76 protein-coding genes and 1 riboswitch are annotated in these 84,902 nt (G+C 57.2%); of the genes, 39 read left to right on the top strand and 37 right to left on the bottom strand.

Annotated elements, in window-relative coordinates; genetic code table 11:
• Positions 1 to 30 precede the first annotated feature (30 nt).
• The 5 genes from typA to fabY all read left to right on the top strand — a co-directional run bounded on the left by typA (position 31) and on the right by fabY (position 4,891).
• A complete protein-coding gene (gene typA, locus RTM13_RS18535; protein WP_312214028.1) occupies positions 31 to 1,854 on the top strand; it encodes a ribosome-dependent GTPase TypA in 1,824 nt (607 codons plus the stop codon).
• 151 nt (positions 1,855 to 2,005) lie between these two features.
• A complete protein-coding gene (yihX, locus tag RTM13_RS18530) occupies positions 2,006 to 2,605 on the top strand; it encodes a glucose-1-phosphatase (protein ID WP_312214026.1) in 600 nt (199 codons plus the stop codon).
• Complete coding sequence (locus tag RTM13_RS18525; protein ID WP_312214024.1) at positions 2,599 to 3,471, top strand: virulence factor BrkB family protein; 873 nt, start codon at positions 2,599 to 2,601, stop codon at positions 3,469 to 3,471. The genes yihX and RTM13_RS18525 overlap by 7 nt, the downstream gene beginning before the upstream one ends.
• Positions 3,468 to 3,905: a D-aminoacyl-tRNA deacylase gene (dtd, locus tag RTM13_RS18520; protein WP_312214022.1), complete on the top strand. Its 438-nt coding sequence runs from the start codon at positions 3,468 to 3,470 to the stop codon at positions 3,903 to 3,905. The genes RTM13_RS18525 and dtd overlap by 4 nt, the downstream gene beginning before the upstream one ends.
• Before the next feature lie 44 nt (positions 3,906 to 3,949).
• On the top strand, positions 3,950 to 4,891 hold the full coding sequence (gene fabY, locus RTM13_RS18515; RefSeq protein ID WP_312214020.1) for a fatty acid biosynthesis protein FabY: 942 nt from the start codon (positions 3,950 to 3,952) through the stop codon (positions 4,889 to 4,891).
• Positions 4,892 to 4,954: 63 nt separating this feature from the next.
• Here the strand turns inward: fabY and fdhE are convergent, their stop codons facing one another.
• The 4 genes from fdhE to fdnG are packed head-to-tail and all read right to left on the bottom strand — an operon-like array spanning position 4,955 to position 10,481.
• Positions 4,955 to 5,884, bottom strand: coding sequence for a formate dehydrogenase accessory protein FdhE (fdhE, locus tag RTM13_RS18510; RefSeq protein ID WP_103821707.1), 930 nt, complete (start codon positions 5,882 to 5,884; stop codon positions 4,955 to 4,957).
• Positions 5,881 to 6,516, bottom strand: coding sequence for a formate dehydrogenase cytochrome b556 subunit (gene fdoI / locus RTM13_RS18505; RefSeq protein ID WP_312214017.1), 636 nt, complete (start codon positions 6,514 to 6,516; stop codon positions 5,881 to 5,883). Before fdoI ends, fdhE begins: the two co-directional genes overlap by 4 nt.
• On the bottom strand, positions 6,513 to 7,418 hold the full coding sequence (fdxH, locus tag RTM13_RS18500) for a formate dehydrogenase subunit beta (protein ID WP_312214015.1): 906 nt from the start codon (positions 7,416 to 7,418) through the stop codon (positions 6,513 to 6,515). Before fdxH ends, fdoI begins: the two co-directional genes overlap by 4 nt.
• A 12-nt stretch (positions 7,419 to 7,430) precedes the next feature.
• Positions 7,431 to 10,481 (bottom strand): formate dehydrogenase-N subunit alpha, encoded by a 3,051-nt coding sequence (fdnG, locus tag RTM13_RS18495; protein ID WP_312214013.1) that lies wholly within the window; start codon positions 10,479 to 10,481, stop codon positions 7,431 to 7,433.
• A 191-nt stretch (positions 10,482 to 10,672) separates the two neighbouring features.
• Here fdnG and fdhD point away from each other — a divergent pair, with 191 nt between their 5' ends.
• Together fdhD and RTM13_RS18485 are read left to right on the top strand one after the other, a co-directional pair.
• Complete coding sequence (fdhD, locus tag RTM13_RS18490) at positions 10,673 to 11,497, top strand: formate dehydrogenase accessory sulfurtransferase FdhD (protein ID WP_312214011.1); 825 nt, start codon at positions 10,673 to 10,675, stop codon at positions 11,495 to 11,497.
• A gap of 128 nt (positions 11,498 to 11,625) precedes the next feature.
• A complete protein-coding gene (locus RTM13_RS18485) occupies positions 11,626 to 11,838 on the top strand; it encodes a DUF1471 domain-containing protein (protein WP_312214009.1) in 213 nt (70 codons plus the stop codon).
• A 39-nt stretch (positions 11,839 to 11,877) separates the two neighbouring features.
• Here the strand turns inward: RTM13_RS18485 and RTM13_RS18480 are convergent, their stop codons facing one another.
• Together RTM13_RS18480 and RTM13_RS18475 are read right to left on the bottom strand one after the other, a co-directional pair.
• Complete coding sequence (locus RTM13_RS18480; RefSeq protein WP_268106337.1) at positions 11,878 to 12,201, bottom strand: AzlD domain-containing protein; 324 nt, start codon at positions 12,199 to 12,201, stop codon at positions 11,878 to 11,880.
• Positions 12,201 to 12,860: an AzlC family ABC transporter permease gene (locus RTM13_RS18475; protein ID WP_312214006.1), complete on the bottom strand. Its 660-nt coding sequence runs from the start codon at positions 12,858 to 12,860 to the stop codon at positions 12,201 to 12,203. Before RTM13_RS18475 ends, RTM13_RS18480 begins: the two co-directional genes overlap by 1 nt.
• Positions 12,861 to 12,975: 115 nt before the next feature.
• Here RTM13_RS18475 and RTM13_RS18470 point away from each other — a divergent pair, with 115 nt between their 5' ends.
• The 5 genes from RTM13_RS18470 (at position 12,976) to RTM13_RS18450 (ending at position 19,236) form a co-directional block, all read left to right on the top strand.
• On the top strand, positions 12,976 to 13,524 hold the full coding sequence (locus RTM13_RS18470; RefSeq protein ID WP_312214004.1) for an XRE family transcriptional regulator: 549 nt from the start codon (positions 12,976 to 12,978) through the stop codon (positions 13,522 to 13,524).
• Positions 13,525 to 13,544: 20 nt separating this feature from the next.
• A complete protein-coding gene (locus tag RTM13_RS18465) occupies positions 13,545 to 14,540 on the top strand; it encodes a LacI family DNA-binding transcriptional regulator (protein ID WP_312214002.1) in 996 nt (331 codons plus the stop codon).
• A 104-nt stretch (positions 14,541 to 14,644) separates the two neighbouring features.
• Positions 14,645 to 16,768 (top strand): alpha-galactosidase, encoded by a 2,124-nt coding sequence (locus RTM13_RS18460; RefSeq protein WP_312214000.1) that lies wholly within the window; start codon positions 14,645 to 14,647, stop codon positions 16,766 to 16,768.
• A 44-nt stretch (positions 16,769 to 16,812) separates the two neighbouring features.
• Positions 16,813 to 18,090 carry an MFS transporter gene (locus RTM13_RS18455; protein WP_312213999.1) on the top strand — a complete coding sequence of 426 codons (1,278 nt, stop codon included), beginning with the start codon at positions 16,813 to 16,815 and terminating at the stop codon, positions 18,088 to 18,090.
• A 207-nt stretch (positions 18,091 to 18,297) separates the two neighbouring features.
• Positions 18,298 to 19,236: an Abi family protein gene (locus tag RTM13_RS18450; RefSeq protein WP_312213997.1), complete on the top strand. Its 939-nt coding sequence runs from the start codon at positions 18,298 to 18,300 to the stop codon at positions 19,234 to 19,236.
• 37 nt (positions 19,237 to 19,273) lie between these two features.
• Here RTM13_RS18450 and rhaM read toward each other — a convergent pair whose 3' ends face one another.
• The 9 genes from rhaM to rhaB form a co-directional block, all read right to left on the bottom strand.
• Positions 19,274 to 19,588 carry an L-rhamnose mutarotase gene (gene rhaM, locus RTM13_RS18445; RefSeq protein ID WP_312213995.1) on the bottom strand — a complete coding sequence of 105 codons (315 nt, stop codon included), beginning with the start codon at positions 19,586 to 19,588 and terminating at the stop codon, positions 19,274 to 19,276.
• Complete coding sequence (fucO, locus tag RTM13_RS18440) at positions 19,585 to 20,733, bottom strand: lactaldehyde reductase (protein WP_312213993.1); 1,149 nt, start codon at positions 20,731 to 20,733, stop codon at positions 19,585 to 19,587. Before fucO ends, rhaM begins: the two co-directional genes overlap by 4 nt.
• 30 nt (positions 20,734 to 20,763) lie before the next feature.
• The gene (locus RTM13_RS18435) at positions 20,764 to 21,768 is read right to left on the bottom strand and encodes an ABC transporter permease (protein WP_312213991.1); all 1,005 of its coding nucleotides are present in this window, start codon (positions 21,766 to 21,768) and stop codon (positions 20,764 to 20,766) included.
• Positions 21,765 to 22,769, bottom strand: coding sequence for an ABC transporter permease (locus tag RTM13_RS18430; RefSeq protein ID WP_312213989.1), 1,005 nt, complete (start codon positions 22,767 to 22,769; stop codon positions 21,765 to 21,767). The genes RTM13_RS18435 and RTM13_RS18430 overlap by 4 nt, the downstream gene beginning before the upstream one ends.
• On the bottom strand, positions 22,769 to 24,271 hold the full coding sequence (locus tag RTM13_RS18425; RefSeq protein ID WP_312213987.1) for a sugar ABC transporter ATP-binding protein: 1,503 nt from the start codon (positions 24,269 to 24,271) through the stop codon (positions 22,769 to 22,771). The genes RTM13_RS18430 and RTM13_RS18425 overlap by 1 nt, the downstream gene beginning before the upstream one ends.
• 101 nt (positions 24,272 to 24,372) lie before the next feature.
• On the bottom strand, positions 24,373 to 25,359 hold the full coding sequence (gene rhaS, locus RTM13_RS18420; protein WP_312213985.1) for a rhamnose ABC transporter substrate-binding protein: 987 nt from the start codon (positions 25,357 to 25,359) through the stop codon (positions 24,373 to 24,375).
• Between the two features lie 85 nt (positions 25,360 to 25,444).
• The gene (gene rhaD / locus RTM13_RS18415) at positions 25,445 to 26,275 is read right to left on the bottom strand and encodes a rhamnulose-1-phosphate aldolase (RefSeq protein ID WP_312213983.1); all 831 of its coding nucleotides are present in this window, start codon (positions 26,273 to 26,275) and stop codon (positions 25,445 to 25,447) included.
• Positions 26,276 to 26,330: 55 nt separating this feature from the next.
• A complete protein-coding gene (gene rhaA / locus RTM13_RS18410; protein WP_312213981.1) occupies positions 26,331 to 27,590 on the bottom strand; it encodes an L-rhamnose isomerase in 1,260 nt (419 codons plus the stop codon).
• Positions 27,587 to 29,056 carry a rhamnulokinase gene (gene rhaB / locus RTM13_RS18405; RefSeq protein ID WP_312213979.1) on the bottom strand — a complete coding sequence of 490 codons (1,470 nt, stop codon included), beginning with the start codon at positions 29,054 to 29,056 and terminating at the stop codon, positions 27,587 to 27,589. The genes rhaA and rhaB overlap by 4 nt, the downstream gene beginning before the upstream one ends.
• A gap of 300 nt (positions 29,057 to 29,356) precedes the next feature.
• Between rhaB and rhaS (RTM13_RS18400) the strand changes: the two genes are divergently transcribed.
• The 4 genes from rhaS (RTM13_RS18400) (at position 29,357) to yiiM (ending at position 32,627) form a co-directional block, all read left to right on the top strand.
• Entirely contained in the window at positions 29,357 to 30,193 is an 837-nt protein-coding gene (gene rhaS / locus RTM13_RS18400; RefSeq protein WP_312213977.1) for an HTH-type transcriptional activator RhaS, read from the top strand.
• Positions 30,194 to 30,273: 80 nt separating this feature from the next.
• Entirely contained in the window at positions 30,274 to 31,128 is an 855-nt protein-coding gene (gene rhaR, locus RTM13_RS18395) for an HTH-type transcriptional activator RhaR (protein ID WP_312213975.1), read from the top strand.
• A 127-nt stretch (positions 31,129 to 31,255) separates the two neighbouring features.
• Complete coding sequence (sodA, locus tag RTM13_RS18390) at positions 31,256 to 31,876, top strand: superoxide dismutase [Mn] (RefSeq protein ID WP_312213973.1); 621 nt, start codon at positions 31,256 to 31,258, stop codon at positions 31,874 to 31,876.
• Positions 31,877 to 31,946: 70 nt separating this feature from the next.
• A complete protein-coding gene (yiiM, locus tag RTM13_RS18385; RefSeq protein WP_312213972.1) occupies positions 31,947 to 32,627 on the top strand; it encodes a 6-hydroxyaminopurine reductase in 681 nt (226 codons plus the stop codon).
• 68 nt (positions 32,628 to 32,695) lie between these two features.
• Here the strand turns inward: yiiM and cpxA are convergent, their stop codons facing one another.
• Both cpxA and cpxR read right to left on the bottom strand, forming a co-directional pair.
• On the bottom strand, positions 32,696 to 34,069 hold the full coding sequence (cpxA, locus tag RTM13_RS18380) for an envelope stress sensor histidine kinase CpxA (protein WP_312213970.1): 1,374 nt from the start codon (positions 34,067 to 34,069) through the stop codon (positions 32,696 to 32,698).
• Complete coding sequence (gene cpxR, locus RTM13_RS18375) at positions 34,066 to 34,764, bottom strand: envelope stress response regulator transcription factor CpxR (protein WP_042394556.1); 699 nt, start codon at positions 34,762 to 34,764, stop codon at positions 34,066 to 34,068. Before cpxR ends, cpxA begins: the two co-directional genes overlap by 4 nt.
• Positions 34,765 to 34,914: 150 nt before the next feature.
• On the opposite strand from cpxR, the gene cpxP reads away from it, so the two are divergent.
• The 6 genes from cpxP to RTM13_RS18345 all read left to right on the top strand — a co-directional run bounded on the left by cpxP (position 34,915) and on the right by RTM13_RS18345 (position 41,776).
• Positions 34,915 to 35,412, top strand: a complete 498-nt coding sequence (gene cpxP / locus RTM13_RS18370; protein ID WP_312213968.1) for a cell-envelope stress modulator CpxP — start codon at positions 34,915 to 34,917, stop codon at positions 35,410 to 35,412.
• A 177-nt stretch (positions 35,413 to 35,589) separates the two neighbouring features.
• On the top strand, positions 35,590 to 36,471 hold the full coding sequence (fieF, locus tag RTM13_RS18365; protein ID WP_312213966.1) for a CDF family cation-efflux transporter FieF: 882 nt from the start codon (positions 35,590 to 35,592) through the stop codon (positions 36,469 to 36,471).
• 201 nt (positions 36,472 to 36,672) lie between these two features.
• Complete coding sequence (pfkA, locus tag RTM13_RS18360; protein ID WP_312213964.1) at positions 36,673 to 37,635, top strand: 6-phosphofructokinase; 963 nt, start codon at positions 36,673 to 36,675, stop codon at positions 37,633 to 37,635.
• 145 nt (positions 37,636 to 37,780) lie between these two features.
• Entirely contained in the window at positions 37,781 to 38,770 is a 990-nt protein-coding gene (locus RTM13_RS18355; RefSeq protein WP_312213962.1) for a sulfate ABC transporter substrate-binding protein, read from the top strand.
• A gap of 103 nt (positions 38,771 to 38,873) precedes the next feature.
• Complete coding sequence (locus RTM13_RS18350) at positions 38,874 to 40,178, top strand: SLC13 family permease (RefSeq protein WP_312213961.1); 1,305 nt, start codon at positions 38,874 to 38,876, stop codon at positions 40,176 to 40,178.
• A gap of 125 nt (positions 40,179 to 40,303) precedes the next feature.
• Positions 40,304 to 41,776 carry a DASS family sodium-coupled anion symporter gene (locus RTM13_RS18345; RefSeq protein WP_312213960.1) on the top strand — a complete coding sequence of 491 codons (1,473 nt, stop codon included), beginning with the start codon at positions 40,304 to 40,306 and terminating at the stop codon, positions 41,774 to 41,776.
• 48 nt (positions 41,777 to 41,824) lie between these two features.
• On the opposite strand, the gene tpiA is transcribed toward RTM13_RS18345, so the two are convergent.
• Both tpiA and RTM13_RS18335 read right to left on the bottom strand, forming a co-directional pair.
• Positions 41,825 to 42,592 carry a triose-phosphate isomerase gene (gene tpiA, locus RTM13_RS18340; protein ID WP_312213958.1) on the bottom strand — a complete coding sequence of 256 codons (768 nt, stop codon included), beginning with the start codon at positions 42,590 to 42,592 and terminating at the stop codon, positions 41,825 to 41,827.
• A 109-nt stretch (positions 42,593 to 42,701) separates the two neighbouring features.
• The gene (locus RTM13_RS18335) at positions 42,702 to 43,289 is read right to left on the bottom strand and encodes a DUF1454 family protein (protein WP_312213956.1); all 588 of its coding nucleotides are present in this window, start codon (positions 43,287 to 43,289) and stop codon (positions 42,702 to 42,704) included.
• Between the two features lie 110 nt (positions 43,290 to 43,399).
• Between RTM13_RS18335 and RTM13_RS18330 the strand changes: the two genes are divergently transcribed.
• Positions 43,400 to 43,819 carry a DUF805 domain-containing protein gene (locus tag RTM13_RS18330; protein ID WP_312213954.1) on the top strand — a complete coding sequence of 140 codons (420 nt, stop codon included), beginning with the start codon at positions 43,400 to 43,402 and terminating at the stop codon, positions 43,817 to 43,819.
• A gap of 16 nt (positions 43,820 to 43,835) precedes the next feature.
• Here RTM13_RS18330 and fpr read toward each other — a convergent pair whose 3' ends face one another.
• The 4 genes from fpr to RTM13_RS18310 form a co-directional block, all read right to left on the bottom strand.
• Positions 43,836 to 44,582: a ferredoxin--NADP(+) reductase gene (gene fpr / locus RTM13_RS18325; RefSeq protein ID WP_312213952.1), complete on the bottom strand. Its 747-nt coding sequence runs from the start codon at positions 44,580 to 44,582 to the stop codon at positions 43,836 to 43,838.
• 93 nt (positions 44,583 to 44,675) lie between these two features.
• The gene (gene glpX / locus RTM13_RS18320; RefSeq protein ID WP_312213950.1) at positions 44,676 to 45,686 is read right to left on the bottom strand and encodes a class II fructose-bisphosphatase; all 1,011 of its coding nucleotides are present in this window, start codon (positions 45,684 to 45,686) and stop codon (positions 44,676 to 44,678) included.
• A 107-nt stretch (positions 45,687 to 45,793) separates the two neighbouring features.
• Positions 45,794 to 47,302, bottom strand: coding sequence for a glycerol kinase GlpK (gene glpK, locus RTM13_RS18315; RefSeq protein ID WP_312214030.1), 1,509 nt, complete (start codon positions 47,300 to 47,302; stop codon positions 45,794 to 45,796).
• 20 nt (positions 47,303 to 47,322) lie between these two features.
• The gene (locus tag RTM13_RS18310; protein ID WP_312213948.1) at positions 47,323 to 48,171 is read right to left on the bottom strand and encodes an MIP/aquaporin family protein; all 849 of its coding nucleotides are present in this window, start codon (positions 48,169 to 48,171) and stop codon (positions 47,323 to 47,325) included.
• A 391-nt stretch (positions 48,172 to 48,562) separates the two neighbouring features.
• Between RTM13_RS18310 and zapB the strand changes: the two genes are divergently transcribed.
• Complete coding sequence (zapB, locus tag RTM13_RS18305; protein ID WP_103821672.1) at positions 48,563 to 48,808, top strand: septal ring assembly protein ZapB; 246 nt, start codon at positions 48,563 to 48,565, stop codon at positions 48,806 to 48,808.
• 181 nt (positions 48,809 to 48,989) lie between these two features.
• Here zapB and rraA read toward each other — a convergent pair whose 3' ends face one another.
• The 7 genes from rraA to priA form a co-directional block, all read right to left on the bottom strand.
• On the bottom strand, positions 48,990 to 49,475 hold the full coding sequence (rraA, locus tag RTM13_RS18300; RefSeq protein ID WP_312213946.1) for a ribonuclease E activity regulator RraA: 486 nt from the start codon (positions 49,473 to 49,475) through the stop codon (positions 48,990 to 48,992).
• Positions 49,476 to 49,567: 92 nt separating this feature from the next.
• Positions 49,568 to 50,494, bottom strand: coding sequence for a 1,4-dihydroxy-2-naphthoate polyprenyltransferase (menA, locus tag RTM13_RS18295; protein WP_312213944.1), 927 nt, complete (start codon positions 50,492 to 50,494; stop codon positions 49,568 to 49,570).
• Positions 50,495 to 50,561: 67 nt separating this feature from the next.
• The gene (gene hslU / locus RTM13_RS18290) at positions 50,562 to 51,893 is read right to left on the bottom strand and encodes an HslU--HslV peptidase ATPase subunit (protein ID WP_312213942.1); all 1,332 of its coding nucleotides are present in this window, start codon (positions 51,891 to 51,893) and stop codon (positions 50,562 to 50,564) included.
• Positions 51,894 to 51,902: 9 nt separating this feature from the next.
• Complete coding sequence (gene hslV, locus RTM13_RS18285) at positions 51,903 to 52,433, bottom strand: ATP-dependent protease subunit HslV (RefSeq protein ID WP_312213941.1); 531 nt, start codon at positions 52,431 to 52,433, stop codon at positions 51,903 to 51,905.
• Positions 52,434 to 52,522: 89 nt separating this feature from the next.
• Positions 52,523 to 53,482: a cell division protein FtsN gene (ftsN, locus tag RTM13_RS18280; protein ID WP_312213940.1), complete on the bottom strand. Its 960-nt coding sequence runs from the start codon at positions 53,480 to 53,482 to the stop codon at positions 52,523 to 52,525.
• A 93-nt stretch (positions 53,483 to 53,575) separates the two neighbouring features.
• Positions 53,576 to 54,601 (bottom strand): DNA-binding transcriptional regulator CytR, encoded by a 1,026-nt coding sequence (gene cytR, locus RTM13_RS18275; RefSeq protein ID WP_312213939.1) that lies wholly within the window; start codon positions 54,599 to 54,601, stop codon positions 53,576 to 53,578.
• Between the two features lie 157 nt (positions 54,602 to 54,758).
• Positions 54,759 to 56,954 (bottom strand): primosomal protein N', encoded by a 2,196-nt coding sequence (priA, locus tag RTM13_RS18270; protein WP_312213937.1) that lies wholly within the window; start codon positions 56,952 to 56,954, stop codon positions 54,759 to 54,761.
• A gap of 205 nt (positions 56,955 to 57,159) precedes the next feature.
• On the opposite strand from priA, the gene rpmE reads away from it, so the two are divergent.
• Positions 57,160 to 57,372 (top strand): 50S ribosomal protein L31, encoded by a 213-nt coding sequence (gene rpmE, locus RTM13_RS18265; RefSeq protein ID WP_103821663.1) that lies wholly within the window; start codon positions 57,160 to 57,162, stop codon positions 57,370 to 57,372.
• Between the two features lie 73 nt (positions 57,373 to 57,445).
• Here rpmE and RTM13_RS18260 read toward each other — a convergent pair whose 3' ends face one another.
• A complete protein-coding gene (locus RTM13_RS18260) occupies positions 57,446 to 58,318 on the bottom strand; it encodes an ABC transporter six-transmembrane domain-containing protein (RefSeq protein ID WP_312213934.1) in 873 nt (290 codons plus the stop codon).
• Between the two features lie 89 nt (positions 58,319 to 58,407).
• On the opposite strand from RTM13_RS18260, the gene RTM13_RS18255 reads away from it, so the two are divergent.
• Positions 58,408 to 58,992, top strand: a complete 585-nt coding sequence (locus tag RTM13_RS18255; protein ID WP_312213932.1) for a TetR/AcrR family transcriptional regulator — start codon at positions 58,408 to 58,410, stop codon at positions 58,990 to 58,992.
• A 90-nt stretch (positions 58,993 to 59,082) separates the two neighbouring features.
• Here the strand turns inward: RTM13_RS18255 and metJ are convergent, their stop codons facing one another.
• Positions 59,083 to 59,400, bottom strand: a complete 318-nt coding sequence (metJ, locus tag RTM13_RS18250) for a met regulon transcriptional regulator MetJ (RefSeq protein WP_007369220.1) — start codon at positions 59,398 to 59,400, stop codon at positions 59,083 to 59,085.
• Between the two features lie 275 nt (positions 59,401 to 59,675).
• On the opposite strand from metJ, the gene metB reads away from it, so the two are divergent.
• The 5 genes from metB to RTM13_RS18225 all read left to right on the top strand — a co-directional run bounded on the left by metB (position 59,676) and on the right by RTM13_RS18225 (position 67,412).
• Positions 59,676 to 60,836, top strand: a complete 1,161-nt coding sequence (gene metB, locus RTM13_RS18245; protein WP_042394627.1) for a cystathionine gamma-synthase — start codon at positions 59,676 to 59,678, stop codon at positions 60,834 to 60,836.
• Positions 60,837 to 60,838: 2 nt separating this feature from the next.
• Complete coding sequence (locus RTM13_RS18240) at positions 60,839 to 63,271, top strand: bifunctional aspartate kinase/homoserine dehydrogenase II (protein WP_312213929.1); 2,433 nt, start codon at positions 60,839 to 60,841, stop codon at positions 63,269 to 63,271.
• A gap of 201 nt (positions 63,272 to 63,472) precedes the next feature.
• Positions 63,473 to 64,363: a methylenetetrahydrofolate reductase gene (metF, locus tag RTM13_RS18235; protein WP_312213927.1), complete on the top strand. Its 891-nt coding sequence runs from the start codon at positions 63,473 to 63,475 to the stop codon at positions 64,361 to 64,363.
• Positions 64,364 to 64,552: 189 nt separating this feature from the next.
• A complete protein-coding gene (gene katG / locus RTM13_RS18230) occupies positions 64,553 to 66,733 on the top strand; it encodes a catalase/peroxidase HPI (protein WP_312213925.1) in 2,181 nt (726 codons plus the stop codon).
• 181 nt (positions 66,734 to 66,914) lie between these two features.
• The gene (locus tag RTM13_RS18225; RefSeq protein ID WP_312213923.1) at positions 66,915 to 67,412 is read left to right on the top strand and encodes a hypothetical protein; all 498 of its coding nucleotides are present in this window, start codon (positions 66,915 to 66,917) and stop codon (positions 67,410 to 67,412) included.
• 196 nt (positions 67,413 to 67,608) lie between these two features.
• On the opposite strand, the gene RTM13_RS18220 is transcribed toward RTM13_RS18225, so the two are convergent.
• From RTM13_RS18220 to argE, 3 genes are all read right to left on the bottom strand, one after another.
• Entirely contained in the window at positions 67,609 to 69,339 is a 1,731-nt protein-coding gene (locus tag RTM13_RS18220; RefSeq protein ID WP_312213921.1) for a phosphoethanolamine transferase CptA, read from the bottom strand.
• A 139-nt stretch (positions 69,340 to 69,478) separates the two neighbouring features.
• Positions 69,479 to 72,130 (bottom strand): phosphoenolpyruvate carboxylase, encoded by a 2,652-nt coding sequence (gene ppc, locus RTM13_RS18215; RefSeq protein WP_312213919.1) that lies wholly within the window; start codon positions 72,128 to 72,130, stop codon positions 69,479 to 69,481.
• A 238-nt stretch (positions 72,131 to 72,368) separates the two neighbouring features.
• Positions 72,369 to 73,520, bottom strand: coding sequence for an acetylornithine deacetylase (gene argE, locus RTM13_RS18210; protein ID WP_312213917.1), 1,152 nt, complete (start codon positions 73,518 to 73,520; stop codon positions 72,369 to 72,371).
• An 88-nt stretch (positions 73,521 to 73,608) separates the two neighbouring features.
• Between argE and argC the strand changes: the two genes are divergently transcribed.
• From argC to oxyR, 4 genes are all read left to right on the top strand, one after another.
• The gene (gene argC / locus RTM13_RS18205; protein ID WP_312213915.1) at positions 73,609 to 74,613 is read left to right on the top strand and encodes an N-acetyl-gamma-glutamyl-phosphate reductase; all 1,005 of its coding nucleotides are present in this window, start codon (positions 73,609 to 73,611) and stop codon (positions 74,611 to 74,613) included.
• A gap of 6 nt (positions 74,614 to 74,619) precedes the next feature.
• On the top strand, positions 74,620 to 75,396 hold the full coding sequence (gene argB / locus RTM13_RS18200; protein WP_312213914.1) for an acetylglutamate kinase: 777 nt from the start codon (positions 74,620 to 74,622) through the stop codon (positions 75,394 to 75,396).
• A gap of 78 nt (positions 75,397 to 75,474) precedes the next feature.
• Positions 75,475 to 76,848, top strand: coding sequence for an argininosuccinate lyase (gene argH / locus RTM13_RS18195; protein ID WP_312213913.1), 1,374 nt, complete (start codon positions 75,475 to 75,477; stop codon positions 76,846 to 76,848).
• Positions 76,849 to 76,996: 148 nt separating this feature from the next.
• Positions 76,997 to 77,914 (top strand): DNA-binding transcriptional regulator OxyR, encoded by a 918-nt coding sequence (gene oxyR, locus RTM13_RS18190; RefSeq protein ID WP_312213911.1) that lies wholly within the window; start codon positions 76,997 to 76,999, stop codon positions 77,912 to 77,914.
• Here the strand turns inward: oxyR and sthA are convergent.
• Positions 77,897 to 79,297 carry a Si-specific NAD(P)(+) transhydrogenase gene (gene sthA / locus RTM13_RS18185; RefSeq protein ID WP_312213909.1) on the bottom strand — a complete coding sequence of 467 codons (1,401 nt, stop codon included), beginning with the start codon at positions 79,295 to 79,297 and terminating at the stop codon, positions 77,897 to 77,899. The genes oxyR and sthA overlap by 18 nt on opposite strands.
• A gap of 231 nt (positions 79,298 to 79,528) precedes the next feature.
• Between sthA and fabR the strand changes: the two genes are divergently transcribed.
• Positions 79,529 to 80,167 carry an HTH-type transcriptional repressor FabR gene (fabR, locus tag RTM13_RS18180; protein ID WP_268106387.1) on the top strand — a complete coding sequence of 213 codons (639 nt, stop codon included), beginning with the start codon at positions 79,529 to 79,531 and terminating at the stop codon, positions 80,165 to 80,167.
• Positions 80,168 to 80,177: 10 nt separating this feature from the next.
• Positions 80,178 to 80,537: a YijD family membrane protein gene (locus tag RTM13_RS18175; RefSeq protein ID WP_312213907.1), complete on the top strand. Its 360-nt coding sequence runs from the start codon at positions 80,178 to 80,180 to the stop codon at positions 80,535 to 80,537.
• A gap of 58 nt (positions 80,538 to 80,595) precedes the next feature.
• On the opposite strand, the gene trmA is transcribed toward RTM13_RS18175, so the two are convergent.
• Positions 80,596 to 81,696 (bottom strand): tRNA (uridine(54)-C5)-methyltransferase TrmA, encoded by a 1,101-nt coding sequence (gene trmA / locus RTM13_RS18170; RefSeq protein WP_312213905.1) that lies wholly within the window; start codon positions 81,694 to 81,696, stop codon positions 80,596 to 80,598.
• 117 nt (positions 81,697 to 81,813) lie between these two features.
• Positions 81,814 to 81,992: riboswitch (cobalamin riboswitch) on the top strand.
• A gap of 65 nt (positions 81,993 to 82,057) precedes the next feature.
• On the opposite strand from trmA, the gene btuB reads away from it, so the two are divergent.
• Together btuB and murI are read left to right on the top strand one after the other, a co-directional pair.
• Positions 82,058 to 83,902, top strand: a complete 1,845-nt coding sequence (btuB, locus tag RTM13_RS18165; RefSeq protein WP_312213903.1) for a TonB-dependent vitamin B12 receptor BtuB — start codon at positions 82,058 to 82,060, stop codon at positions 83,900 to 83,902.
• Positions 83,847 to 84,728 carry a glutamate racemase gene (gene murI / locus RTM13_RS18160; RefSeq protein ID WP_312213901.1) on the top strand — a complete coding sequence of 294 codons (882 nt, stop codon included), beginning with the start codon at positions 83,847 to 83,849 and terminating at the stop codon, positions 84,726 to 84,728. The genes btuB and murI overlap by 56 nt, the downstream gene beginning before the upstream one ends.
• The last annotated feature ends 174 nt before the right edge of the window (positions 84,729 to 84,902 follow it).

Below are 84,902 nucleotides of genomic sequence, written 5' to 3'. Positions count from 1 at the left end.
CGCGCTATTTCTAATGCCTGAGGCAAAGTTGTGATCGAAAATTTGCGTAACATCGCCATCATTGCGCACGTTGACCATGGTAAAACGACCCTGGTTGACAAGCTGCTGCAGCAATCCGGTACCTTCAGCGAGCGCGCTGAAACTACCGAACGCGTGATGGACTCCAACGATTTGGAGAAAGAGCGTGGGATTACCATCCTCGCGAAAAACACCGCTATCAAATGGAATGACTACCGTATCAACATCGTTGATACCCCGGGTCACGCCGACTTCGGTGGTGAAGTTGAACGAGTCATGTCCATGGTAGACTCCGTACTGCTGGTGGTCGATGCTATGGACGGCCCGATGCCGCAGACCCGCTTTGTAACCAAAAAAGCGTTTGCGCATGGCCTGAAGCCAATTGTCGTTATCAACAAGGTTGACCGTCCGGGCGCGCGTCCTGACTGGGTTGTCGATCAGGTCTTCGATCTGTTCGTAAACCTCGACGCTACCGACGAGCAGCTGGACTTCCCAATCATCTACGCATCGGCCCTGCAGGGTATCGCGGGTAACGACCACACTGACATGGCGGAAGATATGACCCCGCTGTATCAGGCGATCGTTGACCACGTCCCGGCGCCGAACGTTGACCTTGACGGTCCGTTCCAGATGCAGATCTCCCAGCTGGACTACAACAACTACGTTGGCGTTATCGGCATCGGCCGCATCAAGCGCGGTAAGGTGAAGCCGAACCAGCAGATCACCCTAATCGACAGCGAAGGCAAAACGCGCAACGGTAAAGTGGGTAAGGTACTGACCCATCTCGGCCTGGAGCGTATTGAATCCACCGAAGCTGAAGCGGGCGATATCATCGCGATCACTGGTCTGGGCGAACTGAACATCTCCGACACCCTTTGCGATCCGCAAAACGTCGAAGCGCTGCCGGCACTCTCCGTTGATGAGCCGACCGTGACCATGTTCTTCAACGTCAACACCTCGCCGTTCTGCGGTAAAGAAGGTAAGTTTGTGACCTCGCGTCAGATCCTTGACCGTCTGAACAAAGAGCTGGTGCACAACGTGGCGCTGCGCGTGGAAGAGACTGACGATTCTGATGCATTCCGTGTATCTGGTCGTGGTGAGCTGCACCTGTCGGTTCTGATCGAAAACATGCGTCGTGAAGGCTTTGAGCTGGCGGTTTCCCGTCCGAAAGTTATCAACCGTATGATTGATGGCCGTATGCAGGAGCCGTTCGAGAACGTGACCCTGGATATCGAAGAGCAGCATCAGGGCTCGGTTATGCAGGCGATGGGCGAGCGTAAGGGCGATGTTAAAGACATGATCCCTGACGGCAAAGGCCGTATTCGTCTGGACTACCTGATCCCGGCGCGTGGCCTGATCGGCTTCCGTACCGAGTTCATGACCATGACTTCCGGTACTGGTCTGCTGTACTCCACCTTCAGCCACTACGACGACGTGCGTCCGGGCGAAATCGGCCAGCGTAACAACGGCGTGCTGATCTCCAACGGCCAGGGCAAAGCAGTCGCGTTCGCACTGTTCAGCCTGCAGGATCGCGGTAAGCTCTTCCTGGGTCACGGTGCTGAAGTGTATGAAGGCCAGATCATCGGTATTCACAGCCGCTCTAACGACCTGACAGTGAACTGCCTGACCGGTAAGAAACTGACCAACATGCGTGCATCGGGTACCGATGAAGCAACGGTTCTGGTTCCGCCGATCAAGATGTCCCTGGAGCAGGCGCTGGAGTTCATCGATGACGACGAACTGGTAGAAGTCACCCCGACCTCTGTCCGTATCCGTAAACGTCACCTGACCGAGAACGACCGTAAACGTGCGATGCGTGGTCCTCGCGACGCGTAATCTGTTTTCGCATGATGCTAAAAGCCGCTGAATATCAGCGGCTTTTTTTATGTCTCTCTCCACCCCCCTGCCTGAATCTGTGGCAGAGCAGCTATTCACCATCTGGATTTCCCGCTACAGTTAATTCTCCACGGCCAACAAGGAGAGAAAAATGCTCTATATCTTTGATTTAGGTAACGTGATTGTTGATATCGATTTCGATCGCGTGCTGGGTGCATGGAGCGATCTCAGCCGGGTTCCGCTGGCAACGCTGAAGCAAAGTTTTACCATGGGTGATGCGTTTCACCGCCATGAGCGGGGTGAACTGTCGGATGAGGATTTTGCCGAGGCGCTGTGCGAGGAGATGTCGCTGCCGCTGAGCTATGAGCAGTTTTCCCACGGTTGGCAGGCGGTGTTTGTTGGCCTGCGTCCAGAGGTGATCAACATCATGCACAAACTGCGCGCGCAGGGACACCGTGTGGTAGTGCTCTCCAACACCAACCGGTTGCATACGACTTTCTGGCCGGAACAGTACCCTGAAGTTCGCGCCGCGGCGGATAAAATCTACCTCTCTCAGGAGATGGGGATGCGCAAGCCAGAGGCGCGCATCTACCAGGCGCTGTTACGGGAAGAGGGTTTCTCTGCCGAGGATGCGGTCTTTTTTGACGATAACGCCGATAATATAGAGGGAGCTAACCAGTTGGGTATTACATCAATTCTGGTGACCGGAAAAGAGACGATACCGAACTACTTTGCAAAACAGCTATGCTAAAAACCGTTCATCATAAAGCCAGTCACCATACTCGCCCGCTGCGGGCGTGGCTCAAGCTGCTCTGGGAGCGAATTGACGAAGACAATATGACGACGCTGGCGGGGAATCTCGCCTACGTCTCGCTGCTCTCACTGGTGCCGCTGGTGGCGGTGATCTTTGCGCTATTTGCTGCTTTTCCAATGTTTAACGACGTCAGTATGCAGCTGCGGCACTTTGTTTTTGCCAATTTCCTGCCGTCGACCGGCGATATTATCCAGCGCTATATCGAGCAATTTGTTGCTAATTCCAGCAAAATGACGGCGGTAGGGGCGTGTGGTCTGATCGTCACCGCGCTGCTGTTGATGTATGCCATTGATAGCGCCCTGAACACCATCTGGCGCAGCAAGCGTGTGCGGCCTAAGGTCTACTCGTTTGCTGTCTACTGGATGATCCTCACCCTCGGGCCGCTGCTGGCGGGGGCGAGCCTGGCGATTAGCTCCTATCTGCTCTCGCTGCGCTGGGCGACCGAGCTGGATAGTGTAATCGATCACATCCTGCGTATCTTTCCGCTGATCCTTTCGTGGCTCTCGTTCTGGCTGCTCTACAGCATCGTGCCTACCACCCGGGTGCCTAACCGCGATGCCGTTATCGGTGCGCTGGTGGCGGCGCTACTCTTTGAGCTGGGGAAAAAGGCGTTCGCGCTCTATATCACCATGTTTCCCTCCTATCAGCTCATCTACGGTGTGCTGGCGGTGGTGCCCATTCTCTTTGTCTGGGTCTACTGGACCTGGTGTATCGTCTTGCTTGGCGCTGAAATAACTGTCACTCTCGGGGAGTACCGCAAACTCAAATTAGCCGCAGAGCAAGAGACAATAGACCAACCATGATTGCATTAATTCAACGTGTTTCCCGTGCCAGCGTGACCGTGGAAGGTAACGTGACGGGTGAAATTGGCCCAGGACTTTTGGTGCTGTTAGGTGTCGAAAAAGAGGACGATGAGCAAAAAGCGAACCGTCTTTGCGAACGAGTATTAGGCTACCGTATCTTCAGCGATGCCGACGGCAAGATGAACCTGAACGTTCAGCAGGCCGGGGGCAGCGTGCTGGTGGTGTCGCAGTTTACGCTGGCGGCGGATACCGAGCGCGGCATGCGTCCCGGTTTCTCCCGAGGCGCTGCGCCGGATCGCGCTGAAGCGCTATACAACTATTTTGTCGAGCGCTGTCGTCAGCAGGAAATGGTTACGCAAACCGGGCAGTTTGCTGCCGATATGCAAGTTTCACTGGTCAACGACGGTCCGGTTACCTTCTGGCTGCAAGTATGAGTCAGCAGCTAGCCTGGCCTCAGGTCACAAGAGAGAGTGCTGCTATGTATCATCTTCGCGTACCGCAAACCGAAGCAGAGTTAGAGCGCTACTACGCGTTTCGTTGGGAAATGCTACGCAAGCCCCTGCGCCAGCCGCGTGGCTCTGAGCGCGACGCCTGGGATGCGATGGCGCATCATCAGATGGTGCTGGATGAAGAGGGCCAGCTGGTTGCCGTCGGACGGCTCTATATCAACGCCGATAACGAAGGCTCGATTCGCTTTATGGCCGTGCATCCCGAGGTGCAGGATAAAGGGCTGGGCACGCTGATGGCGATGACTCTGGAGTCGGTGGCACGCCAGGAGGGGGTTAAACGAGTCACCTGTAGCGCCCGCGAGGATGCCGTAGAGTTTTTCGCCAAGCTCGGATTTATCAACGAAGGTGAGATCACCGCCCCGCAAACCACACCGCTGCGCCACTTTCTGATGATGAAACCCATCGCCACGCTGGACGATATTCTGCATCGCGGCGACTGGTGCGGACAGCTACAGCAGGCCTGGTACCAACATATTCCGCTCAGTGAAAAGATGGGTGTACGTATTCAGCAGTACACCGGGCAGAAGTTTATTACCACCATGCCGGAGACGGGAAACCAGAATCCGCACCATACGCTGTTCGCCGGGAGCCTTTTCTCTCTCGCCACGCTGACCGGCTGGGGGCTGATCTGGCTGATGCTGCGGGAGCGTCACCTCGGCGGCACCATTATTCTCGCCGACGCTCACATCCGCTACAGCCATCCTATCACCGGCCGACCCAGCGCAATTGCCGACCTGGGTTCCCTCAGCGGCGATCTCGACCGCCTCGCCCGCGGCCGTAAAGCCCGGGTGCAGCTGCAGGTCGAGCTGTTCGGCAACGACGTCGCCGGGGCTATTTTTGAAGGCATCTTTATCGTGCTGCCAGCGAAACCCTTCGGTTCATACGAAGAGGGCGGTAACGAGGAGGAGTAGCGGAAGGGGGCATTCAGATGTAGGCCGGGCAAGCGTAGCGCCGCCCGGCAGTGTTACAGAGGATTACTCCCCTTCACCCGGGAACAGGAACGGGTTAATGGAGCTGCGGGCGAAGCCCTCCTGCTCCATACGGGCGTCCAGCACCAGCGATGCCAGGTCGTCGGCCACCGGCTCTACGTTCGGGTCTTTTTCCTGATACAAAATCTTCAGGTAGGTACCGCAATCGCCGCAGCTTTCTGCTTTGACCGAAGCCTGCTCGTTATCCAGCGACCAGTAGTGTAGATCGCGGGTTTGCTCGCAGTTGCTGCACTTCACGCGCACCACGTGCCACTCGGTCTCACACAGGTTGCAGTGCAGATAGCGCAACCCCTGAGAGGTACCAATCTGCACGATGCTGGAGACCGGCATGGAGCCGCAGACCGGACAGAACTGACGCTGCTCGCCATACTCGGCGCGGGCTTTCCCTGGGATCAGGCTGGCCATCTGCGCCCAGTAGAGCGACAGCGCCGCCCAGATGAACGGCGACTTATCGCTGCTCACCGCCGCGAAGTTGCTGGCGAACAAGGCGCTCGCCATCTCTTCCAGCTCCTGAGTCGAGGCCTTCTCCAGATTCTCAATCACCGCCAGCGCCTGGCCGCTCATCTCTGGTTTCAGCTCGGCAATCAGAGAGTGCAGCAGCTTATGCCAGTGGGTGTCGCGTGGCAGGACGTGAATATCCAGCGGCGGCTTGCCCTGTTCGGCAGCCTCTTTGATGCGTGCGGTCAAATCCATGGTTAATGGATGATCGTACAGCACCACCTCCTGGGCATGCGCCACCAGCGCGGCGAAGCGCAGATAGTCACCCAGCGGATTGCTCTCGGCCAGCGTGCGCAGGCGTTCTGCCCGACGGTTGTAGAGATTTTTCAGCCTGGGAAACAGTAACGGCGGAATAGCTTCCGCCGCACGTTTCTCGCCTTTCTCCAACGCATCTTGCGGGATTATGCGAATACTCATTCAGCCTCTTTTTCCGATTTGCTTCGGACTTCACGATACCAGCGCGGGTGATGTCGCTCCGCCCAGGTTTTCGTTACCCATCCTTCTACCATGGCGGTAATCGTGCCTTTTACCCAGAGGGCGGCGTAGATATGCACCATAATAACCACAATTAGCCCGACTGCGGCAAATGAATGCAGCATGATCGCCAGACGGATTGTTGGGATGGAGAAGTACGGCGCGAGCCACGGACGCCACATGATAATCCCGCTGACCAGCAGCAGCACCAGCAGAATAATCGCTGCCCAGAAGACACACTTCTGGCCAAAGTTATAGCGCCCGGTGTCACCGACCTCTTCGTTGACGATGATTTTCTGGATGTTTTTCGCCCAGAAGATATCGTCCCGGTTGATCAGGTTGTGGTGCCAGTAGCGGAAAAACATGATGATAAACGAGGCAAACATCACCACCCCAACGAAGGGGTGGAGGATCCGCGCCAGCTGCGGCGTACCGAGAATATTCATCAACCAGTTAAAGGAGGGGAAGAAAAACCCCAGCCCGCTCACCGCCGCCAGCACGAAGCAGAAGGCGGTGACCCAGTGGTTGATGCGTTCCGGCGCGGTGTAGCGCACGATGGTGTCACGTTTTCTCATTTGCGCACCTCATCATCTTTTTTATCGTGAAGGTTGTCTTCATCATCGTCAGCGCGGTTTGGACCGACGCCCACGTAGTGGAAGACGCTGGCGGCAAAGGTCGCCGCAAAGCCGACGGCGGCGAGCGGTTTCCAGATACCTTTCCAGAACTTCACGGTGGCGCTGATCTCCGGGTTCTCCGGCAGGCCGTGGTAGAGATTCGGCTTGTCGGCGTGGTGCAGCACGTACATGACGTGCGTACCGCCAACGCCTGCCGGATCGTACAGGCCCGCGTTATCGTAACCACGGGTTTTCAGCTCCTCTACGCGCTCACCCGCCAGCGTTTTCATATCCTCTTTGGAACCAAAGTGAATAGCGCCAGTTGGACAGGTCTTCACGCAGGCTGGCTCCTGGCCGACGGTCACGCGATCCACGCACAGGGTGCATTTGTAGACGCGATTATCTTCCGGGTTCAGGCGCGGGACGTCGAACGGACAGCCAGCGATGCAGTAGCCGCAGCCGATGCACTGCTCAGACTGGAAGTCGACGATGCCGTTAGCGTACTGAATGATTGCCCCTTCAGACGGGCAAGCTTTCAGACAGCCGGGATCGGCACAGTGCATGCAGCCATCCTTACGGATCAGCCACTCCAGTTTGTCGTTCTGCTCGACTTCCGAGAAGCGCATCACTGTCCAGGATTTGGCCGTCAGATCCGCCGGGTTATCATAGACCCCGACGTTATGACCGACCTCATCACGGATGTCGTTCCACTCTGAACAGGCCACCTGACAGGCTTTACAGCCGATACAGGTGGTTACGTCGATAAGCTTTGCCACTTCGAGCTGGTGATCCCGCGCCTGAGGCGCGGGGGTAAAGCTGTTAGTCGCGGAACGACGAATAATGTCTTGCGATTGATAAGCCATAGGTCGTCTCCGTTACACCTTTTCCACGTTCACGAGGAACGCCTTGAACTCCGGCGTCTGCGTGTTCGCATCACCAACAACCGGCGTCAGCGTATTGGCAATAAAGCCCTTCTTCGCCACGCCTTCATAACCCCAGTGGATAGGTATCCCGATGGTGTCTACCTCCTGACCATGCACGTTCAGGGTGCGGATACGCTTGGTCACCACCGCTTTGGCCTTGATATAGCCACGGTTAGAGGAGACTTTCACCGTATCGCCCTGGACGATGCCCAGCTTGCCTGCCAGCTTCTCGCCGATCTCCACAAACTGCTCCGGCTGCGCAATTGAGTTCAACAGCGCGTGCTTGGTCCAGTAGTGGAAGTGCTCGGTCAGGCGGTAAGTAGTTCCTACGTACGGGAACTTATCCGCTTTACCCATCGCGTCCATATCATCTTTGAACACGCGGGCTGCCGGGTTGGAGATCACCTTCGGATGCAGCGGGTTGGTACCCAGCGGCGTCTCAAACGGCTCGTAGTGCTCCGGGAACGGCCCTTCCGCCATCTTATCGATGGCGAACAGACGTCCGACGCCCTCTTGCAGCATGATAAACGGACCAACGTTGCTGCCCGGAGGCGCAGTGCTGTAGTCCGGAATATCCGCGCCCACCCATTTACCATTGGCATAGGAGAGCAGCTGGCGTTTCGGATCCCACGGTTTACCCTGCGGGTCCGCCGAGGCACGGTTGTAGAGGATGCGGCGGTTCAACGGCCACGACCATGCCCAGCCGAGGGTATTCCCCAGCCCTGACGGATCGGCGTTGTCACGGCGCGCCATCTGGTTACCGTCCGGCGTCCAACTGCCGGCAAAGATCCAGCAGCCGCTGGAGGTGGTACCGTCGTCGCGCAGATGGGCAAAGGAGGAGAGCTGATCGCCCTTCTTCGCCAGCACCTTGCCACTCGCCGGGTCGATGATATCTTCCAGCGCTTTACCGTTGCTCTCCATTGCCACTTCCTGTGGGGAAGGGTTCTCCGGCGTGGTGTAGTTCCAGGACATGTTCAGAACCTGTTCCGGGTTCGCACCGCCCTCTGCCGCATACATCTTACGCAGGCGCAGGAAGATACCTGCCAGAATTTCACCGTCGTTCAGCGCTTCGCCCGGGGCGTCCTGACCTTTCCAGTGCCACTGCAACCAGCGGCCGGAGTTGACGATGGAGCCGTCCTCTTCCGCGAAGCAGGTGGATGGCAGACGGAACACCTCGGTCTGGATTTTCGATGAGTCGACGTCGTTCTGCTCGCCGTGGTTCTGCCAGAAGGTCGATGTCTCGGTATTGAGCGGATCGATAGTCACCAGGAACTTCAGCTTCGACAGCGACGAGACGACCTTGTTTTTGTTCGGGAACGATGCCACCGGGTTGAAGCCCTGGCAGATGTAGCCCGTCACCTCGTTTTTCGCCATCATGTCGAAATACTGCAGGACGTCGTAGCCTTTATCCCACTTCGGCAGCCAGTCAAAGCCCCAGCTGTTCTCCGCCGTCGCCTTATCGCCGTAGAAGGCTTTCATCATCGACACGAAGAATTTCGGGTAGTTGCTCCAGTAGTTAACCTGGCCTTCCAGCAGCGGCTTGGTGGTGTTGCCCGCGAAGTAGGTTTCCAGATCGTTCTGCTTATCGTTCGGCAGCGTCATGTAGCCCGGCAGGCTCTGGGTCAGCAGGCCAAGGTCGGTCAGACCCTGAATGTTGGAGTGACCGCGCAGGGCGTTAACGCCGCCGCCTGCCATCCCCATGTTGCCAAGCAGCAGCTGGATCATCGCCATGGTACGAATGTTCTGCGCACCTACCGAGTGTTGCGTCCAGCCGAGCGCGTAGAGGAACGATGCGGTTTTATCATGGGCGCTGGTTTCGGCGATGTACTCGCAGACCTTCAGGAAGTCAGCTTTTGGCGTACCGCAGATGTTCTCTACAACCTCAGGCGTATAGCGAGCCAGATGCTTTTTCAGCAGGTTCCATACGCAGCGAGGATGCGTCAACGTCATGTCGCGTTTCGCATAGCCGTTTTCGTCCAGCTCATAGTTCCAGCTGGCTTTGTCATACTTGCGTTTATCCGGGTCATAGCCGGTAAACAGACCGTCATCAAAGCCGAAATCTTCCCGCACGATCAGGCTGGCGTTGGTATAGGCTTCGGTATATTCACGGTTATATTTTTCGTTATTCAACAGGTACAGCATGACGCCTGACAGGAAGGCGATGTCAGTACCGGAACGAATAGGCGCATAGAAATCCGCGACCGAGGCGGTTCGCGTAAAGCGCGGATCGACGACAATCAGCTTCGCGCCATTGTGGATCTTGGCTTCCATCGCCCAGCGGAAACCCACCGGATGCGCTTCTGCCGCGTTCCCACCCATCACCACGATGAGGTTGGCGTTCTTCATGTCGACCCAGTGGTTGGTCATCGCACCGCGACCAAATGTTGGAGCAAGACTTGCTACCGTTGGTCCGTGTCAGACACGCGCCTGGTTGTCGACGGCTAACATGCCGAGTGCGCGGGTAAATTTCTGTGATAAATAGCCGGTTTCATTGCTGGCCGCAGAGGCGCACAGCATACCGGTAGAGAGCCAGCGGTTTACGGTCACGCCCTGCTCATTCTGCGCGATATAGTTTGCGTCGCGGTCCTCTTTCATCAGTTTGGCGATGCGATCGAACGCTTCATCCCAACTGATACGCTGCCATTTATCAGAACCTGGTGCGCGATATTCCGGATATTTCAGGCGGCTTTCGGAGTGGATGAAGTCCACCAGTCCGGCCCCTTTTGGACACAATGCACCGCGGTTCACCGGGTGATCCGGGTCCCCTTCAATATGGAAGATGGATGATTTGGCATTTTTTGCACCGTCGCCAAGGCTATACATTAATAGCCCACAGCCAACGGAGCAGTACGTACAGGTGTTACGAGTTTCGCGGGTGCGCAGCAGCTTATACTGCCGTGTTTCCGCCAGCGCGACGCTGGGTGCAAAGCCCAGTGCGGCTGCCGTTGTACCTGCCATACCGCCAGCACAGATCTTAAAGAACTGTCTTCTGCTGACCTGCATGGGGTCGCTCCTTACTTTTTTTATTTATATCGACATTGTCTCGAATGGTGCTCTCGAGTCTTTACGCTTTGCGGGCATGGCCGTAAAGGTTCAGAATAGGATGGTCCTCCTCGCGCTGGAGGAATTGCCGCCAGAATACCACAATGTCGCCAGGCCTGTTCCCATTCAGTTAACAAAAAGTGAACAATAAAATGCTCTCTACTCCTAAAAAGTCGACCGATATCACAGGGTGTCGCGAGGTGATGCTCTGGAAACGTGATGATTTACAGCATCCTCAGCCGGACAGCCTGGCGGAAGAGGTACCTATCGCGCTGGTCTACAACGGGATTTCACACGTGGTGATGATGGCCTCGCCGAAGGATCTCACCGAGTTCGCCATGGGATTTTCTCTGTCGGAAGGCATTATTGATGCCCCAGCGGAGATCTATGGGATGGAGGTTGTGCCCTCCTGTAACGGTCTGGAGGTACAGATTGAGCTCTCCAGTCGTCGTTTTATGGGACTGAAGGAGCGTCGCCGGGCGCTGGCGGGTCGTACCGGCTGCGGCGTATGCGGCGTGGAGCAGCTTAACGATATCGGCAAGCCGGTCGCCCCGCTGCCGTTTACCCAGACGTTCGATCTGGCGAACCTGGATCGGGCGCTGCGCCAGTTGAGCAGCGTTCAGCCGGTCGGCCAGCTTACCGGCTGCACTCATGCCGCCGCGTGGATCGCACCCGCGGGCGAGCTGATTGGCGGGCACGAGGATGTAGGCAGGCACGTGGCGCTGGATAAGCTGCTGGGCCATCGCGCCCGGGAAGGCGCAGGCTGGCAGCAGGGGGCGGCGCTGGTCTCCAGCCGGGCAAGCTATGAGATGGTGCAGAAGTCCGCCATGTGCGGCGTGGAAATTCTGTTTGCGGTGTCGGCGGCAACAACGCTGGCAGTCGAGGTGGCCGAGCGCTGCAATCTGACGCTGGTGGGTTTTTGCAAGCCGGGCAGGGCAACAATCTATACCCATCCTCAGCGTTTAGCGGGTGCATAGCATTTATTCAAAAATTTTGAATGTAGTCAGCAAATCCCTTTACTTTTAGTTGGTGATTAACCGGTCTATTATTTATTACATCAAGGCGACACGCCTTATACAAACGACTTAATTAAAGGGTAACCATCATGAAAAACATCAAAACTTTTGTTGCAGTTATCGCTCTTGCCGCTTCCTTCGGTTCTTTCGCTGCCCAGTCCGTCTCTGTGACTGACACTACGCTCTCCGGTGCGGAAGCGAAAATCGCCGCTCAGGCCGAGCAGGCTGGCGCATCATCCTACAAAATTACCCAGGCTTACTCAGGTAACTATGTACACATGACTGCTGAGCTGACTAAATAACATCTTCATCGTTGAAAGAGCGCCTGCGGGCGCTTTTTTTTATGCTATTCCCGCCAGCCGCAGCAGCGCAGTCACTACCGCCGCCGCCACGATCACCACAATTAACGGCATCTTCCGCCAGGCTAGAAATACGGCAAAGGCGACGCCGATCACCCGCGCCATTCCGGCAAAATGATCCCCTTCATAAAAGGTAGTTGCCAGCGCCACGGAGAACAGCAGCACGGTGGCGGCATCAGAAAGCAGCGCCTGTGAACGCTCAGAGAGGGCCAGGCGGCTACCGAGTTTAGCGCCGCCGAGACGCATTAAATAGGTCCCTGCCGATAACAGGACGATGCCGAGAATAAATACCGTCATGTTTTCCACTATTTTTTCCTCGCGGCCAGGCCGAGCAGAGAGAGCAGAACCGGTAAACCCACTGGTGCAAAGGGTACGGCGGCAAGTGATAACGCTGCGCCGCTACAGGCGCGAATAAGCGTGGTACGGTTTTTAAACGCCGGCACCACTAACGCCAGCAAAATAGCCGGAAAGACTGCGTCCAGACCGATGGTTTCCGGATCGGGCAGCAGTTTACCCACCATGGCACCCAGCAGCGCGCCGAGAGGCCAGATAATCGCTACCCCCAGACCGCACAGCCAGTAGGCCGCCTTACGCTGTTCAGGCGTCTTCTGCGACAGGCCAAACACCACGCTTTCGTCATTCATGATGTGGCAGCCGAGCAGGCTGGCGCCGCGCTTGCCGACCAGATCGCGCACCGTCACGCCAAACGGTACATGGCGAGCGTTCACCAGGAGTCCAGCGGCCGCCGCCGCCAGCGGATTACCGCCGCTGGCAACGATGCCGATAAACATAAACTCAGACGCGCCCGCCAGCACGGTGATAGAGAGCACAAAAGGAACCCAGAGCGGGAAGCCGTAGGCCATTGCCAGCGAGCCGTAGGACATGCCGACGATACCCACGGCCAGGCAGACCAGAACGATCGCCTTTATCGTGTCGCCTTTAAGACAAGAGAGATGATGTTTCATACTATTTTAGCCGTATTGGTTTAGCTATATCGAACGAATATCCATTATAATGAACGCATCAAGATCGTTTTACAAGATGAACGATTCGTTCGATTTATAGAGCAAGGGCCGTTATATGACGCAGCCAATTAGCGTGATCGCTAAAAGTTTAGTGCGAGAACGTCTGCGAACCGGACTTTCACTGGCGGAAATTGCCCGCCGGGCCGGGATCGCCAAATCCACGCTTTCCCAGCTGGAGTCTGGCAACGGCAACCCCAGCCTGGAGACGCTCTGGTCGCTGTGCGTAGCGCTGGATATTCCTTTCGCCCGTCTGCTGGAGCCGCAACAGCCCGCTACCCAGGTGATCCGTCGGGGAGAAGGGACAAAAGTAATCGCCGGTCAGGCCAACTATGAGGCCATTTTACTGGCCGCCTGTCCACCGGGGGCGCGGCGTGATATCTATTTACTGCTGACCCAGCCGGGCGCAGACCGCATCTCCCAGCCTCATCCACCGGGATCGGTTGAGCATATCATTGTGACGCAGGGTCGGGCGATCGTGGGGTTAACCGACGCGCCGGAGGAGCTGGGTGAGGGGGATTACATCTGCTATCCCGCCGATCGGCCACATATCTTTCAGGCTCTCGAACCGGATACGCATGCGCTTCTGGTTGCGGAACAAAATTAAACAGTAAGACACGGAAAAACATGTCGCTTAAAGCCATTGCCAAAGAACTGGGGCTGTCCGTTACCACCGTTAGCCGTGCGCTCAACGGGTATGATGATGTCTCCAAAGAGACGCGCGCCCGGGTTGAAGCGGAAGCACAACGTCGTGGCTACCGTCCGAATACCTTTGCCCGTCGTTTGAAAATGGGCAAAATTGACGCCGTTGGGCTGGTTTTTCCTGTGCACCCTGTTCCGCTCAATAACAGCGTCTTTATGGATATGGTTGGTGAAATCAGCCACGAACTTGCGCGATATGAGATTGATTTACTGCTGATTGCCGACGACGATCTGGCTGATAAGCATAGCTATATGCGCATGGTGCAAAGCCGCCGCGTGGATGCGCTGATCGTCGCCCATACGCTCGATCACGATCCGCGTCTTGAGCAGCTTCAGGCTATCGGTTTCCCTTTCCTCGCGCTGGGCCGCAGCCAGCTGCCGCAGCCCTATGCATGGTTTGACTTCGACAACTACGCCGGAATGTATCACGCCACGCGCTGGCTGATTGATAAGGGCCATCAGCGTATTGCCCTGCTCGGCGAAAGCAATTCTCAGGCTTTTATCACCCAGCGCCGCCAGGGTTACCTTGATGCCCTGGCCGAGGCGGGGCTACCCAGCGAATGGCTGCGCACCATGCCACCTTCGCGGCGGGCGGGCTATACCACGACGCAGGATCTGCTCTCGCTGGCGTCACCTCCAACGGCAATCCTGACCGACTGCAATACCCACGGCGATGGGGTGGCGATGGCCCTCTCCCAGCTTGGTCGATTAACTGGCGATAACGCCGTTTCGCTGGTGGTTTACGACGGTCTGCCGCAGGACAGCATCGTGGATGTTGACGTGGCGGCGGTGATCCAGGCTACCCGCCAGGGCGTGGGCAAACAGATTGCCGACATGGTGCTGCGGTTAATTAACGGCGAGGATATCGCTGAGCTTCAGGTGCTTTGGCAGCCTCAGTTTTCTGCTGGTCAAACGGCGTAAATCTGCCGAAATTCTAAAGCCGATCACAAAACCGAAACGTTTTGGTTTGTATCCGAAACGTTTCGGATCAACACTCAGAACATCCCGACGACAGGAGATGTCTGATGTACGATTCGATTTTACGACTGGAAAGCAAGACGGTAGACGTGGTGCTAAAAACTCACCCGTTTGCCGAAATTCTTTACTGGGGGCCACACCTTTGCCACTTTTCACCTCAGGATGCAGCGAGTTTATCTCGCCCGGTAGCCAACGGCAGGCTTGATGTAGACTCGCCGGTAACGCTGATGGCCGAGCTGGGTCAGGGTCTGTTTGGTTCGCCGGGCATTGAAGGTCATCGCCAGGGATTGGACGGGTCGCCGGTATTCAAAACCACACACGTACAGCAGCAAGGGCAAACCCTGACGGTTACCGCTGAAGATGAGCATGCCGGGCTGCGTCTGACCAGCGAAATTGCGCTCGACGACAGCGGCGTGCTGGTGTTACGCCACGGTTTAACCAACCTTCGGGCGCAGGCGTGGCAGGTTGATCGCCTTGCCGTCACGCTGCCGATTGCCGAGCGCGCCGGAGAGGTGATGGCGTTTCATGGACGCTGGACCCGCGAGTTTCAGCCACACCGCGTGAAGCTTGAGCATGACTGCTTCGTGGTTGAAAATCGTCGCGGTCGCACCTCCCATGAACACTTTCCGGCACTGATTAGCGGCACGCAGGCATTCAGTGAAATGCACGGCGACGTATGGGGCGTGCATCTGGGCTGGAGCGGCAACCACCGTCTGCGGGCCGAAGTAAAAACCGACGGCCGCCGCTATCTGCAGGCCGAAGCGCTCTACCTGCCGGGAGAGATGGCCGTTGAGGAGGGGGAAACTCTGTGGACGCCGCGGCTATACGCCAGCTACTCCACAAACGGGCTGAACGGAATGAGCCAGCAGTTTCACCGCTACCTGCGGGATAATATTATCCGTTTCCCGGAGAACAAGCCGCGCCCGGTACATCTCAATACCTGGGAAGGGATCTACTTCGACCACGATCCGCAATACATCATGCGGATGGCGGACGAAGCGGCAGTGCTGGGCGTGGAGCGCTTTATTATTGACGACGGCTGGTTTAAAGGACGCAACGACGACCACGCTGCGCTGGGCGACTGGTACCTCGACGAGAAGAAATACCCCAACGGTCTGATGCCGGTGATTAACCACGTTAAAAATCTCGGCATGGAGTTTGGTATCTGGGTCGAGCCGGAGATGATCAACCCGAACTCCGATCTCTACCGGGCACACCCGGACTGGGTACTGGCGATGCCTGGATACACGCAGCCAACGGGCCGCCATCAGTATGTCCTTAACCTCAATATTCCAGAAGCGTTTGAGTATCTGCTTGAACGTATGAGCTGGCTGCTGGGTGAGCATCCGGTGGACTATGTGAAGTGGGACATGAACCGGGAGCTGGTGCAGCCTGGGCACAACGGCAAGGCTGCCGCCGATGCACAGACGCGTCAATTTTATCGTCTGTTAGACGCGCTGGGGGAACGCTTCCCGCAGGTCGAGTTTGAGTCCTGCTCCTCGGGCGGGGGACGCATTGACTACGAGGTGCTCACCCGCTGCCACCGTTTCTGGGCATCCGATAACAACGACGCGCTGGAGCGCAACGCTATTCAGCGCGGGATGAGCTACTTCTTCCCGCCAGAGGTGATGGGGGCGCATATCGGTCATCATAAATGTCATGCCACCTTCCGTCAGCACAGCATTGCGTTCCGTGGGCTTACCGCGCTGTTTGGCCATATGGGACTGGAGCTGGATCCGCTCAGCGTCGATGAGCAGGAGCGTGAAGGCTACCGGCACTATGCCGCGCTGCACAAACGGTGGCGCGAGGTGCTCCACACGGGTACCCAGTGGCGCGTGGATATGCCGGATGCCACCACCCTGGCGCAGGGAGTTGTGAGCCAGGATCGAGGCCAGGGCCTGTTTATCGTCAGCCAGCTTCAGATGCCTGATTACACCCTGATGATGCCGCTGCGCATGCCGGGGCTGGAGGCTGGCGCGCAGTACCGTATCACGCTGCTCGACCACCCCAATATTCGCTTAACCGGCGAGGGCGGACACACTATGCGCAAGCTGCCTGCATGGATGGAAGTCCCGCAAACGGTAAGCGGTGAGTGGTTGATGCAGGCGGGAATTGCATTGCCGATTCTGGATCCGGAAAGCGCCATTCTGATTGGTGTAGAACGGGTGTAATGGTGATGGGCCGGGGAGCCGGCCCACAGCTGAGGATAATAATAATGAGCACAACTGCCTGTACCCACAAAGATAACCCTAACTTCTGGATCTTCGGACTGTTTTTCTTTTTCTACTTCTTCATTATGGCCACCTGCTTTCCGTTCCTGCCGATCTGGCTGTCGGATATCATCGGCCTGAATAAAACCCATACGGGGATCGTCTTCTCCTGCATCTCGCTCTCCGCCATCGCTTTTCAACCCGTGCTGGGCGTAATTTCAGACAAGCTGGGGCTGAAAAAACATATGCTATGGATCATCTCGGTGCTGCTGTTTCTGTTTGCGCCGTTTTTCCTCTATGTTTTCGCCCCCCTGTTGAAAACTAACATCTGGCTGGGGGCATTAAGCGGCGGTCTGTATATCGGCTTTGTTTTCTCGGCGGGATCGGGGGCCATCGAAGCCTATGTTGAGCGTGTAAGCCGCAACAGCTACTTCGAATACGGTAAGGCACGCATGTTTGGCTGCCTGGGCTGGGGGTTATGTGCCTCTACGGGCGGGATCCTGTTCGGTATCGATCCGTCATACGTGTTCTGGATGGGCTCGGCGGCGGCACTGCTGCTGATGCTGCTGCTGGTTATCGCCAAACCGAAGCCCAACCAGACGGCAGAGGTGATGAACGCGCTCGGTGCCAACCAGCCGCAAATCACGGCGAAGACGGTATTTAACCTGTTCCGCCAGCGCAAAATGTGGCTGTTTATTCTCTACGTGGTTGGCGTTGCCTGCGTCTATGATGTGTTCGACCAGCAGTTTGCCACCTTCTTCAAATCCTTCTTCGCCACGCCGCAGGAGGGCACCCGCGCCTTTGGTTTTGCCACCACGGCCGGGGAGATCTGCAACGCCATCATCATGTTCTGCTCGCCATGGATCATTAACCGCATCGGCGCGAAAAATACGCTGCTGATTGCCGGGCTGATTATGGCGACGCGCATTATTGGCTCGTCGTTCGCCACCACGGTGGTAGAGGTCGTAGCCTTGAAGATGCTGCATGCGCTGGAGGTGCCGTTCCTGCTGGTGGGAGCCTTCAAGTACATTACCGGCGTATTTGATACCCGGTTGTCTGCCACCATCTACCTGATTGGCTTCCAGTTTGCTAAGCAGTCGGCGGCGATATTCCTCTCTGCCTTTGCCGGGAATATGTATGACCGGATCGGCTTCCAGGATACCTACCTGATGCTGGGCTGCTTTGTCCTGGCGATTACGGTGGTGTCGGCGTTTACGCTCAGCGGCAGGCAGCAGGTGGCCGGTATTACCCCAGGCAGAGCACCTCTTTCAGCTCGACGCTAATCGGGCTGTTACCCAAAAACGACGAAACCCACCAGAGGTGGGTTTCATACATCGCTTTGCCTATGGTGTACGCAACCAGAACCTATTAAAGGGGAAGTAGACAGTACAGGCTGTTAATTGTGGATACTAAAGGGTGTATTTATCGCCGTCAACGTCTTCTGCACATATATGGTATGCTTCAGCACATCGCTAACGGAGCAAGCATAAATGCCGCAAGCTGCTAATTATTCACCAATTATATCGTTAATCTCATCGGTAAGGCTTGGACGTTATCGTACAACGTTTCGCAGTGCCAATGAATGCGAACTTTATGGTATTTATATATGGTCCCAGCATGCGGCGGCATCTATTTATCCGCTCTTGCAGAATCTGGAAATATCATTAAGAAATGCTATAGATAAAGAAGCCAGGGCACGATTTGGGGAGCGATGGTGGGAGAGAATACAAAGCACCAGAGACCGAGGTGACTGTCATTTTCACAAGAATATTGAGAAAGCCAAAGATTGTTTAACACGTGAATGGTGTAAAAAAGAGAAGCGGCGCAGGCGCGGTACTCGTGTGGAGCACCTGCAAGTTCCGGTGTGGACACACGATCAAATTATTGCAGCAACTGATTTTAGTACATGGCACTACGTATTAAATAATGAATATAGTTCTCCTTCCCCAAGTGAAAACCAACGCTTTTTATGGCCAAAATCGTTAAGTAAAGTCTTTAAAAATTATGGGAAAATCAATCCCAATCAGCAAAGGGTTAGAAAGAATTTAGCCGATCTTATTTTTGAACTGAGAGAGTACAGGAATCGAATTTCTCATCATGAGCCTCTATGGGTTAAATCACCTGACGTGAACAATGCAAGAGCCGCAATCGATACTATCAGAGAGAAGATAAATAAAATCGAACTTGTTATCGAGGCTCTTGATATCAATCTTCTGAATATAATGAGAAAAGTTGGATTATTTGACAATGCAAGACGGGTTTGTTCTCTTAATGAGTTAGCTATTTATCGTTATACAAAGCCGTTCTGTTCTATGACTCCCGAACAAATGCATGTTATAGAAACGCATTGTTGGCAGGCGAAACAAAAAAATGAAACCATAATTTGGAGGAATAATAATACAGTGTATGGGTTACGAACTATACGCTAAAGCCAGGCGACATAGGATAATGTCACCCGGCAACCTATCACTCCAGATAGAACACCTCTTTCAGCTCGGCGCTGACCGGGCTGTTATCGGCATTGGCAGGCATCACGTCGCGCATATGCTTCCACCAGCGCTGGCAGACGTCGGTATTAGCGACCGCACTCCAGCGCTCCTCAGACTCGATCTCCACGGTGGCAAACAGCAGGTTACGCGCCTTATCGAGGTAGATAGCGTAGTGATGTGCGCCGTGGTCCTTCAGGACCGCCTCAAGCTCGGGCCAGATGGGAGTATGGCGGCGCTCGTACTCCTCGTGGGCGTTAGCGTTAACCTGCATCACAAAGGCCTTACGGATCATAACGCCTCCAGATAGAGTTCACGCACCTCGTCACGGCTGGCGGTACGCGGGTTGCAGGGGGCACACGGATCGGCCAGAGCTTTATCCAGCCAGCCTTCAATGTCCTCTTTCGTCACGCCAAGCTGGCTGAAGCCGGAGGGGATCCCGACGCGGGCGCTGAGGTCACGAATCGCCTGGATGGCCGTCATGCTTGCCGCCTCGTCGCTCATGCCGCGTGTATCGACCCCCATCGCCTGGGCGATGCGGGCAAAGCGCGCCACCGCATGTGGGCGGTTAAAGTTTTCAATAATCGGCAGCAGGATCGCGTTGCAGACGCCATGGGGCAGGTTATGCGTCGCTCCCGGCTGATGCGCCAGGGCGTGCACCAGGCCCAGCCCGGCGCTGTTAAACGCCATCCCCGCCAGATACTGACCGAAGGCCATCTGCTCGCGGGCTTCGATATTTTTTCCGTCATCGACCGCCTTCGGCAGCCAGAGGTTGATCAGGCGAATCGCCTCCAGCGCGTTGGCGTCCGTTAACGGATGCGCACCGACGGAGACAAACGCCTCTATCGCATGGGTCAGGGCATCCATGCCGGTGGCAGCGGTGACCGATGCCGGGATCGCCAGCATCACGCTGGCATCGTCCACGGCGATATCCGGAATGATGTTGGAGTCGATAATGACCTCTTTCACCTGACGCGCTGAGTCGATGATCACCGCGTTGCTGGTCATCTCTGCCGCCGTACCGGCGGTGGTATTGATGGCTACCAGCGGCACGCCGGCATTAACCACTTTACCGACGCCGGAGTAGGCGGTTGAGGGACCGGGGTTGGCGGTGAGGATCTTTACTGCTTTCGCGGTATCGATCGGACTGCCGCCGCCGAAGGCGATGATGTAGTCACACTGCGCCGCGCGATAGGCCGCGTAGCCCTCCTGCACCAGCGCCTCGGTGGGATTGGGGAAGACGCTATCAAATAGATGGTATGGCATCCGGTGCGTATCCAGGGCGGAAAACAGGCTGTCGAGCAGGCCCAGCTTAACCAGCTGACCGTCGGTGACAATCAGCGCCTTGCCCCACTGCTTGTTTGCTACCAGATTAACCATATCGCCAATTGCGCCTGCGCCATGCAGGCTGATTTTAGGCAGTGCCAACATAAAGCTCATGATAGATCTCCGTTAATTACTGTGATTTTTTTAAATTCGTCTTCGCTGCAAAATCCGGCGGGTGATGATCGGCAGGGAGATGACCACAATCAGCATCGCGCCGATGATGATCGACATGACGATGCCCGGCACGTTGAGCAGGCTCAGGCCAAAGGTCACCAGTCCCATCAGGAAGGCGGCGATAATCACGCCCACCATGCTACCGGAGCCACCGAGAATGTTGACCCCACCCAGCACCGCCATGGTGACCACTGCCAGCTCCCAGCCAGTGGCGATGGTGGGGCGGGTGCTGCCGAGGCGCGAGGTGAGCAGCACCGAGGCCAGCCCGGCCATCAGCCCTACCAGGGCAAAAAGCAGCAGATTGTGGCGTTTGACGTTGATACCGGAGTACCACGCCCCGGTCGGGTTATTGCCGATGGCGTAGGTGCGGCGGCCAAAGTTGGTGCGGTGCAGCACGAACGCGAAGATGCCCGCCAGTACGATAAAGAGCGCAAACTCAAATGACAGCGCCCCCCAGACGTAGCCCTGGCCGAACAAGGCAAAACTTTCGGGATAGTCGTTCAGCGCCTTATCACCGAGCAGAATGTAGGTGATACCGCGATAGAGGCTCATGGTGCCGATGGTGATGACGATGGAGGAGAGGTTAAACCGCGTCACCAGCAGACCATTGAACAGCCCGCACAGCAGGCCCACGCCTAACCCCACGATCACCAGCAGCGGCGTATCCACCCCCGCCTGGGCGCAAAAACCCATGATGGTAGAGCTGAGGGCAATGGTAGAGGCCACCGACAGGTCAATCTCCCGGGCGATGATCAGCATCGCCATCGGCAGCACGATGATCGCCTTCTCGGTAAAGTTAAAGGTGGCGTCGGAGAGGTTCCAGATATCAAGGAAGTAGGGCGACGCGAAGGCGTTAATTAAAAACACCAGCAGCGTGACGGCGAGTAAAAAACCTTCCCAGCACAGGAGCCGCTTCAAAAACGGCTGGCTCTCAGGCAGGCTCTTCACTGTATCAGTGGTTAACATTTTGCTCATGGTTTCACCGCCTGTTTTTGTCGGGCCAGCGCCGCATCGCGCAGGATCAGTCGTCCTTTGCGTTTATTGCCGCGCTCGTTAAGCAGAACCGCTATGACGATCACCGTGCCAGAGATGGCCATCTGCCAGAAGGGTGAGATACCGATCACCGGCAGCGCGTTATTGATCACGCCGAGGAACAGCGCCCCAAATAAACAGCCCAGCACGCGTCCCGTACCGCCCATGGTGCTGACCCCGCCGATCACGCAAGCAGCCACCACCTGTAGCTCAAAGCCGTTGGCGACGTCGACATAGGCCACGGCGAAGCGGGAGATCCACAGGTAGCCGCAGAAACCGGCCAGCGCCCCCGAGAGGCAGAAGCTGACGAACTGCATTTTTCCAGCGTTGATGCCGGTGTAGTATGCTGCCGTGGCGTTGCCACCGGCGGTATAGAGCGCCCGCCCGGTGCGGCTGTAGCGCAGGAAGTAGCCCACCACCAGCAGCGCGGCGATGGCGCACCAGCTCAGCAGCGGCAGCCCCAGCACGCTGGTGCGCGGCAGGGCAAGGAAGTCGCCGCTCATCTGGTGGGAGTTGATCCAGCCTCCATCGGAGAGCAGAAAGATAATCCCGCGATAGATGCTCATGGTGCCGAGGGTGACCACAATCGCCGGGATCCCCATCTTCCACACCAGCAGGCCATTGATCATGCCCATCACCAGTCCAAGGCCGGTCGCCAGGATCAGCAGCGCCCAGACCGGAATGTCAGGGTGGTGGAAGTTGAGCAGGGCGACGATCATCCCGGTCAGCGCCAGGTTGGCGGCCATCGACAGGTCGATGCCCTTGGTCAGCAGCACCATCATCTGGCCGAGGGCGAGAATAATCAGGATCGCGGTATCGTTAAAAATCTCCGCCAGGTTGCCGGGCGCGATAAACGACGGCACACGGCTGCCGATAGCCAGCACCATCAGGACGATCACCGCGGCCAGCAGCGCCTCGCGGTTTTTAAGCAGTTGTTGCCACATTATGCAGCCTCCTGTTTCGCACCGCTGGCGGCGCTGACGATGGTCTCTGCTGTGGCTTCGCCCGCTGCGTATTCGGCGACCATCCGCCCCTCATGCATCACCACAATCCGGTCGGCCATGCCCATCACCTCCGGCAACTCCGAAGAGACCATGATCACCGCCAGCCCCTGGCCCACCAGCTCGGACATAAACTGGTGTACGGCGGCCTTCGAACCGATATCGATACCTTTGGTCGGCTCATCAAGGATGATGACGTCAGGGTGCGTGGCGAGCCATTTGCCGATCACCACCTTCTGCTGATTGCCGCCGGAGAGCGTTTCCACCGGCTGTTTCCAGCTGAACGCTTTAACCTGGAGCCGTTTGGCGTACTCGTCGGCGAGCTGCCACTCACGGTCGTCGTGCAGTACGCCGTTCGGGTTTAGCTTGCTGAGCTGCGGCAGGCTGATGTTCTGGGCGATAGGCAGAGCAATGATCGCCCCCTGCTTCTGCCGCTCTTCCGGCACGCAGACGATACCGGCCCGGATGGCGTCCGCAGGCTGGTGGAACTGCACCGCTTTACCGTTAAGCACGATCTCGCCGGAAGAGGGACGCGATACGCCGGAGAGCGCCTGCATTAGCTCGGTGCGGCCTGCGCCGACCAGTCCGTAAAAGCCGAGGATCTCACCCTTGCGCAGGGTAAAGCTGATGTGGGCAAACTCGGTGGGATGGCAGAGATCCTTCACCTCCAGCACCGTTTCGCCAGGATCGCAGGCGATCTTGGGATAGGTCTGGATAATGGCCCGGCCTACCATCATCGCCACCATTCGCTCTTCGCTGATCTCGCTCATCGCCCCGGAGCCGACGTATACCCCGTCGCGTAGGATGGTGTAGTGATCCGCCAGCTCAAAAATCTCGTCGAACTTGTGGGAGATAAACAGAATCGCTTTGCCCTCCTGCTTCAGGCGCTCAACGATCTGGTAGAACTCCAGAATTTCGTGCTGGGAGAGCGCGGCGGTGGGTTCGTCGAGGATCACCACCTGCGCGTCAAAGGAGAGGGCGCGGGCAATAGCGACCATGTGGCGCTGGGCAATGCTCAGGGTTTTCAGGGTCGCGTGGGGATCGATCTGTACTTCGAGGCGGGCGAGGATCTCCCGTGCCTTCTGGTGCATGGCGGGCCAGTCGAGCTTTTTCAAAAAGCCCGTATAGAGATACTGGCCGACAAAAATGTTCTCCGTCACCGACAGCTCATCAAACAGCACGGTCTCCTGGTGGATCGCCGTGATACCGACCCGATGGGCGGATTCCGGCGTCGGAAGCTGAATGGGGATCGCCTTATAGAGGATTTCGCCCTCTTCAGGCTGATAGATGCCGGTCATCACTTTGACCAGCGTGGATTTGCCTGCCCCGTTTTCACCAATCAGCGCGGTGACTTTGCCAGGCCAGAGGTCAAGCTGTACGTTTTCAAGGGCGCGCACGCCGGGGAACACCTTGGTGATCCCCTTGAGCTGAAGCAGTGGTGTCATGATAAGTCTCCGTATCGACGGGGGATCGTAGGCCGGATAAGCGCAGCGCCATCCGGCAGAACGGCGGTTGATGCTGGCGCTTATCCGTCCTACAAATCACATCAGAAAATCTTGGAAAACTTATCAATGTTGCTGGCATCGTAGACGAACGGCTCAGCCATCGCGCCGCTGCCGTCAGCGTCCAGCTTCACCTTGCCGAGCTTGCCCATATTGGCTTCGGTTTTGGTTGCGGTGCCTTTCACCAGATCGTCAGCCAGGTAGGTGGCTGCGTAACCCAGATCGATCGGGTTCCAGATAGCAAAGCTCTTGGTTGCGCCGGACTTCACCGCGCCCGCCATCTCAGACGGCAGGCCTAAGCCGGTGACGTACACCTTGCCAATCTTGCCCTGATCCTTCACCGCCTGGGCGGCGGCCACGATGCCTACTGAGGAGGGAGAGACAATTACCTTCAGGTCCGGGTAGGTTTTCAGCAGGCCGACCGCTTCGCGATAGCTCTTATCGGAGAGGTCATCGCCGTAGGCCACCGTCACCAGGTTGATAGAGGGGTACTTCGGCAGCACCTTTTTCATCTCTTCAATCCAGATGTTCTGATTGGTTGAGGTTGGCGTAGCGCTGAGGATCGCCACGTCGCCTTTCTCCACGTTCAGCGCTTTCAACGCCTCGGCAGCAAGCTTAACGTTGGTTTCACCAATCAAGGCGTTGTTGGACGGGTTGAGATGGATCTGGCGGCCCGCTTTTGCCACGCCGGAGTCCCACGAGACGACTTTGATCCCGCGCTGCATCGCTTTTTTCAGCACCGGCACGACGGCGTCAGGATCGTTCGCCGAGATGGCGATCGCATCCACGCCCTGAGCGATCAAACCGTTAAGCACTTCGATCTGTGCCTCTGCCGTGGTGGTGGTCGGGCCGGTATAAATGACTTTAACATCCCCTAACTCTTTGGCCGCCTCCTGGGCACCGACGTTCGCTGCCTCAAAAAAACCATTGCCGAGGGATTTGGCAACCAGGGCAATTTTAACTTCTGCTAAAGCGGAACCGGACAACGCCAGGGCGGCAACGGTGAGGATCAAGCTTGTCTTTATATTCATTGCTTTTACTCCACTGATATTGAGTTAGTTTGTAGGGCTTGCAGGTGTGGCTTCGCCCCGTCTCATTGAGCGGGGCGCGATGTTCTTATTTATAAAGCTGTAAAGCGCTGGCCATCGGGGTGACGCCAAAGCGTTTGCCAAGGGCAATGAGCTCCTCCTGAGTGATGGTCTGCTTCATGCCGCCCATCGAGTAGACCTTCACCAGTACTTCGGCAGACTTCTCAGCGGTATCGATCAGACCAAAGGCTTCATCCAGCGTCGGACCGCTGCCGAAGACGCCGTGGAACGGCCACAGCACCAGCGAGTGCCGCGACATCTGTCCGGCGGTGGCCTGACCGATCTCATCAGTACCCGGGACCATCCATGGCAGAATGCCAACGCCGTCAGGAAACACAACCAGGCATTCGGTACTGCCTTCCCACAGTTTGCGGGTGATCACATCCGTATCGTTTTCCAACACATAGGTGAGGGCGATCAGGTTGGTGGCGTGGCAGTGCATAATCACACGGTCTTTACCGTCGGTGGCCTTGATGCGCTCGCAGTGGGAGAGAAAGTGTGCCGGCAGCTCGGAAGTGGGAACCGCTTCGTCGGTCAGCCCCCAGAGAATGTGGTAGCCCGCGCCGTCGCTGTCGACCTTAACGATCCCTAAGTTAGCGACCGGATCGAGCTGCACGTTACGGAAAAACTTGCCGGAGCCGGTAACGATAAACGGCGTATTGGCCAGCAGCGGCATCGGCTGGCTCAGGGCGATATAGCGCGGGCTGGCGTGGAACTCGGCCTCAAACGGGGCAATATCCGCGTCGTCCAGGCGCAGGGTCAGGTTGCCGCCGTTGCGCTCGTCCCAGCCCTTCAGCCAGGCGTCAGAGGTGGCTTTGATCATCCCCTGAACGAACCATGAATCTTGTATGTTCTGCATAGTCTGTGTGTTCCTTAAAAATGCCGGGTGGCGCTGCGCTTACCCGGCCTACTGTTTATTTACGGTTACTTAAAATCTCTTTCTCATACGCCCGTACGCTGTCCAGCCACTGGCTCCCCGCCGGGGTATCGTGGCGTTGGCAGTACATCTCCCATACCGCCTGCCACGGCAGCGATTTTTGCTCCTCCAGCAGCGCCAGGCGGGCGGTGTAATCGCCCTCGGCCTCCAGCGTGCGCAGCTGGCCGGTCGGCTCCAGCAGGGCGCGCAGCAGGGCCTTTTTCATGTTGCGGGTGCCGATCACCCATGCGGCAATGCGGTTGATGGAAGCATCAAAGAAGTCGAGCCCGATGTGCACCCGGTCAAAGAGATCGTGGCGGATGATTTCGCTGGCGATGGCCTGGGTTTCGTCATCCAGCAGCACGACATGATCGCTGTCCCAGCGCACCGGGCGGCTAACGTGCAGCAGCAGGCGCGGAATATAGAGCATGGCGGCGGAAATTTTGTCGGAGATGACCTCCGTCGGGTGGAAGTGCCCCGCATCCAGGCAGAGCGCAGTCTGGCGGCTGGTGGCATAGCCCATATAAAACTCGTTCGAGCCGACGGTGTAGCTCTCCGCACCGATGCCGAACAGCTTGCTCTCTACGGCATCGATGTGATGGTCAAGGCTCAGCTTTTCGCTCAGGGCCTCATCCAGCGCGGCGAGCAGACGCTGACGCGGGGCGAGGCGGTCAACGGTGACGTCCTTCATGCCATCCGGGACCCAGATGTTCATCACCGACGGCGTGCCCAATTGCTCACCAAAGTACGCCGAGACGCGACGGCAGGCTTTAACGTGGTCGATCCAGAACTGGCGGATCTCATCGTTGGCGTGGGAGAGGGTAAACCCATCGGCGCTCAGCGGGTGCGAGAAGCAGGAGGGGTTAAAGTCCAGGCCCAGCTTCTGCGCTTTTGCCCACTCCACCCAGTTTTTAAAGTGCTCGGGCCTGATGGCGTTACGCTCTACCGGCGTCTCCGACTCCAGGTAGATGGCATGCAGATTCAGGCGCTTTGGCCCTGGGATCAGGCTCAGGGCCTGCTCAAGATCGGCCCGCAACTCCTGCGCGCTGCGCGCTTTGCCGGGATAGTTGCCGGTGGCCTGAATCCCGCCGGTCAGGCCGCCCTGCGGGTTCTCAAACCCGGCAACGTCATCGCCCTGCCAGCAGTGCATGGAAACCGGCAGCCGATCGAGCTGGCGCAGCGCCTCCTCAACGTCAACGCCTACCGCGGCAAACCGCTGCTTAGCCAGTTCCCAGGCTTGTTCAATTGGAGTGGTCATGCGCAAAGCTCCTTTCTCTGTTGTTTGGCTTGAAACTGCGCAGCGTGGCGGGCAATTTCACTGTCAGGTTGTGGATTAAAGGTGGTCAGGTCGTAATTGGCCGTTACAACCTGGCGGAAAGCCTCGATGTTGTTCAGCTCGCCCAGGGTCATCAGCTGAATACCGATATTGCCCAGCGTCGAGGCTTCGACGGGGCCAGCAACCACGGTGACGCCGCAGGCGTCGGCACAGAGCTGGTTAAGGAGGCGGTTCTGGCAGCCGCCACCAACGATATGCAGCTGGCTGAACGGCTTGCCGCGCAGCGCTGCAAGCTCGCCCAGCACGTCGGCGTAGAGCAGGGCAAGGCTGTCGAAGATGCAGCGCGCCAGTCCGGCGGGACCGTCTGGCTCCGGCTGGCCGGATTCACGGCAGGCGGCCCGGATCTCAGCGCTCATGTTTTCCGGGTTGATAAAGCGCTCATCATTGGGATTGATCAGCATCCGGCACGGCGTAAGCTGTTCGGTATCGGCAATCAGGGCGGGCAGGTCGGTCACGTTCTGCTCTTTCAACACGCGCTGCAGCAGCCACAGGCCCATGATGTTTTTCAGCACCCGGTAGCGCCCTTCGGCACCGCCCTCGTTGGTAATATTGGCCGCCAGCGCCGCCTCGTTGGTATAGGGGGTTTTGCTCTCGAAGCCCATCAGGGACCAGGTGCCGGAGGAGAGATAGGCGCTGTCCGCGTCGCCCAGCGGCGAGGCGATCACCGCGCTGGCGGTATCATGGCTGGCGACAGCCACGACGGGGATCTCGTCTCCTTGCGGGCTTCGCCAGTGGCCAATCACGTTACCCGGCTGGGTCGGTGTGCCAAACCACGCTTTGTCAGCGCCGGTCCAGGCCAGCAGGACGTCATCCCAGTCATTGCTATTGATGTTGACCAACTGGGTGGTGGTGGCGTTGGTATACTCCCAGTTCATCTTGCCCGTCAGGCGGAAGCTGAAGTAGTCCGGGATCAGCAGGGCATGAGCCACCTGCGCCGCCTGCGCTGGCTGTTGATCAACGAAAGCGTGCAGCTGGTACAGAGTGTTGAACGGCAGAAACTGGATGCCGCTGCGTTGGTAGATTGTCTCTCTGCCGAGCTGCGCCTGGGCGCGGGCCATCACGCCATGGGTGTGACCGTCGCGGTATGACACCGGCAGACCGACGCGATGACCCTGTTTATCAATCAGCACATAGTCCACGCCCCAGGTATCGATGCCAATGCTGTCTATTTGGCTGCCCTGTTCGCTGATCTTGTTGAGCCCAAGGCGAATCTCATCTTCCAGGCTATCGATATCCCAGGTAGCAAAGCCGTCCACGTTTTGCAGGCAGTTGACGAAGCGGTGAATTTCACGCAGCGCCAGGGTACGCTGTGCGCTGTCATAATGCGCCAGCATTACGCGTCCACTGGATGCGCCGAGATCGACCGCGACACAATGGCGAAAGGTCATAGTGGAGTCCTTCTGAGAGTCATTGCAGACAGTCTAAGGATCCCTTCAGCGGCGCACCTTCTTGCTATGGACAGGCGAAATCAGGCGCTGGCAAGAAAGCAAAGATGAACGTGATAGCGTTCACAGTTCCCGGCAATGACGCCTCTCGCAGCGGATGTGACGCCAACCGCATTTCCCGATCTTTCCCACCGTTTCTTAAAAAAGCGACCGGGTTTGCGCGCTTTGGCGTCAAAAATTCAAGGTGGGATTGTCAGCCCTTCATTACTATTTTCGGCATGTTCTCCATTTCAGGAAGCCATCATGACCGTACTACACAGCGTGGATTTTTTTCCGTCAGGTAAAACGCCTGTGGCTATCGAGCCGCGCCTTCCCCAGTCAGCGTTTCCTGAACATCACCATGATTTCCATGAGATTGTTATTGTTGAGCATGGCACGGGCATTCACGTCTTTAACGGCCAGCCCTACTCCATTAGCGGGGGCAGCGTCTGCTTTATACGCGACCATGACAGGCATCTTTACGAGCATACGGATAATCTCTGTCTGACTAACGTGCTCTACCGCTCGCCAGAGGCTTTTCAGTTTTTAGCGGGTTTGAACCAGCTGCTGCCTCAGGAGCAGGACGGCCACTATGCCTCCCACTGGCGGGTTAATCAGGGGGCGCTACAGCAGGTGCGACAGATTGTCAGCCAGATGGAGCAGAGCAGCGAGGAGGAGGGGACCGCAGCCCTTGCCAGCCGGGAGATGCTGTTTATGCAGCTATTAGTACTATTGCGTAAAAGCAGCCTTGAGGAGGGAGCCGTTAATAACGATGCCCGTCTGAACCAGATGATGGCATGGCTGGAGGATCACTTTGCGGATGAGGTCTGCTGGGACTCCCTTGCCAACCGTTTTTCGCTCTCCCTGCGTACGCTGCACCGCCAGCTGAAGCAGCATACGGGCATGACGCCACAGCGCTACCTCAACCGTCTGCGTTTGATTAAGGCCCGCCACCTGCTGCGCCACAGCGACGAGAGCGTTACCGATATCGCGTTTCGCTGCGGTTTCGGCGACAGCAATCACTTTTCGACGCTTTTTCGCCGCGAGTTTAGCTGGTCACCACGGGATATCCGCCAGGGTCGGGACACGCCGCTGCAATAGCCGTAAACGAGAAGGCAATCACCGTTTTTTTGCCAGAAAACAGCTAAATATAGAAGGTTGAAGGCTGTTGAGGTGACGCTGTGGCAGGTCAGTTAATTCTGCGGAGAGATGATTTTTTTGCCAGGCCTGGGCAGGCGGTCGCGGTGGCCGATCGCTATCCGCAGAACGTCTTTGCTGAGCACTCTCACGAGTTTAACGAGCTGGTGCTGGTCTGGCGCGGCAACGGCCTGCATATCCTTAACGATCGTCCTTACCGCATAACCCGGGGCGATCTCTTCTATATCCGCGCCGAGGACCGTCACGCCTACGCCTCGGTAAACGATCTGGTGCTGCAAAACATCATCTACTGCCCGGAGCGGCTGACGCTTAACCTTGACTGGGCCGCGCATATTCCAGGCCTGAACGGCGGGGAGCCGATACCCTACTGGCGCATTGGCAGCAGCGGCATGGCTCAGGCGCGGCAGGTAATTAGCCAGCTGGAGCACGAGAGCGCAAAAACCGATCCGCTCTCCGATCCGCTGGCAGAAACCCTGTTTGCCCAGCTCGTCTTAACCCTCAAACGCCATCGCTACGCTACTGACAACCTCTCGGCGACCAGCAGCGAAGCGTTGCTGGATAAGCTCATCACGGCCCTGGCCAGCAGCCTCAACCGTGCATTTTTTCTTGAGCAATTTTGCGAGCAAAATCAGTGCAGTGAGCGTACACTACGTCAGCAGTTCCGTACTCAGACCGGCATGACAATTAATCACTATCTGCGCCAGCTGCGCATCTGCCATGCCCAGTATCTGTTGCAGCATACCGAGCTGATGATCGGTGAGATTGCAACACGCTGTGGTTTTGAAGACAGCAACTATTTTTCCGTGGTTTTTACCCGTGAAACCGGCGTGACGCCTAGTCAATGGCGGCACCGCAGCAGGGCGCTCACGAGTACATAACAAAAGGTTATAACCATATAAAAACTACGGCATTGATAAACATTTTCAATATCACTTAATTAACTATAATGAACCAACTGCTTACGCGGCATTAACAATCGCCGCCCGACAATTAATGGAGATGATTATGAGTTACACACTGCCATCACTGCCGTACGCTTATGATGCACTGGAACCGCACTTCGATAAGCAGACGATGGAAATCCATCACACTAAACATCACCAGACCTACGTTAACAACGCCAACGCCGCGCTGGAAAGCCTGCCGGAGCTGGCTAACCTGCCGGTAGAAGAGCTGATCGCCAAACTGGATCAGGTTCCGGCTGACAAGAAAACCGTACTGCGCAACAACGCAGGCGGCCACGCCAACCACAGCCTGTTCTGGAAAGGCCTGAAAACCGGCACGACCCTGCAGGGCGAACTGAAATCCGCTATCGAGCGCGACTTCGGCTCCGTTGAGAAATTCAAAGAAGAGTTCGAGAAAGCAGCAGCAACCCGCTTTGGCTCCGGCTGGGCATGGCTGGTACTGAAAGGCGACAAACTGGCTGTTGTCTCTACCGCGAACCAGGATAGCCCACTGATGGGTGAAGCTGTTTCTGGCGCATCCGGCTTCCCGATCCTGGGTCTGGACGTGTGGGAGCACGCTTACTACCTGAAATACCAGAACAAACGCCCGGACTACATCAAGGCATTCTGGGAAGTTGTAAACTGGGACGAAGCTGCTGCCCGTTTCGCTGCTAAAAAATAAGGTTGCATTGCTTCCGGTGAAAAGCGAGTCTGATGACTCGCTTTTTTTGTATCGGGGGTAAGGCGCTGCAATGCACCATCAGGTTAACGTTTTTACAGGCAAAGTAAGGGATTACGAAGGCAGTCGGCCAAGCGCCATCGCCAAGGTGCAGGTTAACGGCGAACTGACGCTAACCGAGCTGGGGCTTGCGGGCGACCAACAGGCGGAGAAGAAGATCCACGGCGGGCCGGATCGCGCCCTGTGCCACTATCCGCGCGAGCATTATCGCCACTGGGCAAACGCGTTTCCTGAGCAGGCGGAGCTCTTTGTCGCTCCAGCGTTTGGCGAGAACCTCTCTACCGAGGGGCTGACCGAGCAGAACGTCTACATCGGGGATATCTTTCGCTGGGGTGAGGCGCTGATTCAGGTCACCCAGCCGCGCTCGCCCTGCTTCAAAGTTAACTACCATTTTGCCATCCACGATCTCTCCTCTCTGATGCAGGAGAGCGGCCGCACGGGCTGGCTCTACCGGGTGATTGCCCCCGGCAGCGTCTCCGGTGATGCGCCCCTTGAGCTGGTGTCCCGCTGTAGCGAGGTGAGCGTCCACGAGGCGGCGGCCATCGCCTGGCATCTGCCGTTTGACGACGAGCAGTATCATCGTCTGCTCTCTGCCGCCGGTCTCTCGGTGAGCTGGGCCAGAACCATGCAGAAACGACGCCTTAGCGGCAAAATTGAGAGCTTTGCGCCCAGACTATGGGGCAGGAAAGCGTAGGCCGGGGTTGCCCGGCCTTGATATTATGTACGTTGATACTATGTACGTTGATACTATGTACGTTGAGACTAGGAACGCTTATGCAGCGGTAGCCAGATGGTTAAGCGTAAGCCGCCCAGCGGGCTATCGTCTGCTTTAACCCAGCCGCGATGTTGCTGAATAGCCGTCTCAACAATCGCCAGCCCCAGCCCGGTGCCGCCAGATTCACGGTCGCGTGCCTCATCAGTACGGTAGAACGGACGGAAAATTTGCTCGCGATCTTCCGCACTAACGCCCGGACCGTCATCATCAACGTTAACCGTTACGCCCTCTTTATCCACCGCAAAACTCACCTCAATCTTCGTATGCGAGTAGCGCAGGGCGTTACGCACGATATTCTCCAGCGCGCTCTCCAGCGCATTTGGGTTACCGTACAGCGGCCATGGCCCCGGCGGGAAGTTGACGGTAAGCGACTTGCCCATCTGCTCGGCTTCAAACGCGGCGTTATCCAGCACGTCTTTCCACAGGTGATTAGCCTTAACGGTCTCGCTCACCAGCGCATTTTTTTGCTGGTTGCGCGACATCACCAGCAGATCGTTGATCATGCTGTCGAGACGCTGCGCCTCGGTCTCAATACGGGCCAGCTCTTTGCTCTCACCGCTGCGGCGGCGCAGCAGGGCAGTGCCCAACTGTAGACGCGTCAGCGGCGTGCGCAGCTCGTGGGAGATATCAGAGAGCAGGCGCTGCTGGGTGGTCATCATCCGCTCAAGGGCGCTTACCATCTGGTTAAAGCTGGCCCCGGCAGCAAGAAACTCCTGCGGCCCGGCTTCCAGCTCTGGATGCTGGCGCAGGTTGCCCTGAGCGACCTCGTCCGCCGCGTTTTTTAGCTTACGCGCCGGTTTGGCCAGGCTCCACGCCAGCCACAGCAGCAGCGGGGAGCTGATCAACATGGTGACAATCAGCAGCAGGAGCGGCCGGTCAAACAGCAGGTTGATAAAATCGGACTGCGAATTACTTGCAGGACGGATGAGGTAGAGCTGGTAGTTATCTTCCCCGTCGCGGATGGAAAACGGCCCTACCAGCTCTACCCGTCCATACTTCTTCTTCTGCGGATGGTCGGAGTTATCCGCCTGACCAATAAAGTTACGAATGATCTGCATTTCGCTACGTTCAGCGCCGATCACCCGGCCTTCGCTGGTCACCAGCAGCAGACGCTGCCCCGGCGGAGCCCATTTATCAATCGCGCGAAACAGCCGCCGCCACCACATCAGATCGTTTGGCGGATCGAGGGCCAGCTCCGCCTCAACGTGCTGCTCAATCATAATGCCCTGGCGCTGCTCGCTATCCAGCAGCTCCGTCATTTGCCGGGAGTCCAGCTTGGGCACCATTAACACCAGCATCAGCACCAGTGCCAGCGTCAGCCAAAAAATAGCAAAGATGCGTGCCGTCAAACTTCCTATCATGAAGCCGCAACCATCAGATAGCCGCGTCCGCGTAGCGTTTTAAACCATGGATGACCATCTTTACGCTCCGGCAGCTTACGGCGCAGGTTAGAGATATGCATATCGATCGCACGATCGAACGGCGTCAGGCGTTTACCCAACACTTCCTGGCTAAGGTGTTCCCTGGAGACCACCTGGCCCAGATGCTGCGCCAGCAGGTAGAGCAGGGTGAACTCGGTGCCGGTCAGCTCCAGCGACTGGCCATCAAAGCTGGCCTCCTGACGGCCCGGATTGAGGCTAAGGGCGTCCACTTCCAGGGTCGGTGAGCCGTTATCGCTGTTCTGCTGCTGCTCGCTCCAGTGGGAACGGCGCAGGATCGCGCGTATACGGGCCACCAGCTCGCGATCGTTAAAGGGTTTAGGCAGATAGTCGTCCGCGCCCAGCTCAAGGCCGAGAACGCGATCCAGCTCGCTACCGCGCGCCGTCAGCATAATGACGGGGGTCTGGTGTGTCTGTCGTAGCTCTTTAAGAGTATCGATACCATTCTTCTTTGGCATCATTACGTCGAGCAAAAGCAGATCGATGCTGTCGTCCAGGAGGTCGAGCGCCTGCTCCCCATCATGGGCAACCTGCACATTGAAGCCTTCCATGTCGAGCAGCTCCTTTAAAAGGGAAGTAAGCTCTCGGTCATCGTCAACTAACAAAATTTTATTCATTATTTAAATACCTCCGAGGCAGAAATTACGTCATCAAGGCTCGCTAATCCATGACTTTACGTTGTTTTACACCCCCTGACGCTAGTTTGCAGCCTGAATCGTAGACTGAGTTCAGTTGATTGGCGACACAAACAATTTTGGGAGCAAGTGATGCGCATTGTTACCGCTGCCGTCATGGCCTCAACGCTGGCGTTAAGTACTGTTGGCCACGCAGCTGAAGTCGTAACAGGCGATAACTGGCACGCATCTGAAGAGCTTGCGCCGCGCAGCACTCAGAGCCACATGTTTGACGGCATCAGTTTAACTGAGCAACAGCGCCAGCAACTGCGTGATTTGATGCAGCAGGCGAGGCATAAGCTGCCCCCTGTTAATGTTAGCGAAATCGAGGCGATGCACGACCTTGTGACCGCAGAAAATTTTGATGAAAACGCCGTGCGTGCTCAGGCAGAAAAAATGGCGCAGGAGCAGGTTGCTCGCCAGGTCGAAATGGCCCGGGTCCGCAACCAGATGTATCACCTGCTCACGCCAGAGCAACAGGCGGTTTTACATGACAAGCACCAACAGCGGATCGACCAGCTGCGCGACGTTGCAAAATTGCAGCAGGGCTCTCCGCTAACGTTATCGAGTAGCAGTACCGGTAGTAAGTAGTAACCAGTAACAACCCTGTTTTCCTTGCCATAGACACCATCCCTGTCTTCCCCCTCATGATGAGGGGGTTTTTTTTGCCCTTAATCTCCTCACAGCGTGTTAAACAGCCCCGTTTTTTGTCACATTGCCTGATTTATCATCCGTTATACTACCTGCTGTGTCCGGGCAGGAGTGCGTATGAATCAAATGTATGGACGGCTAGTAAGCCGGGCAGCTATTGCCGCAACGGTAATGGCCTCGTTGCTGCTGGTAATTAAAATTTTTGCGTGGTGGTACACCGGATCGGTGAGCGTGCTGGCGGCGCTGGTGGATTCGCTGGTAGATATCGCCGCCTCGCTGACCAACCTGCTGGTGGTGCGCTATTCGCTACAGCCAGCAGATGATGAGCACACCTTCGGACACGGCAAGGCCGAGTCGCTGGCGGCGCTGGCGCAGAGCATGTTTATCTCCGGCTCAGCGCTGTTTCTCTTTTTAACCGGCATTCAGCATCTTGCCCGCCCGGAGCCGATGAACGCGCCGCAGATTGGCATCATCGTGACCCTGGTTGCTCTGGTATGTACTGTGATCCTCGTCACTTTTCAGCGCTGGGTGGTACGAAAAACGCAAAGCCAGGCCGTGCGCGCCGATATGCTTCATTATCAGTCTGATGTTATGATGAATAGCGCTATTCTCGTCGCGCTGGGCCTGTCCTGGTATGGCTGGCACCGAGCGGATGCGCTCTTTGCGCTAGGTATCGGGGCGTATATCCTCTACAGCGCACTGCGCATGGGGTATGAAGCGGTTCAGTCGCTGCTGGATCGCGCCCTGCCCGATGAGGAGCGGCAGGAAATTATCGCTATCGTTACCCGTTGGCCTGGCGTCAGTGGGGCACACGATCTTCGCACGCGGCAGTCAGGGCCGACCCGCTTTATTCAGATTCATTTGGAAATGGACGATAACCTCCCGCTTGTTCAGGCGCACCTGGTCGCTGAGCAGGTCGAAGAGGCAATTTTGCGCCGTTTTCCGGGTTCAGATGTGATAATTCATCAGGACCCCTGTTCCGTGGTACCCCAGGGATGAGTCTCCTGCGTAGAGACCCGATTACAAGGTGTAAAAAAGTGAGCCAGACCAGCATTTTGTGTATAAATTACCGCCATTTGGTCTGACCTGAATCAATTCAGCCATGAGAGATTGATATACTATGCGCAGCATAGCTATTCACTCCCCAGGGCGTCGCTTCGGGCAAGAATTTATTTTGCATTCCTAAGTTCAGAGGTAGTCATGATTAAGAAAATCGGTGTGTTGACAAGTGGCGGTGATGCGCCTGGCATGAACGCTGCAATTCGTGGCGTAGTCCGGGCCGCATTGACTGAAGGTCTGGAAGTCTGCGGCATTTACGATGGCTATCTAGGCCTGTATGAAGACCGTATGGTGCAGCTCGACCGCTATAGCGTCTCCGACATGATCAACCGTGGCGGCACGTTCCTTGGCTCTGCTCGCTTCCCGGAGTTCCGTGAAGAGCACGTCCGCGCAGTGGCTATCGAAAACATGAAAAAACGCGGCATCGACGCGCTGGTGGTCATCGGCGGCGACGGCTCCTATATGGGGGCAAAACGCCTGACCGAGATGGGCTTCCCGTGTATTGGCCTGCCGGGCACCATCGATAACGACGTTGCCGGTACCGACTACACCATCGGCTACTTTACCGCGCTGCATACCGTCGTTGAAGCGATCGACCGCCTGCGCGATACCTCCTCTTCCCACCAGCGCATCTCCATCGTTGAAGTAATGGGCCGCTACTGTGGCGATCTGACCCTGGCGGCGGCTATTGCCGGTGGTTGTGAGTTTATCGTCCTGCCGGAAGTTGAGTTTAACCGTGAAGATCTGGTGAGCGAAATCAAGGCTGGGATTGCGAAGGGTAAAAAGCACGCTATCGTTGCCATTACCGAGCATATCTGCGATATCGACGAGCTGGCGAAGTACATCGAATCTGAAACCCAGCGTGAAACCCGTGCCACCGTTCTCGGCCACATCCAGCGCGGCGGCTCTCCGGTTCCTTACGACCGTATTCTGGCCTCCCGTATGGGTGCCTACGCCATTGAACTGCTGCTGCAGGGCCACGGCGGCCGCTGCGTCGGTATTCAGAACGAGAAGATGGTGCATCATGACATCATCGACGCTATCGAAAATATGAAGCGTCCGTTCAAAGGCGACTGGCTGGACTGCGCTAAGAAGCTTTACTGATTCACTATGCTCCCTCCCCAACCGGGGAGGGACGCTCGCTTTATTCCCCTACGTTATAGCCAATCTTTTTTTATTCTTTAATCATTCATTCGCTTTCTGGCACGCTGACTCCATCACAACACAACTCAACATAAGAGAGTGAGCGATGAACAAATGGGGTGTAGGGTTAACTTTGCTGCTGGCCTCCGGCAGCGTTCTGGCAAAGGACATTCAGCTTTTAAACGTCTCTTACGATCCAACGCGTGAGCTGTACGAGCAGTACAACAAAGCATTTAGCGCACACTGGAAGCAGGAGACCGGTGATAACGTGACTGTTCGCCAGTCGCACGGCGGCTCAGGCAAACAGGCTACCTCCGTCATCAACGGTATTGAAGCCGACGTGGTGACCCTGGCGCTGGCCTATGACGTTGACGCCATTGCCGAGCGTGGACGCATTGATAAAAACTGGATCAAACGTCTGCCGGATAACTCCGCGCCCTATACCTCCACCATCGTTTTCCTGGTGCGTAAAGGCAACCCAAAACAGATCCACGACTGGAACGATCTGATTAAGCCGGGCGTCTCGGTGATCACGCCGAACCCGAAAAGTTCCGGCGGTGCACGCTGGAACTACCTGGCGGCGTGGGGTTATGCTCTGCACCACAACAACAATGACCAGGCTAAAGCGCAGGAGTTCGTGAAATCGCTGTTCAAGAACGTGGAAGTGCTGGACTCCGGCGCACGTGGGGCGACCAATACCTTCGTTGAGCGCGGCATCGGTGACGTGTTGATCGCCTGGGAGAACGAGGCGCTGCTGGCCACCAACGAGCTGGGCAAAGACAAGTTTGAAATTGTCACCCCAAGCGAATCTATTCTCGCCGAGCCGACCGTCTCCGTGGTTGACAAAGTGGTTGATAAAAAAGAGACCAAATCCGTAGCCGAAGCCTATCTGAAGTATCTCTACTCCCCGGAAGGGCAGGAGATTGCGGCGAAAAACTTCTACCGCCCGCGTAACCCGGACGTGGCAAAGAAATATGACAGCGAGTTCCCGAAACTTAAGCTGTTCACTATTGATGATGAGTTTGGCGGCTGGACAAAAGCTCAGAAAGACCACTTCTCTAACGGTGGCACCTTCGACCAAATCAGCAAGCGTTAAGACTAACGGCCCTGTGGGGCCGTTTTTTTTGCCCCACTATTAATGGCGTTTACTGAACCTGCCTGCCGCCGTAGACTCGGTGAAAAAATAGCAGGAGACAGGCATGTCACTCTGGTTAACGCACCCTCTGTTCCTTCCCTCGCTGATTATCGGCATCACCATCGTGCTGTGGGCTGCCTCTCTGCTGCCGGAATTTATTACCGCGTTACTCTTCTTTGCCGCCGCGATGGTAGCCAAAATCGCACCGGCGGAGGTTATCTTCGGCGGCTTTGCCTCGTCGGCGTTTTGGCTGGTCTTTAGCGGCTTCGTGCTGGGCGTGGCGATCCGCAAAACCGGGTTGGCGGACCGGGCGGCGAGGGCGATCTCGGCGAAACTGACTGATTCGTGGCTGCTGATGGTGGGTAGCGTCGTGCTGCTGAGCTACGCCCTGGCCTTTGTCATGCCGTCGAACATGGGACGCATCGCCCTGCTGATGCCCATTGTTGCCGCGATGGCGGCGCGCGCCGGGATCCACGAGGGGTCACGGGCGTGGTTTGGCCTGGCGCTGGCGGTGGGTTTTGGTACTTTTCAGCTCTCTGCTACCATCCTGCCGGCTAACGTGCCGAACCTGGTGATGAGCGGCGCGGCGGAAGGGGCCTTTGGTATCCATCTCAACTATGTGCCCTATCTGCTGCTGCACACCCCGGTGCTGGGCATGTTGAAGGGGCTGATCCTGATTGCGCTCATCTGCTGGCTCTTTCCTGGCAAACCCCACGCGGCACGCGATCTCGAACCTGTTACGCCAATGAGCCGAGATGAGAAGCGGCTTGCCTGGATGCTGGCAGTCGTACTTATCCTGTGGGTGACAGAGAGCTGGCATGGCATTGGCCCGGCCTGGACCGGGCTGGCGGCGGCCTGCGTCACGCTACTGCCGCGTATCGGCTTTATTAACGGGGAGGAGTTCTCCAAAGGGGTGAACATCCGGACCTGTATCTACGTGGCGGGGATTTTAGGCCTGGCGATCACGGTGACGCAAACCGGCATTGGCCGCGCCGTAGGCGACGCGCTGTTGCATATAATGCCGCTCGATCCACAAAACCCATTTACCAGCTTCCTGGCCCTGACCGGGATTACCACCGCGCTTAACTTTATTATGACCGCCAACGGTGTTCCGGCACTCTATACCACCCTGGCCCAGAGCTTTTCTGATGCTACCGGGTTCCCGCTACTGTCGGTGATTATGATTCAGGTGCTGGGGTATTCAACGCCGCTGCTGCCGTACCAGGCCTCGCCCATCGTGGTGGCGATGGCGTTAGGCAAGGTGCCTGCACGGGCGGGGATGCTGCTCTGTCTGGCGCTGGCGGTGGCAACGTATCTGGTGCTGCTGCCGCTGGATTATCTGTGGTATCAGGTATTGGGAAAACTCTAATCCTCTTCTGCGAAAGTCGGTCTCTTAATCCTTAAATTTTGTGAGGTAATAGAGGGATTTATCCTTGGTGATGCTGGTTAATACCACGGCGCGCATCTGCGCGCTGAACATTCAAGGATGGATTTATGGACAATTTAACCCCGGTACGATGTTGGCCCGCCATCATTGCTATTGCTATCACTCTGACCATCTCGTTTGTTATTCCTGTACCTGCCGATGTGACGCCTGCGGCGTGGCAGCTGCTGGCGCTGTTTATCGGTACCATTGCGGCGATCATCGGTAAAGCCATGCCCATTGGCGCTATTGCCATAGTGGCGATTATGCTGGTGGCGATGACCGGCGTGACCCACCCCGGTAAACCTGCGGCGGCGCTTAGCGATGCGCTGAGCGGCTTCTCTAACCAACTGATCTGGCTGATTGGCCTGTCGATTATGCTTTCGCAAAGTTTGCTTAAAACGGGTCTGGGAGCGCGTATCGGCTACGGATTTATTGCCTTGTTTGGCAAGCGGACAATGGGGATCGCCTGGGCCTTAACCCTGGCGGAAACGCTGATTGCACCGGTGACGCCAAGCAATACTGCACGCGGCGGCGGCATTATCCATCCTGTTATGCGGGCAATTGCAGAGAGCCTTGGCTCTCAGCCCGGCGACAGTGAAAACGGCTCGACGGGGCGTTATCTGGCGTTGGTGAATTACAACATTAACCCCATCACGTCTGCGATGTTCATCACTGCAACTGCGCCAAACCCGTTGATTGTTAGCTTTTTAACCAAAGGTAGCGATGGCGTACTGAATATGACCTGGGGGATGTGGGCCATCGCCGCCCTGCTTCCGGCAGTCATATCGCTAATTGTCATGCCGATCGTTATCTGGTGGATCTATCCGCCTGCGATAACGCGCACGCCAGACGCGCCACGTTTTGCCCGGCAAAAGCTGGATGCGCTTGGTCCCCTATCCCTCGCCGAGAAGATTACCCTGGCGGTCTTCATTTTACTGCTTTGCCTGTGGGCTGATGTGCCAGCCATGATAATGGGGAGCAGCTGGAGCGTGAACCCAACCAGCGCAGCGCTAATCGGCCTGTCCATTCTTTTACTCACTGGGGTATTAAGCTGGGAGGATATTCTTAAGTGCCGCGGGGCCTGGGATACCATCGTTTGGTTCGCCGCATTGGTTATGATGGCAGAGTTTCTGAGCAAGCTGGGGCTTGTGAGCTGGCTGGCGACGAGCGTTGGCAGCGCTATCAGTCACTTAGGCCTGCACTGGAGCATCGCGACGCTGCTTCTGATCCTTATCTACCTCTATTCTCACTACTTTTTCGCCAGCACCACCGCGCATATTACCGCCATGTTTGCCGCTTTCTTTGCTGCGGGGCTGGGATTGGGCGCGCCGCCTGCGCTGCTTGGTTTAATGCTCGGTTTTTCTTCGTCGCTGATGATGTCGCTGACGCACTATGGAACGGGCACGGCACCCATTATTTTTGGTTCCGGCTACGTTACGCTTGCGGAGTGGTGGAAAACGGGGCTGGTGATGTCGGTGATCAACCTGCTGATTTGGGGCGTTACCGGTGCCTTCTGGTGGCACTGGTTAGGATACTGGTAATGCAGAACGAGAGTATGACGGGGGAGAAGATCCCCCGTCACTGCAGGATTACGCCTGCTTAGCCGCTTCCGCTGCCTTCACAATCACGGCGAACGCGTCAGCTTTCAGGGAAGCACCGCCAACCAGCGCGCCGTCGATATCCGGCTGGGTGAACAGTTCAGCCGCGTTAGAGGCATTAACCGAGCCACCGTACTGGATGATCACTTGCTCAGCCACTTTCGCGTCAGCTTTTGCAATGTGGTCACGGATAAATTTATGCACCGCCTGCGCCTGCGCCGGGGTCGCTGACTTGCCGGTACCGATGGCCCATACCGGTTCATAGGCGATTACAACGCCTTCGAACGCGGCTGCGCCCTGGGTTTTCAGTACGGCGTCGATCTGGCGTGCGCATACTTCTTCGGTTTTGCCTGCTTCGTTTTCTGCTTCGGTTTCACCGATACACAGAACCGGGATCAGACCCTGCTCTTTCAGCACGGCGAATTTTTTCGCGATCAGCTCGTCAGACTCGGCGTGGTAGGTGCGACGCTCAGAGTGGCCGATAATGATGTACTGCGCGCCAACGTCTTTCAGCATCTCCGCGGATGTTTCACCGGTAAATGCGCCGGAGAGGTTCACGTCAACGTTCTGCGCGCCGAGGATAATGTGGCTGCCCGCTGCGGCCTGTTTCGCCAGATCCAGATACATTGCCGGCGGCGCGATTGCTACGCCGCAGCCGGTGACGCCAGCCAGCTCTTTACGCAGGTTAGCTACCAGCTCGTTTACCATCTGGCGGCTGCCGTTCAGTTTCCAGTTACCCATCACTAAAGGATGTCGCATTTTTATTCTCCACGCTTTGTCAGCGAATCAAGGAATATGGCTGCCGTTTACAGGCAGCATGGTTGTCAAACAGTATAGAGATTCATCCCTGCAAAGGCTTTGCTTTTTATCATTTATTGTTACCTTCAGCACTATCAGATAGCGTCAGCTTAATCGGTTCAACAGCGAAGGTCAGCCCTTTTTCGCCGTTATCTGCTGCAACATAGCGCAGCGCGCCTTCCGTCTCGGCATACCAGGCTTTGCCTTTGCCTCTGTTCAGCAGCTTTTGCACTTTTTGCAGGCTGTTGGCTTTGGATAGCTGGGGTGAAAAGGCGCGTAACACTGCGGCCATATACTCCAGCGCTTTAGCTTTTGACGCCTTCTGCTCGGGTCCCTGAACGGGCAGCCAGGTGATCTGCATCGACTTAATCTTTAGCGTGCCGCGCTCAAGGGCCGTGGAGGCGTAAAGCGACTCGTTGATTTTGCTGGCGGCCCGGGTCAGATTGGCGCGGTCGTTGCGTGATTCAATGGCGCGAAACTCGTTTAGCGCCAGCCCAGGGTTATCGGCGTTAAACTTCTCGCGGAACTGGCTAATGGACTGATCGAAGGTTGGCGCGCCTGCCAGCAGATAGGGGGCCGTGGCAGCAAGGGGAACCTCTACCGCCAGCGCAGGCAGACAAAACATTAGCCATGTCAGTAATACGCTCCATTTTTTCATGATCTCTCCCTCTGTTTAGCTATCCCGATTAAAACGATAACCGTCTGGCTTGTCAAAAGCTGAGCCGAGTAAGGTAAACTACGCAGCACTACGATTATAAGGAACCTTACATGACCATACAGCAGTGGTTATTCTCATTTAAAGGGCGTATTGGACGCCGTGACTTCTGGATTTGGATAGCGCTCTGGGCGTTGTCGATGGTGGCACTCTTTTCGCTGGCGGGAAGCGGGCTGGTGGATCTGCAGCTGGCAGCCTTTGCGCTGGTGAGCCTGCTCTGGCCAACCACCTGCGTAGTGGTAAAACGGCTGCACGATCGCGGTAAATCAGGCTATTGGGCCTTGCTGCTGATCCTGGCGTGGATGCTGCTGGCCGGACGTTGGGATGTGTTAGGTGGCGTCTGGACGTGGGCGGTAGGGCGCTTTATCCCAACGCTGATTCTGGTCATGCTGCTGGTCGACCTCGGCGCGTTTCTTGGCACGCCGGGCGAAAACAAGTTTGGTAAAACGACGCTGGACGTTAAGTTCCGTTAGTTACCAGACCCGTTAATTACCAATAGTGCTCAGCGGTCATATGGCCCGGACGACGGCGCAGGTGTTTAGCCATCTGCCGGGTCTCTTTCAGCAGCTGCTGAGTATCACGTACCATCTGCGGATTCCCGCACAGCATCACATGGCTGTCCTCTGCCCGCATCGTCAGTCCGACGGCACTCTCCAGCTCACCGCTATCAATCAGCGCCGGTACGCGTCCATGCAGCGAACCGGCTACCGTTTCGCGGCTGACTACCGTCTGAATGCGCAGTTTACCCTCGTAGCGTTTTTGCAGCTCCAGCATCAGCGGTAGATAGCTGAGATCCTCGGCATAGCGTGCGGCATGAACCAGCACCAGGTTTTTAAAGCGCTCCAGGTCCTTACCCTCCTGCAGAATTGAGAGGTAGGGGCCGATGGCCGTCCCGGTTGCCAGCATCCACAGCGTTTCGCACTCGGGGATCTCCTCCAGCACAAAGAACCCGGCGGCCTCGCTCACGATCAGCACCTCATCGCCCGGCTTCAACGCCGCAAGGCGTGGGCTAAGCTTGCCGTCCGGCACGGTGACCAGATAAAACTCAAGATTAGGATCGCTGGGAGCGTTAACGTAGGAGTAGGCGCGCTGCACGCGCTCGCCGTCAATCTCCAGGCCCAGCTTGGCAAACTGGCCCGCTTTGAAGGGGTGGATGGGAGCATGAACGGTGAGGCTAAAGAGCGCGTCGGTCCAAAATTCTACCTTCGTAACTTTTCCTGTAATCCAATCCGCCATGATCGTCTCCTGTTCTGTATAGCCTTATCTTCGTCGCTTAAAGCGAACTTTTCCAGCCCAGGCGGGCCGGAAAGCTCGATTGATCAAATGACCTTAGAGAATGTAGCGCTGCACGTCCGCATCTTTGCGATCGAGGTAATGAATCGACTGGATCCGGCGGATAGTACGGGACTTGCCGCGGATCAGCAGGGTTTCGGTGGTGGCCATATTGCCCTTGCGGCTAATGCCGTCGAGCAGATCGCCCTTGGTGATGCCGGTGGCGGAAAAAATCACGTTATCGTTGCGCGCCATGTCATCCAGCTGCAGCACGCTGCCCGCCTCGATCCCCATCTCTTTACAGCGCGCCAGCTCCTGCTCGCCGATGCGGCGATTCTCTTCGCTGTCGCCCTTCACGTGATGGCGTGCCAGCAGGCGACCCTGCATGTCACCGTCCAACGCACGAATGGCGGCGGCGGAGACCACGCCCTCCGGTGCACCGCCGATACCGTAGAGCACGTCCACTTCGCTGTCTGGCATGCAGGTCAGAATCGAGGCCGCCACGTCGCCGTCCGGAATGGCAAACACGCGCACACCGAGCTGCTGCATCTGTTCGGTAACCGCATCGTGGCGCGGCTTCGCCAGGATGGTTACGGTTAGCTCGCTAAGCGGCTTGCCAAGCGCGGCAGCCACGTTACGCAGGTTCTCTTCCAGGGGCAGGTTAAGATTGATAGCGCCCTTTGCGCCAGGGCCGACAATCAGCTTCTCCATATACATATCCGGCGCATTCAGGAAGCTACCCTTGTCGCCCACGGCCAGCACCGCCAGCGCGTTGGCCTGGCCCATCGCTGTCATGCGGGTGCCTTCGATAGGATCGACGGCAATATCTACCGCGTCGCCCTGACCGGTACCGACGCGCTCGCCGATATAGAGCATCGGTGCCTCATCGATCTCACCCTCGCCAATCACGATGGTGCCGTCAATGTTGACCTGATTGAGCACAATGCGCATGGCGTTCACCGCCGCGCCGTCGGCAACGTTTTTATCGCCCCGGCCCAGCCATTTGTAACCGGCCAGCGCAGCCGCTTCCGTCACGCGGGAAAATTCAATAGCAAGCTCTCGTTTCATTGCACACTCGTCGTTAAAGAACGTCATTAAAGAAATTGTGCAAAGTTTAACACAGAGAGGGGGGAGCAACGTCCCCTCGCCAGGCGGAGAGGGGACTAAGGGAGAGATTACTCGTCGTGTTCTTCCCACGCCATGGCGCGTTTCACGGCTTTTTTCCAGCCGCTATAGCGGTAGTTACGCTCGGTAGTTTCGATGCCCGGACGGAACTCACGCTCGATAACCGCTTTCTCCTGAAGTTCGTCGAGGTTCTGCCAGAAACCAACCGCCAGGCCCGCCAGATAGGCTGCGCCCAGGGCCGTGACTTCGCGCACTTCCGGACGCTCAACGCGGGTGCCGAGAATATCCGACTGGAACTGCATCAGGAAGTTGTTGGCTACCGCGCCACCGTCCACGCGCAGGGCGTGCAGACGAATACCGGAGTCGGCCTGCATGGCCTCCAGCACATCGCGGGTCTGATAGGCGATAGATTCCAGCGTCGCGCGGATGATGTGGTTTGAGTTGACGCCACGGGTCAGGCCGAAGATTGCGCCGCGGGCGTAGGGATCCCAGTAGGGCGCACCGAGACCGGTAAAGGCCGGTACCACATACACGCCGTTGGTATCTTTCACCTTGGTGGCAAAGTATTCGGAGTCGAACGAGTCGCTGATCAGCTTCATCTCGTCGCGCAGCCACTGAATGGATGCCCCCGCCATAAATACCGCGCCCTCCAGGGCGTAGTTCACCTCGCCACGCGGGCCGCAGGCGATGGTGGTCAGCAGACCGTGCTCGGAGGCCACCGCTTTCTCGCCGGTGTTCATCAGCATAAAGCAGCCGGTACCGTAGGTATTTTTCGCCATCCCCTGTTTGACGCAGAGCTGGCCGAAGAGCGCCGCCTGCTGGTCACCGGCGATCCCGGCGATAGGAATACGCGTGCCGCCCTTGCCGCCAATGTTGGTCTGGCCGTAGACCTCAGAGGATTTACGCACCTCGGGCAGCATGGCGCGCGGAATATCCAGCACCTCCAGCATCTTCTCATCCCACTCGAGGGTGTGGATGTTAAACAGCATGGTACGGGAGGCGTTGGTGTAGTCGGTAACGTGAACGCGTCCCTGGGTCATCTTCCAGATCAGCCAGCTGTCGACGGTGCCGAACAGCAGCTCGCCGCGCTTAGCGCGCTCACGGGAGCCGTCAACGTGGTCGAGGATCCACTTCACCTTGGTGCCAGAGAAGTAGGGATCGATCACCAGACCCGTGGTAGCACGAATGTAATCTTCAAGGCCGTCGCGCTTCAGGTGCTCACAGATATCGGCGGTACGACGGCACTGCCAGACGATGGCGTTGTGAATGGGTTTGCCGGTCTCTTTATCCCAGATCACCACGGTTTCACGCTGGTTGGTGATGCCGATGGCGGCAATCTGATCGGAGCTAATGTCGGCTTTCGCCAGCACTTCAACCAGCGTTGAGCTTTGGCTGGCCCAGATCTCCATCGGATCGTGCTCGACCCAGCCTGGCTTAGGATAGATTTGTTCGAATTCGCGCTGTGAAACGCTGATGATATTGGCGTCGTGATCCATTACCACGGCGCGAGAGCTGGTCGTACCCTGGTCCAGCGCAACGATATATTTTTTCTCAGTCATCATTTTTTCCCGTAGTCACATTACAGCGACGCTTTGTGTTGTGCGGCAGTGGCAGCTGGCTCTTTCACTTCTTCCTCGCGGATATCACAGGGCAGGTGGCGGCCGATCAGCTTACGATAACCAAATGCGCCGAGCGCTGCACCTGCTACCGGTCCGAACAGCGGCACCAGGAAGTAGGGAATATCTTTGCCGCCGGTAAAGGCGACGTTGCCCCAGCCGGCAAGCCAGGCGAAGGCTTTTGGCCCGATATCACGCGCTGGGTTCATCGCAAAGCCGGTCAGCGGCCCCATAGAGGCACCAATTACCGCAATCAGCAGGCCAATCAGCAGCGGAGCCAGCGGGCCGCGTGGAATACCGTTGCCGTCATCGCCGAGCGCCATGATTACGCCCATCAGGATAGCGGTAATCACCATTTCAACCGCGAAGGCCTGCACAAAATTGATGTGCGGATTGGGATAGGTTGAAAATATCCCGGCGAGATCCAGGCTTTCGACGCTGCCGCGTACCATCTGGTGCGTCTGTTCAAAATCATAAAACAGGTTGTAGTAGAGGCCGTAGACCAGCGCGGCGGCACAAAACGCGCCGGCAAACTGCGAGGCGATAAACGGCGCGACTTTGCGCCCGTCGAAGCAGGCGAACAGCCACAGGGCAATGGTCACCGCCGGGTTGAGATGCGCACCAGAGACCCCGGCGGTCAGGTAGATGGCCATCGCCACGCCCAGACCCCAGATAATACTGATCTCCCACTGGCCGAAGGAGGCACCTGCCACCTTCAGCGCCGCAACACAGCCAACCCCGAAGAAAATCAACAACCCGGTACCGAGGAACTCGGCGATGCACTGGCCTTTTAAGGTCGATGTTTGACTCATAATCGGATCCTAAAGTGTGTGTAATGGTTATTGTTAGCATGGCGAGCAGAGACAACCATGATGTCTGTAGACACAGTGTTAATTTATCGTTAACGAGCAAAAACGAGAAATATCGAACTTAAAATGTGTGTGCTGTGTCAATAAAATGAGCGTTTTCGCGCTATAGAGCACATATTTTTTCCAGTGGATAATTTGAGGCTGAATCATTTCATTAACGAATCGATTAACAAATCATACGCTGCAGAAGGGTGTAAACCAGGCGAAGGATGAAAAGTGTTGCAAACCGCAAACTACGTGCCCTGGCGCTGGACAGGGGCGGCGGGGCTTCATACAATCGGGGCTATGTTGTGCGCGTTTATATTAAAGCGTCGCCTTGCAATTCAGGAGAGGTATGACCATGTCATTAGAAGTGTTTGAGAAACTGGAAGCAAAAGTACAGCAGGCGATTGACACCATCACGTTACTGCAGATGGAAATCGAAGAGCTGAAAGAGAAAAACAACGGCCTGTCGCAGGAAGTGCAGAATGCGCACCACCACCGCGAAGAGCTGGAGCGTGAAAATCATCAGCTGCGCGAACAGCAGAACGGCTGGCAGGATCGCTTACAAGCACTGCTCGGTCGCATGGAAGAAGTCTAATTACGCTTTATCTTTCGTGCCGTAGCGGTGTTGGCTGCACTCTGCCACCCCAGTCACGTAGTTTACTACGCTCCTGGGGATGCCTTCGTTTGCCGCCTTGCTACAACACGAAATCTTTCGCGTAATCAGCAGTGTTAAGCGGTAAGTAGGCCGGGTAAGCGAAGCGCCACCCGGCTTTTTATTACTCGATGTCGAGCGGATCTTCGGAGAGGATAATGCCGGTGTTATCGGCATAGAGGTGGTCGCCGGAGAAGAAGGTGACGCCGCCAAAGTTAACGCGGATATCGCTTTCCCCAATGCCTTCCCCTGCTGCCCCCACCGGGATCGCGGCAATTGCCTGGATACCGATGTCCAGCTCTTCAAGATCGTCCACCTGACGCACCGCGCCGTAAACCACAATGCCTTCCCATTCGTTCTGGGCGGCAAGGCGTGCCAGTTCAGCATCGATCAGTGCGCGACGAACGGAACCGCCGCCGTCAATCAGCAGAACGCGACCACGGCCATTCTGTTCGAGCAGATCGTAAAGCAACCCGTTATCCTCGAAACATTTCACCGTAATGATTTGTCCGCCAAACGACGACCGCCCACCAAAGTTGGAGAACAGCGGTTCCACGACGTTGACATCTTCCTGGTAGATGTCACAAAGCTCGGAAGTATCGTATTTCATAGGATTTACGTTTAGTTGCTGCGAGAACTCACAGTATATCGCGCATAATGCATTGTTGGCAAAATCATCAATTGTTAATTGATATTTGTCAGCTAAAGCAGCGTCTTGCTGAGCACAATCCCGACCACAAACAGCAGGTTAGTCAGCAGCGCACCTTTGACAGTGCGTTCGAGCATCGGCGGCATCGCGGCAGGGTCTTGCTCCCGCAGCACATAGCGTGCCTGGCGCACCAGCAACGGCGCAGCCAGAATGAACAGCCAGCCCCACGGGCTGTGCAGGTAGAGCAGGTTAAACAGTCCCAGGCAGAGTAGTGCGCCGAGCAGCAGACAGGCGTGATAGCGGCGAGCATTCACAGGCCCCAGACGCACCACCAGCGTGTTTTTACCGTTGGCGCGATCGCTGTCGATATCCCGCAGGTTGTTGACGTTGAGCACCGCCGTCGCCAGCAGACCGCAGGCGGTGGCCGGTAAGAACATCGCCGGGATCAGAGTATGCGCCTGTAAGTAGCCGCTGCCCATCACGCTGAGCCAGCCAAAAAAGAGCAGCACCGAGATATCCCCAAGGCCGAGATAGCCATACGGGCGGCGGCCAATGGTGTAGGTGATGGCGGCGACGATCGACAGCCCGCCCAGCACCAGGAAGCCGATAAAATCCGCTACCGTCTGATACGCAACCAGCACCAGCGCCAGACCAGAGAGGCAGCTGAGCGCGACGGTAACCATCAGGGCGCGTTTCATCTGCCTCTGGCTGATCGCCCCTTTCTGCATTCCCCGCAGCGGCCCGATACGATCGGGCTTGTCGCTGCCTTTGACCGCGTCACCGTAGTCGTTAGCCAGATTAGAGAGGATCTGCAGGAGTCCGGCGGTAACGAGCGCCAGCACGGCCACCCGCAGGTCAAAGTGGCCTTGCCACCAGGCGAGGGCGGTGCCGACCACAATCGCGGCAAACGCAAGGGGAAGGGTCTTCGGACGCAGGCTTTCCAGCCAGGCCTGGGTACGCGTCAGGGTATGTTCAGTCATAGGATTCTGCCAATAAAAATGGGGCTATATAGCCCCATCAACAGTAATGAAAACGTGCTGAGCGCGATTATAGAATAAAACGGCTCAGGTCTTCATCTGCTACCAGCTCATCCAGGTGCTTGCTCACATAAGCGGCATCGATTGTCACCGATTCGCCGTTCAGATCGCTGGCGTCATAGGAGATATCCTCCATCAGACGCTCCAGAACGGTGTGCAGACGACGGGCACCGATGTTTTCAGTGGTCTCGTTTACCTGCCATGCGGCCTGAGCAATGCGTTTGATACCGTCATCGGTAAAGTCGATGTTGACGCCTTCGGTAGCCATCAGCGCCTTGTACTGCACGGTCACGGAGGCGTTTGGCTCAGTCAGGATGCGCTCAAAGTCCTCGGTGGTCAGCGCCTGCAGCTCAACGCGGATCGGCAGACGGCCCTGCAGCTCAGGGATCAGATCCGACGGCTTCGCCACCTGGAACGCACCGGAAGCGATAAACAGGATGTGGTCGGTTTTCACCATACCGTGCTTGGTGGATACGGTGCAGCCCTCAACCAGCGGCAGCAGGTCGCGCTGTACGCCTTCACGGGAAACGTCCGGACCGGAGGATTCGCCGCGCTTACAGATTTTATCGATCTCATCGATAAACACGATCCCGTGCTGTTCAACGGCGTCGATAGCGTCCTGCTTCAGCTCTTCCGGATTCACCAGCTTGGCCGCTTCCTCTTCAATCAGCAGCTTCATGGCGTCTTTGATCTTCAGCTTACGCGGCTTCTGCTTCTGGCCGCCCAGGTTCTGGAACATCGACTGCAGCTGGCTGGTCATCTCTTCCATACCCGGAGGTGCCATGATCTCGACGCCCATCGGCGCAGCGGCGAGGTTAATCTCTACCTCTTTGTCATCCAGCTGGCCTTCACGCAGTTTCTTGCGGAACGCCTGGCGGGCAGCAGATGGCTCCTGAGACTGTTCAGACTGGCCCCAGTTATCCTTCGCCGGCGGGATTAGCACGTCGAGAATACGCTCTTCCGCCATCTCTTCCGCCCGGTAGCGGTTCTTCTCGATCGACTGCATACGCACCATTTTCACGGCGGCATCGGTCAGATCGCGGATAATCGAGTCAACTTCTTTACCAACGTAGCCGACTTCGGTGAACTTGGTCGCTTCTACCTTGATGAAAGGCGCGTTGGCCAGCTTGGCGAGACGGCGGGCAATTTCAGTTTTACCGACGCCGGTTGGGCCGATCATCAGAATGTTTTTCGGTGTGACTTCGTGGCGCAGCTCTTCGTCGAGCTGCATACGACGCCAGCGGTTACGCAGGGCAATGGCGACAGAGCGCTTGGCATTGTCCTGACCGATAATGTGTTTGTTCAGTTCGCTGACGATTTCGCGTGGGGTCATTTCAGACATGGGAGATCCTTACGCTTTAGAGTTTAATTCTTCGATGGTGTGGTTGTGGTTGGTATAAATGCAGATATCACCTGCAATATCCAACGCCTTCACCGCAATGTCGCGCGCGTTCATGTCGGTGTTTTCTAACAGTGCGCGTGCGGCGGCCTGGGCATAAGGGCCGCCGGAGCCGATAGCAATCAGATCGTTTTCTGGCTGCACGACGTCACCGTTACCGGTGATGATCAGCGAGGCGTTTTCATCCGCTACTGCCAGCAGCGCTTCGAGCCTGCGCAGCATGCGATCGGTACGCCAGTCTTTTGCCAGCTCAACGGCGGCTTTCACCAGGTGGCCCTGGTGCATCTCCAGCTTGCGCTCAAACAGTTCAAACAGCGTGAAGGCGTCTGCGGTACCGCCTGCAAAACCCGCGATAACTTTATCGTTGTACAGACGGCGTACTTTTTTCACGTTGCCTTTCATTACGGTATTGCCCAGCGTGGCCTGGCCATCACCGGCAATCACTACCTGACCGTTACGGCGAACACTTACAATTGTTGTCACGAGCAGACCCCTTTGTTGCAATCAGATGAGTCGCCCCGCACGGTGTACGGGGCAGAATGCAATTATAGATGGGGGGGATTTTGGGGGTTTCAACCCCCGGAGGCGAGACGAATGCAGTTTGCGTGGCCGGCCAGCTTCAGGCGATTGATGGTGCCATCGACGTTATCTTTGCCTTTGACCGGACCAATCACCACGCGATTCCAGCCATTGTTGGTGGTGATCCGCGAGTCAAAGCCTTCAAACGCCAGCTGGGCACGAACGGTCTCCGCCTGCTCTGCGCCTTTAAACGAACCGCACTGCACCATCCAGCGACGCTCATCTTTCTTCTCAGCGGCAGGCTTCGCCGCTTCCGGCTCGCGCGTGACCGGCGCAGCCTGCTGCGTTTTCGGTGCGGCAGCGGCGGTATGCGCCGGGGTTTGCAGCAGATCCTGATACGGCTGGTTGTTTGCTGCGGGTTTCTGCTGCTGCGTCTGGCGCGGTGCCTGCGCGCTCTGCACCGTGCGGGTCTGCGGCTGCTCTGTCAGACGCGGCTGGGTTTGCTGCTGCTGAGTTTGCTGCTGTTGGAGCTGCTGCACCTGGCGCTGGCGTTGCAGAGTCTGCTGGCGCTGGGCCGGCGTCTGCTCGTTCCAGGGCACCTCGTTGAGCTGGGTCGGCTGCTGGCGCATATCGGCCTGCATCTGCTCTAACAGCTGACGCTGCTCGTTAGTCAGCTGATCCGGGTTCATCACCTCGCCGCCCGCAGAGGGTTCGGTTGGCGCACGCACGCCTGGCTGACGGCTTTCCAGCTCTTTGATATAGCGCCAGCGCTCTTCCGGCTTCGGCGGTAGGCCGTTGCCCGGGACCTTCTGGCTTTGCAGGGTCTCGGACTCCTCTTTTTTATGATGGGTAATAAAGTACAGGCCACCGAGAAAGGCGACCAGCACAGCGGCTGCAATCGCCACCATAGCAGGCGAGACAACAGGCGTATTACGTTGCTTCTTCCTTGAGGTGCTCGTTTTTCGCCGCGAAGGAGCCGACTGGCTGCGGCGTACATAATCTCGTTGTGCCACTATCGTTTCGCTGTATTCATTCGTTTATTGGTCCGTCATGTTACTTAAGCGACGGGACTTTGACCAGACACGGAAGTCTGAAAGCCGACGCAGTTACGTAAGCGCCTGTGTCGACCCTCGGACGATTAATTCGCACTCCAGCAGGCGCGATCCGCTGCTCACTGTCTGGCCATGTAGCTGATCCAGAAGCAATAGCATCGCCTCGCGGCCAATCTCAAAGCGCGGCTGGGCGACCGTCGTCAACGGCGGATCACAGAATTGAGAGAGCGAAATATTATCGAAACCAATGATAGACAGATCCTGAGGAATTTTCAGACCCTGCCGTTTCGCGCAGGAGAGCGCACCGAGCGCCATCACATCGCTGTGGCAGAATACCGCCGTAGGCGGCTTCGGCAGCGCCAGCAGCTGCTCCATGGCGCTGCTTCCCGCCTCATAGGTGAAGTTGCCCCGGGCGATATAGTGCGGATCGACGGTAATACCGGAGCGGCGCAGCGCCTGGACGTAACCCTGCAGACGGTAGTGACACAGCGGCATCTCCTCCGGCCCGGCGATGCAGCCAATCCGCTGATGCCCCTGCTCCAGCAGGTAGTTAACGGCGTTAAATGATGCCGTCAGGTTATCAATATGAACCGTAGGCAGCTCCAGCTCCGGCGCGAACTCATTGGCCATCACCATCGGCGGCAGGTTACGCTGCTCCTCAATACTGGCGTCGAACGGCAGACGCGACCCGAGCAGCAGCATACCGTCAATCTGCTTGGTGATGATCAGATCGATGAACGTCTTCTCCTGCTGATTCTGATGGGCGCAGTCGCCAATCAGAACCAGATAACCCTGCTCGGCCGCCGTCACTTCAATACCGCGAATGATTTCGCTGAAAAAGGGATCGCAGATGTCCGGCACGATGACCAGCAGCGTGCGCGACTCGTTGCGCTTAATGTTGCGCCCCATCGCCTGTGGCAAATAGCCTACCTCCAGCGCCGCCTGCTCAACGCGGTTACGGGTCGCCTGGGAGACTTTATCCGGGTTCATCAACGCCCGGGACACGGTTGCCGTTGAAACCTTCGCTTTCTGGGCAACATCTTTCATGGTCGCCGCAGCAACCTCTTTCTTAACCTTCACCTTTTCTCCTCGCATGCCTGGCATAAGCGCAGGCGCATCCCTTATGTGCGACATTACCCACATTTTTAGCAGATCGTTTATCAGTACGGTTACAGTATTTTCAGGAAAATTGTGATGAAGGCTGAATTTTTCGATCCCACTCGCATCCCTGGCCTCGCTAACCCTCAATGGGATCCACGTCCAGCACCCACTTCACCTTGCGCGCCTCCGGCAGGGTATTAATCAGCGCCAGCGCGCCGCTGACGATATGCTGCAGGCGAATACGCGAGGGGTGCTGAAGCAGCAGCTGCCAGCGGTAGCGGCCGCCGCGCTTCGGGGCGAGAGCGGGCACCGGGCCGAGCAGCCAGAGGTGGCTATCCACCAGCGGGCTGGCCTGCAGCAGATTGCGCAGCTGCTGCAAAAAGAGCGGGGCCTGCTGGTTGTTATGATCTTCCGCGCGGATGATGACGTGGCTGGTCCACGGCGGCAGCTGGAGCGTCTGCCGCTCTGCCAGCGCCTCTTCGGCAAAAGCGTCGTAGCCTTTATAGAGCAGCGTTTGCAGGAGCGGGTGCTCAGGGTGGTGGGTCTGTAAGATCACCTCCCCCTGCTTGCCCGCGCGCCCGGCACGGCCAGAGACCTGGGTATAGAGCTGGGCGAAACGCTCGGCAGCGCGGAAGTCGGCTGAGAACAGCGCCCCGTCAACGTCGAGCAGCGCTACCAGAGTGACGTCCGGGAAGTGGTGTCCCTTCGCCAGCATTTGGGTGCCGATCAGAATCCTTGCGCCGCCGCGATGCACCTCCGCCAGATGCTGCTCCAGCGCCCCTTTGCGGCTGGTGGTATCGCGATCGATGCGCGAAATCGCCACGTTCGGGAAGAGCGGCGTCAAGGCCTGCTCAAGCTGCTCCGTGCCCAGTCCCACCGGGACCATATGCGTGGATCCGCAGGCGGGACACTGGCGCGGCACCGGGCGCTGGCTGTCGCAGTGATGGCAGCGCAGCTGGTGCTGGGCCTGATGCAGGGTATAGTAGTGATCGCAGCGCGGGCACTCGGCTATCCAGCCGCAGTCGTGGCAGAGCAGCGCCGGGGCAAAGCCGCGACGGTTGAGAAACAGGATCACCTGGTTATTGGCCTGCAGGTGCTGGCGCATCCGGCTGATTAATGCCGGGGAGAGGCCCGCCTGCAGCTGCTGGCCCTTGAGATCGAGCACGTGCTGGTTAGCCGGTCGGGCGTTGCCTGCCCGGCGGGTGAGACGCAGCAGGCGGTACTTCTTCTGCCGCACGTTGTGCAGCGTCTCCAGCGCGGGCGTGGCCGAGCCGAGGATAATCGGGATCTGCTCGCTGTGGGCGCGGTAGACCGCCAGATCGCGGGCGTGGTAGCGCCAGCCTTCTTGCTGTTTGTAGGAGCTGTCATGCTCCTCATCGATCACGATGACGCCAAGATTTTTAAACGGCGTGAACAGCGATGAGCGGGTACCGATCACAATCGCCGCCTCGCCGTTCCTGGCTTTTAGCCAGCTGCTCAGGCGCTCGCTGTCGTTCAGTCCCGAGTGTAATACCTCTACCGGGGCGTTAAACCGCTCCCGGAAGCGGGCGATGGTTTGCGGCGTCAGGCCGATCTCCGGCACCATCACCAGCGCCTGCTTGCCCTGGGCAAGAACGTTCTCCAGCACGCTCAGGTAGACCTCGGTCTTTCCGGAGCCGGTCACGCCCGCCAGCAGCCAGGCGGAGAAGGTGTTGGCCTCGCTGTGGATCGCCCCCACGGCGGTTGCCTGCTCGGTGTTGAGCCGCAGGCGCTCACCGCTCACGGCATAGCCTTCGCGCCAGTCGCGGGGGACGGGCGCTTCGCTGCTCAGCTCGCACAGCCCTTTACTGCGCAGCGCCTGTAGCGCCGCGTCGTTAAATTCGAGCTCGGCCACCTGATGCCGCCAGATCTTCCCCTGGCGCAGGGCGGAGAGCGCCTGCTGCTGCTTTGGCGAACGCTTCAGGCTATTGATATCCACCGCCTGGCCCTGTTCAGTAGCGAACCAGTACCAGAGCGGCGCGGCGCTGGCGGGCTTCCCCTGGCGCAGGAGCACGGGCAGGGCGTGGAACAGTACATCACCCAGCGGATGATGATAATACTCCGCCGCCCACAGCAGCAGTCGCCAGACCGAGGGTGAGAACACCGGCTCATCGTCCAGCACCTCCGCCACGCTCTTCAACTCGGCCAGCGGCAGTTCGCTGCTGTCGCTTACCGAGACCACGATCCCCACCCGCTGCTGCTTGCCGAACGGCACGCGCACGCGGCAGCCCACACGGGCAGACAGATCGGCGGGCAGCAGATAGTCAAAGGTGCGGGGCAGCGGAACGGGCAGGGCAACGTGAGCAACGGGCATTTTTTTATCCATGCACTTGAAACTGGCGGGATAGTATACACATTGTGAGAGAGCAGATGCGGATCTGTTTGCATAGGGCGGTTAATTTCTGTATGATTCGCCGCCTTTGGTGTTGCATTCCGCCGCCAAAGCTTAATCAATCATCTCGCGTGGTGTCCGGCGTTAGGGCTGGAAGAGCGACGCGGCCTTAACTGAGGTTTCTTCCATGAAAAAAGGTATTCACCCGAATTACGTTGAAATTACTGCAAACTGCTCTTGCGGTAATGTGATCAAAACCCGCTCTACTGTGGGTCACGATCTGAACCTGGACGTGTGCGCCAAATGCCACCCGTTCTACACTGGCAAGCAGCGTGATGTTGCTACCGGTGGCCGTGTTGACCGCTTCAACAAGCGCTTCAGCATCCCAGGCAGCAAGTAATATTTCGCTGCTTAGAAAAAACCGCCTCCGGGCGGTTTTTTTGTGCCTGAATTCTGGCTATTCTGCCAATGGATCAAACCAGCCCCGTGTTAACCCGCTTCCCAATATCGCTAAGCTTCGAGTACTTCTCAAGCAGCTGCGGCGCATCGTCCAGGCTCATCACGAACATCCACAGGTAGGTCATTACCGAGTAGATGTGGCCCGCTTCTAGATGCTGTCTATGGGTTAGCATCGTAATCGCCATGCCAAACAGCACCGCGCTGCCGATACCGATAGCAAGGTAGCCCCACGCTTCCCGGTCGGAAAGACGAATGCGTAGCCGGGCCATCAGCAGGTAGTGGCGCGTTAGCGTTTGCTCCTTCGCCACCCCGACAAACCCCACCTCTTTTTCCAGACGGTTATTGAGTCGGAACCAGAGTGCATCGTTCACTTTTACGTAGCGGGGAAGCAGCGCAGCAAACAGCGCCACCATCAGCAGTGCGCCAGCGCCCACCACTGGCTCCAAAGCAAACAGCATCAGCGCCGCACCGACGATAGAGATCGACGAGGTCACCAGCACCGGCATATGGGTCTCAAAGAAATCCACAAACTCGCGGGAAAGCGTCACGCGGGCCGCTACGGTGGAGTGTGCCTGTTGACTACTGCGCTGATGCAGTATGACCGGCACGGCAAGCTGGGCGTAGATGCGCGAGAAGGTGCGCGTATCGACGCTGCGCCGGGCCGCGCCTACCGCCCACATGGCAAGCACGATCAGGGCATAGACCAGCGCCTTATGCAGGTTGCCCGCCATCATGGCGTTGATGGCAAAGCCAGCAAACAGCGGATAGGTGATGAGTAAGATGTTCTCGGCAAGCACAAGGGAAAAGGTCCAGATCAACTTTTTCGCATGGAGAACGGTGAGCTGGCGCAGGGTGCCCCAGGCTGTTGAGGATGATGTTTGCAGCATGGTGTTTCTCGGATAATATAGGAAATAGAGCGATCGCTCTATTTGCGATAAATTTACTTGAGCAGTCGCTCAAAGTCAACAAGGTGAGTATGACCCGACAACCATCTGAACAGCGGCGTGAGGCAATTCTCTCTACGGCTATCGCGCTCTTTCGTAGCAAAGGATTACTGCAAACATCAACCCGGGATCTGACCGAAGCGCTGGGGATCTCACGCAGCCATATCTATCACTACTTCCCTAACTGGCAGGCGCTGTGTCTGGCCGCGCTGGAGCACTATATGCGCCAGGATCTACAGGAGGTGGAAGCGGAGCTTGCTGCAATGCAACCGGAAGCTGCTTTGAAACGGCTCACCGAGTGGGTTTTACCAGATGATGTCGATCCGGACTGGCTGATCTACGCCGATGCCTGGCAAATTGCTGCCCGCGACGAGGCGTACAAGGCGCTGGCGCAGAGAGTCACGGTGGAGTGGAATGGCCTGATCGAACAGGTGATTACACGGGGAGACGAGGCGGGTGTTTTTCATTGCAAAGATGTCGCGCAGGTTACCCGACTGCTTAGCGGAGCCATTAACGGCTATGCCGATATGGTCTCACTTGAACCCAATGAGCGTAGTCGTCAGCAGGCGCTGGCGGATATTGATACCTTAATCAACGTGTTGTTGCAGCCGACATAAGCCCGGCGGCATTCCACTTGCCGGGCTTACGAGAGAGTGTGATTTTGTAGGCCGGGTAAGGCGGCAGCCGCCACCCGGCGTATCATGCTATTAGTATTCCCATGTGTCCGGGTCGATGCCCAGCTCGCGCATGATAACCTTTGCCTCTTCAGGGATTTCGTCGCTGCGCTCTTTGCGCAGGTCTTCATCATTTGGCAAAGGCTGGCCGGTGAACGCATGCAGGAACGCTTCGCACAGCAGCTCGCTGTTCGTGGCGTGACGCAGGTTATTGACCTGACGACGGGTGCGTTCATCGGTGAGGATCTTTAACACCTTCAGAGGAATGGAAACCGTAATTTTTTTTACTTGCTCACTCTTCTTACCGTGCTCAGCGTAGGGGCTGATATATTCGCCGCTCCATTCAGCCATGAGATACCTTAATCCTCTTTCTCATTAATAAATGGCCAAAACCCGACTAAACGCAGGGACTGGGCCGTAATCTCGCGTAGTTTACCGTAGAGACGCCACCGTGACACGGAGTATTGGCTCCGTAGATGTGCGCTAATGCAGATAATTTTAACGGCTATTCCCGGTTTGCTCAATCTATACGCAAAGAAGTTTAGATGTCCAGATGTATTGACGTCTATTGTCACAATGCTATTCTGTGGCCTGATTTTTCATCCATTAAGCCAGGAAGCCTTCACATGACGCGTAAACAGGCCACCATTGCAGTGCGTAGCGGATTGAATGATGACGAGCAGTACGGCTGCGTTGTCCCGCCGATTCATCTCTCCAGCACCTATAATTTCACTGATTTCAACGAGCCGCGCGCTCATGACTACTCCCGCCGCGGCAACCCGACGCGCGATGTTGTCCAGCGTGCACTGGCAGAGCTGGAAGGCGGTGCGGGTGCGGTGCTGACTAATACCGGCATGTCCGCTATCCACTTGGTGACTACGGTCTACCTGAAGCCTGGCGATCTGCTGGTCGCCCCGCACGACTGCTACGGTGGTAGCTACCGTCTGTTTGACAGCCTGGCGAAGCGCGGCTGCTACCGCGTTCTCTTTGTCGATCAGAATGATGAGCAGGCCCTGAAGGCGGCGCTGGCTGAGCAACCGAAGCTGGTGCTGATCGAAAGTCCAAGTAATCCATTGTTGCGCGTCGTGGATATTGCGAAAATCTGTCAGCTGGCTCGTGAAGCGGGCGCGGTGAGCGTGGTGGATAACACCTTCCTCAGCCCGGCGCTGCAAAACCCGCTGGCGCTGGGAGCGGATCTGGTGCTGCACTCCTGCACCAAGTACCTCAACGGTCACTCCGACGTTGTCGCCGGCGTGGTGATTGCCAAAGAGGAAGCCACCGTCACCGAACTGGCATGGTGGGCGAATAATATTGGCGTAACCGGTAGCGCGTTTGATAGCTACCTGTTGCTGCGCGGTCTGCGCACGCTGTCGCCGCGCATGGAAGTGGCCCAGCGTAACGCCCAGGCGATCGTTGAGTTCCTGAAGACGCAGCCGCTGGTGAAGAAGCTCTATCACCCGTCGCTGCCGGAGAATCAGGGCCATGAGATTGCTGCTCGCCAGCAGAAAGGCTTCGGCGCGATGCTGAGCTTCGAGCTGGACGGCGATGAGCAGACGCTGCGTCGTTTTTTAAGCGGTCTGTCGCTGTTTACGCTGGCGGAGTCGCTGGGCGGGGTTGAGAGCCTGATCTCTCACGCGGCCACCATGACGCACGCGGGCATGGCCGCCGAAGCGCGCGCCGCTGCTGGCATCTCAGAGACGCTGCTACGCATCTCGACCGGTATTGAAGATGGTGAAGATTTAATTGCCGATCTGGAAAATGCATTCCGGATCGCAGCCAAGGGGTAAACATGAGTGTGATTGCGCAGGCAGGGGCGAAGGGTCGTCAACTGCATAAGTTTGGTGGTAGTAGTCTGGCGGATGTGAAGTGTTACCTGCGTGTCGCCGGTATCATGGCGGAGTATTCGCAGCCTGGCGATATGATGGTGGTCTCGGCCGCCGGCAGCACCACCAACCAGTTGATCAGCTGGCTGAAGCTCAGCCAGACCGACAGGCTCTCTGCGCATCAGGTTCAACAGGCGCTGCGCCGCTACCAGTCCGAGCTGATCGGTGGCCTGCTGCCGCCGGAGCAGGCGGATGGGCTGATAAGCGAGTTTATCCACGATTTGGAGCGTCTTGCAGGCCTGCTTGACGGCGGTATTACCGATGCGGTCTATGCCGAGGTAGTGGGGCACGGCGAGATCTGGTCCGCACGCCTGATGTCCGCCGTGCTTAATCTGCAAGGGCTGAATGCCGCCTGGCTGGATGCGCGAGAGTTTCTGCGCGCCGAGCGCTCCGCCCAGCCGCAGGTGAACGAAGGCCTCTCTTATCCGCTGCTGCAACAGCTGATGGTGCAGCACCCTGGCAAACGGCTGGTGGTGACCGGCTTTATCTGCCGCAACGATGCGGGCGAAACCGTGCTGCTGGGCCGTAACGGCTCCGACTACTCGGCGACGCAGATTGGCGCCCTGGGCGGCGTCTCCCGCGTGACTATCTGGAGCGACGTGGCCGGGGTCTACAGCGCCGATCCGCGTAAGGTAAAAGATGCCTGCCTGCTGCCGCTGCTGCGTCTGGATGAGGCCAGCGAGCTGGCCCGCCTGGCGGCACCGGTACTCCATGCCCGCACGCTCCAGCCGGTCTCCGGCAGCGATATCGATCTTCAGCTGCGCTGTAGTTACAACCCGGAACAAGGCTCTACCCGCATTGAGCGCGTGCTGGCTTCCGGGACGGGCGCACGCATCGTTACCAGCCATGATGACGTCTGCCTGATTGAGTTTCAGGTGCCGCCGAGCCAGGACTTTAAGCTGGCGCATAAGGAGATCGACCTGATCCTGAAGCGCGCCCAGCTACGTCCGTTAGCGGTAGGCGTGCATACCGACCGCAACCTGCTCCAGCTCTGCTACACCTCGGAAGTGGTTGATAGCGCCCTTAAGCTGCTCGACGAAGCCGGGCTGCCGGGCGAGCTGCGCTTGCGCCAGGGATTAGCGCTGGTGGCGCTGGTTGGCGCGGGGGTATGCCGTAATCCGCTGCACAGCCACCGCTTCTGGCAGCAGCTGAAGGGTCAGCCGGTAGAGTTTATCTGGCAGTCTGACGACAGCATCAGCCTGGTGGCGGTGCTGCGCGTGGGCCCCACCGAAAGCCTGATTCAGGGCCTGCACCAGTCGCTGTTCCGCGCCGAGAAACGCATTGGCCTGGTGCTGTTCGGCAAGGGCAATATCGGTTCACGCTGGCTGGAGCTGTTTGCTCGTGAGCAGAGCGCGCTTTCCGCCCGCACCGGTTTTGAGTTTGTGTTGGCCGGGGTAGTGGACAGCCGCCGCAGCCTGCTGAGCTATGAAGGGCTGGACGCCAGCCGTGCGCTGGCCTTCTTTAATGACGAGGCGGTGGCGCACGAGGATGACTCTCTCTTCCTGTGGATGCGGGCGCACCCCTATGACGATCTGGTGGTGCTGGACGTCACCGCCAGCGAGCAGCTGGCCGATCAGTACCTCGACTTTGCCAGCCACGGTTTCCACGTTATCAGCGCTAACAAGCTGGCCGGAGCGAGCACCAGCGACAAGTATCGCCAGATCCACGATGCCTTCGAGAAAACGGGCCGTCGCTGGCTCTATAACGCCACCGTGGGCGCGGGCCTGCCGGTGAACCACACCGTGCGCGATCTGATCGACAGCGGTGACTCGATTCTCTCTCTCAGCGGCATCTTTTCCGGCACGCTCTCCTGGCTGTTTCTGCAGTTTGACGGCACCGTACCCTTCACTGACCTGGTCGATCAGGCCTGGCAGCAGGGGCTGACCGAGCCGGATCCGCGTGTCGATCTCGCTGGCAAGGACGTGATGCGCAAGCTGGTGATCCTCGCCCGTGAGGCGGGGTATGACATTGAGCCGGATCAGGTGCGCGTTGAATCTCTGGTTCCCGCCGGATGCGAAGAGGGGTCAGTGGATCACTTCTTTGAAAACGGTGACGTGCTGAACGAGCAGATGGTGCAGCGTCTGGAGGCGGCGCGGGAGATGGGCCTGGTGCTGCGCTACGTGGCGCGCTTTGACGCCAACGGGAAAGCGCGCGTCGGCGTAGAGGCGGTGCGTCCCGAGCATCCGCTGGCGGCCCTGCTGCCGTGCGACAACGTCTTTGCCATTGAGAGCCGCTGGTACCGCGACAACCCGCTGGTGATCCGTGGGCCGGGCGCGGGTCGCGACGTCACCGCAGGCGCTATTCAGTCGGACATCAACCGTCTGGCGCAGCTGCTGTAGTTTATGATTAACCCCTCTCTGCCAGGAGAGGGGCTTTCTGCCTGACATGCGCTTTTTTCATCTTCCCTGAATATTCCTCACCAATAACCGCGATATTTCTGTTGACGTTACTCTGCTTTTCCGTCATTTTGGCATCTGGACGTCTAAACGTATAGAAGTTCACACGACAACAACCAAGACACGCGATTGATGAGGTAAGGTATGAGCTTTTTTCACGCCAACCAGCGGGAAGCCCTGAATCAGAGCCTGGCAGAAGTGCAGGGGCAGATTAACGTATCCTTTGAGTTTTTCCCGCCGCGCACCAGTGAAATGGAACAGACCCTCTGGCACTCCATCGATCGCTTAAGCAGCCTGAAGCCGAAGTTTGTCTCGGTGACCTACGGTGCAAACTCCGGCGAGCGCGACCGCACGCACAGCATCATTAAAGGCATCAAAGATCGCACCGGGCTTGAGGCTGCGCCACACCTGACCTGTATCGACGCGACGCGAGACGAACTGCGCGCCATCGCCCAGGACTACTGGAACAACGGTATCCGCCATATTGTGGCCCTGCGCGGCGATCTGCCGCCAAACGGTGGCAAACCGGATATGTACGCTGCCGATCTGGTTGCCCTGCTTAAAGAGGTCGCCGATTTTGATATCTCTGTGGCCGCCTATCCTGAAGTGCATCCGGAGGCAAAAAGCGCCCAGGCGGATCTGCTCAACCTGAAACGTAAAATTGACGCGGGTGCTAACCGAGCGATCACCCAGTTTTTCTTCGACGTTGAGAGCTATCTGCGCTTTCGCGACCGCTGCGCGGCAACCGGCATTGATGTCGAGATCATTCCAGGCATTCTGCCGGTCTCTAACTTCAAGCAGGCGAAGAAGTTTGCCGACATGACTAACGTGCGTATCCCTTCCTGGATGGCGCAGATGTTTAACGGCCTCGATGACGATGCCGAAACCCGCAAGCTGGTAGGGGCAAGCATCGCCATGGACATGGTGAAGATCCTCAGCCGCGAAGGGGTGAAGGACTTCCACTTCTATACCCTGAACCGCGCTGAAATGAGCTACGCTATCTGCCATACGCTGGGGGTACGGCCAGCGCTGTAAAAACCGCTTCGGCGGTTTTTTATTGTCCAATTGATTCGGGTGATGAATACCATTGTCAGCACCCATACCTGCCACTTAATTACTAATAAAAACAGACGGATTTAACTATTAAATCTGTGGATGAATTCAACTATCTCTTATTAAGAGTGGTGTATATCGTAACGGTAACACCATATTGGGAGCAGATAGATGAGCGCATCAGACGATATCCATAACACACTTTCCACAGGCAAATGTCCGTTTCATCAGGGCGGCGCCGATCGCAGCGCCGGGGCGGGGACAACCAGCCGCGACTGGTGGCCGAAACAGCTCCGCGTTGACCTTCTGAGTCAGCACTCAAACCGCTCTAATCCGCTGGGCGAAGACTTTGACTACCGCAACGAGTTCAGCAAACTCGACTACTCCGCGCTAAAAGGCGATCTCAAAGCGCTGCTAACCGATTCACAGCCGTGGTGGCCTGCGGATTGGGGTAGCTACGTTGGCCTGTTTATTCGTATGGCATGGCACAGCGCGGGGACCTACCGCTCTATCGACGGTCGCGGCGGCGCAGGCCGGGGCCAGCAGCGTTTTGCCCCCCTCAACTCCTGGCCAGATAACGTTAGCCTGGACAAGGCCCGTCGCCTGCTGTGGCCGATTAAGCAGAAGTATGGTCAGAAAATTTCCTGGGCCGACCTCTTTATCCTCGCCGGTAACGTAGCATTAGAAAACTCCGGTTTCCGCACCTTTGGTTTCGGTGCCGGGCGTGAAGACGTCTGGGAGCCGGATCTGGACGTTAACTGGGGCGACGAAAAAACCTGGCTGAAGCATCGCCACCCTGAAGCGCTGGCAAAAGCGCCGCTGGGCGCAACCGAGATGGGTCTGATCTACGTTAACCCGGAAGGTCCGGACCATAGCGGCGAGCCGATCTCTGCCGCTGCCGCTATTCGTGCCACCTTCGGCAATATGGGGATGAACGACGAAGAGACCGTAGCGCTAATCGCAGGCGGCCACACGCTGGGTAAAACCCACGGCGCGGCGGCGGCTACGCACGTCGACGTCGACCCCGAGGCTGCGCCTATTGAAGCGCAGGGCCTGGGCTGGAGCAGCAGCTACGGCAGCGGCAGCGGGGCGGATGCCATCACCTCCGGGCTGGAAGTCGTCTGGTCACAGACGCCGACCCAGTGGAGCAACTACTTCTTTGAGAACCTGTTCAAGTACGAATGGGTACAGACCCGTAGCCCGGCAGGGGCGATCCAGTTCGAAGCAGTGGATGCCCCGGAAATTATTCCCGATCCCTTCGACCCGGCGAAAAAGCGTAAGCCAACCATGCTGGTAACCGATTTGACGCTGCGTTTCGATCCGGAGTTCGAGAAGATCTCCCGCCGTTTCCTGAACGATCCGCAAGCTTTCAATGAAGCCTTTGCCCGGGCCTGGTTCAAGCTGACGCACCGTGATATGGGACCAAAAGCGCGCTACATCGGCCCGGAAGTGCCAAAAGAAGATTTGATCTGGCAGGACCCGCTGCCGCAGGCGATTTTTAACCCTTCACAGGAAGATATTACCAGCCTGAAGGCTGAAATTGCCGCCTCCGGACTCTCCGTAAGCGAGCTGGTGTCGGTTGCCTGGGCTTCAGCCTCTACTTTCCGCGGTGGCGATAAGCGCGGCGGTGCGAATGGCGCACGTCTGGCGCTGGCTCCACAGCGTGAGTGGGAAGTCAACGCGACGGCAGCCCGTGTCCTGCCGGTACTGGAGGCCATTCAGCGCACGGCAAACAAGGCGTCGCTGGCGGATATTATCGTTCTGGCCGGGGTGGTCGGCGTTGAGCTGGCGGTGAAGGAGGCGGGCGTTGCCATTGACGTGCCGTTCTCACCGGGCCGCGTGGATGCACGTCAGGATCAGACCGATATCGACATGTTCGAGCTGATGAACCCGATTGCCGACGGTTTCCGTAACTACCGCACGGCGCTCGACACCTCGACCACGGAGTCGCTGCTGATTGATAAAGCGCAGCAGCTGACGCTGACCGCGCCGGAGTTGACGGCGCTGGTGGGCGGCCTGCGCGTGCTGGGGGCTAACTTCGACGGCAGCCAGCACGGCGTCTTTACCCAGCGCGTGGGCGTCCTCAGCAATGACTTCTTTATTAATCTGCTGGATATGCGTACCGAGTGGCAGGCGACCGATGATAGCTCTGAGTTGTTTGAGGGGCGCGATCGCCTGAGCGGCGAGGTGAAACATACTGCCACGCGTGCCGACCTGGTGTTTGGTTCTAACTCCATTCTGCGGGCGCTAGCGGAAGTGTATGCCAGCAACGACGGCCATGAGAAGTTCGTGAAGGATTTTGTCGCCGCATGGGTGAAGGTGATGAATCTCGACCGCTTCGATCTGCGCTAAACGCTAGATATGAAAATCCCCGCAAAAGCGGGGATTTTTTTGCCCGGCGGCGCTACGCTGGCACGGGCCTACAAAGAATTACTCCTCAATGAATGCCTTCCCCTCACCTTATTGCGCTAAATCTAAAAGAAAGACGCCTTAGACTCTTAAAATACAAGCATCATTTTCGATGGAGAGATCTATGGCGAAGGGAGAAGACGCCTTGCAGGATGCGATCGGATTTTATACTCAGCAGATCTACCGCATCGCTAGTGCTGGTAAAAAAATCGTTCAGGAGGAATGGGATCGTCCGCTATTTACCTATCTGCTGACAAGAAAGCAATTTAATCAACTTAATGTTATCTGCAAGGTAAATGGATGGCCGCACCAGACATGCCAGGGTATCACGATCTACCCTCGTCACATCCAGCACATCCTAACGTCGCGCGCTGGAGATGGGCTGAACTGGGTACAGGTGGCAGAGTTAATTAGCGCATCTTTTTGCACGTGCAGCGAGATCGCTCTCAACAAAGACCGAAACATGCAGAGCGTGATGTTAAACGCTTCCAAAAGGCTGTCGAGCATTAAGGGGCAGGCGTACTACGGAATGGCGATTCTGCAGGTTTCTGAAAATGATTTGGCCCCGGTAACTGCGTATCATGCAACCGAGGCCAAGATCAAAGCTATTAAGAAAAAATAGCATGTAATAAATGGAGGTACGCCACCCTGGACGACTCTCCGCAACTCAATGCGAATAAATCCCTTGTCCAGCGTTCTCCTCATCGGTCCGCCTTTCGGCGGTCTGCATGGCATCGGCGATTTTCCATGCGTCACTCATTACAGTATCCAGTGTATTGTACAATACAGCTCGATTCAACCACTGGTTGTGTGCCTTTTTAATTACTCTGCTGTACGTCTAATGGCAGAGCATCATAGTCGTGCAGGGCGTTTTTCTTATACGGATTACCAATCCAGCGGGTGGCCTGTACAAACTGCGGGCTGGCGATCGACCGGGTGGGGTCAAAGCCGTCGTAGCGCAGCCCTGCCAGATCGGACCAGGTGTGGATCAGCTGCGAGCTGCTGTACTTACGGTCAACGTCGGCGGCCAGGTCGCGCGGGTGCGCCTCCTGCCAGGACGGTGATGTCCACAGAATAAACGGGATAGTGTACATATGCCGCGTCGGGGCCTCTTCATTACGCCCCTGAATGTTATGCGGTGGCGTGTCGTAGACCTCTTCCCCATGATCGGAGAAGTAGAGCAGGAAGCCGTTGGGATCGGTGGCTTTGTAGTCGTCGATCAGGCTGGCCAGCACGTGGTCATTGAAGCGGTTAGCGTTGTCGTAGTCGTTATACGATGCCAGCTGCTCCGGGCTTAGGCCTGCCGGTGCACCCTCGGTTTTGCCATCAAAAGTGTTCCACTGTTCCGGATAGCGGTACGCGTATTTGATATGCGTACCCAGCAGATGCACGATGATGAACTTCTTCGGTGCAGGATCGGCCAGTACCTTCTTAAACGGATCCAGCACGTTGGTGTCGTACTCGCGCGCGCTCTGGGTGCGCTGCTGGTTCATATAGAACTGCTTGTCCGTCTGCTGTGAGAACATCGTCAGCATGGTGTTACGTTCGGTCATGGTCTGCTGGTTGGTGATCCAGAACGTCTTGTACCCGGCCTGCTTCATCATGTTCATCAGCGATGGTTTGGTCAGGTAGAGATCCGGGTTTTTCTCGTCGGCAAAGGTCAGCGCCTGCTGCAAAATTTCAATGGTGTAGGGGCGCGACGTCACCACGTGGTTAAAGACCGTCAGGTTTTTGTCGGTTTTATGCATCTTGTCCAGCTCCGGCGTGGTCTCACGCGGGTAGCCGTAGAGGCTCATGTGGTTACGTTGCGTTGACTCGCCAATCACCAGCACCAGCGTACGCGGCGCACTGCCGGAGCTGTCCTGCAGGTTCGCCAGCGGCGGCAGGGCGCTGTTGCTGCTTAACAGCCTGGTCAGGCTCGCCAGCTGGTGGCGATATTCAACGTAGCCCGAGACAAACTGCCACGGGGCGGCAGGCTCAAGACGGCCCGAGAGGCTGATCAACGCGCGTTTGACGCTCTTCTTCTGAACCAGCACCTTATGCGCGATCGGATTAACGATCAGCCCATAGAGGATGGCAATGCAGACCAGCCAGCGCCATGGCGTTGGAACCGTGACCGGGCGCAGGCGTGTCCACAGGAAGATAGCCACCGCCGTATAGCCCAGCGCCACCAGCACCAGCTTCAGGCTAAAGTACTGGCTCAGGAACTCGCTGGCCTCGCTGGCGTTGGACTCAAACATGACGTACAGAACGCTCTGAGAGAACTCCTGGCCGTAAATAACGTAATAGCCCAGCGCAGCAAGCGAAGGAAGCCACAGGAGCACGCCGATGACGGCCGCCGTTATGCGGATCTGCCGCGGAAAGAGCAGCAGCGGAATAAGCCATAGGGAGCTAAAGAGCAGGGAGTCACGCAGGCCAGTGGTGCCGCTATAACCAGTGATAATAATGGCTACCTGCAGGACGGAAGAGAAGTAACAGACGTAAAGCAAGGCCCAAAGCAGGGCCGTCCAGCTAAAAGAGGCCTTCGCCGGAGAGGATGTGGAGAGCATAACAGAACGTGCCTTATCAAAGTCGCTGGGGTAGCGCGCAGAGATTAAGTAGCGTTGCTTAAGTTAACCTTAACGTGACGGGGATAACAAAATAGCCGCCTCCCCCACTCGATTGCAGGGGAAGCGGAGAGGGCAGGCGTTAACCGGTGTTACGCATACCGGCCGCAACGCCGGCGATGGTCACCATCAGCGCCTGCTCTACGCGCGGATCCGGCTCTTTGCCTTCCTCTTCTGCCTGGCGCGAGCGGTGCAGCAGCTCGGCCTGTAGCACGTTGAGCGGATCGGTGTAGATGTTACGCAGCTGGATCGACTCGGCAATCCACGGCAGATCGGCCATCAGATGCGAGTCGTTGGCGATGGCCAGCACCGCCTTGATGTCCTCTTCCAGCAGCTGGCGCAGCTCGCTACCCAGCGGCCATAGCTCCGGTTTAACCAGGCGGCGGTCGTAGTAGTCGGCCAGCCAGAGGTCGGCTTTGGCAAAGACCATCTCCAGCATCCCCAAACGCGTGGAGAAGAACGGCCAGTCGCGACACATGGTCTCCAGATCGCTCTGTTTACCCTCTTTCATCACCTTTTGCAGCGCCGCACCCGCACCTAGCCAGGCTGGCAGCATCAGGCGATTCTGCGTCCAGGCGAAGATCCACGGAATAGCGCGTAAAGATTCAACGCCGCCGGTGGCACGGCGCTTCGCCGGACGCGAGCCGAGCGGCAGCTTGCCCAGCTCCTGCTCCGGCGTGGCGGAACGGAAGTAGGGAACGAAATCTTCATTTTCACGTACGTAGCCGCGATACATCTCACAGGAGATATCCGACAGCTCGGCCATGATGTGACGCCACTCCTCTTTTGGCTCCGGCGGCGGCAGCAGGTTGGCTTCCAGAATGGCGCTGGTGTAGAGCGACAGGCTGCTGACGGTGATTTCCGGCAGACCGTACTTGAAGCGGATCATCTCGCCCTGTTCCGTTACGCGCAGGCCACCTTTCAGGCTGCCCGGCGGCTGAGAGAGCAGCGCCGCGTGGGCCGGTGCGCCGCCGCGGCCGATGGAGCCGCCGCGACCGTGGAACAGCGTCAGCTCAATACCCGCTTTTTCACAGGTCTTGATCAACGCATCCTGCGCCTGGTACTGCGCCCAGGAGGCAGCCATCACGCCCGCGTCTTTCGCCGAGTCGGAATAGCCGATCATCACCATCTGCTTGCCCTGAATAAAGCCGCGATACCAGTCGATATTCAGCAGCTGGGTCATCACGTCGTTGGCGTTATTCAGGTCGTCGAGAGTTTCGAACAGCGGCGCAACCGGCAGAGCAAAGGTAATTCCGGCCTCTTTCAGCAGCAGATGCACGGCCAGCACGTCGGACGGAGTTTTCGCCATCGAGATGACATAGGCGGCGACTGAGCCTTGCGGCGCATCCACAATCGCTTTACAGGTGTTGAGCACTTCGCGGGTTTCGTTGCTTGGCTCCCAGCTGCGCGGCAGTAGCGGACGCTTAGAGTTCAGTTCGCGGATCAGGAATGCCTGCTTGTCGGCTTCAGACCAGCTTTCGTAGTCGCCAATGCCAAGATAGCGGGTCAGCTCGCCCAGCGCTTCGGTATGGCGGGTGCTCTCCTGACGGACGTCGATACGCACCAGCGGCACGCCAAAGCACTTCACGCGACGCAGGGTGTCCAGCAGCTCGCCGTTGGCGATAATGCCCATCCCGCAGGCCTGCAGTGATTTATAGCAGGCGTAGAGCGGCTCCCACAGCTGCTCGTTCTGGCTGATCAGGCCGGCTGGTTTCGGCAGGCGCTGGCCTTTCAGGCGCGCTTCCAGCCAGGTCTGGGTCGCCATCAGCTGACCGCGCAGGCCCTTCATCAGGTAGCGGTACGGCTCGCTTGCGCCCGCTTCGCCAACCAGCTCGCTCAGCTCATCGGTACACTCCACCATCGACAGCTCGGAGATAAGCACCTGAATATCTTTCAGGAACAGATCGGTGGCTTTCCAACGGCTCAGCAGCAGCACGTGGCGGGTGATCTCTGCGGTGACGTTCGGGTTGCCGTCGCGGTCACCGCCCATCCAGGAGGTAAAGCGCACCGGGACAAAATCCACCGGCAGCTTATAGCCGAGGTTCTCGTCCAGCTGCTCATTCAGCTCGCGCAGGTAGTTCGGCACGCCTTCCCAGAGGCTGTTTTCCACTACCGCAAAGCCCCACTTGGCTTCGTCAACCGGGCTGGGGCGATGCTTGCGGATCTCATCGGTATGCCAGGACTGGGCAATCAGCTGGCGCAGGCGGCGCATCAGCTGGTTGCGTTCATAATCGACGATCTCTTTGTTATCCAGCTGCTTGAGGCAGCTATTGACCTCGACCATCTTGTGGATCAGCGTTCGGCGGGTGATCTCTGTCGGGTGCGCGGTTAGCACCAGCTCCAGCGACAGCGACTCTACCGCTTTTTTAATGGTGGCTTCATTGAGATCGGGCTGATCCTTCAGCTTTCTGAGGGTGCGGGCAATTACTTCCGGGTTACTGGCCGCTTCGCCCTGCGGCGAAATGCTATGGTACTGCTCGGCAGTATTTGCCAGATTCAGAAACTGGCTAAAGGCGCGAGCCACCGGCAGCAGTTCGTCATTCGACAGATTTTGCAGCGTGGTGAGCAGCTCCTGGCGGTTAGCTTCGTTGCCAGCGCGTGAGGATTTAGACAGCTTACGGATCGTTTCGACGCGATCGAGAATGTTCTCTCCCAGCGCTTCTTTGATGGTCTCTCCCAGCAGCTTGCCGAGCATACTGACATTACTACGCAAAGCGGAATATTGTTCGTTCATGTTAACCCAGACACCCCATCTCAATTTTAAATGTCCTGTATCTGAAATCTGCCGGACATTTTTCTCAGTTGTTCTTTATAAAGCCACGTAAAACCCCGTGCGTCAATTGCGGCGAAATCGGTTCAGCAAACGAATAAACGTGCGTAATTTACGAAATTTAATTCGCTTTGAAGCAAATAAGTAGAACTTATGTTAACTGCGACTTTCGTACCCCCTCCCGCAGGAGAGGGTCGTGGAATCAGTGCCAGCAGAAGTGGTGCACAACCTGGGTAATCAGCTCCCGGGTAGGCTTGATAAAGCGCGTCTCGAGATACTCATCCGGCTGATGCGCCTGGTTGATGGAGCCGGGACCGAGTACCAGGGTTGGGCAGAGCGTCTGGATAAACGGCGCTTCGGTGCAGTAGTTCACGACGTCGGTTTTTGTGCCGAGCAGCTTCTCCACCACCTGCACCAGCTGGTGATCCGGCGGGCATTCGTAGCCCGGAATCGGCGGATGCAGCTCGGCGACGTTCAGACGCCCCGGCCAGCGCTCGCTCACCGGTGCCAGTGCGTCGTTCACCAGGCCGTTGAGATCGTTCAGCGTCATGCCCGGCAGGGGACGAATGTCCATATGCAGTTCGCAGCAGGCGCAGATGCGGTTTGAGGCATCGCCGCCGTGCAGGCTGCCGAGGTTCAGCGTCGGGTAAGGTACCGTGAAGGCCTCAAAGTGATAGCGCTCTTTCAGGGAGTCGCGCAGCTGCATCAGGCGGCCAATGGCATCGTGCATCAGCTCGATAGCATTGACGCCGCGCGCCGGATCGCTGGAGTGGCCCGACTGACCCAGCACCCGTACCGCCGTGGAAATATGGCCCTTGTGGGCGCGGATCGGCTGCAACGAGGTCGGCTCACCGATAATGGCGCAGTCCGGGCGAATCGAGGTGTTTTCAGAGAAGTAGCGCGCCCCCGCCATGCTGGTCTCTTCATCGGCAGTCGCCAGAATGTAGAGCGGCTTTTTCAGCTTCGTTACATCCACGTCACGCAGCGCATCAAGAATAAAGGCGAAGAAACCCTTCATGTCCGCCGTGCCGAGGCCGTAGAGCTTATTCTCATGCTCGGTCAGGGTGAAAGGATCGCGGGTCCAGCGGCCATCGTCAAAAGGCACCGTATCGGTATGTCCGGCCAGCAGCAGGCCACCTGCACCCTGGCCAATGCTGGCCAGCATGTTGAATTTATTGCGCGTGTCCGGCACCGGCTGGATCTCTACGTTAAACCCGAGGTCGCCAAACCACCCGCCCAGCAGATTGATTAAAGACGCATTGCTCTGATCCAGCGCTTCTTCCGTGGCGCTGATCGACGGCGTAGCTATCAGGGCGCGGTAGATCTCGATAAATGGCGGTAAATTCATTTTCATTGTTGACACACCTTAGGTCGTGATAGTATCAATATTCATGCAGTAAATGTGAATAAAAATACATTAACGTTGAGCATAAAGGAACCCGATGTTGAATACGCTGATTGTGGGCGCTAGCGGTTATGCGGGCGCAGAGCTTGTAAGCTACGTGAATCGCCATCCTCATATGACCATAACCGCTTTGACCGTGTCAGCGCAAAGCAATGATGCAGGAAAATTAATCTCCGATCTGCACCCGCAGCTGAAAGGCATTGTCGATCTGCCCCTGCAGCCGATGTCCGATATCAGCGCGTTTGTTGCGGGTGTCGACGTGGTGTTCCTGGCGACTGCCCACGAGGTGAGTCACGACCTGGCCCCGCAGTTTTTGGCGGCAGGCTGCGTGGTGTTCGATCTCTCCGGCGCGTTCCGTGTTAACGATGCTGCGTTCTATGAAAAATTCTACGGCTTCACTCACCAGCACCCGCAGCTGCTTGAGCAGGCGGTGTATGGCCTGGCGGAGTGGAGCGCTGACAAACTGAAAGAGGCGCAGCTGGTGGCCGTACCGGGCTGCTACCCGACGGCGGCGCAGCTGTCGCTGAAGCCGCTGATCGACGCCGGGCTGCTGGATCTTAACCAGTGGCCGGTGATCAACGCCACCAGCGGCGTCAGCGGTGCCGGGCGCAAGGCGGCGATCTCAAACAGCTTCTGCGAAGTGAGCCTGCAGCCGTATGGTATTTTTAACCATCGCCATCATCCGGAAATCACGACCCACCTGGGCGCGGATGTGATCTTTACCCCGCATCTGGGCAGCTTCCCGCGCGGGATCCTCGAGACCATTACCTGCCGTCTGAAGCCGGGCGTGACCAAAGAGCAGGTTGCGGGCACGTTCCTGCAGGCGTATGCCGATAAACCGCTGGTGCGCCTCTATGACAAAGGCGTTCCGGCGCTGAAAAACGTGGTCGGTCTGCCGTTCTGCGATATCGGCTTTGCTGTCCAGGACGAGCATCTGATTATCGTCGCCGCAGAAGATAACTTACTCAAAGGCGCTGCCGCCCAGGCAATGCAGTGTGCAAATATTCGTTTCGGCTACCCTGAAACGCAGTCTCTTATTTAAGGTGTGATGATGAACCCATTAATTATCAAACTCGGTGGTGTACTGCTGGATAGCGAAGAGGCGCTGGCGCGTCTGTTTACCGCCCTGGTTAACTATCGCGAATCGCACCAACGTCCGCTGGTGATCGTTCACGGCGGCGGCTGCGTGGTGGATGAGCTGATGAAGCAGCTTAACCTGCCGGTGACCAAGAAAAATGGCCTGCGCGTCACCCCTGCCGATCAGATCGACATTATTACCGGCGCGCTGGCGGGCACCGCCAACAAAACGCTGCTGGCCTGGGCGAAGAAGCATAAGATTGCCTCGGTTGGCCTGTTCCTCGGCGACGGTGATAGCGTGACGGTCACCCAACTCGATGACGATCTGGGCCACGTGGGCCAGGCGCAGCCGGGTTCGCCGGTGCTGATCAACTCCCTGCTGGCGGGCGGTTTCCTGCCGGTCATCAGCTCCATCGGCGTGACCGACGACGGCTTGCTGATGAACGTCAACGCCGACCAGGCGGCGACGGCGCTGGCTGCCACGCTCGGCGCGGATCTGATCCTGCTCTCCGACGTGAGCGGTATTCTGGACGGTAAAGGCCAGCGCATCGCCGAGATGACGGCGGCAAAAGCCGAGCAGCTGATCGATCAGGGCATTATCACCGACGGCATGATCGTTAAAGTTAACGCCGCGCTGGACGCCGCCCGCACGCTGGGTCGCCCGGTGGATATTGCCTCCTGGCGTCACGCCGAGCAGCTTCCGGCGCTGTTCAACGGTACGCCGATTGGCACGCGTATTTTGGCATAATCGATTTACAGGTTTTGTAGGCCCGGTAAGCGCAGCGCCACCGGGCAATGAAATTCAGAGATATTAAGGAAGCATGTTATGGCACTTTGGGGTGGGCGTTTTACACAGGCAGCGGATCAGCGGTTCAAACAGTTCAACGACTCTTTGCGCTTCGACTACCGCCTGGCCGAGCAGGATATCGTCGGCTCTGTGGCCTGGTCCAAAGCGCTGGTGACGGTGGGCGTACTGACCGCCGATGAGCAAGTGCAGCTAGAAGAGGCGCTGAACAACCTGCTGGAAGAGGTGCGTCTTAACCCGGAGCAGATCCTCGAGAGCGACGCCGAAGACATCCATAGCTGGGTGGAAGGCAAGCTGATCGACAAGGTTGGCCCGCTGGGTAAAAAGCTGCACACCGGCCGTAGCCGTAACGACCAGGTGGCGACCGATCTGAAGCTGTGGTGTAAAGACACCGTGGCCGAGCTGCTGGCGGCGAGCCGTCAGCTGCAGGGCGCGCTGGTCGAGACCGCGCAGGCCAACCAGGATGCAGTCATGCCAGGTTATACCCACCTGCAGCGTGCTCAGCCGGTGACTTTTGCCCACTGGTGCCTGGCCTATGTTGAGATGCTGGCCCGTGATGAAAGCCGCCTGCAGGATGCGCTAAAGCGTCTGGACGTTAGCCCGCTGGGCTGCGGCGCGCTGGCGGGAACGGCCTATGAGATTGATCGCGAACAGCTGGCGGGCTGGTTAGGTTTTGCCAGCGCGACCCGCAACAGCCTCGATACCGTATCCGACCGTGACCATGTGCTGGAGCTGCTCTCTGACGCCTCTATCGGCATGGTGCATCTGTCGCGCTTTGCCGAAGATCTGATCTTCTTTAACACCGGTGAAGCGGGCTTTGTTGAGCTCTCCGATCGCGTCACCTCCGGCTCCTCGCTGATGCCGCAGAAGAAAAACCCGGATGCGCTGGAGCTGATCCGTGGCAAATGCGGCCGCGTGCAGGGCGCACTGACCGGCATGATGATGACCCTGAAAGGGCTGCCGCTGGCCTATAACAAAGATATGCAGGAAGACAAAGAGGGACTGTTTGATGCCCTCGACACCTGGCTGGACTGCCTGCACATGGCCGCGTTGGTGCTGGACGGTATCCAGGTGAAACGTCCGCGCTGCCAGGAAGCGGCGCAGCAGGGCTACGCGAATGCCACCGAGCTGGCGGACTACCTGGTGGCGAAGGGTGTGCCGTTCCGTGAAGCGCACCATATTGTGGGTGAAGCAGTGGTGGAAGCCATCGCTCAGGGCAAACCGCTGGAGGATCTGGCCCTGGCCGATCTGCAAAAATTCAGCAGCGTTATCGGCGACGACGTCTATCCGATCCTCTCTCTGCAATCCTGTCTGGATAAGCGTGCAGCGAAGGGTGGCGTATCGCCAGCGCAGGTTGCCCAGGCCATCAGCGACGCCAGAGCACGCCTGCTTTAATCGTACTGCTATAAGAGATGCCGGGCCTGGACCCGGCTTTTTTTTATACAAAAAATGGCATGCGGGGTCAGAGAGTGCTTGATAGGGATAATCATTGATTGCTATTCTATCTATCGCCATGAACTATCGTGGCGTCGGAGGATGAATAATGAATATTCGTGATCTTGAATACCTGGTAGCGTTAGCCGAACACCGTCACTTCCGCCGGGCAGCCGACTCCTGCCACGTTAGCCAGCCCACGCTCAGCGGGCAGATCCGCAAGCTGGAAGATGAGCTGGGCGTGATGCTGCTGGAGCGTACCAGCCGCAAGGTGCTGTTTACTCAGGCCGGCCTGCTGCTGGTGGACCAGGCGCGCACCGTATTGCGCGAGGTCAAAGTGCTCAAGGAGATGGCAAGCCAGCAGGGGGAGACCATGTCCGGTCCGCTGCATATTGGCCTGATCCCGACCGTTGGACCCTACCTGCTGCCGCAGATCATTCCTCTGCTGCATCAAACCTTCCCTAAGCTGGAGATGTATCTGCACGAAGCGCAGACTCAACAGCTGCTGGCCCAGCTGGACAGCGGCAAGCTGGACTGTGCCATTCTGGCGCTGGTGAAAGAGAGCGAAGCCTTTATCGAAGTTCCGCTGTTTGACGAGCCGATGATGCTGGCGATCTATGAGGATCACCCGTGGGCGAACCGCGATCGCGTTCCAATGGCCGATCTGGCAGGCGAGAAGCTGCTGATGCTGGAGGATGGTCACTGCCTGCGCGATCAGGCGATGGGCTTCTGCTTTGAGGCAGGCGCTGACGAAGATACGCATTTCCGCGCCACCAGCCTTGAAACGCTGCGTAATATGGTCGCTGCCGGTAGCGGCATTACCCTCCTGCCTGCGCTGGCCGTGCCGTCTGAACGCAAGCGCGACGGGGTGATCTACCTGCCGTGCATCAAGCCGGAGCCGAAGCGTACCATCGGTCTGGTCTATCGTCCGGGATCGCCGCTGCGCAGCCGCTATGAGCAGCTGGCGGAGGCCATCCGTACTACGATGGATGGCCATTTCGACAGGACGTTAAAAGAGGCGGTTTAAGCCATTTAGCGCCGCTACCCGGTAGGCTTCCGCCATGGTCGGGTAGTTAAAGGTGGTGTTAACGAAGTACTCAATGGTGTTACCGCCGCCTTTCTGCTCCATAATCGCCTGGCCGATGTGAATAATTTCGGCCGCGCGCTCACCAAAGCAGTGGATCCCCAGAATCTCTTTTGTCTCGCGGTGGAACAGAATTTTCAGCGTGCCGACGTTCATACCCACAATCTGCGCCCGCGCCAGGTGCTTAAACTGCGCCCGGCCCACTTCATAAGGCACCTTCATTGCCGTCAGCTGCTGCTCTGTTTTACCGACCGAACTGATCTCCGGAATGGTGTAGATCCCGGTAGGGATATCTTCCACCAGGTGCGCCGTCGCTTCGCCTTTAATCATCGCCTGGGCAGCAATACGCCCCTGATCGTAGGCGGCAGAGGCCAGGCTTGGATAGCCAATAACATCACCCACCGCGTAGATATGCGGCTGTGCGGTCTGGTACATGCTGTTGACCTTCAGCAGCCCGCGCCCATCGGCTTCCAGACCGACGTTTGCCAGCTGCAGGCTATCGGTGTTGCCGGTGCGTCCGTTAGCGTAGAGCAGGCAGTCAGCCTTGAGCTTCTTGCCTGACTTCAGGTGCATGATCACCCCGTCATCCGTTCCCTCAATCTGCTCGTACTCTTCGTTGTGGCGGATCACCACCCCGTTGTTCCAGAAGTGGTAAGAGAGCGAGTCCGACATCTCCTGATCGAGGAATGCCAGCAAGCGATCGCGGGTGTTGATCAGATCGACTTTGACATCCATTCCCCGGAAGATCGAGGCGTATTCGCAGCCGATCACCCCAGCGCCGTAGATGATCACATGGCGTGGCTCATGCTGCATGCTAAGGATGGAGTCGCTGTCATAGACGCGCGGATGGGCAAAATCGACGTCTGCCGGATGGTAGGGGCGAGAGCCACAGGCGATAACAAACTTCTCTGCCGTCAGCGTCTCTACCGTACCGTCATGGCACTCCAGCGCCAGCGTATGGGCATCAATAAAGTGGGCGTCGCCCTGCAAAATTTCACAGCGGTTACGCTCGTAAAATCCCTGACGCATCCGCGTCTGCTGGTTGATCACACTGTCGGCGTGGTTAAGGATGTCGGCAAAGGAAGAACGCAGAAGGCGGGAGTGGTCGCTGTAGAGAGGATTTTGATTAAATTCGATAATACGGCTGACTGCGTGGCGAAGCGCCTTTGAGGGGATGGTGCCCCAGTGGGTGCATCCGCCGCCCACGTTATGGTATCGCTCAAGGACGGCGACCCTGGCATTTTGTTTAACCAGCCCCATGGCAGCGCCTTCGCCACCGGGACCGGAACCTATCACTATTGCATCGTAATCGTAAGTGTGTGGCATGGTAGGGCTTACCTGTTCTTATACATAAAAACAACATAATAGTAACATCGTTAAGGGGATAACCCAATTATCGCTCTGTTTTTTTGCCGGACTATTTTTTTATTCTGCTTGCGCACGCATTAACGTCATTAAAGGTGCAACAGCATGTAAACAGTCATTCACAAAGCCAGGGAAACCGATTAGCTTATCTCTGGTATAGTGCCAGCAGGCCTTTGGAAGGATTCAAACATCGTGATGGGCGTTAGAGCGCAACAAAAAGAACGAACCCGGCGTTCGCTGGTGGAAGCGGCATTTAGTCAGTTAAGCGCTGAGCGTAGTTTTGCCAGCCTGAGCCTGCGCGAAGTCGCGCGCGAGGCGGGAATTGCCCCGACCTCATTTTATCGCCATTTTCGCGATGTGGATGAGCTTGGCCTGACAATGGTCGACGAGAGCGGTCTGATGCTGCGTCAGCTGATGCGCCAGGCGCGCCAGCGTATTGCCAAGGGCGGGAGCGTGATCCGCACCTCCGTCTCTACCTTTATGGAGTTTATCGGCAATAACCCCAACGCGTTTCGCCTGCTGCTGCGCGAACGTTCAGGCACGTCCAGCGCCTTTCGCGCCGCCGTCGCCCGTGAGATCCAGCACTTTATTGCGGAACTTGCCGACTATCTCGAACTCGAAAGCCATATGCCGCGGGCGTTCACCGAGGCACAGGCCGAAGCGATGGTCACTATTGTATTCAGCGCCGGCGCAGAAGCGTTGGACGTCGGTCCTGAGCAGCGCAGGCAGCTGGAAGAGCGTCTGGTGCTGCAACTGAGGATGATTTCGAAGGGCGCTTACTACTGGTATCGCCGTGAGCAGGAAAGAATGTCGCATCAACCCGATGAGTGAAGGATGAGTAATGAAACAGTCAGGTCAAGATAAAGGTACGCTACTGCTGGCGCTGATCGCTGGCTTATCCATTAACGGTACGTTTACGGCGGTTTTCAGCTCCATCGTGCCGTTCTCGCTGTTCCCGGTTATCTCGCTGGTGCTGGCGGTCTACTGCCTGCATCAACGCTACCAAAATCGCACCATGCCGCTGGGGCTGCCGGCACTGGCTGCTGCCTGCTTTATCTTAGGCGTGCTGCTCTACAGTGCGGTAGTGCGGGCCGAGTACCCGGCCATTGGTTCTAACTTTGTCCCTGCCGTGCTGTCGGTGGTACTGGTGTTCTGGATTGGCTACCGTATGCGTAACCGCAAGCACGAGCTGACAGAGTAAATGAGAGGGTAGGCCGGATAAGCGTAGCGCCATCCGGCGTTTTCGACGGGTGGCAGGTTTATTTTCTGGTCAGCAGCACCCCGCACTCCATATGGTGCGTATAGGGGAACTGATCGAACAGCGCCAGGCGTTCCACCTGATGCGTCTGGCTGAAGGTCTCCAGGTTCTGGCACAGCGTCTCCGGGTTGCAGGAGATATACAGAATACGCGGATAGGCCTGCACCATCTTCTCCGTTTCGCTATCCAGCCCGCTGCGCGGCGGATCGACAAAAATCGTCTCGCAGCGGTAGCCCTTCAGATCGACACCCTGCAGACGGTTAAACTCACGTACCCCGTTCATCGCCTGGGTAAACTCCTCCGCCGCCATACGGATAATCTGCACGTTATCGATCTGGTTGGCGGCAATGTTGTACTGCGCCGCCGCCACCGACGGCTTAGCGATTTCGGTCGCCAGTACGCGATCAAAGTTACGTGCCAATGCCAGGGAGAAGTTGCCGTTGCCGCAGTAAAGCTCCAGCAGGTCACCGGTTGAATCGGTGGTAACGTCCAGCGCCCACTCCAGCATCTGAATGTTCATCGCCGCATTAGGCTGGGTGAAGCTGTTCTCTACCTGACGGTAGATCATCTCCCGGCCTGCTACCGGCAGGCGCTCATCAACGTAGTCCTGATCCAGCATGACTTTAGTTTTGGTCGCCCGGCCAATGATGTGCACGTTCAGACCCTGCTCCCGCAGCGCATCGCGCAGCGCTTGCGCCTCGGCCTGCCAGGCGTCATCCAGCTTTTTATGGTACAGCAGCGTTACGATGGCCTGGTTGCTAAGGGTGCTCAGGTAATCGATCTGGAACAGCTTGTGGCGCAGGACACTATTGCTCCGCACGCTGTCCATTATTGCTGCCATTAACTGGTTGATCAGGGTGCTGGCGGCTGGGAAACTATCCACGCGGATCCGGCTTTTAGTCTGCTGATCGAAGATGATGTGGTACAGATCATCTCCGTCGTGCCAGACACGAAACTCGGCCCGCATCCGGTAATGGCTGACAGGAGAACGAAACACCTCCGGCGCAGGCGCGGAAAATGGGGTCATCATCTTTTGCAGACGATCCACTTTTTCGGCCAGCTGAGCGTCGTACTGTTCTATCGGGAGGTGTTCGGGGGTCATGATGCGTCCTGAGTGAAAATAGATTACGCGGGGATTGTAGGGATTGTGCGCGTATTGTCCAGCCCCGACGTTTTGAGTTTTCTTATCTTAGCAGTCTGGACATCTATAACTACCTACAGGTAGCATCCACGCTCCGGTCCTGTGAGTTAAAAGGGAATCCAGTGTAAATCTGGGGCTGACGCGCAGCGGTAAGGAGAGTTGGAGTGATAGCGAAAGCAGACACTGCCATAAGGTGGGAAGTCATCACTCCGGAAAATGTCCAAGCCCGAAGACCTGCCGGCATACGTCGCACTTGGCTCACATCATCGCGTGCTATTGATGAGGCCTGCGGCATCCTTCTTATATTGTGGATGCTTTTACAATGATAAAAAAAGCTTCGCTGATGACGGCGCTCTCCGTCACGGCATTTTCCGGCTGGGCGCAGGACAGCAATCCGGACACGTTGGTCATCACCGCAAACCGTTTTCAGCAGCCGGTAAAAACGGTGCTGGCTCCGGTCAGCATTGTCACCCGTCAGGATATCGATCGCTGGCAGTCAACCTCCTTAACCGATGTGATGCGTCGTCTGCCTGGCGTAGATATCTCGCAAAACGGCGGCATGGGGCAGATCTCTTCTCTTTATGTGCGCGGCACTAACTCCAGCCATGTGCTGATTCTGGTCGACGGCGTGCGCCTCAACCAGGCGGGCGTCAGCGGCTCGTCCGATCTCAGTCAGTTCCCGCTGGCGCTGGTGCAGCGTATTGAGTATATCCGTGGCCCGCGTTCGGCAGTGTACGGCTCCGATGCCATCGGCGGGGTGGTAAATATCATCACCACGCGCGAGAAAAACGGCACAACGCTGTCGGCAGGCATCGGGTCGAAAGGCTACCAGAACTATGAGGCCAGCACGCAGCAGAACCTGGGCGACAGCACCCGCGTGACGCTGGCAGGCGACTATACCTATACCAAAGGCTTTGATATCGGTGCCGAAGGGAATACCGGCGGCCTGGCGCAGCCCGATCGCGACGGGTTTATGAGCAAGACGTTGTATGGCGCGCTGGAGCATAGCTTCTCCGAACAGTGGAGCGGCTTCGTGCGCGGCTACGGCTATGACAACCGTACCGATTATGAAGGCTACTACAGCAGCTATACGCCGGACGTGCTGGTAGATACCCGCCAGCTCTATAGCCAGACCTGGGATGCGGGCCTGCGCTTTAATGGTGATATCTTCCGCTCTCAGCTGCTTACCAGCTATGGCCACAGCAAGGATTTCAACTACGATCCGCATCTCGGCCGCTACGACTCTAACGCCACGCTGGATGAGATCAAACAGTACAACGTACAGTGGGCGAATACCGTTGATGTCGGTAAGGGCAACGTTGGCGCGGGCATCGACTGGCAGAAGCAGAGCACCGAGCCGGGAACCAACTACGTCGAGGAGGGCTATGACCAGCGCAATACCGGCGTCTACTTGACCGGGCTGCAGCAGCTGGGTGACTTTACGCTGGAAGGCGCGGTACGTAGCGATGACAGCTCACAGTTTGGCCGTCACGGCACCTGGCAGAGCAGCGCGGGCTGGGAGTTCATCGAAGGCTATCGTTTTATCGCTTCCTATGGCACAGCGTATAAAGCACCTAACCTCGGCCAGCTGTATGGCTTCTACGGCAATGACGATCTCAATCCGGAAGAGAGCAAGCAGTGGGAAGGGGCCTTTGAAGGACTGACGGCAGGCGTGAACTGGCGCGTCTCCGGCTACCGTAATGACGTAGACAACCTGATCGACTATGACGATCACCTCATGAAGTACTACAACGTGGGTAAGGCGCGTATCAAAGGCGTGGAAGCGACGGCATCCTTCGATACCGGCCCGCTGGAACACAGTGTGAGCTACGACTACGTCGACTCGCGTAATGCAATCACTGACGAGCCGCTGGCACGCCGTGCGAAGCAGCAGGTGAAGTATCAGCTCGACTGGCAGGTCTACGATCTGGACTGGAGCGTAACCTATCACTATCTCGGTACGCGTTACGATACGGACTACACCACCTACCAGCGCGTCAAAATGGGCGGCGTCAGTCTGTGGGATGCAGCAGTATCGTATCCGATCACCTCACAGTTCACCGTTCGTGGTAAAATAGCTAACCTGTTCGATAAAGATTACGAGACAGTTTATGGCTACCACACTGCAGGACGAGAATACACCGTCTCTGGCAGCTACACCTTCTGATCCAAGACGCACCGTGCTGGTGTTTGACTCCGGCGTCGGTGGGCTATCGGTCTATGATGAGATTCGGCGTCTTCTGCCGGATCTCCATTACATCTATGCGTTCGATAACGTCGCCTTCCCGTACGGAGAGAAGTCAGAAGCGTTTATCGTTGAGCGGGTAGTGGAGATTGTCACCGCCGTTCAGGCGCGCTATCCGCTCTCTCTGGCAGTGATTGCCTGTAATACTGCCAGTACCGTCTCGCTTCCTGCCCTGCGCGAGAAGTTCGGGTTCCCTGTGGTAGGCGTTGTGCCCGCCATTAAACCTGCGGCACGCTTAACCGCTAACCGCATCGTTGGTCTGCTGGCAACGCGAGGCACGGTAAAACGCCCTTATACGCACGAGCTTATTCAGCGCTTTGCTAATGAGTGCCACTTTGAGCTGCTGGGATCGTCTGAGCTGGTGGAGATAGCCGAGGCGAAGCTTCATGGCGAACCGGTCTCTCTCGACAGGCTACGTCGTATTCTTCGCCCATGGTTAAGGATGGCAGAGCCACCAGATACCGTTGTCCTGGGTTGTACCCACTTTCCGCTTCTACAAGAGGAGCTGTTGCAGGTGCTGCCGGAGGGAACGCGGCTGGTGGATTCCGGAGCGGCGATTGCCCGTCGGACGGTATGGCTCCTTGAGCACGACGCACCCGATGCTAAATCCTCCGATGAAAATATCGCATACTGTATGGAAGTGACGCCGGAGACTGTACAGTTACTGCCCGTTTTGCAGCGATACGGCTTCAAATCGCTTGAAAAATTAGCAACGGACAACGGGTTTGCACAAAAAAGAGACGCTTGAAAGAATTTTTGAAATTAGCTCTTGTCAGTCCCGAATAACTCCCTATAATGCGCCTCCACTGACACGGAACAACGGCATACAGACCGCCGGGTCAGCAGGAACTTCTCCGGAGGTTCTGACAGAGAAAAGCGAAAAATAAACGCTTGACTCTGGATGAGGAAAACGTATTATACG

It is taken from the genome of Pseudescherichia sp., assembly GCF_031979925.1.
Classification (GTDB): Bacteria; Pseudomonadota; Gammaproteobacteria; order Enterobacterales; family Enterobacteriaceae; genus Pseudescherichia.
This window is presented reverse-complemented; position numbering and strand designations above follow the sequence as displayed.

What these genes read in the sequence shown, in the direction of transcription:
- yihX (WP_312214026.1), top strand. Translation starts at nt 2,006, where the DNA reads ATGCTCTATATCTTTGATTTAGGTAACGTGATTGTTGATATCGATTTC.
- RTM13_RS18525 (WP_312214024.1), top strand. Translation starts at nt 2,599, where the DNA reads ATGCTAAAAACCGTTCATCATAAAGCCAGTCACCATACTCGCCCGCTG.
- dtd (WP_312214022.1), top strand. Translation starts at nt 3,468, where the DNA reads ATGATTGCATTAATTCAACGTGTTTCCCGTGCCAGCGTGACCGTGGAA.
- fabY (WP_312214020.1), top strand. Translation starts at nt 3,950, where the DNA reads ATGTATCATCTTCGCGTACCGCAAACCGAAGCAGAGTTAGAGCGCTAC.
- fdhE (WP_103821707.1), bottom strand. Translation starts at nt 5,884, where the DNA reads ATGAGTATTCGCATAATCCCGCAAGATGCGTTGGAGAAAGGCGAGAAA.
- fdoI (WP_312214017.1), bottom strand. Translation starts at nt 6,516, where the DNA reads ATGAGAAAACGTGACACCATCGTGCGCTACACCGCGCCGGAACGCATC.
- fdxH (WP_312214015.1), bottom strand. Translation starts at nt 7,418, where the DNA reads ATGGCTTATCAATCGCAAGACATTATTCGTCGTTCCGCGACTAACAGC.
- fdhD (WP_312214011.1), top strand. Translation starts at nt 10,673, where the DNA reads ATGCTCTCTACTCCTAAAAAGTCGACCGATATCACAGGGTGTCGCGAG.
- RTM13_RS18485 (WP_312214009.1), top strand. Translation starts at nt 11,626, where the DNA reads ATGAAAAACATCAAAACTTTTGTTGCAGTTATCGCTCTTGCCGCTTCC.
- RTM13_RS18475 (WP_312214006.1), bottom strand. Translation starts at nt 12,860, where the DNA reads ATGAAACATCATCTCTCTTGTCTTAAAGGCGACACGATAAAGGCGATC.
- RTM13_RS18470 (WP_312214004.1), top strand. Translation starts at nt 12,976, where the DNA reads ATGACGCAGCCAATTAGCGTGATCGCTAAAAGTTTAGTGCGAGAACGT.
- RTM13_RS18465 (WP_312214002.1), top strand. Translation starts at nt 13,545, where the DNA reads ATGTCGCTTAAAGCCATTGCCAAAGAACTGGGGCTGTCCGTTACCACC.
- RTM13_RS18460 (WP_312214000.1), top strand. Translation starts at nt 14,645, where the DNA reads ATGTACGATTCGATTTTACGACTGGAAAGCAAGACGGTAGACGTGGTG.
- RTM13_RS18455 (WP_312213999.1), top strand. Translation starts at nt 16,813, where the DNA reads ATGAGCACAACTGCCTGTACCCACAAAGATAACCCTAACTTCTGGATC.
- RTM13_RS18450 (WP_312213997.1), top strand. Translation starts at nt 18,298, where the DNA reads ATGCCGCAAGCTGCTAATTATTCACCAATTATATCGTTAATCTCATCG.
- rhaM (WP_312213995.1), bottom strand. Translation starts at nt 19,588, where the DNA reads ATGATCCGTAAGGCCTTTGTGATGCAGGTTAACGCTAACGCCCACGAG.
- fucO (WP_312213993.1), bottom strand. Translation starts at nt 20,733, where the DNA reads ATGAGCTTTATGTTGGCACTGCCTAAAATCAGCCTGCATGGCGCAGGC.
- RTM13_RS18435 (WP_312213991.1), bottom strand. Translation starts at nt 21,768, where the DNA reads ATGAGCAAAATGTTAACCACTGATACAGTGAAGAGCCTGCCTGAGAGC.
- RTM13_RS18430 (WP_312213989.1), bottom strand. Translation starts at nt 22,769, where the DNA reads ATGTGGCAACAACTGCTTAAAAACCGCGAGGCGCTGCTGGCCGCGGTG.
- RTM13_RS18425 (WP_312213987.1), bottom strand. Translation starts at nt 24,271, where the DNA reads ATGACACCACTGCTTCAGCTCAAGGGGATCACCAAGGTGTTCCCCGGC.
- rhaS (WP_312213985.1), bottom strand. Translation starts at nt 25,359, where the DNA reads ATGAATATAAAGACAAGCTTGATCCTCACCGTTGCCGCCCTGGCGTTG.
- rhaD (WP_312213983.1), bottom strand. Translation starts at nt 26,275, where the DNA reads ATGCAGAACATACAAGATTCATGGTTCGTTCAGGGGATGATCAAAGCC.
- rhaA (WP_312213981.1), bottom strand. Translation starts at nt 27,590, where the DNA reads ATGACCACTCCAATTGAACAAGCCTGGGAACTGGCTAAGCAGCGGTTT.
- rhaB (WP_312213979.1), bottom strand. Translation starts at nt 29,056, where the DNA reads ATGACCTTTCGCCATTGTGTCGCGGTCGATCTCGGCGCATCCAGTGGA.
- rhaS (WP_312213977.1), top strand. Translation starts at nt 29,357, where the DNA reads ATGACCGTACTACACAGCGTGGATTTTTTTCCGTCAGGTAAAACGCCT.
- sodA (WP_312213973.1), top strand. Translation starts at nt 31,256, where the DNA reads ATGAGTTACACACTGCCATCACTGCCGTACGCTTATGATGCACTGGAA.
- yiiM (WP_312213972.1), top strand. Translation starts at nt 31,947, where the DNA reads ATGCACCATCAGGTTAACGTTTTTACAGGCAAAGTAAGGGATTACGAA.
- cpxA (WP_312213970.1), bottom strand. Translation starts at nt 34,069, where the DNA reads ATGATAGGAAGTTTGACGGCACGCATCTTTGCTATTTTTTGGCTGACG.
- cpxR (WP_042394556.1), bottom strand. Translation starts at nt 34,764, where the DNA reads ATGAATAAAATTTTGTTAGTTGACGATGACCGAGAGCTTACTTCCCTT.
- cpxP (WP_312213968.1), top strand. Translation starts at nt 34,915, where the DNA reads ATGCGCATTGTTACCGCTGCCGTCATGGCCTCAACGCTGGCGTTAAGT.
- fieF (WP_312213966.1), top strand. Translation starts at nt 35,590, where the DNA reads ATGAATCAAATGTATGGACGGCTAGTAAGCCGGGCAGCTATTGCCGCA.
- pfkA (WP_312213964.1), top strand. Translation starts at nt 36,673, where the DNA reads ATGATTAAGAAAATCGGTGTGTTGACAAGTGGCGGTGATGCGCCTGGC.
- RTM13_RS18355 (WP_312213962.1), top strand. Translation starts at nt 37,781, where the DNA reads ATGAACAAATGGGGTGTAGGGTTAACTTTGCTGCTGGCCTCCGGCAGC.
- RTM13_RS18350 (WP_312213961.1), top strand. Translation starts at nt 38,874, where the DNA reads ATGTCACTCTGGTTAACGCACCCTCTGTTCCTTCCCTCGCTGATTATC.
- RTM13_RS18345 (WP_312213960.1), top strand. Translation starts at nt 40,304, where the DNA reads ATGGACAATTTAACCCCGGTACGATGTTGGCCCGCCATCATTGCTATT.
- tpiA (WP_312213958.1), bottom strand. Translation starts at nt 42,592, where the DNA reads ATGCGACATCCTTTAGTGATGGGTAACTGGAAACTGAACGGCAGCCGC.
- RTM13_RS18335 (WP_312213956.1), bottom strand. Translation starts at nt 43,289, where the DNA reads ATGAAAAAATGGAGCGTATTACTGACATGGCTAATGTTTTGTCTGCCT.
- RTM13_RS18330 (WP_312213954.1), top strand. Translation starts at nt 43,400, where the DNA reads ATGACCATACAGCAGTGGTTATTCTCATTTAAAGGGCGTATTGGACGC.
- fpr (WP_312213952.1), bottom strand. Translation starts at nt 44,582, where the DNA reads ATGGCGGATTGGATTACAGGAAAAGTTACGAAGGTAGAATTTTGGACC.
- glpX (WP_312213950.1), bottom strand. Translation starts at nt 45,686, where the DNA reads ATGAAACGAGAGCTTGCTATTGAATTTTCCCGCGTGACGGAAGCGGCT.
- glpK (WP_312214030.1), bottom strand. Translation starts at nt 47,302, where the DNA reads ATGACTGAGAAAAAATATATCGTTGCGCTGGACCAGGGTACGACCAGC.
- RTM13_RS18310 (WP_312213948.1), bottom strand. Translation starts at nt 48,171, where the DNA reads ATGAGTCAAACATCGACCTTAAAAGGCCAGTGCATCGCCGAGTTCCTC.
- zapB (WP_103821672.1), top strand. Translation starts at nt 48,563, where the DNA reads ATGACCATGTCATTAGAAGTGTTTGAGAAACTGGAAGCAAAAGTACAG.
- rraA (WP_312213946.1), bottom strand. Translation starts at nt 49,475, where the DNA reads ATGAAATACGATACTTCCGAGCTTTGTGACATCTACCAGGAAGATGTC.
- menA (WP_312213944.1), bottom strand. Translation starts at nt 50,494, where the DNA reads ATGACTGAACATACCCTGACGCGTACCCAGGCCTGGCTGGAAAGCCTG.
- hslU (WP_312213942.1), bottom strand. Translation starts at nt 51,893, where the DNA reads ATGTCTGAAATGACCCCACGCGAAATCGTCAGCGAACTGAACAAACAC.
- priA (WP_312213937.1), bottom strand. Translation starts at nt 56,954, where the DNA reads ATGCCCGTTGCTCACGTTGCCCTGCCCGTTCCGCTGCCCCGCACCTTT.
- rpmE (WP_103821663.1), top strand. Translation starts at nt 57,160, where the DNA reads ATGAAAAAAGGTATTCACCCGAATTACGTTGAAATTACTGCAAACTGC.
- RTM13_RS18260 (WP_312213934.1), bottom strand. Translation starts at nt 58,318, where the DNA reads ATGCTGCAAACATCATCCTCAACAGCCTGGGGCACCCTGCGCCAGCTC.
- RTM13_RS18255 (WP_312213932.1), top strand. Translation starts at nt 58,408, where the DNA reads ATGACCCGACAACCATCTGAACAGCGGCGTGAGGCAATTCTCTCTACG.
- metJ (WP_007369220.1), bottom strand. Translation starts at nt 59,400, where the DNA reads ATGGCTGAATGGAGCGGCGAATATATCAGCCCCTACGCTGAGCACGGT.
- metB (WP_042394627.1), top strand. Translation starts at nt 59,676, where the DNA reads ATGACGCGTAAACAGGCCACCATTGCAGTGCGTAGCGGATTGAATGAT.
- RTM13_RS18240 (WP_312213929.1), top strand. Translation starts at nt 60,839, where the DNA reads ATGAGTGTGATTGCGCAGGCAGGGGCGAAGGGTCGTCAACTGCATAAG.
- metF (WP_312213927.1), top strand. Translation starts at nt 63,473, where the DNA reads ATGAGCTTTTTTCACGCCAACCAGCGGGAAGCCCTGAATCAGAGCCTG.
- katG (WP_312213925.1), top strand. Translation starts at nt 64,553, where the DNA reads ATGAGCGCATCAGACGATATCCATAACACACTTTCCACAGGCAAATGT.
- RTM13_RS18225 (WP_312213923.1), top strand. Translation starts at nt 66,915, where the DNA reads ATGGCGAAGGGAGAAGACGCCTTGCAGGATGCGATCGGATTTTATACT.
- RTM13_RS18220 (WP_312213921.1), bottom strand. Translation starts at nt 69,339, where the DNA reads ATGCTCTCCACATCCTCTCCGGCGAAGGCCTCTTTTAGCTGGACGGCC.
- ppc (WP_312213919.1), bottom strand. Translation starts at nt 72,130, where the DNA reads ATGAACGAACAATATTCCGCTTTGCGTAGTAATGTCAGTATGCTCGGC.
- argE (WP_312213917.1), bottom strand. Translation starts at nt 73,520, where the DNA reads ATGAAAATGAATTTACCGCCATTTATCGAGATCTACCGCGCCCTGATA.
- argC (WP_312213915.1), top strand. Translation starts at nt 73,609, where the DNA reads ATGTTGAATACGCTGATTGTGGGCGCTAGCGGTTATGCGGGCGCAGAG.
- argB (WP_312213914.1), top strand. Translation starts at nt 74,620, where the DNA reads ATGATGAACCCATTAATTATCAAACTCGGTGGTGTACTGCTGGATAGC.
- argH (WP_312213913.1), top strand. Translation starts at nt 75,475, where the DNA reads ATGGCACTTTGGGGTGGGCGTTTTACACAGGCAGCGGATCAGCGGTTC.
- oxyR (WP_312213911.1), top strand. Translation starts at nt 76,997, where the DNA reads ATGAATATTCGTGATCTTGAATACCTGGTAGCGTTAGCCGAACACCGT.
- sthA (WP_312213909.1), bottom strand. Translation starts at nt 79,297, where the DNA reads ATGCCACACACTTACGATTACGATGCAATAGTGATAGGTTCCGGTCCC.
- RTM13_RS18175 (WP_312213907.1), top strand. Translation starts at nt 80,178, where the DNA reads ATGAAACAGTCAGGTCAAGATAAAGGTACGCTACTGCTGGCGCTGATC.
- trmA (WP_312213905.1), bottom strand. Translation starts at nt 81,696, where the DNA reads ATGACCCCCGAACACCTCCCGATAGAACAGTACGACGCTCAGCTGGCC.
- btuB (WP_312213903.1), top strand. Translation starts at nt 82,058, where the DNA reads ATGATAAAAAAAGCTTCGCTGATGACGGCGCTCTCCGTCACGGCATTT.
- murI (WP_312213901.1), top strand. Translation starts at nt 83,847, where the DNA reads ATGGCTACCACACTGCAGGACGAGAATACACCGTCTCTGGCAGCTACA.